Origin of the sequence: Nostoc sp. UHCC 0870, from assembly GCF_022063185.1 — a bacterium.
GTDB lineage: Bacteria > Cyanobacteriota > Cyanobacteriia > Cyanobacteriales > Nostocaceae > Trichormus.
Genome location: NZ_CP091913.1, coordinates 2,566,542 through 2,681,884 on the forward strand (window position 1 = coordinate 2,566,542; position 115,343 = coordinate 2,681,884).

Annotated in this window: 97 protein-coding genes, 2 tRNA genes, 1 pseudogene and 1 riboswitch (2 of these 101 cut by a window edge); of the genes and pseudogenes, 51 read left to right on the forward strand and 49 right to left on the reverse strand. The window is 41.2% G+C overall.

From position 1 onward, the window contains the following. Positions 1 to 3,052 carry the 3' portion of a magnesium chelatase subunit H gene (gene bchH, locus L6494_RS11180; RefSeq protein WP_237994788.1) on the forward strand. It extends 683 nt beyond the left edge of the window, so only the last 3,052 of its 3,735 coding nucleotides appear in the window; its start codon lies beyond the left edge, outside the window; the stop codon is at positions 3,050 to 3,052. A gap of 130 nt (positions 3,053 to 3,182) precedes the next feature. Here bchH and L6494_RS11185 read toward each other — a convergent pair whose 3' ends face one another. Continuing rightward, the gene (locus L6494_RS11185) at positions 3,183 to 3,647 is read right to left on the reverse strand and encodes a hypothetical protein (protein ID WP_237994790.1); all 465 of its coding nucleotides are present in this window, start codon (positions 3,645 to 3,647) and stop codon (positions 3,183 to 3,185) included. 169 nt (positions 3,648 to 3,816) lie between these two features. On the opposite strand from L6494_RS11185, the gene L6494_RS11190 reads away from it, so the two are divergent. After that, a complete protein-coding gene (locus L6494_RS11190; protein WP_237994792.1) occupies positions 3,817 to 4,692 on the forward strand; it encodes a DNA adenine methylase in 876 nt (291 codons plus the stop codon). On the opposite strand, the gene L6494_RS11195 is transcribed toward L6494_RS11190, so the two are convergent. After that, positions 4,689 to 5,576: a hypothetical protein gene (locus tag L6494_RS11195; protein WP_237994794.1), complete on the reverse strand. Its 888-nt coding sequence runs from the start codon at positions 5,574 to 5,576 to the stop codon at positions 4,689 to 4,691. The genes L6494_RS11190 and L6494_RS11195 overlap by 4 nt on opposite strands. Before the next feature lie 2 nt (positions 5,577 to 5,578). Beyond that, entirely contained in the window at positions 5,579 to 5,797 is a 219-nt protein-coding gene (locus L6494_RS11200) for a helix-turn-helix domain-containing protein (RefSeq protein WP_237994796.1), read from the reverse strand. A 213-nt stretch (positions 5,798 to 6,010) separates the two neighbouring features. Here L6494_RS11200 and L6494_RS11205 point away from each other — a divergent pair, with 213 nt between their 5' ends. From L6494_RS11205 to L6494_RS11215, 3 genes are all read left to right on the forward strand, one after another. Continuing rightward, positions 6,011 to 7,771 carry a DUF389 domain-containing protein gene (locus L6494_RS11205; RefSeq protein WP_237994798.1) on the forward strand — a complete coding sequence of 587 codons (1,761 nt, stop codon included), beginning with the start codon at positions 6,011 to 6,013 and terminating at the stop codon, positions 7,769 to 7,771. Positions 7,772 to 7,882: 111 nt separating this feature from the next. Further along, on the forward strand, positions 7,883 to 8,818 hold the full coding sequence (locus tag L6494_RS11210) for a YihY/virulence factor BrkB family protein (protein ID WP_237994800.1): 936 nt from the start codon (positions 7,883 to 7,885) through the stop codon (positions 8,816 to 8,818). A 205-nt stretch (positions 8,819 to 9,023) separates the two neighbouring features. Continuing rightward, on the forward strand, positions 9,024 to 9,389 hold the full coding sequence (locus tag L6494_RS11215; RefSeq protein WP_237994802.1) for a DUF4112 domain-containing protein: 366 nt from the start codon (positions 9,024 to 9,026) through the stop codon (positions 9,387 to 9,389). Here L6494_RS11215 and L6494_RS11220 read toward each other — a convergent pair. Beyond that, positions 9,386 to 10,516 carry an RNA-guided endonuclease InsQ/TnpB family protein gene (locus L6494_RS11220; protein WP_330911075.1) on the reverse strand — a complete coding sequence of 377 codons (1,131 nt, stop codon included), beginning with the start codon at positions 10,514 to 10,516 and terminating at the stop codon, positions 9,386 to 9,388. The genes L6494_RS11215 and L6494_RS11220 overlap by 4 nt on opposite strands. Positions 10,517 to 10,818: 302 nt before the next feature. Here L6494_RS11220 and tnpA point away from each other — a divergent pair, with 302 nt between their 5' ends. From tnpA to L6494_RS11250, 6 genes are all read left to right on the forward strand, one after another. Further along, positions 10,819 to 11,226, forward strand: a complete 408-nt coding sequence (gene tnpA, locus L6494_RS11225; RefSeq protein ID WP_237994804.1) for an IS200/IS605 family transposase — start codon at positions 10,819 to 10,821, stop codon at positions 11,224 to 11,226. Between the two features lie 291 nt (positions 11,227 to 11,517). Then, positions 11,518 to 12,453, forward strand: coding sequence for an alpha/beta fold hydrolase (locus tag L6494_RS11230; protein ID WP_237994807.1), 936 nt, complete (start codon positions 11,518 to 11,520; stop codon positions 12,451 to 12,453). Between the two features lie 225 nt (positions 12,454 to 12,678). Continuing rightward, positions 12,679 to 13,659, forward strand: a complete 981-nt coding sequence (locus tag L6494_RS11235) for a protochlorophyllide reductase (protein WP_237994809.1) — start codon at positions 12,679 to 12,681, stop codon at positions 13,657 to 13,659. Between the two features lie 470 nt (positions 13,660 to 14,129). After that, a complete protein-coding gene (locus L6494_RS11240; RefSeq protein WP_237994811.1) occupies positions 14,130 to 14,366 on the forward strand; it encodes a hypothetical protein in 237 nt (78 codons plus the stop codon). Then, positions 14,356 to 14,781, forward strand: coding sequence for a type II toxin-antitoxin system VapC family toxin (locus L6494_RS11245; RefSeq protein ID WP_237994813.1), 426 nt, complete (start codon positions 14,356 to 14,358; stop codon positions 14,779 to 14,781). Before L6494_RS11240 ends, L6494_RS11245 begins: the two co-directional genes overlap by 11 nt. 215 nt (positions 14,782 to 14,996) lie before the next feature. After that, positions 14,997 to 15,200 carry a hypothetical protein gene (locus L6494_RS11250; RefSeq protein ID WP_330911076.1) on the forward strand — a complete coding sequence of 68 codons (204 nt, stop codon included), beginning with the start codon at positions 14,997 to 14,999 and terminating at the stop codon, positions 15,198 to 15,200. Positions 15,201 to 15,210: 10 nt separating this feature from the next. Here L6494_RS11250 and L6494_RS11255 read toward each other — a convergent pair whose 3' ends face one another. The 5 genes from L6494_RS11255 to L6494_RS11275 form a co-directional block, all read right to left on the reverse strand. Then, complete coding sequence (locus L6494_RS11255) at positions 15,211 to 15,471, reverse strand: DUF7219 family protein (protein ID WP_237994817.1); 261 nt, start codon at positions 15,469 to 15,471, stop codon at positions 15,211 to 15,213. Between the two features lie 171 nt (positions 15,472 to 15,642). Further along, positions 15,643 to 16,662, reverse strand: a complete 1,020-nt coding sequence (hemB, locus tag L6494_RS11260) for a porphobilinogen synthase (RefSeq protein WP_237994819.1) — start codon at positions 16,660 to 16,662, stop codon at positions 15,643 to 15,645. Positions 16,663 to 16,779: 117 nt separating this feature from the next. Beyond that, positions 16,780 to 17,274 carry a hypothetical protein gene (locus L6494_RS11265; protein WP_237994821.1) on the reverse strand — a complete coding sequence of 165 codons (495 nt, stop codon included), beginning with the start codon at positions 17,272 to 17,274 and terminating at the stop codon, positions 16,780 to 16,782. A 255-nt stretch (positions 17,275 to 17,529) separates the two neighbouring features. Beyond that, positions 17,530 to 19,698: a pentapeptide repeat-containing protein gene (locus L6494_RS11270; protein WP_237994823.1), complete on the reverse strand. Its 2,169-nt coding sequence runs from the start codon at positions 19,696 to 19,698 to the stop codon at positions 17,530 to 17,532. 185 nt (positions 19,699 to 19,883) lie between these two features. Beyond that, positions 19,884 to 20,213, reverse strand: a complete 330-nt coding sequence (locus L6494_RS11275) for a hypothetical protein (protein WP_237994826.1) — start codon at positions 20,211 to 20,213, stop codon at positions 19,884 to 19,886. Positions 20,214 to 20,807: 594 nt separating this feature from the next. Here L6494_RS11275 and L6494_RS11280 point away from each other — a divergent pair. Further along, the gene (locus L6494_RS11280; protein WP_330911077.1) at positions 20,808 to 21,194 is read left to right on the forward strand and encodes a hypothetical protein; all 387 of its coding nucleotides are present in this window, start codon (positions 20,808 to 20,810) and stop codon (positions 21,192 to 21,194) included. 165 nt (positions 21,195 to 21,359) lie between these two features. Here the strand turns inward: L6494_RS11280 and L6494_RS11285 are convergent, their stop codons facing one another. The 4 genes from L6494_RS11285 to L6494_RS11300 all read right to left on the reverse strand — a co-directional run bounded on the left by L6494_RS11285 (position 21,360) and on the right by L6494_RS11300 (position 27,894). Then, entirely contained in the window at positions 21,360 to 21,803 is a 444-nt protein-coding gene (locus tag L6494_RS11285) for a hypothetical protein (RefSeq protein ID WP_237994830.1), read from the reverse strand. Between the two features lie 14 nt (positions 21,804 to 21,817). Then, entirely contained in the window at positions 21,818 to 22,300 is a 483-nt protein-coding gene (locus tag L6494_RS11290) for an adenosine-specific kinase (RefSeq protein ID WP_237994832.1), read from the reverse strand. Between the two features lie 176 nt (positions 22,301 to 22,476). After that, positions 22,477 to 25,362: a beta-phosphoglucomutase gene (gene pgmB / locus L6494_RS11295; RefSeq protein ID WP_237994834.1), complete on the reverse strand. Its 2,886-nt coding sequence runs from the start codon at positions 25,360 to 25,362 to the stop codon at positions 22,477 to 22,479. Positions 25,363 to 25,479: 117 nt separating this feature from the next. After that, entirely contained in the window at positions 25,480 to 27,894 is a 2,415-nt protein-coding gene (locus L6494_RS11300) for a sucrose synthase (protein WP_237994836.1), read from the reverse strand. 598 nt (positions 27,895 to 28,492) lie between these two features. On the opposite strand from L6494_RS11300, the gene L6494_RS11305 reads away from it, so the two are divergent. Further along, the gene (locus L6494_RS11305; RefSeq protein WP_237994838.1) at positions 28,493 to 28,744 is read left to right on the forward strand and encodes a HetP family heterocyst commitment protein; all 252 of its coding nucleotides are present in this window, start codon (positions 28,493 to 28,495) and stop codon (positions 28,742 to 28,744) included. Between the two features lie 294 nt (positions 28,745 to 29,038). Here the strand turns inward: L6494_RS11305 and L6494_RS11310 are convergent, their stop codons facing one another. Continuing rightward, complete coding sequence (locus tag L6494_RS11310) at positions 29,039 to 29,383, reverse strand: antibiotic biosynthesis monooxygenase (RefSeq protein WP_237994840.1); 345 nt, start codon at positions 29,381 to 29,383, stop codon at positions 29,039 to 29,041. Between the two features lie 970 nt (positions 29,384 to 30,353). Here L6494_RS11310 and L6494_RS11315 point away from each other — a divergent pair. Beyond that, complete coding sequence (locus tag L6494_RS11315; protein WP_237994842.1) at positions 30,354 to 33,359, forward strand: PAS domain S-box protein; 3,006 nt, start codon at positions 30,354 to 30,356, stop codon at positions 33,357 to 33,359. Between the two features lie 19 nt (positions 33,360 to 33,378). Here the strand turns inward: L6494_RS11315 and L6494_RS11320 are convergent, their stop codons facing one another. Then, complete coding sequence (locus L6494_RS11320) at positions 33,379 to 35,502, reverse strand: tetratricopeptide repeat protein (RefSeq protein ID WP_237994844.1); 2,124 nt, start codon at positions 35,500 to 35,502, stop codon at positions 33,379 to 33,381. A gap of 121 nt (positions 35,503 to 35,623) precedes the next feature. On the opposite strand from L6494_RS11320, the gene L6494_RS11325 reads away from it, so the two are divergent. The 3 genes from L6494_RS11325 (at position 35,624) to L6494_RS11335 (ending at position 38,412) form a co-directional block, all read left to right on the forward strand. Beyond that, the gene (locus tag L6494_RS11325) at positions 35,624 to 36,328 is read left to right on the forward strand and encodes a rhomboid family intramembrane serine protease (protein WP_237994847.1); all 705 of its coding nucleotides are present in this window, start codon (positions 35,624 to 35,626) and stop codon (positions 36,326 to 36,328) included. 109 nt (positions 36,329 to 36,437) lie between these two features. Next, positions 36,438 to 36,638: a type II toxin-antitoxin system VapB family antitoxin gene (locus L6494_RS11330; protein WP_190700977.1), complete on the forward strand. Its 201-nt coding sequence runs from the start codon at positions 36,438 to 36,440 to the stop codon at positions 36,636 to 36,638. Between the two features lie 361 nt (positions 36,639 to 36,999). Further along, a complete protein-coding gene (locus tag L6494_RS11335; RefSeq protein ID WP_237994849.1) occupies positions 37,000 to 38,412 on the forward strand; it encodes a carotenoid oxygenase family protein in 1,413 nt (470 codons plus the stop codon). Between the two features lie 143 nt (positions 38,413 to 38,555). Here L6494_RS11335 and L6494_RS11340 read toward each other — a convergent pair whose 3' ends face one another. The 5 genes from L6494_RS11340 to L6494_RS11360 form a co-directional block, all read right to left on the reverse strand. Then, complete coding sequence (locus L6494_RS11340; protein WP_237994850.1) at positions 38,556 to 39,008, reverse strand: ArsI/CadI family heavy metal resistance metalloenzyme; 453 nt, start codon at positions 39,006 to 39,008, stop codon at positions 38,556 to 38,558. 72 nt (positions 39,009 to 39,080) lie between these two features. Beyond that, positions 39,081 to 40,211, reverse strand: a complete 1,131-nt coding sequence (gene arsB, locus L6494_RS11345) for an ACR3 family arsenite efflux transporter (protein WP_237994852.1) — start codon at positions 40,209 to 40,211, stop codon at positions 39,081 to 39,083. 64 nt (positions 40,212 to 40,275) lie between these two features. Further along, positions 40,276 to 41,535, reverse strand: coding sequence for an organoarsenical effux MFS transporter ArsJ (arsJ, locus tag L6494_RS11350; RefSeq protein WP_237994854.1), 1,260 nt, complete (start codon positions 41,533 to 41,535; stop codon positions 40,276 to 40,278). Positions 41,536 to 41,603: 68 nt separating this feature from the next. After that, positions 41,604 to 42,617 carry an ArsJ-associated glyceraldehyde-3-phosphate dehydrogenase gene (locus L6494_RS11355; RefSeq protein ID WP_237994857.1) on the reverse strand — a complete coding sequence of 338 codons (1,014 nt, stop codon included), beginning with the start codon at positions 42,615 to 42,617 and terminating at the stop codon, positions 41,604 to 41,606. 289 nt (positions 42,618 to 42,906) lie between these two features. Then, the gene (locus L6494_RS11360; RefSeq protein WP_237994859.1) at positions 42,907 to 43,236 is read right to left on the reverse strand and encodes an ArsR/SmtB family transcription factor; all 330 of its coding nucleotides are present in this window, start codon (positions 43,234 to 43,236) and stop codon (positions 42,907 to 42,909) included. A gap of 38 nt (positions 43,237 to 43,274) precedes the next feature. On the opposite strand from L6494_RS11360, the gene L6494_RS11365 reads away from it, so the two are divergent. Beyond that, positions 43,275 to 43,460 (forward strand): DDE transposase family protein, encoded by a 186-nt coding sequence (locus L6494_RS11365; protein WP_237994860.1) that lies wholly within the window; start codon positions 43,275 to 43,277, stop codon positions 43,458 to 43,460. Positions 43,461 to 43,713: 253 nt separating this feature from the next. On the opposite strand, the gene ctpC is transcribed toward L6494_RS11365, so the two are convergent. The 5 genes from ctpC to L6494_RS11390 all read right to left on the reverse strand — a co-directional run bounded on the left by ctpC (position 43,714) and on the right by L6494_RS11390 (position 48,798). Beyond that, entirely contained in the window at positions 43,714 to 45,015 is a 1,302-nt protein-coding gene (gene ctpC, locus L6494_RS11370) for a carboxyl-terminal processing protease CtpC (RefSeq protein ID WP_237994862.1), read from the reverse strand. Positions 45,016 to 45,057: 42 nt separating this feature from the next. Then, positions 45,058 to 45,213 carry a hypothetical protein gene (locus L6494_RS11375; protein WP_237994864.1) on the reverse strand — a complete coding sequence of 52 codons (156 nt, stop codon included), beginning with the start codon at positions 45,211 to 45,213 and terminating at the stop codon, positions 45,058 to 45,060. An 11-nt stretch (positions 45,214 to 45,224) separates the two neighbouring features. Continuing rightward, positions 45,225 to 46,451: a (E)-4-hydroxy-3-methylbut-2-enyl-diphosphate synthase gene (gene ispG / locus L6494_RS11380; RefSeq protein ID WP_237994866.1), complete on the reverse strand. Its 1,227-nt coding sequence runs from the start codon at positions 46,449 to 46,451 to the stop codon at positions 45,225 to 45,227. A gap of 333 nt (positions 46,452 to 46,784) precedes the next feature. After that, the gene (locus L6494_RS11385; RefSeq protein WP_237995972.1) at positions 46,785 to 47,543 is read right to left on the reverse strand and encodes a sugar transferase; all 759 of its coding nucleotides are present in this window, start codon (positions 47,541 to 47,543) and stop codon (positions 46,785 to 46,787) included. 94 nt (positions 47,544 to 47,637) lie between these two features. After that, the gene (locus L6494_RS11390; RefSeq protein WP_237994868.1) at positions 47,638 to 48,798 is read right to left on the reverse strand and encodes a glycosyltransferase; all 1,161 of its coding nucleotides are present in this window, start codon (positions 48,796 to 48,798) and stop codon (positions 47,638 to 47,640) included. Between the two features lie 278 nt (positions 48,799 to 49,076). Here L6494_RS11390 and L6494_RS11395 point away from each other — a divergent pair, with 278 nt between their 5' ends. After that, positions 49,077 to 50,015 (forward strand): NAD-dependent epimerase/dehydratase family protein, encoded by a 939-nt coding sequence (locus L6494_RS11395; RefSeq protein WP_237994870.1) that lies wholly within the window; start codon positions 49,077 to 49,079, stop codon positions 50,013 to 50,015. A gap of 64 nt (positions 50,016 to 50,079) precedes the next feature. Here L6494_RS11395 and L6494_RS11400 read toward each other — a convergent pair whose 3' ends face one another. Then, positions 50,080 to 50,637, reverse strand: a complete 558-nt coding sequence (locus L6494_RS11400; RefSeq protein ID WP_237994872.1) for a peroxiredoxin — start codon at positions 50,635 to 50,637, stop codon at positions 50,080 to 50,082. 516 nt (positions 50,638 to 51,153) lie between these two features. On the opposite strand from L6494_RS11400, the gene L6494_RS11405 reads away from it, so the two are divergent. Continuing rightward, entirely contained in the window at positions 51,154 to 52,614 is a 1,461-nt protein-coding gene (locus tag L6494_RS11405) for a right-handed parallel beta-helix repeat-containing protein (protein ID WP_237994875.1), read from the forward strand. After that, entirely contained in the window at positions 52,592 to 52,681 is a 90-nt protein-coding gene (locus L6494_RS30960) for a choice-of-anchor Q domain-containing protein (RefSeq protein WP_330911078.1), read from the forward strand. Before L6494_RS11405 ends, L6494_RS30960 begins: the two co-directional genes overlap by 23 nt. Before the next feature lie 188 nt (positions 52,682 to 52,869). On the opposite strand, the gene sipA is transcribed toward L6494_RS30960, so the two are convergent. Next, complete coding sequence (sipA, locus tag L6494_RS11410) at positions 52,870 to 53,124, reverse strand: regulatory protein SipA (RefSeq protein ID WP_237994877.1); 255 nt, start codon at positions 53,122 to 53,124, stop codon at positions 52,870 to 52,872. A 380-nt stretch (positions 53,125 to 53,504) separates the two neighbouring features. Then, the gene (locus L6494_RS11415; protein ID WP_237994879.1) at positions 53,505 to 54,014 is read right to left on the reverse strand and encodes a Spy/CpxP family protein refolding chaperone; all 510 of its coding nucleotides are present in this window, start codon (positions 54,012 to 54,014) and stop codon (positions 53,505 to 53,507) included. Positions 54,015 to 54,271: 257 nt separating this feature from the next. Between L6494_RS11415 and L6494_RS11420 the strand changes: the two genes are divergently transcribed. Together L6494_RS11420 and L6494_RS11425 are read left to right on the forward strand one after the other, a co-directional pair. Next, positions 54,272 to 55,480, forward strand: a complete 1,209-nt coding sequence (locus tag L6494_RS11420; RefSeq protein ID WP_237994881.1) for a sensor histidine kinase — start codon at positions 54,272 to 54,274, stop codon at positions 55,478 to 55,480. Further along, positions 55,477 to 56,139: a response regulator transcription factor gene (locus L6494_RS11425; protein WP_237994883.1), complete on the forward strand. Its 663-nt coding sequence runs from the start codon at positions 55,477 to 55,479 to the stop codon at positions 56,137 to 56,139. The genes L6494_RS11420 and L6494_RS11425 overlap by 4 nt, the downstream gene beginning before the upstream one ends. 11 nt (positions 56,140 to 56,150) lie before the next feature. On the opposite strand, the gene L6494_RS11430 is transcribed toward L6494_RS11425, so the two are convergent. After that, positions 56,151 to 56,576, reverse strand: coding sequence for a nucleoside deaminase (locus L6494_RS11430; protein ID WP_237994886.1), 426 nt, complete (start codon positions 56,574 to 56,576; stop codon positions 56,151 to 56,153). A 65-nt stretch (positions 56,577 to 56,641) separates the two neighbouring features. On the opposite strand from L6494_RS11430, the gene L6494_RS11435 reads away from it, so the two are divergent. Then, positions 56,642 to 57,424 (forward strand): potassium channel family protein, encoded by a 783-nt coding sequence (locus L6494_RS11435; RefSeq protein WP_237994888.1) that lies wholly within the window; start codon positions 56,642 to 56,644, stop codon positions 57,422 to 57,424. A gap of 230 nt (positions 57,425 to 57,654) precedes the next feature. Next, positions 57,655 to 57,891 (forward strand): DUF3134 domain-containing protein, encoded by a 237-nt coding sequence (locus tag L6494_RS11440; RefSeq protein WP_237994889.1) that lies wholly within the window; start codon positions 57,655 to 57,657, stop codon positions 57,889 to 57,891. Positions 57,892 to 57,944: 53 nt separating this feature from the next. Here L6494_RS11440 and L6494_RS11445 read toward each other — a convergent pair. After that, a pseudogene (locus L6494_RS11445) lies at positions 57,945 to 59,313 on the reverse strand (cysteine desulfurase-like protein). A 215-nt stretch (positions 59,314 to 59,528) separates the two neighbouring features. Here L6494_RS11445 and L6494_RS11450 point away from each other — a divergent pair. Beyond that, positions 59,529 to 59,882, forward strand: coding sequence for a hypothetical protein (locus L6494_RS11450; protein WP_237994891.1), 354 nt, complete (start codon positions 59,529 to 59,531; stop codon positions 59,880 to 59,882). Between the two features lie 89 nt (positions 59,883 to 59,971). Here L6494_RS11450 and L6494_RS11455 read toward each other — a convergent pair whose 3' ends face one another. From L6494_RS11455 to L6494_RS11465, 3 genes are all read right to left on the reverse strand, one after another. After that, positions 59,972 to 63,100 (reverse strand): DUF4912 domain-containing protein, encoded by a 3,129-nt coding sequence (locus L6494_RS11455; RefSeq protein WP_237994894.1) that lies wholly within the window; start codon positions 63,098 to 63,100, stop codon positions 59,972 to 59,974. A gap of 274 nt (positions 63,101 to 63,374) precedes the next feature. Beyond that, positions 63,375 to 64,487 carry a precorrin-8X methylmutase gene (locus tag L6494_RS11460; protein ID WP_237994898.1) on the reverse strand — a complete coding sequence of 371 codons (1,113 nt, stop codon included), beginning with the start codon at positions 64,485 to 64,487 and terminating at the stop codon, positions 63,375 to 63,377. 89 nt (positions 64,488 to 64,576) lie between these two features. Then, the gene (locus tag L6494_RS11465) at positions 64,577 to 65,179 is read right to left on the reverse strand and encodes a 3'-5' exonuclease (protein ID WP_237994900.1); all 603 of its coding nucleotides are present in this window, start codon (positions 65,177 to 65,179) and stop codon (positions 64,577 to 64,579) included. Positions 65,180 to 65,332: 153 nt separating this feature from the next. On the opposite strand from L6494_RS11465, the gene L6494_RS11470 reads away from it, so the two are divergent. Next, positions 65,333 to 67,264: a heavy metal translocating P-type ATPase gene (locus tag L6494_RS11470; protein WP_237995974.1), complete on the forward strand. Its 1,932-nt coding sequence runs from the start codon at positions 65,333 to 65,335 to the stop codon at positions 67,262 to 67,264. Between the two features lie 541 nt (positions 67,265 to 67,805). Next, the gene (gene argC / locus L6494_RS11475; protein ID WP_237994902.1) at positions 67,806 to 68,777 is read left to right on the forward strand and encodes an N-acetyl-gamma-glutamyl-phosphate reductase; all 972 of its coding nucleotides are present in this window, start codon (positions 67,806 to 67,808) and stop codon (positions 68,775 to 68,777) included. A gap of 274 nt (positions 68,778 to 69,051) precedes the next feature. On the opposite strand, the gene L6494_RS11480 is transcribed toward argC, so the two are convergent. Beyond that, the gene (locus L6494_RS11480; RefSeq protein WP_237994905.1) at positions 69,052 to 70,707 is read right to left on the reverse strand and encodes a mechanosensitive ion channel; all 1,656 of its coding nucleotides are present in this window, start codon (positions 70,705 to 70,707) and stop codon (positions 69,052 to 69,054) included. A gap of 331 nt (positions 70,708 to 71,038) precedes the next feature. Between L6494_RS11480 and L6494_RS11485 the strand changes: the two genes are divergently transcribed. Continuing rightward, entirely contained in the window at positions 71,039 to 71,491 is a 453-nt protein-coding gene (locus L6494_RS11485) for an SRPBCC family protein (RefSeq protein WP_237994907.1), read from the forward strand. A gap of 35 nt (positions 71,492 to 71,526) precedes the next feature. On the opposite strand, the gene L6494_RS11490 is transcribed toward L6494_RS11485, so the two are convergent. From L6494_RS11490 to L6494_RS11515, 6 genes are all read right to left on the reverse strand, one after another. After that, positions 71,527 to 72,564: an ABC transporter ATP-binding protein gene (locus L6494_RS11490; protein WP_237994909.1), complete on the reverse strand. Its 1,038-nt coding sequence runs from the start codon at positions 72,562 to 72,564 to the stop codon at positions 71,527 to 71,529. Positions 72,565 to 72,636: 72 nt separating this feature from the next. Continuing rightward, positions 72,637 to 73,704 carry an iron ABC transporter permease gene (locus L6494_RS11495; RefSeq protein WP_237994912.1) on the reverse strand — a complete coding sequence of 356 codons (1,068 nt, stop codon included), beginning with the start codon at positions 73,702 to 73,704 and terminating at the stop codon, positions 72,637 to 72,639. Further along, positions 73,704 to 74,909, reverse strand: a complete 1,206-nt coding sequence (locus tag L6494_RS11500; protein WP_237994914.1) for an ABC transporter substrate-binding protein — start codon at positions 74,907 to 74,909, stop codon at positions 73,704 to 73,706. Before L6494_RS11500 ends, L6494_RS11495 begins: the two co-directional genes overlap by 1 nt. A gap of 71 nt (positions 74,910 to 74,980) precedes the next feature. Next, positions 74,981 to 75,853, reverse strand: a complete 873-nt coding sequence (locus L6494_RS11505) for a (2Fe-2S) ferredoxin domain-containing protein (RefSeq protein ID WP_237994916.1) — start codon at positions 75,851 to 75,853, stop codon at positions 74,981 to 74,983. A 46-nt stretch (positions 75,854 to 75,899) separates the two neighbouring features. Further along, the gene (locus L6494_RS11510; protein ID WP_237994918.1) at positions 75,900 to 77,951 is read right to left on the reverse strand and encodes a TonB-dependent receptor plug domain-containing protein; all 2,052 of its coding nucleotides are present in this window, start codon (positions 77,949 to 77,951) and stop codon (positions 75,900 to 75,902) included. 235 nt (positions 77,952 to 78,186) lie between these two features. Further along, positions 78,187 to 78,597: a DUF1636 family protein gene (locus L6494_RS11515; protein ID WP_237994921.1), complete on the reverse strand. Its 411-nt coding sequence runs from the start codon at positions 78,595 to 78,597 to the stop codon at positions 78,187 to 78,189. A gap of 295 nt (positions 78,598 to 78,892) precedes the next feature. Then, positions 78,893 to 79,036: riboswitch (cobalamin riboswitch) on the reverse strand. 93 nt (positions 79,037 to 79,129) lie between these two features. Here L6494_RS11515 and L6494_RS11520 point away from each other — a divergent pair. Next, the gene (locus tag L6494_RS11520; protein WP_237994923.1) at positions 79,130 to 80,122 is read left to right on the forward strand and encodes a methyltransferase domain-containing protein; all 993 of its coding nucleotides are present in this window, start codon (positions 79,130 to 79,132) and stop codon (positions 80,120 to 80,122) included. 77 nt (positions 80,123 to 80,199) lie between these two features. Here the strand turns inward: L6494_RS11520 and L6494_RS11525 are convergent, their stop codons facing one another. From L6494_RS11525 to L6494_RS11535, 3 genes are all read right to left on the reverse strand, one after another. After that, positions 80,200 to 81,018, reverse strand: coding sequence for a SirB1 family protein (locus tag L6494_RS11525; protein WP_237994925.1), 819 nt, complete (start codon positions 81,016 to 81,018; stop codon positions 80,200 to 80,202). Between the two features lie 92 nt (positions 81,019 to 81,110). Continuing rightward, the gene (locus L6494_RS11530) at positions 81,111 to 84,302 is read right to left on the reverse strand and encodes an efflux RND transporter permease subunit (protein ID WP_237994927.1); all 3,192 of its coding nucleotides are present in this window, start codon (positions 84,300 to 84,302) and stop codon (positions 81,111 to 81,113) included. 113 nt (positions 84,303 to 84,415) lie between these two features. Next, positions 84,416 to 85,969: an efflux RND transporter periplasmic adaptor subunit gene (locus L6494_RS11535; protein ID WP_237994929.1), complete on the reverse strand. Its 1,554-nt coding sequence runs from the start codon at positions 85,967 to 85,969 to the stop codon at positions 84,416 to 84,418. Positions 85,970 to 86,429: 460 nt separating this feature from the next. On the opposite strand from L6494_RS11535, the gene L6494_RS11540 reads away from it, so the two are divergent. The 7 genes from L6494_RS11540 to L6494_RS11570 all read left to right on the forward strand — a co-directional run bounded on the left by L6494_RS11540 (position 86,430) and on the right by L6494_RS11570 (position 90,402). Then, positions 86,430 to 87,584, forward strand: a complete 1,155-nt coding sequence (locus L6494_RS11540) for an iron-containing alcohol dehydrogenase (RefSeq protein ID WP_237994932.1) — start codon at positions 86,430 to 86,432, stop codon at positions 87,582 to 87,584. A gap of 110 nt (positions 87,585 to 87,694) precedes the next feature. Next, a complete protein-coding gene (locus L6494_RS11545) occupies positions 87,695 to 88,282 on the forward strand; it encodes a TetR/AcrR family transcriptional regulator (RefSeq protein WP_237994934.1) in 588 nt (195 codons plus the stop codon). Between the two features lie 4 nt (positions 88,283 to 88,286). Continuing rightward, positions 88,287 to 88,676 (forward strand): tautomerase family protein, encoded by a 390-nt coding sequence (locus L6494_RS11550; protein ID WP_237994937.1) that lies wholly within the window; start codon positions 88,287 to 88,289, stop codon positions 88,674 to 88,676. A gap of 55 nt (positions 88,677 to 88,731) precedes the next feature. Further along, on the forward strand, positions 88,732 to 89,163 hold the full coding sequence (locus L6494_RS11555; RefSeq protein WP_237994939.1) for an acyl-CoA thioesterase: 432 nt from the start codon (positions 88,732 to 88,734) through the stop codon (positions 89,161 to 89,163). Positions 89,164 to 89,227: 64 nt separating this feature from the next. Further along, on the forward strand, positions 89,228 to 89,872 hold the full coding sequence (locus L6494_RS11560) for a glutathione S-transferase family protein (protein WP_237994940.1): 645 nt from the start codon (positions 89,228 to 89,230) through the stop codon (positions 89,870 to 89,872). 97 nt (positions 89,873 to 89,969) lie between these two features. After that, positions 89,970 to 90,113: a hypothetical protein gene (locus L6494_RS11565; protein WP_330911086.1), complete on the forward strand. Its 144-nt coding sequence runs from the start codon at positions 89,970 to 89,972 to the stop codon at positions 90,111 to 90,113. Further along, a complete protein-coding gene (locus L6494_RS11570) occupies positions 90,085 to 90,402 on the forward strand; it encodes a helix-turn-helix domain-containing protein (protein ID WP_237994943.1) in 318 nt (105 codons plus the stop codon). The genes L6494_RS11565 and L6494_RS11570 overlap by 29 nt, the downstream gene beginning before the upstream one ends. A 43-nt stretch (positions 90,403 to 90,445) precedes the next feature. On the opposite strand, the gene L6494_RS11575 is transcribed toward L6494_RS11570, so the two are convergent. Further along, positions 90,446 to 93,325 (reverse strand): sensor histidine kinase, encoded by a 2,880-nt coding sequence (locus L6494_RS11575; protein ID WP_237994945.1) that lies wholly within the window; start codon positions 93,323 to 93,325, stop codon positions 90,446 to 90,448. 154 nt (positions 93,326 to 93,479) lie between these two features. On the opposite strand from L6494_RS11575, the gene L6494_RS11580 reads away from it, so the two are divergent. Further along, entirely contained in the window at positions 93,480 to 94,634 is a 1,155-nt protein-coding gene (locus tag L6494_RS11580; protein WP_237994947.1) for a quinone-dependent dihydroorotate dehydrogenase, read from the forward strand. A 178-nt stretch (positions 94,635 to 94,812) separates the two neighbouring features. Here L6494_RS11580 and L6494_RS11585 read toward each other — a convergent pair whose 3' ends face one another. Next, positions 94,813 to 95,574, reverse strand: coding sequence for a hypothetical protein (locus L6494_RS11585; RefSeq protein WP_237994949.1), 762 nt, complete (start codon positions 95,572 to 95,574; stop codon positions 94,813 to 94,815). 537 nt (positions 95,575 to 96,111) lie between these two features. Between L6494_RS11585 and L6494_RS11590 the strand changes: the two genes are divergently transcribed. The 3 genes from L6494_RS11590 (at position 96,112) to L6494_RS11600 (ending at position 98,027) form a co-directional block, all read left to right on the forward strand. Further along, positions 96,112 to 96,236: transfer RNA gene (locus L6494_RS11590), tRNA-OTHER, on the forward strand. Positions 96,237 to 96,262: 26 nt separating this feature from the next. Continuing rightward, positions 96,263 to 96,388, forward strand: a tRNA-OTHER gene (locus L6494_RS11595). A gap of 37 nt (positions 96,389 to 96,425) precedes the next feature. After that, entirely contained in the window at positions 96,426 to 98,027 is a 1,602-nt protein-coding gene (locus L6494_RS11600) for a TROVE domain-containing protein (RefSeq protein ID WP_237994951.1), read from the forward strand. Between the two features lie 431 nt (positions 98,028 to 98,458). Here the strand turns inward: L6494_RS11600 and ilvD are convergent, their stop codons facing one another. After that, the gene (gene ilvD / locus L6494_RS11605) at positions 98,459 to 100,147 is read right to left on the reverse strand and encodes a dihydroxy-acid dehydratase (protein WP_237995978.1); all 1,689 of its coding nucleotides are present in this window, start codon (positions 100,145 to 100,147) and stop codon (positions 98,459 to 98,461) included. A gap of 119 nt (positions 100,148 to 100,266) precedes the next feature. Here ilvD and L6494_RS11610 point away from each other — a divergent pair, with 119 nt between their 5' ends. The 6 genes from L6494_RS11610 to dnaK all read left to right on the forward strand — a co-directional run bounded on the left by L6494_RS11610 (position 100,267) and on the right by dnaK (position 107,027). After that, on the forward strand, positions 100,267 to 101,136 hold the full coding sequence (locus L6494_RS11610; protein ID WP_237994953.1) for a LysR family transcriptional regulator: 870 nt from the start codon (positions 100,267 to 100,269) through the stop codon (positions 101,134 to 101,136). A gap of 296 nt (positions 101,137 to 101,432) precedes the next feature. Then, on the forward strand, positions 101,433 to 102,191 hold the full coding sequence (locus L6494_RS11615) for an ATP-binding cassette domain-containing protein (RefSeq protein WP_237994955.1): 759 nt from the start codon (positions 101,433 to 101,435) through the stop codon (positions 102,189 to 102,191). Further along, a complete protein-coding gene (locus L6494_RS11620) occupies positions 102,188 to 102,820 on the forward strand; it encodes an ABC transporter permease (protein WP_237994957.1) in 633 nt (210 codons plus the stop codon). Before L6494_RS11615 ends, L6494_RS11620 begins: the two co-directional genes overlap by 4 nt. A gap of 22 nt (positions 102,821 to 102,842) precedes the next feature. After that, a complete protein-coding gene (locus L6494_RS11625; protein WP_237994959.1) occupies positions 102,843 to 103,751 on the forward strand; it encodes a glycine betaine ABC transporter substrate-binding protein in 909 nt (302 codons plus the stop codon). 75 nt (positions 103,752 to 103,826) lie between these two features. Continuing rightward, complete coding sequence (locus tag L6494_RS11630; protein WP_237994961.1) at positions 103,827 to 104,564, forward strand: phytochelatin synthase family protein; 738 nt, start codon at positions 103,827 to 103,829, stop codon at positions 104,562 to 104,564. Positions 104,565 to 105,131: 567 nt separating this feature from the next. Further along, the gene (gene dnaK / locus L6494_RS11635) at positions 105,132 to 107,027 is read left to right on the forward strand and encodes a molecular chaperone DnaK (protein WP_237994963.1); all 1,896 of its coding nucleotides are present in this window, start codon (positions 105,132 to 105,134) and stop codon (positions 107,025 to 107,027) included. Between the two features lie 187 nt (positions 107,028 to 107,214). Here dnaK and L6494_RS11640 read toward each other — a convergent pair whose 3' ends face one another. After that, the gene (locus L6494_RS11640; protein WP_237994965.1) at positions 107,215 to 108,357 is read right to left on the reverse strand and encodes a histidine decarboxylase; all 1,143 of its coding nucleotides are present in this window, start codon (positions 108,355 to 108,357) and stop codon (positions 107,215 to 107,217) included. 756 nt (positions 108,358 to 109,113) lie between these two features. Here L6494_RS11640 and L6494_RS11645 point away from each other — a divergent pair. Genes L6494_RS11645 through L6494_RS11655 form a run of 3 tightly spaced genes read left to right on the forward strand, consistent with a single transcriptional unit; the run spans position 109,114 to position 111,457 of the window. Beyond that, positions 109,114 to 110,079: a TIGR04222 domain-containing membrane protein gene (locus L6494_RS11645; RefSeq protein ID WP_237994967.1), complete on the forward strand. Its 966-nt coding sequence runs from the start codon at positions 109,114 to 109,116 to the stop codon at positions 110,077 to 110,079. Further along, positions 110,040 to 110,918: a DUF692 domain-containing protein gene (locus L6494_RS11650; protein ID WP_237994969.1), complete on the forward strand. Its 879-nt coding sequence runs from the start codon at positions 110,040 to 110,042 to the stop codon at positions 110,916 to 110,918. Before L6494_RS11645 ends, L6494_RS11650 begins: the two co-directional genes overlap by 40 nt. Then, positions 110,909 to 111,457: a hypothetical protein gene (locus tag L6494_RS11655; protein WP_237994971.1), complete on the forward strand. Its 549-nt coding sequence runs from the start codon at positions 110,909 to 110,911 to the stop codon at positions 111,455 to 111,457. Before L6494_RS11650 ends, L6494_RS11655 begins: the two co-directional genes overlap by 10 nt. 66 nt (positions 111,458 to 111,523) lie before the next feature. On the opposite strand, the gene L6494_RS11660 is transcribed toward L6494_RS11655, so the two are convergent. Next, on the reverse strand, positions 111,524 to 113,344 hold the full coding sequence (locus L6494_RS11660) for a tetratricopeptide repeat protein (RefSeq protein WP_237994973.1): 1,821 nt from the start codon (positions 113,342 to 113,344) through the stop codon (positions 111,524 to 111,526). 266 nt (positions 113,345 to 113,610) lie between these two features. Here L6494_RS11660 and L6494_RS11665 point away from each other — a divergent pair, with 266 nt between their 5' ends. Next, on the forward strand, positions 113,611 to 113,805 hold the full coding sequence (locus tag L6494_RS11665; RefSeq protein WP_237994975.1) for a hypothetical protein: 195 nt from the start codon (positions 113,611 to 113,613) through the stop codon (positions 113,803 to 113,805). Between the two features lie 323 nt (positions 113,806 to 114,128). Here the strand turns inward: L6494_RS11665 and L6494_RS11670 are convergent, their stop codons facing one another. Beyond that, on the reverse strand, positions 114,129 to 115,343 hold the 3' portion of the coding sequence (locus L6494_RS11670; RefSeq protein WP_237994978.1) for a hydantoinase B/oxoprolinase family protein. 342 nt of this gene lie beyond the right edge of the window; 1,215 of the gene's 1,557 nt are visible here — the last part of the coding sequence; the start codon falls outside the window, past its right edge — the gene reads right to left on this strand; the stop codon is at positions 114,129 to 114,131.

Genomic DNA, 115,343 nt, shown 5'->3' on the forward strand with positions numbered 1-115,343 from the left:
AAATAAAACCCATCCCCAATACCCAATACCCAATCCCCAGTCCCCAATCCCCAGTCCCCAATCCCCAATCCCCAATCCCCAATCCCCAATCACCGCCATCCTCCTCTACCGTAAACACGTCATCACCAAACAACCCTATATTCCCCAACTGATTCGCCGTTTTGAGGAAGCGGGTTTGATACCTTTACCCATTTTTATCAACGGTGTAGAAGGTCATGTGGCGGTACGTGATTGGATGACCACCGACTACGAACTTCACCAACGCAAAATAGGTAATATTGAAACCCCTTCACTTTCCCAAGAAGCCGTCAAAGTAGATGCAATTGTCTCCACCATTGGGTTTCCTCTCGTGGGTGGCCCAGCCGGTTCAATGGAAGCCGGTCGTCAAATAGAAGTAGCCAAGCGCATCCTCACCGCTAAAAACGTCCCCTACATTGTCGCTGCACCTTTGTTAATTCAAGACATCCACTCTTGGACGCGTCAAGGTGTGGGAGGTTTGCAAAGTGTGGTATTGTACGCCTTACCAGAATTAGACGGTGCAATTGATACTATTCCTCTGGGTGGATTGGTTGGGGAAGATATTTATTTAGTTCCCGAACGGGTACAGCGTCTGATTGGGAGAGTGCAAAACTGGGTAGAGTTGCGACAAAAACCCTCCGCAGAACGTAAAATAGCCATTATTTTGTATGGCTTCCCCCCTGGTTATGGTGCGGTAGGTACGGCTGCATTATTAAATGTCCCCCGCAGTTTAATTAAATTACTCCACGCCCTCAAAGACCAAGGTTATAACGTTGGCGACATCCCAGAAGATGGGGAAGAATTGATTCGCCGAGTCAGAGAAGCCGATGAAGAGATGGAAAGATGGGAAATAAATCAGCCTTTTCCCTCCTCAGCCAATACGGTCAACGCCCGGAAACTAGAAAAATGGTTAGGATATCTCCTGACATCGCGCATCGAAAAACAATGGAAATCTTTAACAGGAAGCGGAATAAAAACCTACGGTGATGAACTCCATATTGGTGGAGTGCAGTTAGGAAATGTGTGGATAGGTATACAGCCACCTTTGGGGATACAAGGCGACCCCATGCGGTTAATGTTTGAACGGGATTTAACACCTCATCCTCAATATGCAGCCTTTTATAAATGGTTACAAAATGAACTGCAAGCTGATGCTGTAGTTCACTTTGGTATGCACGGTACTGTAGAATGGTTGCCAGGTTCACCGTTAGGAAATACAGGTTATTCTTGGTCAGATATTTTATTAGGAGATTTGCCTAATTTATATATATACGCCGCCAATAATCCTTCCGAGTCGATATTAGCAAAACGTCGCGGTTATGGGGTGTTGATTTCTCATAATGTTCCCCCCTATGGTCGTGCTGGTTTGTATAAAGAATTGGTATCGCTGCGAGATTTAATTGCAGAATATCGAGAAGATAAGACAAAGAATTATGTACTAAAGGAAGGGATTTGTAAAAAAATTGTCGATACAGGTTTAGATGCCGACTGCCCATTTGAAGATGCCAAACATCTGGGTATTGCCTTCACTCCAGAAAACATCAGAATGTTTAGCAGCCACGCTTTTGATGATTATCTGGTGAAGTTATATGAGTATTTACAAGTTTTAGAAAATCGCTTATTTTCTTCGGGGCTGCATACATTGGGTGAACCACCAAACGAAGAAGAATTAGCATCTTATTTAGAAGCTTATTTTGGTAGTGAACAGCCAAGTGACCCAGAAGAAAAACAGCAAATCACAGATTTGTTGATGCAAAGTACAGATGAGTTAACCAATTTATTAAGGGGGTTGAATGGTGAATTTATTCCCCCTGCGCCTGGTGGTGATTTATTGCGAGATGGTGCGGGAGTGTTACCAACGGGGAGAAATATTCACGCTTTAGACCCCTATAGAATGCCTTCTCCCGCCGCCTATGAACGGGGACGGGAAATTGGGCAAAAAATTATCAGCCAGCATTTACAAGAACATGGCACATATCCCGAAACAGTAGCAGTTTTATTATGGGGATTAGATGCAATTAAAACTAAGGGTGAATCGTTAGGAATACTTTTAGAATTGGTAGGTGCTGAACCTGTAAAAGAAGGAACAGGGCGAATTGTTCGCTATGAATTGAAACCTTTAGTAGAAGTAGGACACCCCCGCATTGATGTGTTAGGAAATTTATCAGGAATCTTTAGGGATAGTTTTGTAAATATCATCGAATTGTTAGATGATTTATTCCAAAGGGCGGCTGATGCGGATGAACCAGAAGAGCAGAATTTTATTAAAAAACACGCTTTAGCTTTAAAGGCGCAAGGCGTAGAAAACACATCAGCGAGATTGTTTTCTAACCCGGCTGGTGATTTTGGTTCATTAGTAAATGATAGAGTAGTTGATGGTAACTGGGAATCTGGGGAAGAACTAGGAAATACTTGGCAAAGTCGCAATGTCTTTAGCTATGGCAGACAAGATAAAGGCCAAGCTAGACCAGAAGTATTAAATCAGTTATTAAAGACTAGCGATCGCATCGTGCAAGAAATAGACTCTGTAGAATATGGTTTAACCGATATTCAGGAATATTACGCCAACACCGGCGGATTGAAAAAAGCAGCCGAAAAGCAAAGTGGAAAGAAAGTTACTACTAGCTTTGTGGAAAGTTTCTCCAAAGACACCACACCCCGCAACTTAGATGATTTACTCAGAATGGAATACCGCACCAAATTGCTAAATCCCAAATGGGCGCAAGCAATGGCTAATCAAGGTTCTGGCGGTGCATTTGAAATTTCCCAACGCATGACAGCATTAATTGGTTGGGGTGGTACTGCTGACTTTAAAGATGATTGGGTATACGAGCAAGCCGCAGATACCTATGCGTTAGATCCCCAAATGGCGGAGAGATTACGCCAAGCCAACCCAGAAGCTTTTCGTAATATTGTCAGCAGAATGTTAGAAGCACATGGGCGCGGTTTTTGGCAAACTGATACAGATAGATTAGATAAATTACGTCAATTGTATGAATTGACAGATGAACAATTAGAAGGTGTAACAGTTTAATTTTTCTCTATGCCTCTGCCTCTGTGTCTCCGTGGTTTAAAGTATTTTATTTACCACAAAGGCACAAAGGCACGGAGAAGAAAGTCCAGATTTTATTGCGAATTGCGAATTGCGAATTGGTTTTATCACCCTACCCCGCCCGTTCTTTAGCCAGACTATCAATTGCATCACCCAACGCAGTAGTCAGGCTTTTACGGGTTTGGGTGTGGTTTTCTTGCTCTATTTTTAAAGCGTGAATCAAGCGATCGCGTTCTTGAATGACAGCCACTAGTTTGGTTTTTAAGTCTTCTACAGTCTTAATGGCGGCGAGTTCCTGGTGAATGGCTGTGATCACAGTAGAGTTGGGGAATGTTGCTCCATCAATACCTTTGAGTTTTTGAATTTCTATTTGGAGGGATGCGATCGTTTTTCGGGTCAGATCAGCATCAGTGCGGCGTTGTTCTGCCTCCGTGTTATAAAGTTTACGCCATTTTTCGGCACTTTCCCAAGCAGCATCGCGATCGCGCTGTTGTTCTACTAGCTGCTGTTTGAGTGATTCAATTTCAGCTAACCATTGTTGGGTGATGTGTGTACCAATTTCAATACGTTCAGTCATTTTTACACCTGATTATATTACTGTTGATACTCTGCTGTTACAGAAAAAGAGTCCAGTTTTTTATATGTAGAAAGCAATTAAGGACTGATTATAACCTTGACAATATGTATTTATGTATACTATAGTTAGCAATCTAATGATTAATTAAACCAATAAAAACTTGCTCATCATGAATAAGCCTATAAATTCACCATTCCGCTATGCCGGGGGTAAATTTTATGCTCGTAACTTGATACTGAGACATATTACGCCTCATTCATACTATGTTGAACCTTTTGCGGGAGGAGGTTCTATTTTTTTCGCCAAACAAAAAGTAGTCAATAATTGGTTAAATGATATTGATGAAGCAATTATAAATACATATTTAATTATTAGAGATCAACCTGAAGAGCTAATTAGTTATTTAGATGGCGAACAAGCCACTAAAGAGAGGCATTCTTATTATAAAAATGAATTTCATCCCCAAAACCAACTGGAAGCAGCCGCGAGATGGTTTTACTTAAATCGCACCTCTTACTCAGGAATTATGAAGCAGCAGAACTGCTATTGGGGATATGGTGATAAATATAGTATGCGTCCAGAGAACTGGCCTAGAAATATCCGTAGAACTTCAGAAAAGCTGCAAGATGTTAAGATTACTAATTTAGATTTTGAACAAGTTATAGAAACTGTACCTGATAATACTTTCTTATTTATTGATCCTCCATATTTTAATGCTGATCAAGATAAGTTTTATACTCACTCTTTTTCAAAAGATGATCACTATCGCCTATGTAAAATACTCAAAAAGCATCATAATAGGATTTATTTTTTATTAACTTATGATAATACTACTGAAGTTAGAGACTTGTATGAGTGGGCAATAGAAATGCACGATAAAGAATGGAATTACACAATAAGTAGAACGGATGACCAAAAAAAAGGTCAGAAAAAAGGGGATAACTTCAAAGGTGCGCGTTATAAAGGTAAGGAAGTATTTATATTGAATTACGATTCTACTGCAAACTTTTTCGATCAGCCAAAGCAATTAGTGATCGGATTTTAAATTCTTTCTAAAATATTTTCAAAAAATTGCAGACTCTTATCTAGTTCTATCCAACAATTTTTAGGAGAAGGAATCACCTCATTTGATAGCTCTTCAATATTTCCAAAATTAATAATTGGGTAGTTAGGAATAAAGCCACAATTGGACTTATCTAAGCAGGCTTGTTTGCCACATATCACACCGCTATTATGGGATACACTAATATCTAATGAACAAGCTAGATAAACTTTGTTGTATACAAATTCTTGTAAAAACTCTTCATCATTTGCGGTAGGATTCAGCTTGTTGATAAAATTCATTCCTTGCTCAGTAGGTTCAAATTTATACATTAAGTTGCCATCATTATCTTCCAATGTCTGGTAAAAAGCATTACCTATAGATGTAGCAACTACATCAAAATTGGTCACACGATATTGGTCACTATGAGCAAGAAAGATTTGCGGACTTACACCAAGCTTTTGTGCCATTGCGTTGACTTTTTCAGGGGTTTTAGTGGTACGTGAGCGCATACATTTAACTTTAATTAAATAATCGCCCTTTTTATGAAATCCTTCTCTAGAGGTTTTTGCAACACTAAACATTCCTTTCCCAGCCAATTTACACTCAACTGATATTACTTTTTTTGTTTTATTGTGCATCACCATGATATCAATGTCATGATTTCCAGTTTGGGCATTCATAACAGGCTTAATTACTGTCCAATCTTGGGAAGGTAATATTTGCCTTAATTTAGAATACATAGAAAACTCAAATGCTTTACCTCGAATCATGGGAGCTACTTTTAAGTCAGTTACTATTTTGTGTAAATCACTTGTTGATATATTTAACGAGCGGCAGTATTGACGAATTTCGTAAATCCATTGTTCTTCTTCATTTAAATTCATTTTTAGCTAACTCCCTTTAACAAATTATCAATTGTGAGTTCCAGAGCCTTAGCAAGTTTGTCAATGTTGATGAGGGTAATGTTTTTCTCGGCTCTTTCAATCATGCCTATATATGTTCTATGAAGTCCTGCTTTTTCAGCTAATTCTTCCTGTGAAAGACCTTGCTTTAACCTTTCATCTCTTACTCTTTGACCAAATCTTGTAAGTATCTCATTCTTCATGAAATTTCAATAAAGACATAACTAAAATATAGTAGTAAACTGCTGCATACTAAAGTTCTACATACTATAGTTAGCATTAAGTACGAGCTTATTAATAATAGATACAAATACCATGTTAAATATGACTACGTGACTTGGGTTGATTTTCAAGTTTTATAGTGTCTACGACATTTTGCCAATTATCATGCAATCAGTCGTACTAATACTTTATATATGTTTAGAGACTGGTTTGCAGACAACTTGGGAGTTAGTCAAGCTCGCAAAGAACAAGTATACCTAGATATATGCAGTTCAATCAGCTTAGAAGATGCCAGCTATTGGATTCAGGTTTTATTTGCAGCAGGTATTGCTACTTTGGGGCTGGTCTTAAATAGCCCAGCCGTAATTATTGGCGCGATGTTGATTTCTCCCTTGATGGGGGGTATTTTAGCCAATGGACTGGCTCTAGCTGCGGGTGATGTGGTTTTAGCCATGCGGGCGTTGCTCAATCTGTTGCTGAGTTGTGCGCTGGCGATCGCCTTTGCTGTCTTACTGGTATCTTTGCTGCCATTTAAGGAAATGACCAGTGAAATTGCGGCTAGGACTCGACCGAATATTTTAGATTTGTTTGTGGCTTTATTTTCAGGTGCGGTGGGTTCAGTAGCAATTTGCAAAGAAGCGAAGGGGGTAGCCACTTCAATTCCTGGTGTAGCGATCGCAGTTGCATTAATGCCACCATTATGTGTTGTTGGTTATGGTATCGGTATTGCCATCAGCATTAATCCTGTGAAGGGATTACAGGTGGCTAGTGGTGGAGGCTTACTATTTTTTACCAACTTAGTAGCAATTACCTTCACTGCAATGCTAGTTTTCCTCAGTCTGCATATTGACAATCTTCAGGTTAAAGAAAAAGTACGGGAATGGCGTAATACACATCCAGAAAGTATCTGGATGCAGGGTATTTTAGAACGACTACCTGCTTACCAAAAACTGAAAAAAATCGGTAGTCTACCTGGTAGATTACTGCTAATTTTTATGACAATTGGGGCGATTATGTTCCCACTCAACCAATCTCTCAACCAACTGAGAAGGGAAATTACTCTACAGCAACAAGAAAACCGCGTTCGCCGGTCGGCAATAGATATATGGCAACAGCAATTCGCTAATTTCTCTAATGGTGAAACACGCTCTTACATTGGTAACATTTCCACATCAGAGAAAAATAATAAATTGACAGTGCAACTTCAGGTGTTTAGTAGTAAAGAATACACATCAGATGAACAAAATAATTTTATTCAACAGTTAGCCTCACGTCTAGGAAAACCGACGGAATTGGTAGCACTCAAGTTAATTGAAATCCCCACAGCATCTAGTGAACTTTTACGTCCAATACCTGAAGATAAACCACCTGAACCAGTTATTACCGTCGCCCAATTACAATCAAGTTTCCTGCAAGAAGTCCAGTCAGCCTTGGGTGAAATGCGACTTCCCCAACCAGCGCAGATGATTAATTATGAGTTAATTACTATTCCCTATGAACCATTACGCATTCGGTTGGTGTATTTGAGTGAACGTGATATTGAAAAAGATGCCCAAGTTTTACTGGCTGATAATGTCAGGAGTAAGCTAGATTACCAGTCTGCGCTAGTCAGTATGCAGAGAATAGCAACTAATTTGGGAGTGATATCTTTTGAGCGTGATCAGTCTACACTGACACCAGATAACGCCAAGCTGTTAGATCGGGCTGGACAAATTTTACAGCAATTCCCTAACCTGCAACTGGAAATCATGGTTAACCAAGAACTAGAGGAACAGCAAGAGATTGTGCAACTGCGATCGCAAACCATTACAGATTACCTCAAAACCAATTGGCAAATTAATAGCGATCGCCTAATTTTAGGAGTCGGAACAGAGCCACAACGCAGCACAATACTCAAACTCACGGTAAAATCACTGAGAAAACCACCCATAGAAACCATACCGGAAACATTTTAATAAATTACGAATTACGAATTACGTAGCTTGCTTCTCTAACGAGACGCTACCGCAAACCCATAGGGTATTACGAATTACGAATTACGAATTACGAATTACGAATTGAAGATAATGCCACAGCCTCGCTTTGTCAGCTTCTTTCGGCATCTAAATTGGCGTACATTCAAAAAAACCATTGCTAGAACCATCAAAAGACGACTCTTAGGACTGGCTTCAGAAATTGCCTTTAATGCGATGTTATCTTTGTTTCCGGCAATATTGGCAGTCCTCACAGCCATTGGTTTACTGGAAGAATCGTTGCAAAACACCTTCAAGCAACTAGCTGAACAAGTCAGTCAAGTCGCGCCAGAAGAAGCAATGACATTGATTAAAGACTTTGCTAGCCAAGAAATTGCCCACTCTAAGAATAGTGGGTTATTTTCTTTGAGTTTCGTCATTGCCCTTTGGACAGCATCAGGGGCTGTAAGCACTGCCATGACAGCCTTTGATCAAATTCATCAAATCCCACCAGAAAAAACTCGTCCCTTTTGGAAAGCCAAAATCATCTCATTAGGATTGACGGTAGGCACAATTTTGCTACTGGTATTAGCTTCTTTCTTAGTATTTCTCAGTGACTTACTCTTGGGATTTGTAGTCAGTGGTAACTCATCTTTAATTTTCTTACTGTATATCTGGAAATTGTTGCGCTGGCCTTTAGCTTTAGGTATTGTGGCTACAGCATTTAGCTTTATTTACCGCTACGGGACTAGCGTTTGGAAATCAGGCACACCAATAATTCCAGGGGCAATGATTGCAGCCGTGTTTTGGGCAATTTTGTCTGCTTTATTTCGGCAATATGTCGCGAATTTCGGTAACTATAACAAAGTTTATGGTGCAGTCGGCACAGTAATCGTTTTAATGCTGTGGCTGTGGATGAGTGCGGCTGTTTTATTAATAGGCGATCAATTAAATGTAACTGTCGGTGAAGATATTCGCTCTAAATTGCCTAAAAATTCGGCAAAAGACGTTAATTTTCCCCAGGAGGTAGGAAGAAATATTGACTCCTAACTCTTGTAGAGACGTTAGAGGTTGTTTGAAAAGTCGGAAGGGGTGTAAAAATGTCATTCTGACTGGAGTCCTGAGCGAAGGGAAGGAACTGAAAGGAAGAATCTAGGCTTTTTAGACATCGTAACAAATATCACAGCCAGCCATTGCAAAATAGCCAGATAGCAGTAGAATGTTGGACAATTTAATTACAAGTGAGTGGCCTATAATGCCCCATGCTTCTCCTGTTGACTATAATGCTCAAGCAGCAACTTTAAAGCGTCTACGTCAAGTGAGTCGCCTTTTAGATAAAGTTATTGCTATTCCCGGTACACCAATTGCCGTTGGTTTAGATCCAATTATCGGATTTATACCAGTTGGTGGTGATGTTTTAGGTCTTTTACTTGCTAGTTACATTGTCGTGGAAGCAGCAAGACTGGGGATTCCTAAAAAAACTTTAAGTAAGATGGTTGTGAATATTATTATTGATAGTTTAGTAGGTAGTATCCCTGTTTTGGGTGATATTTTTGATTTTGCTTGGACAGCTAATGAGTATAATATTAAGTTAATAGAACAACACATGAACTACCTCTAGCTGGCTTCACTTCGTGACGCTGCGCGAACGCTTGAGCGAGAGGTTTCTACGCCCTCTAACCCGTTTTTAGCAAAGTTACTTTGAGATTTTTGTCGCTTCTTCGCCCCTAGTTGCCGCATCGATCCAGCTTGCTTACACTTGCTAGTAGATGCGGTAGAGCTAGGCGACTCTGCGACTACGAAGCCAGTTCCCGACTCCGGTAGATTACCTTTAGCCCAATAAAGCATAACTTCGGCAGCAGCAATGTCTCGATCCTGCACATACCTACAAACACTACACTCGTGAACTCTAATATCGAGTGTTTTCTTGTGCTGATGACCGCATTTAGGACAAGTTTGGCTAGGCTTGACTTTTTTGGTTGGAACTTCTACAAATACACCACCAATTTGCTCAACTTTGTACTTGATAGTGCTACGAAGTATTCCAAAACCAACATCCAGTATTGACTTATTCAAACCTGCTTTTTGCTTTTTGCGCTTACCTTTCTTAGCTTTACTAGACATATTCTTGACCTCTAGCTTTTCGGTGGCAATGAAGCTATTACAGCTAATTATTTCTACTGCTACCTGATGAACCCAATTTTGACGTTGGTTGGCAACTTTACGAGTTAGTTTACTAACTTTGTTTTGGGCTTTCTTCCATCTTCTAGAGGCTTTGATTTTTTTCTTTCTATTTGGTGCTTGTTTTCGTCTTTTATCCTTAGAAGCCTTTTTGATTAGATGTTCGGCATTCCTCAAAAATTTTGGTGCTTCAATTTGTTGATGATTCTCACCATCAGTAATTGAGAGTGCTGACTTACATCCTAAATCTATTCCAACAGCACCAGTTGGTAAAATATCTGGCTGAAGAACTTGGTCTAAAACATCAACTGTAATAGATGCGTACCATTTACCGTTACGGTAAACAATTATGCAAGTAGTTGGATTTCCCCAATACTTAGCTTGACCCCGCATCTGAATACGTCCAATTTTAGACAAGTTCAAATAACCATTTGCACCATTGGATTCTACTGAGTATCCGCTTTTCGCTGGATAAGTCCAACCTGAATAATGCCGAATTGATTTGTATTTAGGACGTTTACCTAATCCTTTAAACCAGCGTTCAAAGGCATAGTCTACACGCTTCAAGGTTGCTTGTAACGCTTAGGAATTTATTTCTTTATACTCTGTCCAAACTTCCTTGAATGCGGGTAAACAATTCTGTTGCTCGAAATAACTAACAGAATGATTGAACTTTTGATATTGAATAAAACGATTATAAACTGCGGCATTATAGAGGTCTTTATGTAATTTTCGGTGATACCGTAAAGACTGCTCTATTTGCTTATTTGGGTATAGCCGAAAAGTCATCTTCCTCGTAGCCACTGATTTATTTGCCTCCTATATATGTTTTGTTCTATGATATTACAGTTGATCTACAGGCTTGTCAAGTGGTTGCCAGAAAAGGTTCTCATTCGGTTTTCTCTGTTCACCTACACTTTGTATTTGTGACTAAATACAGACGTAAAACAATAACTGCACCAATACTGAAACGGTTACAAGAAATATTTGCTAATGTTTGCATAAAAACCAAATGCAGACTAATTGAGTTTTCAGGAGAAGTAGACCATGTTCATCTGCTAATTGATTTTCATCCAGATAACAATCTATCTTCTCTTGTAGGGAGCTTAAAATCGGCTTCTAGCCGAATTATTCAGAAAGAATTTTCAGAACATTTATCTACTTTTTATAGAAAACCTGTTTTTTGGTCGAGTTCATATTATGTTGCTTCTACTAGTGGCGCACCAATTGAAAAAATCAAGCAATACATACAATCTCAAGACGTGCCTAACAAATAATTGGAAATTACTCAAATCCTCTCCGCACTATTTCAACTACGTACCCTTCGGGAAGCAAACTACAAAAACATTTGAGAGGTTTTCGTAATTTCCCGCTATTCATCCCTACCTTGCTTTCCTGCGGAACGCTAGCGCGAACGCTGAAGGTAGGGACTTTCGCGTTACGTTAAAAATTCCACGTTAGTAGAGTGTAGGTAAATAATTTATTCTTACCATTGTCTGATCAACCTCAGCCGTGATAATAATGAGACTTCTGTAAACGGCATGAAAAATTTTTGAGATCATTCATTGATGAAAGATTGGTGGCAAGCAACTTTTCCCCAAGGGCGGCAAAGTGTAGTTATTAGCGATGTTAATGGTTATCCTGTGCAAATTGCATATGGTGAGAGAGGTACAGGTAAACCACTATTTTTACTACATGGCATGGGTAGTTGGAGTTATAATTGGCGTTATAGCATAGCTCCATTATCTAAACATTTTCGAGTCATTTGTTTTGATGCCAAAGGGTTCGGATTTTCTGATAAACCTTGGTTGCGCCGTGAGAAAGGTGGGCATCAAGTGATTGAGTTACAAAGGATTGTGCAAGCATTATGTGATGAACCAGCTATCATTGTTGGCGAATCAATTGGGGGATTAATTTCCTTAGCTTTAGCTCAAAAAAATCCCCAATTGGTAGGACGGTTAATTGTAATTAATGCCCCAATTTTTACTGAAAGTCTACCTCATTGGGCAATGGAAATACTTGCTCAAACCCCAATAGAAGTATTACAAGCAATTGACGATTTACGTTTGGCTTATTTGTTTGCGCCGCTAGTGCGAGAGGTTATGGGCATAGAAAGGCGCAAAGTGCTATTTGATCCCTCTATTCTCACCCAAGAAGATGTTTATTGGATTACTTATCCATTTATTGAACTGCCTGGTACTCTGGTCAAAGTGGCAGAAGAATTACAAATAGCAGCCAGAGAAATTAAGCATTGGCAAGCCAACAAACCCAATATGCTCACTCAAATTCAAGAGAATTTGGACAAGATTAATTGTCCCACATTAGTTTTGTGGGGCGATCGCGATAGTTGGTTTCCGGCTAGTCATGGCGAAAAATTACATCAATCCCTACCCAATTCCCAATTCCAAATCTTGGATAACTGCTGTCACGATGCCTCAACTGGTGCGGCAAAAGTAGTCAATCAGTCAATCCTGAAGTTTCTCAAAGATACAAATTTTTTCTAAGTATGTATCGATATGTTGAGGCATTTTAAAAATTGACAATAAACAAAAAAATTAACAAGCTATGCAAAGAAATATTAAGCCATAAAACCCTCTTAACTCCTACCTTTTCACCTCCTTACGTCTGCCTGCTACCTCCTGTATTCCAAAAACAGATAGCTGACGGCAAACATGGTATGAGAACATAAAAAAACTAAACTCAATGCAAGTTAGAGAAGTCCCAAGATAATGGAAGCAAGCAAAACAGTTGTAATTACAGGGACCTCTTCGGGGGTCGGGTTGTACACCGCCAAAGCTATGGCTGATAGAAACTGGCACGTAGTCATGGCCTGCCGGGATATAGAAAAAACCCAAAAAGTTGCCCAATCCGTAGGAATTCCCCAGAGTAGCTACACCATCATTCCCCTTGACTTAGCATCTTTAGGAAGTGTGCGTTATTTTGTCCAAAACTTCCGCGCCACTGGTAGAACCCTGGATGCTTTAGTGTGCAACGCGGCAATTTATATGCCTTTAATTAAAGAGCCACTCCGCAGCCCAGAGGGATATGAATTAACCATGGCCACAAATCATCTTGGCCATTTTCTGCTAGCTAACCTGATGTTAGAAGATTTAAAAAAATCATCTTCTCAGCCCAGACTCGTCATTTTAGGAACTGTCACCCATAACCCCAACGAACTCGGCGGAAAAATTCCACCCCGTCCAGACTTGGGAGATTTGAGAGGTTTTGCTGAGGGCTTCAAAGATCCAATTACAATGGCTGATGGTAAGAAGTTTGAACCCGTGAAAGCTTATAAAGATAGCAAAGTATGCAATATTCTCACCATGCGAGAACTGCATCGCCGATATCATGAATCTACAGGAATTATCTTTAGTTCTCTATATCCTGGATGTGTAGCAACCACAGCACTATTCCGTAACCACTATCCTTTATTCCAAAAACTCTTCCCCATCTTCCAAAGACGGATTACCGGCGGTTTTGTCTCTGAGGAATTAGCAGGCGAACGGGTAGCAATGGTAACGGCTGATCCTGAATACGGCAAATCTGGCGCGTATTGGAGCTGGGGAAATCGTCAAAAGAAAGACCGTGAGTCATTTGTACAGCAAGTTTCTCCCCAAGCTAGTGATGATGCTAAAGCCAAGCGGATGTGGGACTTGAGCGAAAATTTAGTGGGACTTGCACCAGTTAGTTCGCCAGCTGTTGCCAGATAATAATGAGTGGTGAGTAATGAGTAATGAGTAATAGATGTAGGTTGGGTTAAGCGCAGCGCAACCCAACATGGATCTCGGAAACTCAATAATGATATTGAATGATATTGGTGTTGGGTTTCCTTACGTCAAACGCCACTCGCCCCAAGCCGGGAGACTCGTCCAAGGCGGTGGCTTCCCAACCTAGAAGTTTTTTGCATCACTCAAGGTAAGTAAAAACACCACCTCTTGTGGGTGGCTGAAGTTTAATTGCGTAAAGCCTGCGGCATAGCTTCTCCTGTCGGAGAGGCTGCGCCAACGCTTAGAGCGGAACGGGGCGGGAGCATCATTGCGTTAGCGGAGCGGGACATTAGTCCATTGCGAATTGCGTTAGCGAAGCGGGACGTTAGTCCATTGCGAATTGGATTTATACCATTTGCCAAGATCAGCGCATAGGATAGATGTCACAAGCGATATCAAGAATATGTGAGCATATGGGAGAAAAATTTATTGCGGCTGTATTTGATGGTAAAGGATTTTATCCTCAAGATGCGATCGCCTTACCAGTTAATACTCGTGTACGCTTAAGCATAGAGATATTACCATCTAATGCCCAAGAAACCGTGTCTTTTTTAGCGACGGCGCGATCGCTGCAACTCCATAGTCCACCAGATTTGTCTGCTAACATTGACAAGTATTTGTACGGTCAGGAACTTCTGCATGAAATCTGAAGTGTTTCTTGATACATCATTTGCCATTGCCTTAGCCGCACCTCAGGATTATTTACATCAGCGAGCTGTAAACTTAGCTAAATTGTTAGATGAGGCAGGTACACACCTGATTACAACACAAACAGTCATGCTAGAAATTGGCAATGTCTTATGCCAACAAACCCATCGCCATCAGGCGATCGTGCTGTTAAATTCTCTAATATCTGACCCCAAAGTAGAAATTGTCCCTTTATCTCAGGAATTATACGAAAGAGCTTTCCAGCTATATTGTGAAAGCCCTGATAAAGACTGGGGATTTATTGATTGTGTATCTTTTATTGTTATGCAATCCTGTGGCATTACTGAAGCTTTGACTGCCAACGAGCATTTTCAACAGGTAGGATTCCGCGTCTTGCTGCGTGAAAGTCTCCCTTAAAAATCCAAAATCTAAAATTGGCAGGGTCAATACGGTTTAATTAGGGCTATTTTGCGATTTATAACCCCGTTTTCTTTAAGAAAGCGGGGTTATCCTAACTTGTATTAAACTAGAAATATATTTAACACCTACACTTTGGTTAAGAGAAGGTTATCAAAAGTAGTAGTTTTGTTTAAGATAAGTCCACTGTTGCAGATTCACAATTTGTAGGAGTAGTGTTGCAAATTCCCAAAAGTATTCAAGTAGGAAACAAAGTTTTGATTCTACGCCCAGCCTACGTAGCCGGCAAAGTTGGGGTAGTTTGTAGTCGGGAGTCACTCTTAGAGGGTAAAGCTAGCAACCGTTGGCTCATCCAAGTAGATAGTGACAATATGTTGGTGTCACTAACTCCCCAAGAGTTTCAAGTCATCAGCCCATAGTCAAAGTAATTTAAGGCGAAGTTGGTGGTTCTTGATCAATCCCTAGTTCTTTTTTACTATGCTTCAACTGTTTCCAAAGTGCTTTAATCTGCTGATAAGCCTCTTGGGGGGAAAGCTTACCAGATGTTTCTAAACTGGTAATGTAGCCAACTTTTTGAGTAAATTCTTGTAGATTGGCATTAAATACTAGGTTTTCTGGCTTCACCTGACCGTAGTAGCGCGTATGAGGGTGAAGAAATCTGTTTTTGTCTGACTGATTGGAATCTGCCATTACTTCATCCCATCTAGATAACTATTGAATAAATGATAGTCAACTAATGAGATAATTGGGGAAAATTCTCTGGAGAGTCAACAATAGGGTGTCGGTTGTTCGATGCTCTCTCTTCCCCCCACACCCCACACCCCGCCCCAACGGGGCTTGATCAACCCTTTTGTTACATAACTAGATATGATTGCCACTGAGTATGAGAGCGACTTCCTTAGCAAAGTAGGTCAAAATCAAGTCAGCACCGGCTCGTTTCATACTCGTTAAGCTTTCTAAAATAATCTTTTTCTCATCTATCCAACCCATCTGTGCAGCAGCTTTAATCATGGCATATTCCCCACTGACGTTATAGGCAGCAATCGGTAATTGTGTGGTGTTGCGGATTTGATGAATAATATCCAGATAAGCTAGGGCAGGTTTTACCATGACAATATCTGCTCCTTCAGCAATATCTAAACTAACTTCTTTTAAAGCTTCTCTGGCGTTAGCTGCATCCATTTGATAGGTCTTTTTATCCCCAAACTTCGGGGCTGAATCTAAAGCATCTCGGAAAGGCCCATAATAGGCAGAGGCGTACTTTGCAGAATAAGCCAGAATCCCTACATTAATATAACCAGCTGCATCTAACCCTCGACGAATAGCCCCGACTCTACCATCCATCATGTCAGAAGGTGCAACAAAATCAGCCCCAGCCTCAGCTTGTGTCAATGCCATTTTGACTAATATTTCGACGGTGGGGTCATTCAGAATAGTCCCCTGGTCATCAACTAAACCATCATGACCATGAGTAGTAAAAGGATCAAGGGCAATATCTGTAATTACTACAATATCTGGAACTGCTTGTTTAATTGCTTTGACAGTACGCTGTACCAAGCCCTCTGGGTTATAGCTTTCTGTTCCAGTTTCGTCTTTGAGTGATTCTGATATTACCGGAAAAAGTGCGATCGCATTAATTCCTAAATCAAACGCCTGCTGTATTTCTTGCAGTAATAAATCTAAGGTATAACGGTAACACCCTGGCATTGAGGAAATCTCGACTTTTTGCCCTTCCCCCTCCATGACGAACAATGGATAAATCAAGTCGTTAACACTCAGTGTTGTCTCTTGCACCATACGCCGTAAAGCAGCTGTGCGCCGCAGACGACGAGGACGATGCACTAGGATGTCTGTTTTCAGGAGGGAATCTTGCACTGTCATAATGAAAACTCTTATGATATTGATAACGATTATCATCTCATAAAAATAAGTTCACTAAGCACAGGCAATTTGCTGTCTAGGCATCACCTGTAACAGTAACAATCAGAAAATCAAGCTCTAAAATCGGAAACCCACACCACCTTGAACAGAGACAGCTGCACCACCGCCATTACGGTAGGCATCAAAAGCGATAATGGCGTTACCAAAAAGTACAGTATTACTGTTAGGAACAACGTAATCAACACCTGGTTGTAAGGCAAAACTAATTTTGTCACCCACAGGAGAAGCACTATCACCACCAGTTAACACCAAGCCAGCACCTAAATAAGCATCCGTTTGCCAATTCAGAGGCACATCATAAGAAACTGTAGGTACAACTGCCGTATTCTGACCGACTAAAGCTTGAGCGCGAAAAGAAATTGGTGCTTCTAAAAGCTTATAGCGAAAAGCCAACACCCCGCCAACTTGTATACTATCGGTTATTCCCACAGTAGGCCCTATACCCACATAGCTACCATATGCCACTTGAGCCTGTGCTGGCTGAGTGTTCATAGCCAAACTCAATATTGAACTTGTCCCCAAAACTGCCACTAAATGAGGTATATATTTCATCACCCAACTCCTCACACCGTCTTAGATTTACTAAGTTTAATTTAATACCTATGCTAATAGCAAAAATGATTTTTTAGTGGGGACAACTAAATTCAAAATTCAAAATTATACTCCTCCAAAGAAGCAAGCTACGCGTTAGAGTCACGCAGTGAAGAACTCCTGGGAATTGAGAATCATCAGTTATCAGTCACTTGATAACTGATAACTGTTCACTGATAACTGATTTAACTCCCTTGTCTCCTCTACACCCCTAACTTACGGACAACGGGGGTGAAGACCGCCTTGAGTACAAATGTACGCCAGTTGCCTACCATCTAAGTTTTTAGCTTGAGAAAAGTCTACGCCTTTAACTACCGCAGATACTGAGCCGAGGTCTGGGGTTTGTACAAATTGATCTGCTGGGTCTTGTCTATTGGGGGTGAGAATTGTCCCTTTGAAATCAGCCCCGGTGACATTTGCTCCTCGTAAATCAACCAGACTCAAGTCGGCATTTTGCAAGTTAGCATTTTCTAACTGGGCAGATCGTAAAATTGCCCCCGTCATCCGAGTCGCACTTAGGTTAGCATTGCTGAGATTAGCCCGTTCCAAATCTGCGCCGGATAGGTCTGACGCTTGCCAATCAGTTTTACTTAAGTTAGCAAATGATAGTTGAGTCCCAATCGCAATCACGCGACCGAGACGCGCACCATACAAGTTGGCATCTTTAAATTTAGCATCTCCTAGGTCTGCACCAGTCAGGCTAGCATTTTCTAGAACTGCACCGCGTAAATCAGCCCCGACTAACTGCCCACTGCTGAGGTTAGCACCAACTAGACGTGCGTTAGCTAAATTAGCCCGGTTGAGGGTCGCACGGCTTAAATCGCTACCAGTCATGATGACACGGCTGAGGTTAGCATCAGTGAAATTGGCTTGTTTCATCTGAGCTTGGGTTAAATCAGACACTATATCGTCATAAGTGTCAAAGCGTCCATCTTCACCGGGACTGCGGAAACGGCTACCTTTAAAGCTAGCTTGGTTGAGATTTGCCGATTTCAACTTAATTCCTGATAAATCGGTGTTTTCGAGAACCAAGTTAAAAAAGGAACTACCAGGAGTGCCGCTTTGACCTAGTTGGACGCGGCTGAGATCAAGACCTTGAGTTTGACCGCTATAAACACTGAGAATTTTGTTGACGGTTTGCTGGTTAACTTGTAACCGCTTTTGTCTTACTTCCCGTTCTGGGGATGTACTGCTGATAGCCTGTAATTCGCCAGCTAAAAACTGATTTTTGTTATGTAATTCGGCGATCGCAGGAATACCCACACTAATGAGTGCTTGCTGGATGGTATCTATTAGTATGGGGTTGGTTTCATTCACCATCATATCCGCCAAAAACTGGATAGACTGCTGATCATTGAGACTACCCATAGCGAGGATTAAGCTTTGGCGTTCTTGCAGGCTAGCCGTAGAGTCAGGACTCAATTGTTTAACGAGTGCCAAAAACTGCTGACTATTGATTTTTTGAGATTCCTGATTGCTTTGCTGAGTCTGGAGATAAACCTGTGTACCAATTAAAGTAGCCAACACCGCCGTCATACTTGTGAGTGCTACCCCAAACAAAGTGAGGCTGGGATTTTGCTGCATCCGCCGCCACAATGATATTAAATTACTGTTGTCTGGAGTAATGGCCATTGCGGCTGTTGCTAAAGCCTCATTTCCCTCTGGTGCAGCAGTCTGACTACTGGTAGCAGGTAAATTCCGTCCATTATTGGCTACATCTACTGAGGGTACAGAACGATGGGCATCAACGACATAAGTACCAGCTAGCCAATCGTGTAATGCTTTGCGTCCCCGGCGTGCTGGTAGGGCTAAACCTTCACCTAGTACCATCAATACTGCTAAGGAAGTGAATAATCCTAAATTGGGGAAGGCGAAACTATAACGCCAGAGAATGTAGGCGATAGACATAGGCACAGTTAAACGGCCAATACCTTCACGCACAAACACAGCTGCTAAACCTGGCGGTGTCCCTTCTTCATTGACAACCCGCACACCAAACCAACGCTTAGGTAGGGTACTGCCGGTTTTTGCCAGTAAATATAATTGCCACCAAGATAGGACTGTAGGCGCGAATAAAGCTACTGTCCATAAAAAATTAGTCGGCCAAGCCACATTGCGAATGCCATAGCTTGCAGGTAATGCCAAAGGACGTGCGATCGCTCTTTCTGTTACTACTATTACAGGGTTAAGTGGGACTCGATTGATATCGCTGCGAGAATTGGCATACACGCCCAAGCCGAAGGGAACTAACCCACTGGCAAGTAAAAGTGCAATTTCTGCCGTCCAAGCCGCAAACCGCCTTGTGACTAGCGAATTAGTTTTTTCTGTATTTTTTGTGCGGTTAGATTGATTAGTATGATTTTTTTTAACAATTGGGGTTGCCATTAGATAATTCCCTTTAATTTAAGTGCTGAGTTTTGAGTGCTGAGTAGGGAGTGCTGTTAGCGGAGCGCGTTTTGTTAGCGGTAGCGCGGTGTTTAGCCTGTGCTGAGTCGGGAGTCAGGAGTAGAGACAGAGAAAAACTTCTACATTCCAGTCCCCAGTCCCCAATCCCCAATCCCACATAACGGCTATTTATTTTGCGCGTTACTAGATACAAAAAATTTGTATCCAACATACACTAAGCCGGCTAACAATGCCAGACTTAGGGCAGATACGACAAGTTTCAGCACCATTTGCACAATTGACAAGCCTAATAAGGCTGCAACGCCTACAAATACCAGTTTGCTTGTCCCTGATAAGCCTTGAAACCAGATTTTCCCTCTTTCTAACTGCTGTTTCCAATTTAGCCAACTAAACGGAGAAGTCTGTTGTGGTGCTGACTTTGGAGATGCAGAATTAAGGTCAGCCTCTAACTGTTGGAGGCGACGTTGTAAGTCTTCTTCTGATTGAGGATTCATGATTTTTTTACCTCAGCTAAGACACTTTATGGAACAATAAACCCACCAAATTATACTCATGAGAATTCACGCAAGTAAAATTCAAAATTAGGTTAAATTTACTACTTTGCATTGCGAGTTGCAGCGTAGAGTTGGCGTACCCGCCTCGCCCTTTTCCCAAATTTGTGATTTTTCGTCCTTGCATCAGTCCCCATCATTAGTTAGTGGTTTTGTTTGTGATTTTAGCTAATGTCTTGGTGTCAAGTACCTTTTTCTGTCGGTAAAATTAACTATTTGCTCTTCTTGTTGGGTTTGGCTTTCACCATTCCTAACTCAAGTTCCATAAATTAAGAATTTTATTAATTCTGTAGATATATACTTAAATTATTCTCGGTTTCCTAATAATTTATTCACTTCATCTGATTTTCATACTTTAGTTATATGTTTAATTAAATAAATATATAAACTTTTATACATAACAACTCAGGAACAACGCTTATTAATAAGCGTCTCTGAAATTAGAAGGTTTATAACAAAAATTATGTTGAGATACTGATATATATGAATACTTTTAATGTATTGAAAGTTATTGCTACTACACTGATAACAAGTGTCATGTTTACGCAATCGATTACGGCACAAACACCCATGATCCAAGTAAGCCGTAACTTAAGTTCATATCCACTAGTTATCAATGGTACATCTGACAAAACTGTTCCTAGCAACTGTGGCAATATCACTGCTACACCCAATCAAGTCATCAGAGTGACAGAGGCTTTACCCTATCTGCGAGTTACAGCTAAAAGCCTAGGAAACACCACGTTGTTGATTAATGGGCCTGGAGGGCGTTTTTGCATCATGGCAGATAGTTCTCCTGATAGCTACCCTGAATTATCCGGTTATTGGATACCAGGCGATTACTCAGTCAATGTAGGTAATTTATCTCACAAGGAGTATAGCTACACCCTTGAGATTTCCCAACAAAAGAAACCAACAAAGTAGGGATTGGGGATTGGGGACTGGGGACTGGGGACTGGGGACTGGAAGGTAGAAGTTTTTCTCTGTTTCTACTCCTGACTCCCGACTCAGCACCGGTTAAACGCCGCGCTACCACTAACAAAACGCTGCTCACGCCCCGCTCCGCTAACAGCACTCAGCACTGAAGACTCATGCTAACCTTTCAGGAACTCGATGATGATCTCTCAGTGGTGCTTTCATCCATTGGAAGGCTACAAGATTTAATAACAAACCAATCAAAAACAATAGCACCATTAATGTGATTTGATACCAGATAACTTGGGGCAAAAGTAAATCAAGTACCAAATGAATTAAATTGAGGATGCTGTAGAATACAGTCAAGCCAAAGTGAATTACTCGATAGCGTCTACTATCTGTAAAAACAGTAGCAATTATTGCCAACATTGGTAGGGCGAAAAAGCCAAACATCAACCACATAATTCCTGATATTTGATTGATTGATGTCGCTCTTTGAGATTCAATTATATTCAATCCGTGGAAAAGTGGCATTAAAGCCAATTGGGTATGAAACAATATTCCTAGTAGAAATACTATCCACAGGGCAATGATTTTTTCCTGATAATTATTGGACATATGCTTGCCATTTTTTATAACTTATAACCAATGCGACGGAGTAAGTTATGCCGGGAGTTCACATCCTCAGTTGTCTCTATGCCTTTGGGTGAAAAACCATCAATCACCCCAAGAATACCTCTGCCTTGCTCGGTTTCAGCTACGATTACCTGCACGGGATTTGCTGTGGCACAGTAAATTGTACAGACTTCTGGACATTGCTTAATAGCATTGAGGAAATTAATAGGATAGGCTTGTTTGAGTAAAATAATAAAGCTGTGACCTGCACCTACAGCTTGAGCATTTTTTGTAGCTATTTCTTCTAAGGATAGATCATTACCAGCAATTCTAATCAAGCAATCTCCTGATGCTTCACAAAAAGCAAGACCAAATTTAACTTGAGAGGATATCCCCACCATAATTTCATATAAGTCTTCTACGGTTTTGATAAAGTGGGTTTGCCCTAAGATGAGGTTACAATCTTCAGGAATTTCCAGGTTAACTGATTTAAGTTCCATGTTGCTTTGAATTGGGTGGTGTAGTATTTCACTTAATATCAAATATCAATTTTGTTGGTGTTGTTAAATAAAATTAGGAAAAGTTCACGCAGAGGCGCGGAGGTAGGGAGGTACAGAGGCTATCATAAAACAAATTCTCTGCGTGCCTTTGCGTTTACCTCCGCGCTACTCTGCGTTTAAATTTTCTTACTTAGTTGAGACTGCAAATCTTTCCAGGTGACACCTGCTAGGTTAGGGATAACTATATGGGCTGTTCCTACTCGTTCTGGGGGGCCGATACCTATAGCCCACATACCACCGGCTAAGGCGGCTTCAACACCTGCGGCTGCATCTTCTACGACTACACATTGCTGTGGGTTTAAGCCTAACTGATGGGCGGCGTAGAGGAATAAATCGGGGGCGGGTTTGGGTTGTTGGACGCTGTAACCGTCAGCGATCGCATCTACTTTATCAGCAATACCCAATTTCTCAATTACAGTGTGGGCATTTTTACTAGCTGAACCGATCGCAATTTTCATCCCAGCTTGTCGCAGTTCATCCAAAAGAGCGATCGCACCTGGTAATAAATTCTTGGGTGTAATATTTTTGATCAGTTCCACATAGTAGCGGTTTTTCCGTGCCATCATCTCTTGAATTTGGTCTTCTGAATAAGTCCTATCACCAATAATCAGCATCAGGGAAGCGAGGCGAGATATACCCCGTAAAGCTTCATTAGCCTCCCTATTAAAGGGAATACCTTCTTCATCTGCCAGTTTTTGCCACGCCAAGTAATGATATTCAGCTGTATCTGTCAGTACCCCATCTAGGTCAAAGATAAATCCGCGAATATCGGGGGATTGTTTGTCTCCTCTAGTCCCCTCCTTTTCCCCAGTCAAATCAAACTTATACCACTCACCGCGCCAGTGTAGCTGAAACTTTAAGCGTGACCAACCAGGGGGTAGGTGAGGGTTAGATACAGGGCCATGTTCTGTAAATTGAATACCTCCAAAGCCAAAAACTACCGCTTGCCAAACACCCCCTGCACTAGCACCGTGAATTCCATCTTTGGTGTTACCGCGACTATCTTCTAAGTCCACCATCGCCGCTTGCATAAATCGTTTGTAAGCTATGGTTGATTTGCCTAAGTCTGAGGCTAAAATGCCATGAATGGCGGGGGCTAAGGATGAACCATAGGTAATGTCAGTGCGGGGTGCGTAATAATCCCAATTTGTTGCTAATACTTTTTTGTCGTAAGGAAACTCTGCCGATGTCCGCATTAAGTACAACAGCATTAAGACATCTGGTTGTTTGAGAACTTGGGTGTGGTTAGTTCCTTCCATGCCCAAAATAGCTTGTATTGATTGGTGGCGTGGTTCGTAGTCGGTTAAATTAATATCTTTTAATTGGAAAAATCCCTCAAATTGTTCAATGAGTCCGGTTGAGGGGTCGTAAAGAATCCAGATTTTATTGATGATATCTTGCCAGTAGGTTTGAATTTCTGGGGTAAGTTGCAAGTTTTGGGTTAGTTCGGCGGCGCGTTCGGGGAAATTTTGTTGCAACCATGCACAAACTTTCAAGGCTTGTTCTAAATGCCATTGCACCATCCGGTTAGTAAAGGTGTTGTTGTGGACAAATTCGTGATACTCATCTGCACCAATCACGTCTCGAATTTCATATCTGTCATGCTGGGGGTTAAATTCAACTCGACTACCCCAAAAGATGGCTGTATCGAGGATCATCTCTGCGCCATAATCGCGCATCCACTCATCATCGCCAGTGGCTTGCCAGTAGTGACAGACGGCGTAGGCGATATCTGCGCTATTATGAATTTCGCGATCGCGGCACCAAATTCGCACGTCTTCACCATAATAATCGTTTGGTAGTGACCAACGGGGGGTAACTTCATCGCCTGTATCAGCACTTTCCCAGGGGTACATTGCACCTTTGAAGCCGTAATGAGCCGCTTTACGCCTTGCCCCTGCTATGGTGTGATAGCGGTAACTGAGCAAGTTTCGGGCAACATCTGGCTGGTTATAAGTGAAAAAGGGCAGAATAAAAATTTCTGTATCCCAAAAGATATGACCGCGATAACCAAACCCTGACAAGGTTTTGGCAGCAATACTGACTTGTTCATCATGGCGGGGGGCGGCAATTAATAGCTGAAAAAGATTGTAGCGTACAGCAAAAGCTGCTGTAGCATCACCTTCTATTACTATGTCGCTGGTTTGCCACACTTGATCCCAAGCTTTTTGATTGTCTGTAAATAACGTTGTGTAATCAGCTATGTCTACCAGTTTTTCGTGGGCGGCGATCACTGGTGTTTTAGTCTCCCGTGAGGTAAAAACTGTAACTATATTTTCTACTGTCACGGTTTGTTGGGATGTTACTAAAAAGGTGGTGCTGATGCTGGGATAACCAGGTACAGTGTTGATTTGTACAGAAGCTTCTGTCCCTGAGATGGTCATTTTTGCCGCCATACCAATTTCAATGCGGGTGCTGCGGGTGCGACTTTGTAACCAAATACCCTGATCGGTTTTACCTTGGTCTATTCTTTCCCAGTGATTGAAACCTTGGTTTTCTGCATAGCCGTTGATGCTAGCCTGAAATTCGATTAAGGCATCGCCATCATAGGATGTTAAGTGGCAGCGTTGCCCTAAAATATGTTCATCCGCAAGAGAGGTGAAGCGTTCAAAATGGATATCAATAATCTTATTTTTCGGACTGCGCCAACGCACCCAACGACTCAGCAGACCATGACGCAAATCTAGTTGTCGTTTGTATTGTAATACTTCCCCTTGATCGAGACGGAAGCGATCGCCATTAATCGTTACTACCAAGGGTAGCCAATCAGGACAGTTAGCCAATTCTGTATAAACAACCGGCACATCATCATAAACACCATGAATAAATGTTGCTGGCAATCCACGAGTATAGCCTTCTTCAAAACAACCCCTTGTGCCTAAATATCCATTACCAATGGTAAAGATAGTTTCCCTGACATTTATTTGCTCAGGGTTAAACTGGGTTTCAATTAATCTCCACTCTTCATAGATAAAATCACCAATGGTAGATTGTTTATTCATAGCCCATATTCTGCAAATAGTAGGAGTTAGGATGTAAGCTAGTTTTGGCTTAATTTATTTTTGAATTTTGACCCTTCACTTCGTTGGAGGGCAAGATGCAAGAATTTTGAATGGGAGCTAACGACCCATGTGTTTATCTAAAATCTTTTCGGCTCTAGGTTTATAAATTAGATGGAATAAAGTTTCCATGTAACGCACTCTAGCTTCACTATTTTCAGGGGCGACAAAGTTCCAAAAACTAAATATTTTAGCTACTGATAATAATTGATTGCTGTGTAAGTGCCAATTGTATTTATGATAGATGCGCTGACTCACCCATTCAGAAATTTCTGTCCAAGATTCAGAATGACAATCGCATTTTTCTAGAAAGGTGACAATCTTATTAGCTGTCCCTTCTAAATCTGTGGGGTTGATATGAAAACCATTACCGTAATCTTCAATAATTTCTAAAGAACCACCAAACTTAGTTGCAAAAGTTGGTAAGCCGGAAATCATCGCTTCTAAAATACTGCGCCCAAAGGCTTCAAATCGGGCAAAATGCACGTAAATTCCCTGTAAATCAGCCGCTACTCGATAGGCTTCCCCCACTTCAAAGTTAGGTAGTCGCATTCCCACCCAACGCATTTTGTTGTGGAGTTCATACTGATTAATCAAGTCATGCAGTTTTTGGATTTCTGCTGCTTCTGCTGGGTTAGCTGCTTCTGAAGTATGCAGTTTACTAGTTAAAATAATCAGGTTACAATGCTCTTGCAATCGTGGATTTTGACCGAAACATTCCACTAAACCAGTTAAATTTTTAACGGAAGTGATAGGAGCTACAGCCAATATGGGACGCTTTTGATCATTATCTAATCTACCAAGAATTTGGGTATGCTCTTCATGTAAGAGTAAGTTATAAATTTTCTTGGTTAAATTGGGGTCTCGCTTGGCTTTTTGGCTGTGATGAAAGAAGACTTTTTCATTCACCCCAGGTGGAATCATATTAAACTTAGGACTAAACAAATCTATGCCATTTACTACATGATATAGATGGGGCATAGTAAAACATTTATATGATTCGTATTGTCCTATACTGTCTGGTGTCCCGACAATTTCTTGGTAGGATGAGGTGATAATAAAATCCGCCGCATTCATGGCAATTAAATCGGCAGTAAATTGTGCCGAAAAATGATATTGTTCTTCAAAATTTTGCCAATAAAGATTACTGAATAAGTGTTTCGGTTTTTCTAAGGAGTGGGCAATATTGCAATGAGTTACTTTTAAATGCCGGGCAATGAGAAAAGCAACCAAGTTACCATCTGTATAGTTACCAATAATTAAACTAGGTTTACCTTTAAATTGCGTGAGTAATTCTTTTTCTGCATCGTCAGCGAAGGTTTCTAAATAAGGCCAAATATCAGATTTAGATATCCAGTTGTTAGTAATATCTGGATTAAATTCCCTAAAGGGAACGCGTAATATCCAGGCATTTTCTGTATCATGTACTTTTTCTAACCGCAGGTTACAGAATGTTCCTTCACAGTTAGGAATGAGGCGAGTGAGAATAATTACATGGGGTTTAAGACCGAAGCTGTCAAGACCAGCGAGTTTAATTTCTTCCCGCAGTTTTTTTTCTAAACTCCGCGCTTGTTCCAAGACATAAATGACTTGTCCCAAGGTTTCATCTCGTCCCATAACATCTTCTTGCGCTACCCAGCCGTGGACGGAAACTAGCACCACACGAAATATAGCAGGGACACGAGAGACAAAGGTTTCCAGAATCGCAGGTTGAGGTGCTTCAATTAGCCTTTCTAAAAGTGTCAAGGTTTCGAGAGTACGGGAAGCCGTGTTTCCCCAACCTGGTTCAAAACCTAGTTTTTGCAAGTCAAGGTGAAAGTTTGTGTAGGGTTCTTCACCTTGTCGCTGACCGAGAAATTGAATAGCTTGGCGAATTTGTTTAGCTAGTTGAATACCAGAGGAAATGCGATCGTTAAGTAGTAAGCGAATATCGTCATATTTTAATGCTTGTAAGGCTAAATATATTAATTCAAACCAATACTGGGTATCAGTTTCTAATTGACTACATAGATAATGATTGAGGAAAGCTAGACCCTGACCAACGTTTCTAGGGTCGCTAATTCTGGGGGAGTTTTCATCAAATGCTTTGAGGTCGATTTCTAAAATGTGAGGGTCGTAGGCATTGACTAGGCGATCGCTCACATCTAATAATGCTTGAGATGACATCACCTCAAATTTAGTAAAATCTGATGTCAGTCGCCAAACTTCTTGGTTAGCAATTCTGGGGCGCACGACAAACCAAATAGCTTCCTCCTCTAGAATGATTTCATGGGTGTAGTGAATTAATTTCGCAACAGAGGAAGAATAGTAAAAGTATGTAGGTTTTTGGAATTGATGACAGTATTTGGCAAAACTTTGCAGAATTTCGTTTCTGAGGAAGTAATTTTTACCTAAAGCCTCTAGTGCAAATATCAACTGACGCAGAGTAGTTCTTTCTTCACTATCAGCCAAAATACATTGGTGTAGTTCATACATGGCGATTTTCAGCACTCTATGAGGTTAGCACTAAGGACTAAAGTCCTTACTACTAAATTGTTGAGAGGTAGATTTCCCTCAGTTTCTATAATAGATAAGCTTTAATAGCCTTTACTTCTAGCTGTGGTATGAGAGTTGTGTTAGCGGTAGCGGGGCGTTTAGTGCTGAAAAAATTTCCCCTTTTCAATTACCAGGTAAAAAAAATGCCAAGTTGGCTTAATTTGGTGACAAAAAACTAGTATTCTGTATTTTAGTTAACTGTTTTGTCCCCAATCTCCTGCTTGGAAATTTATCTTCTAAATTAAGAGAAGGTTATGAATAAGTAAAATATAGCTTTAATTAATTAGCAAAACTAATTAATATGAAAATCAGCCTTAAATGCTTAAATGTAGAAGAAAATTTAAAGTTTAGTTAACTATCAGGAGTTTTGCTATTGCTGACACTGTTGAGCAGAATTTAAATATTCAATTAGCTTCCCTCAAGGTTATATATAGGGAAATATATCTGTCATATTTAGCCCCAAATAAGATGATAATTTATTGATTATCAAATTTCTCAATGGTCTACATCCTGCAAAAAAGTTACCTGAGAGATAATTATGAGCTACCAAATTCCTTCTTCTCCTAAAAATTTTCATAGTGCAATTACTAATGAACAACTAAATCAAGTTATTGCAGCTATTACCGATGGTAGATATTCCTGGGCTTGTGTGTTAATTTTGCGTTTCGTTGGTTACAATCCACTGCACTTTATTCCTCAACGAACTTATAGCCGTTTAATGAAAGAAAATAGACAAGTTCCCACTATAGCCCTATCAATGAAAAGTGGTGATTTGAGCGACTGTCCTTAAACGAGTAATGAGTAATGAGTAATGAGTAATGAGTAATGAGTAATGAGTAATGAGTAATGAGTAATGAGTAATGAGTAATGAGTAATGAGTAATGAGTAATGAGTAATGAGTAATGAGTAATGAGTAATGAGTAATGAGTAATGAGTTAGGACTTACGCAACGGGCATATTTTTCATGTAGGGTGTGTGACGCTGCAAAAGTATTTGAACGTAGTCATGAGACTTATAGCGTCACGCACCAACCATCGATTGTGACACTTGCGTAAGTCCTTTACATGAAATAAGGATAAATTACTTAGCTATTTACGTCATCTTCTTTTTCCACTGCTGGCTTAATTTCACAAACTAGTTCATATACTGTAGTGTGTGGGGGTTCAGCAAATAATGGCATCATCTGTTTTAAGATATTTTGATAAGCCTCATTTTGATTAGCTGTCATATCTTCTACATTTTCCCAAAAAATGACAGATATACCCTTATCTGTCCCTGGCTCTTGCAATAGATAAGCTCCTTTGAAACCACTATTGTAGGTTAAAACAGCCTCTTCGTAGAGTTTTTTCGCAGCTTCAAATTTACCTGGTTTGAATTCTCCAATAGCAACTTGTGCAAAGTTATGTCTGAGAAAATCTTGAAAATCCATATATGTTTTCACTCCTAATCAGTATTGATTCATACTATAATTTATGGCTTAAATATTTTTCATTGAAATTAATAATAGTCCATATTTTAATCTCATCGCAGACTGGAGAGTGTCAAGTTAGTCTTTGGGTCGGATGAAGGCTTTTTGCGTTGTATTGAATTTTTTAGCGCATAGCGCAGGCTACGCCAACTTAACAATTCAAAATTCAAAATTCAAAATTAAAGACAGTTGGAGTTAGGGATTTAAAGCCCAACTCAACTGATACTACGTGTAGACTTAGGGGTCTTAAACCCTTGAATTTACGATAAATCAAAGAGAAGTCTTAATATTTACTAACTAACTAATTCATACTTCTATAGTTATATAATTTTTTGAGTCAAGATTTAAACAAATTATAAATATTTTCGATGGATATAATTTGATTTTCGTTATGTAACATTGCATATTAAACACTGATTGTAGAATAATCATCCGGTGTTAACAAGTAATCTATACGGAAAATTTCTAAGTATTAAAAGAGTGCCAAAGTTGGATTTAGCACTAATTTTATACTTGAGCTAGCAAAAATAAAGTTTGATAAGCCTTAAATAGCAAAGGTTTAAATGGGATTTAGCCAATGGAATCAAAAAATACATTGATAATATTACAGCGATCACCAATTTTCAACCCATTAATTTTATGTAAAAAAACTTAACTAGACTAATTAATCTATAAAATAGGATAATTCCTTTAAACTAGGATTTCATCATAGTCCTCATTTTAAAATAGAATAATTTTTAAGCATTTCTACACACTATCAATACTCAGAGCGTTTTTTGACTCGGCTAATCAACTTGGCTGAATAGCTGTAATAGTGATTTTAGAGTGTGTCAGCGAGATAAAACCTGGAAATAACCAGAAATTATTGGTACTGACACACCCCACTAACAGCCAATGTGAAGTAATTGATTTTTTGGTGTTGCCTAAAATCATGACAATTGACGAATTAACTATGCAATTCGACGAGCATCTTATTGATTTACCTACTCTGTATCATGGAATCAATCTTTATCCTTTGACGATTGACCCTGATAGTTATGTAGTCGATGCTATTGCCTTGATGTATCAAAAAAGAAATCAAATCTTACCGTTCACCAGCTTAAACGCAGTTGAGAATGCTCGCAACTGGTATTTACAAAAAACTAGCTGTGTTTTAGTTGTAGAGGCAGAAAAGGTCTTAGGTATATTGACCGAACGAGATATATTTAGGTTGGCTGGGTCAAATATAGATTTTTCTGAAGTGAAAATGGCTGAAGTCATGGCACAGCCAGTGATCAAGATGAAACTGTCACATTTTCAAGATATCCTGAAAGCCTTGTCGGTACTGCACAACCATCAGATTGGTCATTTGCCAATTGTGGACGATGACGAACGCTTAGTAGGAGTTGTGACGGCTAACAGTTTGCTACACGGGTTTAATCAGTTACCAATGGTGAACATTGTTGACGCTGTAAATAAACCACAAGTTAATTTAAATCAGACAAGACCAGCAGCTTTATGCTATCCGGCTGACAACTCAAACAAGTTGGGAGAACTTCTCACTGAGAATAAACAAAGACAAATATACGTTTATGGCGGCGTTGCTGAAGATATTACGGAACGCAAACAAACAGAAGAATTACTGCGACAGAGCGAAGAAAGATTAGTTTTAGCTCTAACATCTGCCCATATGGGAATATTTGACTGGAATCTCTTGACAAATGACACCCTTTGGTCAGCTAATATGGGGCTATTGTATGGACTACCCCAGGGTACTATCTGTCCTAGCCCGGAAGCATTTCTGGAGTTAGTTCATCCTGAAGACAGAACATCTTTTCAAGATGCAGTTAAGTGCAGTATTGAGCAACATCAAAAATTTGCCATCACCTATCGAGTAATTTGGCCTGATGGTAGCATCCACTGGCTAAGTAGTAGAGGTGAAACCTACTATAACGAAATTGGTCAGCCCATCAGGATGATTGGTACAACCAGAGATATTAGTGACCGCAAACAAGCTGAAGCAGCCCTCAAAGAAAGTGAAGAACGCTATCGTTCTGTAGTCGCAGCCATGCAGGAGGGTGTTGTGTTACATGAGCGCGATGGTAAAGTAGTTGCTTGTAACGCCAGTGCAGAGAAAATTTTAGGACTGTCTAGCGATCGCATCATTGGACGTGTTTGTGATGCTTCTTGGCGCAGCATTTATACAGATGGTTCTCCCTTTCCTGATGAAAAGCATCCCGCAATGGTGAGTTTACACACAGGAGAACCTTGTTCAAATGTGATCATGGGAATTGAAAAACCCAATGGACAACTTACCTGGCTTTCGATTAATTCTCAACCCTTATTTCGTAACAATGAATCTACACCCTATGAGGTAGTTGTTTCCTTTTCCGATATTACCGAACAGCAACAAGCAGAACAAAAAATCCGCGAACAAGCAGCTTTACTAGATGTTGCCACTGATGCCATTTTTGTCAGAGACTTAAACAATCACATCTTATTCTGGAATCGTGGTGCAGAGAGTCTTTATGGTTGGTCAGCATCAGAAATTCTCGGAACTGAACCCAAGACATTACTTGATCCAGAAACTTCGGCTCATCGGCATAAAATAGCTTTAAAAACGGTGATTGCTGCTGGTGTGTGGCAGGGAGAGTTGCAAAAAATTACCAAATCTGGCCAGAACATTATTGTCGAAAGTCGGTGGACAGTGATGCGGGATGCAGCCGGGAAACCTAAATCGATTTTGATTGTAGATACCGATATCACGCAAAAAAAACAACTAGAAGAGCAGTTTTTTCGGACTCAACGTTTAGAAAGCTTAGGCACACTAGCGGGTGGTATTGCCCATGACTTAAACAATATTTTGACACCTATTTTAGCAGCTGCTCAACTCTTACAAAATAGAAATAATCGGAAGTCTGAGCCATCGTCTATAGCGGGCGGTAAGCGATCGCAACAACTACTAAAGATTATAGAAAACAATGCCCAACGGGGAGCCGGCTTAGTTAAACAAGTATTATCCTTTGCGCGGGGATGCAAAGGAGAACGCACCATAATTCAACTCAAACACCTGATTACCGATATTATTCTCATTGGTAAACAGACATTCCCTAAATCAATTGAATGTGCGACCAAATTACCTGAAGACCTCTGTGCTGTCTCTGGAAATGCGACCCAATTACATCAAGTGTTGATGAATTTGGTAGTTAATGCCCGTGATGCCATGCCAAAAGGTGGAAAAATCAGCATCTCTGCGGAAAATATTTTTATTGATGAAGCTTATGCCAGTATGAATATTAATGCTCAGGTTGGGCATTACATTCTGGTGAAAATCTGCGATACAGGCATTGGGATGCCACCAAAAATTTTAGATAGAATTTTTGAGCCATTTTTCACGACAAAAGAAGCAGGTACAGGTACAGGATTAGGTCTTTCGACTGTACTCGGTATTACCAAAAGCCACGGCGGTTTTGTGACTGTGACTAGCAAAGTAGGTGAAGGTAGCCAATTTAACTTGTTCTTACCCGCAGTGTCAGCCATCCCAGATTTAATCACAGAGAATGCAGCCATCCCTCAAGGTAATGGAGAGTTGATATTAGTTGTCGATGATGAAGTCCAAATTTGTGAAATCATCAAAATGATTTTAGAAAACCACAACTACAGAACCCTGACTGCTAATAATGGGATTGAAGCGATCGCTCTTTATGCCCAACACAAGCATCAAATTAATGCTATTGTCATGGATATGCTCATGCCAGAAATGAATGGAGAAACCGCCATTCGGACTTTGCAAAAAATGAACCCCAAGGTGCAGATTATCGCTTGCAGTGGGCAGAACTCACCCGCAGGTCTAGAACAAGTTACGGGGATTGGTGTTGATCAAGTTTTACCGAAACCTTTCACAACTCCAGAATTATTAAATAGTTTGCACAATCTACTCAAAAAGTCTGCGGTATAGCTGCCTTGAGCAATTATACTCAATTTTCAGAGCCAGGCATAGTAAACTGAGGAGTAGGCATAGTGGGTATAACTATAGGCTGGGGTGTTGCCGCGTCTAATTGTGTTTGGGCTTCATTTAGGGCATTGATTGCAGGCTGATCGTTTGGCTTATATTTAATAGCTTGATTATAAGACGCGATCGCTTCCTTGTGACGTTGCAAATTAAACAGGGCATTACCACGGCTGTACCAACTTTCGTAGTGATTTGGTTTATGGCGTACTGCTTGACTATAGGAAGCGATCGCGTTTTCGTATTGTTGTAAATTATATTGAGAATTGCCCAAACTATACCAAACCTGGTAATTCTTTGGTTGAATTTTAGCGGCTTGATTATAAGCTTCTATGGCTTCTGCATAACTTTGGGTTTGGTGTAGTGACCAACCCTTACCATACCACGCTTGATAGTTATTCTGATTCCCTTTCAAGACTTGATTAAATGTCTCAATCGCTTCTGGATAACGCCGCAATATAATTAAAACATTCCCTTTTGATAACCAAGCCGCGTAATAGTTTGCATTATATTTTACCACTTTATCATAAGCTTTGATAGCATCTTCATAGCGGTTTAAATTCACTAGAGAATTACCTAAATTATACCATGCACCCACATAATTTGGTTGAATTTCTACAGCTTTGTTATAAACTGCGATCGCTTCATCGTATTGTTTTAAATTTTGTAATATCAAACCCTGATTATACAAAGCTATATAATCATCTGGTTTTAAAGCTAGAGCTTGATTATAAGCCTTAATCGCATTGTCATACTGTTTTAATTTGTTGAAAACTTCGCCTTTATTATGCCAAATTTCTGGGGAGTTATTCTTGATTTTTAAAGCCTTATCAAAAGAGGCGATCGCTTCCTGATATCGCTGTAATTTTTGTAAAACAGAACCTCTACCAGTCCAAGCTTCTAAATAATCTGGTTGGAGTTGAATTGCTTTATCATAAGCTGTCAATGCTGCTTGATATTGCTGTAATTGTGTGAGAGTTTTAGCTTTTCCCTGCCAAGCTTGAGGGAAATCTGGTCTAATATTTACAGCTTTACGGTAAGCTCCTAGTGCATCTTCATAGCGTTGTAATTCAAAAAATGTATTACCTTTGTTAGATAATTCTGTAGCATTATTAGTAGTGACACTATTAAGAATAAATACTGCCGCTACACCAGTTACACCCATTAATAAAATAGCCAATAAAATCTTGAGTAATATACCTTTCTTGTTTTGGAGAAAGTTAAATTTTTTGGGTGCTAAAGTTGGAGTTACAGCTAGAGGGTGAGACGAAGGTTGAGTTAATTCTTTCAAGGCTGCTAAGGCGGCGGTAGCTGTAGAATAACGTTGACGGAAATCATAACAAACCATTTTGTCCATAAAGTCAGCAAATTCTGGCGAAACTGTGACATAATCACGCCAGATAATTTCATTAGTTTCGCTATCTTGTTCTATTTGACTAGCCGATAAACCCGTCAGTGCTTGAATAGCAATTATTCCCACCGCATAAATATCACTACTAAATTTGGGTTTTCCTTGTGCTTGTTCACCTGGTATATAACCGGGTGTACCAATCACCACAGTAGATTTAGGTTGACCTGAGGTATTAATAATTTGGGTTGTGATTTGTTTAACCGCGCCAAAGTCAATCAAAACCAAATTACCATCTTCACGCCGCAGGATATTACGCGGATTGACATCACGGTGAATCACATTTTGTTGATGGACAAATTCCAGGATGGTGAGAATTTCCTGTAACAGTGTCATGACTTCCCCTTGGGAGTAACTTTTTCCCGGTGTGATTTCTTGACTGAGGTTATAACCGGGGACAAGTTCCTGTACCAGATAGAATTCAGCATTTTCCTCAAAGTAAGCCAAAAGTTGAGGAATGCGATCGTGCGTACCTAATTTATAGAGTACCTGAGCTTCCGTATCAAATAACCGCCGCGCAATTTCTAAAGTAGTCTTATCTTGAGATTGGGGTTGCAGTTTTTTGACAACACACTTAGGCGAACCAGGTAAATGGGTATCAGAAGCCACAAAAGTTTCACCAAATCCCCCTCCTCCCAAGTTGTTAATAATCTGGTATCGTCCAACAAGTGTATTTCCCAGCATCCAGTGTACCTAATTGAGTGCATTGCAATCTGATTCCAATCTTGCCATAGGTTTGGGGATTGGGGACTGGGGACTGGGGACTGGGGACAAGAATAAAATTAATGATTAATAACTAATCCTAATGATTCCTATTAGTGATAACTTACGTACTTATAAACAACCGATTGTCAACTATTGGTTGATTGGTATTAATATTTTGATGTTTTTCTGGGAAATTAAATTAGAACTTGGTGGTGAATTAGGTGCTTTTATTCAGAATTTTGGTTTAGTTCCCGGACAAATTACTACAGCTTTAACTAATGCTATCTTTATCAATCCGGCGGCTTGGGTTGTGGTGGTGGGACGTTTATTTTCTCTGGTATTTGCTATTTTTCTGCACGGCAGTTTTAGCCAAATTTTGGGTAATATGCTCTTTTTGTGGGTTTTTGGCAAGTCTCTAGAAAATATCTTAGGGCATGGTCGCTATTTGGGATTTTATCTAATTACGGGTATTTTAACGGGGTTAGTCCAGATTTTAGTAGAGCCGAGTTTAACAGTACCACTGATTGGGGCAAATGGAGCGATCGCAGCTATTTTAGGGGCTTATGTAATCAGATTTCCTCAAGCCAAAATAGATAGTGTTTTACCTCTGGTTTTTGTCTATATCCCTATGCAATTACCCACTTATTTTTATTTATTTTGGTGGTTTATTCAACAGTTATTCTATGGTATTGGTAGTTTAAATATTCCCCCATCGGGTGTAAATCAACCTACTCCGGCCTACTGGATGCAGTTAGCCGGCATGATTCTGGGTGCTGCTTATATGCGATTGAGAAAATTATACTAATTGATAGCAGTTCTCAGTTGAGTATTCGATCGCTCCTAACTTTTGAAAGCAGCAAAAAAGAGAGAGTGCGCTACTATCTATTTAATAAGTTGTTGGATCAGAATTGATTGTGGCTACACCACTCAACATAAACGAAGCCTTACTGCAAGAGGCATTAGCACTTGATGACCAGGCGAATCTTGATTCTCTGGTGGAAACAGCACTGCGCGAATATATTCAACGTCGTAAGCGGCTCAAAGTATTAGACCTCTTTGGCACTATCGATTATGATGGAAGCTATGACTACAAGCAACAACGTCACCAAACATGAGTGTTATTGTTGATACTTCTGTTTGGTCATTGGCTCTGCGTCAATCGCTTTAGTGAAATAGTAGAAGTGCGATCGCGTTTCCTATGACTTAAATCGCGTCAGGGGATGGCACTTAATTTATCCTAATATAGGACTTATGGACTCGCAACGACAAATAAAGGGTTTGCGATAGCCTCTCTAGGTTTGCAATAGACCTCTTGCATAAATGCTTAAGGTGTCATGTTGAGCGAAGCGAAACATCTCTTAGATTATACATTTCATTCGGAATGACACATCTTATTTTCGGACTTTTGCAAGAGGTCTAATGACGGAAACAGGTTATCGCGGCTTAAGTCCTGATGATAATTAGGAAATTTTTTATATGCAGACAATTGATAAAAAGTCAACTAAAAAAGCTTGGGCAGGTGCAATAACAGAACCAGCTAAAGAATTTCCCCTGACGCAACTGCAAATTATCTCCGGTAAAATACCCGATGGCTTGCGTGGGACACTCTACCGCAATGGTGCAGCCAGACTAGAACGAGGTGGTGTCCGCGTTGGACACTGGTTTGATGGCGATGGGGCAATTCTCGCTGTCAATTTTACCGATGCTGGTGCTAGTGCAGTTTATCGCTACGTGCAGACTACTGGCTATCAAGCAGAAACCGCAGCCGGGAAATTCTTGTACGGCAATTATGGCATGAGCGCACCCGGTGCGATTTGGAATCAATGGCGCAGACCGGTAAAAAACGCTGCTAATACTTCAGTTTTAGCGTTACCTGATAAACTCTTAGCATTGTGGGAAGGTAACAACCCTCATGCCCTTAACCTCGAAACTTTAGAAACTCAAGGTTTAGATAATTTAGGCGGTCTAGATAAAGGTTTACCCTATTCAGCCCATCCCAAAGTTGACCCCCACACAGGGGAAATTTTTAACTTTGGCATTACTCCCAGCCTCAATGCCATTCTGAATATTTATAAGAGTGACTATACTGGCAAGATTCTGCAAACAGCTAAGTTTACATTAGAAGGCTTTCCAGTAATTCATGATTTTGTCTTAGCAGGGCAATATCTCATCTTTTTTGCGCCACCAGTCCAGATAAATGTTTTTTCTGTGCTTTTTGGGTTCAAGACTTACAGCGACTCGATGAAATGGCAACCTGAATCAGGTACGGAGATTTTAGTATTTGACCGGGAGACATTAACTTTAGTCAGTCGGGGTAAAACAGAACCTTGGTATCAATGGCATTTTGCTAACGGTTATGTTGATGCTAGTGGCACTGTAATTATAGATTTTGCCCGTTATCAAGATTTTCAAACTAACCAATATCTCAAAGAAGTTGCCGCAGGTGAAACTCATACTCTGGCTGAGACAACATTAACGCGAGTACAACTGCAACCCCAAACAGGTAGAGTGATAGCCATTGAAACATTATTAGACCGCACTTGTGAATTTCCCCTTGTACCAAAACCCAATGTAGGACAAGCCTCTCGTTACACCTATATGTCCATATCTCGACCAGGTACAGATATGAGCCAAGAAATATTAAACGCGATCGCCCGCTTCGACCACAAGACCCAAACTCTCACTGAAGCAAACCCAGGAGAAAATTGCTATCCTTCCGAACCTATTCTTGCCCAAGATTGGGTTTTAACAGTGGTATATGACGGCAATTCTCATCGTAGCGAAGTTTGGGTATATGATTGCGATCGCCTAGACCAAGAACCAGTCTGCAAACTAGAATTACCCAGCGTTATCCCCCACAGTTTCCACGGCACTTGGAAACCAGCATGAATCAATTCAAAATTCAAAATTCAAAATTCAAAATTAAATACAGCCACCCACATTCGCGAGCGTCCCGCAGGGAGGGGTGGCTGAATTAATTGCGTTAGCGGAGCGGGGCGGGAGCATCGTTGCGAATTGCGAATTTGTTTTATTTATGCACAACACGGCTTATTCACAATCTGAACTTCACCTACAGCAGCAGTAGTTACTAAATTTTTATCTGGTGTCGTGTCCTCTACCTTCACCACAAAAACCTCCCAACGGTTGCCATCGGGGTCTGTCACCCAAACTTTATCTTGTACAGCATAGCAACAATCAGTATTGTCCTCTGTAAAGAGTGCTAATCCTGCATCTGTAAAACGTTGGATAGCTGATTTCACCTCGTCGGTACTTTCAACTTGTACACCTAAATGAGACAACGCACCACCAGTCTGCACACTGTTAGTTAAATTCAGCGTCAGGTTTAAAGCTGGTTTGGGAATGTCAAATTTGGCGTAGTCAGGTTTATATTTTACAGGCTCTAAACCAAACATAGCCCGATAAAAGGTTACGGACTTCTCAATATTAGTCACATTCAAAGCGACATGAGTTTTCAGAACTGCCATAAGTAGGGATAGGGGATAGGGGACAGGGGACAGGTGAACAGTGAAAGAGGTGTTTCATCTGTAAGGCTGATATTACTGGAATGAATTAATACACCGTGGATCTGGCAAACTTGCCTTTTCTGGCTCTCTTGGAAACCAGGGTGCTGTGCGTTTACAAAATTCTACCAGCATTAACATAACTGGGACTTCGATTAAAACGCCTACCACCGTGGCTAGTGCAGCACCAGAATTTAAGCCAAACAGCATCACAGATGTAGCAATGGCAACTTCAAAGTGGTTGCTAGCCCCAATTAAGGCGGCGGGTGCAGCGTCTTCATAAGAAAGATTGAGCTTTAATGCTGCTACATAACTAATTAAGAAAATGAAATTAGTTTGAATAAACAGTGGCACAGCAATTAGTAAAATGTGCAGGGGATTGTTGACGATTAATTCGCCCTTAAAGGCAAATAGTAAGACTAAAGTAATGAGCAAAGCGATAATGGAAATAGGACTGAGATATTTTAAAAATTGCCCTTCAAACCATTCTCTGCCTTTATATTTGAATATCCAGTAACGGCTGTAAATCCCGGCAATTAACGGCAATCCTACATAAATCAGCACTGATAAAACTATTGTTTGCCACGGCACTGTTAAGTCATTTGCTGCTAATAACCACCTGCCTAAAGGTGCGTACAAAAATAGCATAGCTAGAGAGTTAACTGCTACCATAACTAAGGTGTGTCCTTGATTACCATAGGACAGATAACCCCACATCAAAACCATTGCTGTACAAGGTGCAATTCCTAGTAAAATTGTGCCAGCTATGTAAGAATTAGCGATCGCAACTTCACTACCACGAATTAATTCTGTCCCAGTAATTAACGGACGAAATAGCCAGCCTAAAAAGAATTGGGCAAAAGCTACCATTGTGAATGGTTTAATCAACCAGTTCACCACTAAGGTAAGAATTACAGGCTTTGGGGTGCGGATAGCATTGATAGCTTGGCTAAAGTCAATCTTCACCATGATGGGGTACATCATGAAAAACAGGCATACCGCAATGGGAATTGACACTTGATACACACTAATAGCGTCAAGTTTTACCGCTATCTCTGGAAATAACCTCCCTAGAGTGATTCCAGTAAAGATGCACAAAAATACCCACAGAGTGAGGTATTTTTCAAAAAAACTGAGATTACTCTTAGTTTTACGATTTAAACTCATCGTTATTACCTTGATACATCGGTTTTATCCCGATTCTCCGAAGTTTTTGAATTTTGAATTGATTTCAGTCTCCGTCACCGGCTTTCCAGGCTATGGCTTTACTGGGTTTGGGATTTGGTAACTTCAGTGAAACTACTGCTGCTCCTAGTACCAAAAACGTTGATGTCCACAGACAACCCACTAGCCCCAACCATTGATATACCAAACCTGATAAAACAGTACCTGCCAAGCGACCACCGGAGTTAGCCATATAGTAGAAGCCAACATTTAACGCTACTTTGTCATCATCGGTAAATGCCAACACCAGATAAGAGTGAACCGCAGAGTTAAAGGCAAACACCACACCAAATACCAGCAGTCCCCCCACGATGGCGATATTAGCAGGGATACCTAATTGTAGAGCTATGGCGATCGCAGCTGGCACGGCTGTGAGAGTAAATGTCCAGAACTGGATAGTTTTAGATTGAGGTGGACGACCAGAACCAAATCGCCGCATTAATGTTGGTGCTGATGACTGAATAATGCCATAGCCAATCACCCACACAGCCAAAAATCCACCCACTTGATAAAAAGACCAACCTAAAACCTCACGCAAGAACACTGGTAAAGCCACCACAAACCAGACATCCCGCGAACCAAATAAAAAGAATCGGGCGGCTGAAAGAATATTAATCTCTGGACTCTTAGAAAACAGTTGACTAAACTTGACTTTCTTCTTGATTTTGCCCATCCCTTTAGGCAGCATCAAGCCAGTAAACATCAGCAGGAATAAACCAGCCGCCATGACTAACAAGGAATTGACAAAACCAACCCCAGCTAACAAGGCACTACCAACAAAGAAACCAACTCCCTTAAGGGCATTTTTAGAACCAGTCAGCACCGCCACCCATTTAAATAAAGCAGAATGGGCATCTTGAGGAACTACCAAGCGAATAGCACTTTTAGAACTCATCTTGGTTAGGTCTTTGGCAATTCCAGAAAATGCCTGAGCTACCATCACATATGCAACAGCCAACCACTGCGCCCAACTCGGATTCAGATATGCCAGCATCACCAAAGAGAAAATCTGTAACCCGATGCCAGTATAAAGAGTAACTTTTAATCCTAATTGCGAGCCAATCCAACCGCCTAAAAAGTTGGTAATAATACCAAATACTTCGTAAAACAGGAACAAAGAAGCGATTTGTAATGGGGTATAGCCGAGTTTATTGAAGTAGAGTAACACCAACATTCTTAATGCACCATCTGTAATGGTGAAACCCCAATATGCAAGTGTTACCAGAATATAGTTTTTGAAATTGGCTTTAGAAGCTGTAGTAGTCATGGGGAATGGGGGGTAGAGGCAGAGGGGCAGGGGGCAGGGGAGAAGAACTATTACCCAGTCCCCAGTACCTAACTAAAACTCAACGCAACCTTACGAGCGAGTTCAACCATGCGATTGGCATAACCCCATTCGTTGTCATACCAAGCCAGGATTTTTACTTGTGTCTCGTCAACAACCATTGTGGAAAGGGCATCAATGATGGAAGAACGAGGATCATCTTTGTAGTCAATAGATACTAAAGGACGCTCCTCATAGCCGAGGATGTCTTTGAGTGGTGCTTGTTCGGAAGCAGCTTTTAAAAGTCCGTTGATTTCTTCTACTGTGGTTGGTCGTACAACTTCAAACACACAGTCTGTTAGCGAAGCGTTGAGTAGTGGGACTCTGACTGCAATACCGTTGAGTTTACCTTTGAGTTCAGGATAAATTAAAGCGATCGCAGTTGCTGATCCTGTGGTGGTAGGAATTAAAGATAAACTCGTAGCACGCGCCCGACGCAAATCTTTATGAGGTGCATCGACAATGGTTTGAGTATTTGTATTGTCATGGATTGTAGTAATGATTCCATGTTTAATACCCAAACCTTCGTGAATGACTTTGACTATTGGTGCTAAACAGTTGGTTGTACAAGAAGCCGCAGTTAATAGATGATGCTTTTCCGGTTCATAGAGGTGGTCATTCACCCCCATGACAATATTTAAGGCTTCTTCCTTCACAGGAGCAGCCACAATTACCTTCTGCACCCCACGCTTAAAATAGGGGTCAAGGGTTGCAGGAGTGCGAAATTTGCCGGAACATTCCAGCACTAAATCAACGCCTAAATCTTCCCAAGGTACATCCCCTGGTTGAGCATACTCACTAAAGCTGAGGGGTGTACCATCAATCAGAACACGTTCACCCTGTGCTTCTACTTCTGGTGTCCAACGTCCATGTACAGAATCAAACTTGAGCAAGTGAGCTGCTGTTACTGCTCCACCTTTGATTTCGTTAATATGCACAAATTCTAGTTCCGGCCAACCCCAAGCAGCTCGTAATGCTAGCCGTCCCATCCGACCAAATCCATTGATGCCAACACGAACTCTCATGATTTTTCCTGTTAATATCTACATTCAAAAAATTGGAGTTTTGATATCGGCACTTTCACAACCAGATACCAGAAACGATCGCCTCTGTAAAATAATCAAATGTTCTTCATACCGTTTTTGTTACAAGTATCCTCAGCTTGTAAAATCGGTCGTGAAGCATTATTAATATCAGTTTGTTTCGCGCAAAATTTCCTAAACCAATGTATATTTATATCATTTCAAAAAAAATTGATATGTCAACCACACAATAGCCTATATACACAAAAATTCATCAAAAAAAGTTGATGTATCAGGAAATGTTATCACAGGGGCGTGCAGGGATAATTTGTCCTAATTTGCTGTAATGTGCCAAATATTCTTCTAAAATTGCAAATTGAGGTAAATTTAACCTGTAATAAATCCAACGGCCTTGTTGACGAGAGTTTACTAAGCCAGCTTCTTTGAGAGTCTTGAGGTGAAAAGATAATTTAGATTGACTCACGTCTAAAGCTTCGCATAAGTCACAGACACATAATTCTCGCTGGCGCAGTAATTCCAATACATTAATTCTAATGGGATCAGAAAGGGCATGAAAGCCAGCAACAATCAACTGAGGTATTGTATCAGTAGGGATTTGCATTCACTTAACCTTGGTTCAGCAACAGTGTACATTTTGCTATGAATAATTTACAAACTTGGTATATTCTCAAGTGCAATACTGGTAATTGCAAAATCGTCCCCAGCGAAGAAGTTGGGGACGATGGTCTAAATATTATCGAACAGTGGGGGCCGTTTAACTCACAAGAAGAAGCGATCGCCAAGAGAATCGGACTCATCAGGTCTGGCAAGTGCCAACCTCATTGAGTGCTGAGTTATGAGTGCTGAGTTATGAGTTAAGAGAGTAATTGCTACTATTCCACACACTTTGTTATTTAAGATACTGAAAAACATATCCCAACTTTATCATTACTCATTACTCATTACTCATTACTCATTACTCATTACTCATTACTCATTACTCATTACTCATTACTCATTACTCATTACTCATTACTCATTACTCATTACTCATTACTCATTACTCATTACTCATTACTCATTACTCATTACTCACTACTCATAACTGAGTATTTTGAGTTTTTTCTGCTGTTGGTGTAGTTTTACCAGCAATTTTTTTACCCAATACTTCCAAAGCCTTAGCAAATTGAGGATCTGCTAATGTGCCAAGTTTGTCTCGTTCACGTAACCACAAATCTTGACGCTGGGCATCTGTCAATTCAACTTTCACATCTGGGTCAATGCCATGTTTATTAATATCTTTACCACTGGGGGTATGATACTTGGCAATAGTCACTGCCAGACCTGAGCCATCTTCTAGAGGACGTACAGATTGTACCAAGCCTTTACCAAAGGTTTGTGTACCAACTAAAACAGCACGCTGATTGTCCTGCAATGCACCAGAGAGAATTTCACTGGCACTAGCTGAACCTTTATCAACTATGACCACCAAAGGTTTATTCGTCAAAGCCCGACCCCTGGCTACTTCTCGTTCTTGTTCGCCTTGACGGTCAATAGTAGAAACAATTGTGCCTTTATCTAGCCACATCCGGGCAATTTCTACGCTAGAGAATAGCAAGCCTCCAGGATTACCACGTAAATCCAAGATATAGCCATTTACCCGTTGTTTTTCTAAATCTCTAATGGCTTGCTGCATTTCTTTACCAGCATTGGCACTGAACTGATTCAAACGAATGTAACCAACTTTACCAATAGTTGTTTGTTTTTGAGAATAGCGCACCGGATGGATTTCAATCCGCGCTCGTTTGATTTCAAATTGTTTTTGTTGACCGTTACGCTCAATCGTTAAGGTGACTTTTGTACCTGGCTCACCTCGAATCAGAGATACGGCTTGATTGGTATCCATCCCTTCGGTACTTTTGCCATCTATCTTGAGAATGACATCCTTGGAAAGAATACCTATTTTAAAAGCAGGTGTATCCTCAATTGGGGCAATTACAACCAGCTGCTTAGTTTTTTCATCCTGACTAATAGTGATCCCAATACCGGTGAGTTCCCCAGAGGTATCCACCTGCATATTTTTAAATTCTTCTGGGGTCATAAACCGGGTATAGGGGTCTTCTAGCTTTTTCAGCATTTCCCGGATGGACTTATAAGCTTCCTCTTGACTACTGTAGGACTTGTTGAGGTACTCCTTGCGTACAGCTAGCCAATCGACCTGATTAAACGTGTTGTCTACATATTGGCGTTGGACTATTTGCCAAACCTCATCTACCAACTCCTTGGGACTTGCTTTAAATAAAGCCTGACCGCGTGAGTGAATGCCAAGGCTAGTAACTGCGATCGTGGAGAGTGTTACCGCCGTAGCACCCAAAACAAGTCTACTTTTTGTAATCACCATAATGACAGCTGCGTCAGAGGGAAAAATTTATAGTCAGTATGCTCAATCTAACACAGGGTAAACTGTAACGACCGAGTATGTATTCCTAACTTCATCAAAATACTTTTTAATCCGGTGATCTAGGCGATCGCCATTTACAAAAATTTTATCAATATGAGGTCGCCAGTAAACAGTGAATAATAACTGTTCACTGTTCACTGTTCACTGATTTAAGGCTCTACCCAACGACCATCTGCTTTGATCAGATTAATCAATTCTTCTACACCTTTGTCTTCTGTGACTTTTTTAATTTCTTCTCGGCCACGATACAAAGAAATGTAGCCAGGGTTTTTTCCGACATAACCATAGTCAGCATCAGCCATTTCTCCAGGGCCGTTGACAATGCAACCCATAACAGCAATATCTAAGCCTGTTAAGTGTTTAGTTGCTTCCCGGACTTTATGCAGAACTTCTTCCAGATTAAACAAGGTGCGCCCACAGGAAGGACAAGCCACATACTCCACCATTGTTTTCCGCAAACCCAAAGCTTGGAGAATACTGTAACAAACGGGAATTTCTTTTTCTGGTGCTTCTGTTAAAGACACGCGAATGGTGTCACCAATCCCATCAGTAAGTAAGGTAGCGATTCCGGCTGTAGATTTAATTCGTCCGTATTCGCCATCACCAGCTTCTGTCACACCTAAATGTAAGGGATAGTCCATACCCAAATCATCCATGCGCTTGGCCATTAAACGATAGGCCGCTACCATCACGGGAACTCGTGAGGCTTTCATGGAAATGACTATGTTACGGAAATCTAACGATTCACAAATACGAATAAACTCTAGGGCAGATTCCACCATACCTTCTGGAGTGTCACCGTAGGTAAAAAGCATTCTTTCAGCCAATGAACCGTGATTTACGCCGATTCGCATGGCTTTACCTTGGTCGCGGAGGGAAATTACTAGAGGTGCTAGAGTCTCGCGGATTTTTTCACCAATTTCATTAAATTCAGATTCAGTATATTCAGTCCTTTGAGTGTTGGGTTTTTCAAACACATACAACCCTGGATTAATCCGCACTTTCTCTATGTGTTTAGCTACCTCCAAAGCGATTTTCATCCCATTGTGATGCACATCAGCAACAATAGGGACATCTTGGTAAGTTTTAATGAGTTTTTGTTTAATTTCTGCCAATGCTACAGCGTGAGCAATACTGGGGACGGTAACACGGACAATTTCACAGCCAATTTCGTGCAGACGACGAATACCCGCTACAGAACCATCAATATCCAGGGTATCTTCGTTAATCATCGACTGGACTACCACAGGGTAGCCGCCGCCAATTGTGACATTACCTACCTTGACTGGGCGCGTTTTACGACGCTTGATTGTAGTGTCAAAGATGGGTTGATTGGTTGTATTATTAGATGTTGCGAGAGTCGGCAGAGTTTGCATAACCTTAATTAAGTGAGTTTGCCGTAGCTAAAATATTAGATTAAAAGGTATCTGTTTCTCAGATTGCCATAGTCAGAGCTTTTTTGAGCGGTGCGATCGCAAAAAAGACCATAAAAAGTTTGATTTAGTTAAAATAGGTATGCCTAGGGGAGATTTTTAATTTTGGATCTACTCTAGTTTTGATCGATATCTCCAAAAATGATGTAGGCACAATTCATGAATTGTGCCTACCCAAGATTTTGGACAACGCATAATTAATTAAATTTGGTCGATGTTTCATAATGAGCTAAGGGGCGGTAAATGCCCCTAATCATCAAACAGCAGGTTTTTGTTTTAGTAAGCTCCGTTATCTTTTGGGACAACAACCACATCAACTGTTTTCAGTATGATCCATAAATCCAGCCAAAAACTTCGAGCTTTGACGTAATGTAAATCTATTTGAACTCTGCGTGGATAAGGGATATCATTACGTCCAGATACTTGCCATAATCCGGTAATGCCTGGTCTGATTGTTAAAACTTGATCAATGTAGATACCGTATTTTGGTAGTTCTTCTGCGACTAAAGGACGTGGCCCCACCACACTCATATCCCCCTTTAAAACATTCCAGAATTGGGGAAATTCATCCAGACTAGTAATTCGCAAAAATCGGCCGATGGTGGTAATTCTGGGGTCTTTTTTTAACTTAAAACTGCTTTCAAATTCTTGCCGCAACTGAGGCGATGTTTCCATCATTTGGACGAGGACTTCGTCCGCATTGCTGACCATTGTGCGGAATTTAATACAATTAAAGGGCTTGTAGTTCTTGCCTATTCTTTCTTGGACATAAAAAATTGGTCCTTCAGAACTGAAAGAAATCAGTAAGGCCAAAATTAAGTAAACCGGAGAAAACAGCAACAAAACTGACAAAGAAAACAGTATATCAAACAGTCTTTTGGCGAACTCTCCGTTTAAAGTAGGAAAAGACAAACCTTGAGGTTTTCTTCTAGGTGTCTTTGTTTTTTGACCTCGCTTGAGTGCAGAATGCGTAGACGAGCTAGCATCTGGCTTTAAGCGTCGCTTACCGGAGAGGAGTGAGCTCTGGGCAGTCATCATACTCCTTAATAATCCACACCACACATAGTCCCAATCTTAAATCTAAAAGGAGGTGCTTCTGGGGTAAAATTGCCAAAAGCATCGAAAACAATTACAAAAAATTCTGGTTGTCACTCTCCAGAATGCCTTTTTTGCCATGCTGATGTAAAAAATCTAGATAGCGTCGAGCAAAAACTTCCGGTGAAAACTGGGCAGCGTGCGATCGCATATACTCAGGGTTAAGGTCATCTTGATAAATTTCAAATTTTTCTACTGCCTCCACTAATGCCTCTGCTGTTTGTCTATTAAATAGTATGCCCGTTCCTGTGTCTTTATATGAACGCACATCTTTTACCGTTTCTAAAGCACCTCCTGCACCATAAGCAATCACTGGAGTACCGCAAGCTTGAGCCTCTACTAAGGCAATACCAAAATCTTCACAAGCAGCATATACAAATGCCTTAGCCCTAGACATATAGTTTTTTACCACTTCATCAGGTTGCCACCCCAGTATTTGGATATTTGAGTTTGCTAGCTCGCGGATTTGTGTCATTTCCGAACCTGTCCCAATGATTACCAATGGTCGTTGCAGTTGATTGAACGCTTGAACAATTAGAGATACTTGTTTATAACTCACTAACCGGGAAACGGTGAGATAAAAATCCTCTTTTTGAGACAAAAATGGAAACGTCTCCACATTTACGGGCGGATAAATGACTGTGGCTTCTCGTCGATAGCACCGCCAAATACGCCGAGCAGTATGGTGAGAGTTAGCAATAAAATAGTCAACCCGATTTGCGCTCAATACATCCCATTGGCGCAACTGATGCAACAAGTAGCGAGTTACCCATCCAGCTACACCACTACCCAACTTACTGTGGTGTAGATAATCAAATGTTAAGTCCCAAGCATAGCGCATAGGGGTATGGCAGTAGCAGATATGTAACTGATCACCAGTAGTTAAAATGCCTTTGGCAACAGCATGGGATGAAGACAGAATGACATCATACTGGCGTAAATCCAGTTGTTCAATTGCCAGGGGCAAAAACGGCAGGTATTTTTGAATCCCATTTTTAGCAAAGGGAAAATGCTGGAGAAACGTAGTACCAATTTGACGTTGATACAAATAACTTTCAGGATTGCTGGATTCAAAGTCAATCAAAGCATATAAATCAGCATCAATGTGATGGAGAATTTCCCGCACGACTAATTCCGAACCACCGGTGGCTTTTGGTGTTAGCCACTCATGAACAAGAGCATATTTCAAGGACACAGCTAACTTTAAAATGTAAAAATTACGTCAAGTAACAGTGTGAGGTTAACTGCATAGTTTCCCTTGGCGATGCAGGAATGGGAACTACCCCAGATGGCAATTAAAGACAGAGTTCTGCTGGGAGATGTTCCAGAGGGATGCAGCAACCTGATAACCTCAAGAGGATTGGGTATCAACAGTTAACAGTGAACAGTTACCAGTTATCAGTTGATGAATGGTAACTGTTCACTGATTTGAGTCTTCCCAGTCCTTACAAAAGACATAGGAGTTGGTAAATTATGCGAATTTTGATCATGGGTGGTACTAGGTTCATTGGTGTGTACCTAACTCAACTTCTTGTAGAACAAGGGCATGAGGTAGTGCTATTTAATCGTGGTAATCGCCCCCTACCGAGTTTGCAGGGAGTAGGACAAATTATAGGCGATCGCACTGATCCTACACAGCTGAAGGCAAAATTATTACCAGAAAACTTTGATGTGATTTTTGATAATAATGGTCGAGAACTAACTGATACTCAACCACTGGCAGAGATTTTTGCCGGTCGGGTGCAGCATTTTGTCTATATGAGTTCGGCGGGGGTATATCTCAAATCTGACCAATTACCCCATGTAGAAGGAGATAAAGTAGACCCGAAAAGCCGCCATCGGGGTAAGCATGAAACAGAAGCCTACTTGCAACAACAAGGATTACCCTTTACTTCGATTCGCCCTACTTATATTTACGGGCCTCAGAACTATAACGATTTAGAAAGTTGGTTCTTTGATCGGATTGTACGCGATCGCCCAATTCCTATTCCTGGTACTGGAGTCCATATCACTCAACTAGGTCATGTCAAGGATTTGGCGATGGCCATGTCTCAAGTGATTGGTAATCAACAGGCGATTGGGCAAGTGTATAATATTTCAGGCGATCGCTTTGTCACCTTTGATGGTTTAGCCCGTGCTTGCGCCCAAGCTGCCGGTAAATCACCCGATGACATCAAACTTGTGCATTACGACCCGAAAAAATTTGATTTTGGTAAACGGAAAGCTTTCCCTATGCGGGTACAGCATTTCTTTGCTTCAGTAAATAAAGCTCAAACGGAACTAAATTGGCAACCCCAATATGATTTGATTTCTGGGCTAACTGACTCTTTTGCAAATGATTATCTAGCCACTGGACGAGATCAAGCTGAAATAGACTTTTCCACCGATGATGAAGTTTTACAAGCTATTTAAGGGATACAAAAACCCGGTTTTTTAAATAAACCGGGTTTCTTGGTTTAGTTGATATTTAGACGTTTCAAGAAGCTTGAGATTGCAACTGTTCAAGTCTTGCCAAAACTTCTGCACTGTGGACAGATGGGTTAACTTTCACAAAAGTTTCCCGCAGCAAGCCTTGAGGGTCAATGATAAAACTATGACGCATAGATAAAAAACCGAGCCAAGAGCCGTAAGCTTTACTGACAGTACCAGTAGTATCAGCCAAAAGGGGAAATTTTAGCCCCTCAGAATCACAAAACTCAGCATGGGAATCGATATCATCAGCACTGATACCAACAACTTCAACATTTTTCTTCAGATATTTTGGTAAATCTTCCTGAAAACGACGTGCTTCAATGGTGCAACCAGCCGTGAAGTCTTTGGGATAAAAGTAAAGGACTACCCACTTACCACGCAAATCAGCCAGGGAAAGTTCACCATCACCTGTATTTGTGGGCAGAGTAAAATCTGGTGCAGGCTGATTAATCGCTGGAAGTTTACCTCCAAGTGCATGAGCAACTGGGGCAAAATTTAACGCATTGATAACCGTGAAAAAACTGACCAACAATATCTTCAAAAAAGTTCGCCGGGAAAACATGATATAAAAAAAATAACAACTTTACATAAGTTTACAATTCATTTACGATCTTTAGTTATTACTATGGTTGAATTTCCGGGAAAAATCATTTAGAACTCAAAAATAAAGCAGAATTTTCTTGACTGTGGGTACTGTAACAGAGTATAAAGGTGCTTGTATAAGTTCAATCAAGTAATGTTGGGTTAACAACTGCTTGTTTACTTATTAATTTGTGGCAAAGAAAAATAAAGGAATAAAGAATGAGGGTGGTGATGTTCAAGAAAACAGCCATAGCTAAGGTTATGGCAAACTTATTTCCATATTGAACTCCAAAACTTTCCTCAACACTAAATTCCTCAAATTTTCTCGCTTCAAAAAATGAGTGGATAATCAAAAACCATCTAGCTTTCCTTGAATTTTGTACTTAATTTTGCAGCGATGAATTACCTCCAACTGCGGTCTAATTAACTTGACAGTTGGAAGATATCTGTGTGTTGACTAATTCTCAGATCAGTGTTCCTTCGATTGACTCTAGCTATGACCAGCAACAAAAAACAACAATTACGCCAGTCTTTTTCTCTTAGTCTGGCTCTATTAAGCTTTTTATCCACACTCGGCTTAGATATCCGTTCCACTATTAAGACTGACTCTGTAATTTCTCTGAATATGTCAGAGGTATCAGCCCAATCGACCAAGAAAGTGTACTACGTTTCACAAACAGGTAGTGATAGCAACCCTGGGACAGCGACTCAGCCTTGGAGAAACATCAATTATGCCGTTGGTACAACTTCTCCTGTCCAACCTGGTGATACTATTCTGGTTCAGCCAGGAACTTACACAGGACTCGTAACTCTCGGTAAATCAGGTAATGCTACGTCAGGACATATCACACTAAAAGCCAATGGTAGGGTTATATTGCGTGACCCTGACCCTATCAATGGTGGCTTCCGAGAAGGAGTGATTCAGTCAGCTCGTAAAGGTTATTGGATTATTGATGGCTTCCGCATTGAAAACACATCCTGGGCTGGAATTGCTCTGCGTGATGCCAACAATATGATTGTTCAAAACAACCATACCTATCAGAGTGGTGCTTCAGGTATTATTGTTATGCCTGAAACCTACTATGGTGGCGGGGAAGCGGAGATTACCAGTAGGAATATTAAGATACTAAGAAACACTGTTGAACGCGCCAACTGGAGATGGACGAGCAACCGTTCTACAGAGGGTACACAAGAAGCATTGAGTATCTGGGGTGTGGATGGTTTTGAGGTGGGATACAATACCCTCAAAGAAGGCAACCGTGAAGGTATCGATGCGAAAGTTGGATCTCGCAATGGTTCTATTCATAACAACATAGTTACTCGTCAAGCACTAGTTTCAGGTACAACTAATGGCTATACAGGTGGACCAGCTATCTACCTTGATGGTAATCGAGCCAGGATGTTCAACATTGATGTCCACAGTAATACTGTGTACGGAAATACCGCCGATGCAATTGTGATTGCAGACGAAGTTCCTCAGATTGGGGATGTAACAAGTATTAGAGTTTATAACAACGTTATCTATGGGAATGGAATACAGCGTGTAAATGGTGGTGTAGGCATTCTCGTGGGCAGAAATGTAAGTTATGTTCAGATATTCAACAACACTGTTGCCAAGAATGTGCAAGCCCTGGTTATTGATGGTTATCATTTCACTGGTGGTTATCAACCGTTTCAAATTATAGTTCGCAACAATATCTTCGCCGATAGCCTTTTCCGCAATGGCTATATCGCAGGTGCAAGCAATTTGTCAGTACGTAACAACTTATTTACAAATAAGTTTGCAAACCTCTATGACATTGGAGCTGGAGTGACATCTTTGTGGGCTTTGAACAATAACAAAGTACCGTCGGCGGGATTTGTCAACTTAACTGGTAATGATTTCCGTCTCTCATCGATTTCGCCAGCAATTAATACTGGTTTTTTCCGATTCTTTGAGTTCGTACAAACAGTTTGATAAGGACGGTAATCCCAGAATCCAAGGCACTAGTGTTGACATAGGTGCTTATGAGTCTTCCTGGTAGTTCTGTTTTCAATTTCTACGTATGAATCTAAGCGTCCACAGATTTCCTTCTTTTTGATTTAAAATATCGATTTTTCTAACCTCTCCCAACATCAGGAGAGGCTAGAAAAAAGGTCTCTTTAAGTCCCACACCAATTGGTGGTAGGCTCAATTTAGCGGGTCTAAATCCCCCACAATACTCAGGAGTGTTTACTGATTTAACGACTCTGAGTGTGACTCTGGAAGCTGATCTATACTTTCGATGTATTGAGCATCTAAAAGAAAAGCTCCCTTAGCAAAGCGAATACCCCAATATCCACCAGGCCGACGGTCAAGGACTATACCCTCCTCACCTACTTGAATGATATCAGGGGGGCGTAACATCGGCATGGGGTCTGCTGTTTTGATATAGGGTGGTAATGCCACAACTCGGACTTTACTACCAATGGTAAATTCTTCAGACATATAAAAAGAGCTAGGAGTTTTGATCAACTCATAGCTCATTATTTTGAACTTTACTAGAGGTGTGAAGGAAGATTTTGTTTTGTTGGGAAGGAGGTAAAAGGAAAGGGGAGGGCATATTTCCCCTTTCCCTATCTTCTGCAAGAAGTCTGTTAATTGGGTGTTATGGAAAATAATGCTTGTACTTCAATGTAGGGTGCGTCAGTGCAAAAAAACCTAACTATACCAAGAAATTATTCATACTGACGCACCCTACTAACCGTCAATTTGGAATAATTTATTTTTTGGTGTTCCCTTAAGTCTAACAATGGTTGTAGGCGAGGGGTAGGATTAGAGGCAGCCGTAAAAGTTTGCATCGTCATGTAAAAACTTTTCAGGTGAGATTAATTACCGTTTTGTTGACGACGTTGCTGCCAACGCTGACCACGACTAGCTTTCATTTCTTGTAGTTTGGCTCGTTGTTCTGTAGTTAGAACTGCTTCAATTTGTTGTTTGGTATTCGCCCGAATTGTCCGCATTCTGGCTTTTTGGTCATCTGTCAAATTCAAGTCAGCCATTTTCTTACCCCGACGCTGACCTGCTTCGGGACGTTCACCTGGTTGACGTTCCGCTCGACGTGCTTGACGTTCTTGACGTGCAGCCTCTAGCTTGGCTTTTTGTTCTGGGGTGAACACGTTTTCCATTTGAGTGCGGGCGTTGCTTTGAATTTGTTTAATTCTGGCTTTTTGGTCTTCAGACAATCCCAAACTTTCCCAAGGGCCTTTTTTTGCGGCTTGTGCAACCTGGAATGGTGAAGAAAAGGCGGTTTGTGCTTGAACAGCAAAAGGAGCTACAGTTGCAGTTAAAGTAAGAGCGATCGCACCAGCTAAGAGAGATAATGATTTGAGTTGCATTGATGACATCGTTTTGTTTTTTGTGGTATGCAACCATCTTAATAACTCACATCAATTACCCACATGAGGAGAAAGTCATGAATCCACCCATGACTTTAGTCATGATTGAAGTATGATTTAGGTGACTGGTAATACTTTCAAAACTAAAGTAAATATAGAAAACAGAATTGACTTTTGCCCCTTCGACTGCGCTCAGGGTCAACACCAAGCGTAGCCGAAGTTTTGACTTTTGACTTTTGACTTCGGAGCGCAGCGACGTGACTCGTCCTATCCAAATTAATAATCATCCTTTTCGGTTCTTACTTTATTTAGAATGGATATTACTAGCAATTTCTGTGATCACATCTGTATTGCCGCATCCTTCACCACGATTTGCTAGTAGATTTCCCGAATTAGCCATTTTAAATCTTACTATTTTTGGATTAATGGGCTTGAGACTACCTACTAGTAATAATCTCGTGAAGATTATTTATACAGCCTGTGGAATTAGTTTAATTTTTATCACTGGTTTATTTGGTGGTCGAGCCGATCGCCTATTTCCTTTTCTCTATATAATTTTGGTTATTCGTAGCTGTTTGATTTTCCAATTACCTGGACGCTTATCAGTTACTTTTGTTTCATTCACTTTGTTTTTAACAACACTATTATATCGAATACCTCGTTATCCTTTACCACCACAAGCCCAAGAAAAATTTCGTTTCTTTACTTTGAGTTTAGCTTTAGTTTTTGGTTTAAGTTTAGTATTTGTTTTAATTTTAATGAATACTGTATTATCGGAACGTGAAAGTAGAGAAAAATTAGCGATTGCCAATGAAAAGCTTAGGCAATATGCTCTGCGTATTGAAAATCAAGCTACTCTAGAAGAACGGAATCGAATTGCACGGGAAATTCATGATTCATTAGGTCATTCTTTGACTGCTTTAAATCTCCAATTAGAAACTGCTTTAAAACTTTATCAAGCCAACCCTGATAAAGCACAGAGTTTTTTGGCTAGGGCTAAGGAGTTAGGTTCTAAAGCCTTACAGGATGTAAGACAGTCAGTTTCTACGATGCGTTCCAATCCATTACAGGATAAATCTTTAGCACAGGCAATTGATATTTTGGCTGAAGATTTCCAACGTTCTAATAATATTCTTTTAAATCGTCAAATCAATCTTGAATATTCCTTATCTACTGAAGTTAATACGGCTATCTATCGCATTATTCAAGAATCATTAACAAATATATCTAAACACGCTAGAGCAACAGAAGTTAATCTAGAAATAATTATCAATAGAGGCAGTTTATATATAACCATTCAGGATAATGGAAGAGGATTTGATCTAGAACAAAATACGACAGGATTTGGATTACAAAGTATGCGCGATCGCGCTTTATCTCTGGGAGGTAAATTTACAATCAACAGCGCATTCGGTTGCGGTTGTCAAATTACAGTTGATATTCCTCTAGGTAGGTTAATTTCATGATTAAAGTATTATTAGTAGATGACCAAAGTTTAATTCGTCAAGGATTAAAAGCCTTATTAGAACTAGAACCAGATTTGGAAATAGTGGGAGAGGCAGAAAATGGAGAAGTCGCGCTTAATTTAATTATTCAATCATTACCAGATGTGGTTCTAATGGATATTAGAATGCCTATCATGGATGGAGTTGCAGCCACACGGGAAATTTGCAAGAATTTTCCGGGAGTAAAAGTTTTAGTGCTGACAACTTTTGATGATGATGAATATGTGAAAGCAGCCTTACAACATGGCGCAATGGGTTACTTACTTAAAGATACACCTTCCGAAGAATTGGCTGTGGCTATTCGTGCCGTACAGAAGGGATATACTCAACTAGGCCCAGGAATCGTCAAAAAACTTTTGATTCAATTTCCGACTCCAATACCTAGTCAAACACCATCTATGCCACCCAGTTTAGCAGAACTGACCCCTAGGGAAAAAGAAGTTTTACAGTTAATTGCTATAGGTGCTAATAACCGAGAAATTGCCCAACAACTTTACATTTCTGAAGGGACAGTGAAAAATCATGTGACTAATATTTTAAATCGGTTGAACTTGCGCGATCGCACTCAAGCTGCTATTATTGCCAATACCTATATATCTTATTTAAATGAGTCAATTTGACTCTGATCATCTTAGGTAAATAAATTCAAACATTCCTGTCTTAGCACACCCTTGGTAACTCGGATGTTTCTAAATGATTTCGCAATCACTTCTTCACAAGTAATATTAATTTGTGCCTGATTAATCGAAATTAAATCCGCAATTGAAGCACCATAGACAATTTCAGCCAAACCGCTCCAAACGCAAGCTGCTGCACACATAGGGCAAGGTTCACCAGTGGTATATATGCTATAACCTTCTAAGGAAAAGTTGTTGATTTGACTTGTTAAACGGCGAATAACATTAATTTCCGCATGAGCAGAAGGGTCGCAATCTCTACCGACAGTATTGTGTGCTGTTGCCACAACTTGATTATCATGAATAATGACCGCGCCATAAGGTGCATCTCCCTGTTTGGCTTCCTCAATTGCTAGACGCATAAAATATTCTTGGTTCATAATTAGTTTGGTAATTTAGCCAGATAATCAGTAAAAATACCATATTCAACTACTGGTAGTGAAATATGTTGCTGAGTAGAAAACAAACGGAATTTTACTTAACAGACCTAGAAACGCCTATTGGTAAAGCAATTAATTTAACAATTGCTACCTTAGTTTTACTGTCATCAGGAATTTTTGTAGTACAAACATATAATATAGCTGATGATCTGCGCTTACAGTTGGATCTAATAGATAAAATTATATTGATAATTTTTGCTATAGAATATGCCCTGAGATTATGGAGTGCAGAACATAAAATTAATTATCTTTTGAGTTTTTATGCAATTGTTGACCTAATGGCTATTTTGCCATTTTTTATTGGATTAGTAGATATTAGTTTTATTCGCTTACTGCGGTGGTTTAGAATTTTACGTTTAATTAGATTTATCGATAAAAAATTTTTATTTGGCACTATTAGCACAGAAGACGGCATAATTTTTATTCGGATATTATTTACATTATTTGCCATCATATTTGTTTATTCTGGGCTAATTTATCAAGTAGAACATCCTGTAAATCCCTCAGTTTACAAAACTTTTTTGGATGCTTTTTACTTCTCGGTTGTGACCATGACAACTGTTGGCTTTGGTGATGTTACACCAATTTCGGAATTAGGGCGATTGTTGACAGTTTTGATGATTTTGACTGGCGTTACTCTCATCCCTTGGCAAGTAGGAGATTTAATTAAGGGGTTAGTTAAAAATGCTAGTCAAATAGAAATAATTTGTGTAAGTTGTGGTTTGGCATTTCACGATAGAGATGCGGAGTTTTGTAAACGGTGTGGAACTAAGTTACCTAATAAGTAGCCGGAAGTCAAAAAATTCCTGTTCTCTGTCTTATCTGTGTCTTTGTGGTTATATAAATTCCTTCTAAACTCAACCATAGGGAGGAAGTCTTTACCATTGAGAGCATCACACTAGTAAGTAATATCAATTTGTAATTCAGAACATCAGATGTAATCTTAGGTTTGGGGTTTGCATCCGTAGCTTGATCTAAGCGAATTGGTATCCAAGAGATGATCCGGGGGTACAAAATTATGGTGAAACAGTCTAACCCAGGTCTCCACGAAGAACCTCGTTACCAACCAGCACCTATAATTCCTCTTAAACAAGAGGAATCTTTACTCGATTGGTTGCAAAATACAGGTCGATTAGTGTCTTACCCATCTGTTGACTACTCTTACGAAGATGAGGTAGAAGAAGACGAAGAAGTGGCGGAACTTGTGGATGCTTTTGACTTTGAAGCGGAAGAAGTTGAAGAATTAGAAATATAAAATCACCCACCAACAGCATTTAATAGTGTTGGTGGGGAAATATAGAGAAATTTCTAAGTCACAGCAACTGCTGTAATCTCCTTTAAGGCTTGTAGTAGTTGCGAAACCTCTGCTAAAGAGTTGTAATGTACTAGACCGATTCTTAATAGACCGCCACTGGCTTCTAGTCCTAGTTTCTCAGTTAGGCTGAGAGCATAAAAATTACCGTGCCAAGTAAAAATACCGCGATCGCCTAAATTTTTCGCTATACTTTCAGGACTTTTTCCTTTTAGTCTGATTGCTACTGTGGGTGTCCGCCAATTAAAGTGCGTAGTATCGGTAATGCCATATAAAGTTAAGCCAGGAATTTCTAATAGTCCCGCAATAAGTTGATGACTCAGTTCTCTTTCATATTGTTGAATCGCTGACATCGCTGCAACTAAAGCCGCTCGTCGGCTGTGATAGGCTGAGGCGATAGCATCTGGGTGTTCTGATGTCAAAAAGTGGGGACATTGAAAGTGTTCTAAACCTTCTTTGTCAGCGTCAATCAAGGCTGCTATTAATTCGTTGTCAATGGTTGGCGAAACATGACAACCTAGTTTTGTGAGATAGTTAATCGCCGCGACCACACCCGCCAACCCCTCATGATTTAGAGTTCCAGTTTCCCAACGGGATGGGACTTCATTGGAGGCTGGCTTGACTTTATACGGTTGCAGATTCTCCAGATGCTCCCGTTTACCGTACAAAATACCAATGTGGGGGGCAAAAAATTTATACGCAGAACAAGCCAGAAAGTCGCAGTCTAAAGCATGAACATTAATCGGTGCGTGGGGTGCATAATGGACGGCATCAACAAACACCCAAGCACCGACAGCATGGGCGAGACGTACTATAGTCGCAACATCGTTGATTGTCCCCACAGCATTAGAAGCATAACTCACCGCTACTAGCTTAGTGCGGGGATTAATCTGCTGTTCTAAATCCCTCATGTCTAAGGTGCAATCAGCAAGATTAATATCCACTACGCGAATAATTGCACCCTGTTCTTCTAAGGTATACCAAGGAGCAATGTTAGCGGCGTGATCTAATCTGGTGACGATAATTTCATCACCTGGTTTAATGGTGCGGGCGATCGCGCGACTTAAAGTAAAGGTGAGTGAGGTCATATTTGCGCCAAACACCACTTCATCGCTACTGCAACCCAAAAAATCGGCGATCGCTACTCTCGCCGCCGTAATGACAGCATCTGTCCGCGCACTAGTAGCAAATGCACCATGAGCATTAGCATTTGACCTCACCAAATAGTCACTGATTGCATCTAAAACTGCACCCGGTACTTGTGTTCCACCTGGCCCATCAAAAAAATATTGCAGGTTGTCCGTTGATTTTTTGGTTAAGTGCGGGAAACTGTCCACGTATCCATTTCAAATCCAGAGATTCCATCATCGACTCCTAGGTTAATAGTGTCTTACCTATATTAGTCATCGACCGAATTGAATTATGGGTTATCCAGAAACCTTGTAGAGAGGTAGCATTGCTACGTCTTTTCTTTTTTCACCAAATGTCTAGTGCATAAAAAATCAGCATTAAACATAGTTAATAAGTGAAGGTGTTAAACAACACTGCACAAACTTCACTACAACAAATCCCAGGAAAGCATGATAATATCTCGCATTCGCACCACAGTAATCAGTATGACCATCCTAGCAACCGCGCTAGTCTCTACTGCCGCAATGGCTGCACAACCCCAAGCTGAAGTTATATCCCAAAGCTGTACTGATGCCATTCACTCTACAAACCCTACGTTAGTTAGTTTACGTCCAGTCCAGCCTAATTCCAAACTCCCAATCGCAGCACCAGGAGGTGGTTCAACTGAAAAGAAAACTTGCGAAACCACTCATGCACCTGCTACCAATCCACAGGGAGTCAATGGCTCTAATCGCTGTACAACTTGCACCTACTCTTCTAGTGGTCATGTCTCCGTAAATTGTATTTTCATCAAACCTAAATAACTCAAAAAAGTTAGCTCCCTCTGTGCCTCCGTGTCTCTGTGGTTTAAATTAATGTATCCTTACCACAAAGACACAGAAATTAAACAGTGCTAACTTTCCAAAGTTTCCTGAGAGAACTTCTTGTGCAGACTAGTAGTTTGTTTCCCATTAGCCGCAGATACGGTGATAAGGTAATCAATTAACTCTTCTGAGAAGGGAACACGCAAATGGAATGTCCCATCTGATTTAAGTGTGATAGGTTTACCAGCTATATTGACTGTTGCACCTGGTTCTGTTGCTCCGTGGATAATTAACTCAGCATCAGCCACAAACCAAAAGTCTCCGTAGGGACGACTGAAGACATGAACATTCGGTGAACGCGCTATATTTACCCAACGTTCCCCATCAGCAAAGTAGCCAATTTCTACCATGTAATCACGATCGCTATGGGGAATTGCTATATAGCGATCGCGAATAATTTCCTCACACTCATATTGCTGTATGAGTTGGGGAGTTTGATAACTCAGGTCGATATTAGTGACATCATGCAGCCGTAATGCTAATTGAGAGATACCAGCATCATGTAGCAGTTGTTGACGCGTCTGGGAAATTTCCCAGGAGACATAAGCCCATTTAGGAGTGCGAGAGTTAAAGAAAATCTGACTTTCTTCATCTCCTATCGAGTCATCTACAACTAGGTTTTCTGTATAAGGAGGACTGAAGACACGCACAACATCGGAACGAGCAATTTTCACCCAGTTATCGCCTGCTGTGATATAACCAATTTCTACTAGATAATTGCGATCGCTCTCTGGAATTGATACATAGCTATCAGTGATGTCTGGTTCATATTCATGCTGCTGTACTAAATAGGGGTCTTGATAACTCAAGTCAATTTCTGTCACATCATACAGTCGCAATACTAACTTTGAAACACCATCATCTCGCAGTTGCTGGAGATGGTTCTGAGAAACATACCAAGACACATAACCCCATTCAGGACTACGGGGTTTCAGAAGAATACTGCTCTCTTCATCGTCATCTGTGTCGTTGGTAGATACTACATCCACCGTGGGTAAATTTTCTACTGTGGTATCTGTTGTTTCTGGTTGGGTAGTGTCCTGAATTGCATAAATACCAGCCGCCGCCCCAATTCCTAAACCGATGGCTGCTGCACTACCAGCTAAATTTTCTAAATTACTTGCAGGACTATCTTCTGTTTCTTCAAGTGTTTCATAATCGGTTGGTTCAGCCTCATCAGCTACCAAATTCAACGCATCTTCAGGAATCTCAGCCAACTGGGGTGGAAGAGTAGGTAAATCTTCCCCATCTACATCGAATGATGTTGGTGTAAATAACTCAGTATTAGTGTCTGGGTCGTCAAATAGCGAGTCAATATCAACATTGGTTGCGTCAAATTGGGGTTCGCCCGTCCATTCTATCTGCTCATCTGTCGTATCTAAATTGCCGGGGGTCACATCTGGTAGATTAGCGATCGCGTCTTCAGTGATAGCTTCCGACTGGTCAAATATAGACTCTATATTGGTTGCATCTGGCTGGGGTAATTCTGTATTGAAATCACCAGCTAATTCCCTCTCCTCATCTATAACTGCTGGTGTTGATAATTCCTCTTGATCGTGATTTTCTGGCTCTTCAGCCATAGCCCAGATGCTAGTTTGTATCTCTGGGGTAGCTGTAACTTCCGTTTCAATATTTGGCTCACTCGATACGACTTCTGGAGTATTTACTAATTCTGAAGTCTCATTTGTCACATTTTCAGTTTTAGCAGTTTCTACGATTTGCGGATAGGAAGTGTTGACAATAGCAGCTGGTGCTTCCATATCCCAAGGGGATTGCTCTAATTCAGGCGGTAGCGGTAGGGGAGTTTGAGCTACCTTATCTTTGATGTCTGAACTTTTGTCTGTGGTCGTATCTCCCATCGGGAAAACTTTGTCTGCATCGGCTGGATTTGCTGAATCTGAATCAATCACAGTCGATTCTTCCCCAGATGCTGAGGGTCGGCGCATAAACCACATTAACGATCCACCAATAGCACCTATGGGTAACAACAACCACCACAACAAGTTTCGTCCATCCGTCTGGGGATTGTCGGGGGGTGCTATCACTGATGGCTGAGTGATGTTAGTTACCGTAGAGGTGTTATTACTATCCAAAAATGGAGTATTAGTAGGCGGTGGTGTAGTGACCGTCAAGGGCGCAGGGGTAACTTCTGCTGTAGGGGAAGTAGTGGCTGGTGTGGGTTCTGTGGTAGGGGAAGTAGTCGCCTCTGGTGTAGTTTCAGGATTAGTAGCTGTTAAAAATGCTGATGATTCGCCTTTGGCGATCGCTTCCGCCTCAGCTGTTCTTGCTGCTTCTATAGCCTGCTGTCCTTGAGGAGCTAAAGCAAATCCTAGAAAGGCTGCTACGTTAGGACTGGGATTTTTTTTGTAAACGTAAACAAAAGGCTGAGAAAAAGGATACTTCGGATCATCTGGTAATGTGTCATGTAACTTCAGAACACGCACACCAGGGATTTTTGATACTTGATTAGCTCTGGCATAGCTAATTCCATCCTTACCCAGTTGTTTAACAATTTCTGCGGTGTCATCCTGTGCTATTTGGGTAGCATTCGAGCCTGTAGCAAACTTAGTGCCTCGGAACACTGGATAGTTACTTAATGCTTCCCGTGTGCCGCTATTATCTGGGCGATCAATTACCCGAATCCTACCGTTTGCAGCTCCCAATCGTGACCATCTGGTAATTCTTCCCTGGAAAATGCTGGCAAATTGTCTATCAGTCAAGCTGCCCTTAAAAGGATTGTCTGCTCCTACTATGATCGCAATCTTTTCTCGATGCAATCGGGCTTGTTCCAAACCTTGAGCTTTTTCTTCTGGAGTCAGACCTCGACCAATTGCGGCTATGTCAATTTGTCCATCTAACAGAGCCTGAATCGCCGCTTCTGTTCCATTGGCTGCAATTGCCACTTTTGTACCAGAGAAATTTTGCTCAAAACTCTGTTGCAAGTTTTGATTAAAGGCAGCAAAGCCACTAGAATCATCAATCTTCACCATAGTTCCATCTGCCACTGTTTGTGGTAAGGGGAAAGAGGGTGTTTCAGTGCCAGATTGTGCCAGCACAGGGACTGACATCAAAAGGTTTGTTGCTACGGAAGAGGTAGTTAAGGCTAGCAATAATGCCAGACGGACTATCCCACTATCTTGTTTTTCTTGTTGCCACATATGCTGCTTATCTAGGTACAGGAAACAGAAAGCCGACGAGTCTGAAATTCATATTTTGATACAGGAGGAGACGCGCTCATTATACATCTGGTGTCAATTTTGTTATAAGTCCTCAAAAATTTTATTTTGTATAATAAAATACTAATTATTCTGAATTTTAACTAGTCTTAGATGAGATTTTTGTTGGTATAGACAGTTAAATTAATTAACACAATCTAGAATTACTGGATGTAATTATTACAATTTTTAATTGAGAATTGGTGATAACTCCACTTTAAGAATTCCCAAGATAACAATGACAATCTGGTTTTTCAATCAATGACTCTACTAGAGCATTGAGCGCAGTCGCCGCTAGCAACCCGCCACCAATAGTCCCCTCGATAGTAATATAGGGTACATCTTGTTGCATAAGTTGGCGTTTAGCGGCTGGCGCATGACTAAAACCAATCGGCATTCCAATGACTAGGGAAGGTTGAATTTTTTGCTGGTTAATCAGTGTACAAGCTTCTAATAGCACTGAAGGAGCATAACCAATCACTAAAATACAGCCAAAGCTAGCTTGTTCTAATCTTTCTCGCCATTGTTGATGCTGCCAAAATTCTAGTTCCGCTTCTGTGACAGTAGAAACGTGGGGGTTATCAATTAAAGTTGTGACTCGACAACCCAGATGAACTAATCTTGTTTGATCTACAGCCGCCGCAATGGTGGGGATATCAACGACAATCTCACAACCAGAACTTAGGGCTGCACGACTAGCCGCAATTGCATCTTTACCAACCTTGACAAAAGATACTAAACTAACATCACCACAGGCTAAAACCATCTGAGAAATTAGATGTTGTTCGATCTCGGAACGGTTCGATAAGTCAGGTAGCAAGTGTTGTAAAGATTCTCCAAAAACTTCTGAGTGGTTGTGAACTTCTGCATCTAACCCACTCCAAAGCTTTGCCAAACTTCCCAAACCGGCTTGAGTTTCTACGTCTAGTAACTTGACTTGTGCCAAGACTTCTGATTGCATGGTTTGACAATGGCGATCGCGTCCTAATAATCCTTCTAAAGCTGAGGCTGTTTGGCGCAGTTGGGCAATTTGCTGCATGACTGCCCGATATTGCTGTTGCAACTGTGCCATTAAATGACTATTGGTGTCGGTTTCTGGATGTATTTCCAAAATTTGGCGGATGTGGTTGATTTGAAAGCCTTGTTGCTTCAGGGCGACAATTTTTTGTAGCCTCATCACATCTTTTTCAGTATAGAGACGATAGTTACTTGGCGATCGCTCAGGCTGTGGTAGTAACCCTAATTCATGGTAATGTCGCACCATTCGGGGAGTAATTCCACCTCCCACCGCTTCCGTCAGTTCTTTAATCGTCAAGCAACCAGCATTCATAGTTCTTACTTAATTCAAAGAATTAGATAATCATTCCTCAGATTTGCTTGTAGCCCCGAATTGTATTTGGGGGCTTTACGCATAAAAACTTATAATCGAATGTCACTACAATTTTTTTGCTTCAAAATCCAAGGCAACAGTTTGGCAATATTTCTAGCATCATCAATGCCACGATGATGCGTCCCTTCCAATTCTATGCCTACCAGTTGTAACGCTTGTGCCATACCGTATCGTTTGGGTAAGCCTTGGGCATCACTAAACTGTTGTTTGAGATTGATATGAGGATAAGCAATAGGAAAAGGAACATTGTGAAATTTGCTATCTTGTTTAAACTGGTTTCGATCATAGTCTCCCCACGAACCAAACACAGCATTCGGATATTTAGACAGCCATTGTTTGAGCATAGCGATCGCCTCCACATATCCGGGAGCATTATCCACTTGTGTCTGAGTAATCGAGGTCAATAATTTACAGAAATCCGTGAGTACAGGATAGCGAACAGGTTTAATAAAAGTTTGAAACTCATCGATTACCATCAGAGTTTGCGCTTCAACCATGACAGATCCAATTTCGATGATTTCCATCTCCTGTCGTTTGATGCTTCCTTTGTCACAACAAGTTGCTTCCAAATCGAGGACTAGAAAATAGTCATATTGATTCAAGTTCATCACGTAATTGCGGTAGCGAGTCATCGAGCGTCATTGCGTTAGCGAAGCGGGGCGTTAGCCCATTGCGTTAGCGGAGCGGGGCGTTAGCCCATTGCGAATTGGTTTAAATCCATCTTCTTGACATTAACATTGATGTCAAGGTTTAGGGTGAGGGTAGTTATCACTGATTCCACTCTCATGCTTTACCCCCAGCGTTTTAACCAATTCACCACAGAACACTCAGACACCTTAGCCGCCCTACTTTGCGGGGTGCTGCTATTTTTGGGATGGTTTGCCTTACATCTAGGTTGGCTAGGATGGGCTTTACTACTGTTACCGGCTGCTTATGTCATTGGTGGCTACGACAGCGCGCGTGAGGGACTAACGACGCTGATTAAAGAAAAAGAACTGGATGTAGATTTACTGATGATTGTGGCGGCTGTGGGTGCAGCTAGTTTGGGTTTGTGGCGGCGGGAATACCACTTAATTATTGATGGGGCAATTTTAATTCTCATCTTTGCTATCAGTGGTGCATTGGAAGGTTACGCGATGCGGCGAACTGAGAGGAGTATCCGCAGTTTGATGAGTTTGACACCAGATACAGCTAGGGTTTTACAACAGGGAGAAGAAGCAACTATTCCTATTAGCCAGCTGCAAGTCGGTGATGAAATTGTCGTGAAACCCGGTGAATTGATTCCTACTGATGGCATCATTGTTTCTGGTTACAGCACCATCAATCAAGCAGCGATTACCGGGGAATCTTTACCCATAGAAAAGACGGTGGGTGAAGAAGTCTTTGCGGGGACAATTAATGGTTACGGTGCATTGCAGTTGAAGTTACACAAACCAGCCGCCAGCAGTTTAATTCAGCGCGTGATTCGATTGGTGGAACAAGCCCAAACAGAAGCACCGCCTTCTCAGGAGTTTATTGAAAAATTTGAAAGGGGATATGCCAAAGTTATCGTCATTGCTGGGGTATTACTAGCAACTTTACCGCCGTTTGTCTGGGGTTGGGACTGGGAAACTACAATTTATCGGGCTTTGACTTTTTTAGTGGTGGCTTCTCCCTGTGCATTAATGGCAGCCATTATGCCCACATTATTATCTGGGATTGCCAATGGTGCAAGACAGGGCATTTTATTTAAAAATGGCGCACAGTTAGAGAAGATTGGGAAAGTGAGAGCGATCGCCTTCGATAAAACTGGTACTCTTACTACAGGACAAGTACAAGTATCCCAAGTTCTCACCACGAGTAAATACACAGAACAAGATGTCCTCATAGCCGCCGCCGCTTTGGAATCTTCTTCAGAACACCCGATTGGTCAAGCTATCACCCAGGCGGCTAGTAATTTGGACTGGGTACGGGCTATTGAGGTACAAGCCATACCTGGACAGGGCATTTTTGGCACAGTTAACAATCAACAAATTATTGTCGGGAATGGGGCTTTTGTACAGCAGTATGTTGTCCAATTACCAGGGGAATTACTAGAAAAAGTGGCATCTTTGGAACAAGAAGGTAATACTGTGGTTTGGGTGGCGCAGAATCCCGCCCCGTTGATGGAGGGGTTCTTGGAAGTAATGGGTGCGATCGCACTTGCAGATACAATTAGAGCAGAGGCAGCTAGCACTCTCACCCATTTACGGCAAATGGGAATAGAACAAATTGTCATGATTACTGGTGATAACGAACGCACCGCCCATAGTGTCGCCCAATCTGTAGGGATTGATCAAGTATTTGCCGAACTACTACCAGAAGATAAATTAGATGTGATTCGCAACTTACAGAAAAAATATCACACAGTCGCAATGGTAGGGGATGGGATTAATGATGCACCAGCTTTAGCTCAAGCCTCTGTAGGGATTGCAATGGGAGTAGCCGGTAGTGATGTCGCCTTAGAAACCGCAGATATCATATTAATGGCAGACAAACTAGAGAAAATGGCGATAGCCATCAAATTAGGCAGGCGATCGCAAAGTATAGTTAAACAAAATATAGTCGTTGCTTTAGGGTTTATTGCTTTGCTTTTAGTCGGTAACTTTTTCGGCAACATTAACCTACCTCTCGGTGTTATTGGACACGAAGGCTCTACGGTGTTAGTTACTTTGAGTGGGCTAAGATTACTAAAGTAGCAGATTGACATCCTTCTACCGCTAATCAGGATTACCTGATATAGCGGGGATTTTTTACGGGATATGGAGAACCCCTCTCCAACCCTCTCCCCTACAAGGCTACGGTGTACACACAAGTCTTAAAATCCCAGTCACAACTTGCTTTATAGCCCTTCAATGTCATTCTGAGTGGAGTCCTGAGCGAAGCGTTCGCGCCAGCGTTCCCGAAGGGTAGGAACTGGAAGGAAGAATCTCGGACTTGCACCGTAGTCTCTAGATGTTTCATTTCGCTGTCGCTACATTCAACATGACAGTTGAGAATTTTGTCAAGGTTCTGAAATGTATGCTGGTAGCACTTGTGTGTACACCTTAGCCTACAAGGAGAGAGGCTTTAATTTTCCCCCTTCCCTGGTAGGGAAGGGGGTTAGGGGGTTAGGTTTTGCGTTAACTTTTCCACATAACGTGAAAAGTCAAGATATAGCGGGGATTTTTTTTGTAGAGTATTGAGTTAATATACTTTCACTATTAAGTAATATGCAATTTAAATGTTCAAAAATTATATATGAATAAACCTAAAATTTTCATTGACGGAGAATCAGGAACTACAGGCTTACAAATTTACTCGCGCCTCAACCAAAGGGATGACATTGAGTTAGTTAGCATTGAAGCATCTAAACGAAAAGAGACCACTGAGCGAGCAAAAATCATCAATTCCGTCGATGTAGTAATTCTCTGTCTTCCTGATGATGCAGCCCGCGAAGCAGTTGGCTTAGTAATTAATAATACAGTTAAAATCCTGGATGCTAGTACCGCCTATCGCACGGCGGCGGATTGGGTTTATGGTTTTCCAGAACTGAACCCAGGACAGCGAGAAAAAATAGCCAATGCTCAGTTTGTCAGCAATCCTGGCTGTTATCCTACAGGATTTTTGGCTTGTATTCGTCCGTTAATAGCTCAAGGAATTATCCCTAATAATTTTCCCCTGACGATTAATGCAGTATCTGGCTACTCTGGTGGCGGTAAGAATTTAATCCAAAAGTACGATACCTTTCACGAACAGCAAAAAGGCTCAACTCCACTTTATCCCTATGGTATTTATGGTTTGCAGTTTGGACATAAACACGTCAAAGAAATGCACCAGCACGCTGGTTTAGTATCGCCGCCGTTATTTGTTCCAGCAGTTGGGGATTTTGAACAGGGAATGTTAGTACAAATACCTTTGCCTTTATGGACTTTAGAGAATCCCCCAACAGGTGAAGCAATTTATCGTGCGATCGCAGAATACTACGCAGGTGAAAAGTTTGTCCAGGTAGCCCCATTCCAAGATACAGCCTTGCTTAGAGAAGGAACTTTCTTGGATGCGATGGCGATAAACAACACTAACATTGTGCAGGTGTTCGTTTTCGCCAATGACGCGACCCAAGAAGCCTTATTAGTAGCGCGTCTCGACAACCTCGGTAAAGGTGCATCAGGCGCAGCCGTACAAAATCTTAATATTATGCTGGGTGTTCCAGAAGATTTGGGACTAATTTAATTCAAAATTCAAAATTCAAAATTCAAAATTTTACTGCTAGGTCATTCGCGGTAGCGTTGCGTAGCAAAGCCAGCTACGCGCTAGCGTCACGCAGTGAAAAACTTCTGGGGACTTGGGAGTGGGGACTGGGAAGAATTTCTCAGCACTCCCCACTCCCCATTCAGAACTCAGAACTCAGCACTCAGCACTCAGCACTCCCCACTCCCCATTCAGAACTCAGAACTCAGAACTCAGAACTCAGAACTCAGCACTCAGCACTCTTAACTCAGCACTCTTAACTCTTCTCTTTGAAAGAATCTAGCCACTCTTGGACTTGTTCGCGGGCGATATCTCGACCACCAAGACCAAAGGCTAAAGCAATAGCAACTGCGATCGCACCTAATAGCAATCCAAATGCTAAATTGACAATATCGCTGGCAATGCCAATCTGTTGCAATGCCATTGCGGAGACTAGGGTAATAATGGAAATCCGTGCTGCTTGACCCAAAATTTGGGCTTGGCGATTACCGGAACTGGTAATGATATTAAAGGCGAGGTTGGCGAAGAATAAGCCAATGGCAAATACTACTAAGCCAGATAAAATGCGCCCAATAATTACCAGAATACCAGTTACTAACACTGTTAATGCTGGAATATTCAGGATATTGACTGCTGCTACCGTAGCAAACAATAAAATCCCGACTAAAACCACAATACCCGCAAGTTCCGAGGGGGTGCGAGTAGGAATCGTAGGTGTAGGTGTACTGTCAGCATCAGAGACTGTTTTTGCTGTGGGTACAGGTAGACCGAGAATGGTGAAAATGTTATTGAAGCCTAAACTCGTCAGGATGCTGGTAACTAAATCTGCCACAAACCGCCCTAAAAAATAGGCAAAAATAAAAATGGTAATGGCTGTGAAGACAGCAGGTAAGACATTGAGAATCTGCTGTAACATAGCGATCGCAGGTAGCGAAATCGCCTCAATTTTTAAAGCATTGAGAGCTGCGATCGCTACAGGAATCAATATTAAAATGTAGACTATCGTACCTGTGAGGGCAGATAAAGACTGCATTCCCGAAGCAGAAGATAGTCCAAACCTACTACCTAAATGATCAACACCAGTAGTTGCTAGCAAGTTGGTGACAATTCGCCGTACCACATTAGCTAAAAACCAACCAACAGCTGCAATTAGTGTTGCTGCCAAGATATTGGGCAGAATTGACAAAATCTCTGTTGTTAAGGCTTGTACTGGTTGTAGTGCTTCCTTGAGTCCCAGGGCATCTAAAACTGGAACTAAAAACAGCAGAAAGATAAACCAATATAAAGCATTACCAATTGTTTCACTGAACGACAAGCGATTGAGGCTCAGATTATCGTTAGGTTCATCTTGACTCAAACGCTCATCTAGTTTGAGGACTTGTAACCCGCGTATTGTCACAACCTTAACAATTGACGCTAAGAACCAAGCTACCCCTAACAGAATTCCTGCGCCGACAATCTTGGGCAAAAAGCCAATCAGTTGTTCCAGAAAGCTATTAAGTGGTCGAGAAGCTACCTCTAAACCCAGAGTTTGCAAAACAGCTACAACTGTTAAGAGAATGATGCTCCAAAAGACCAAGTTGGAGATTAATTTCTCTACCTGGGGGACATCCTGACGACCTGTTATCCCAGCCGCAATCTTATTATCTATGTCTGTGCGATTAAGAATTTGCCGCGTCACTAGACCAGCCGCCGCCGCAATCAACCAACCCACCAACAAAAGAGCCGTTGCTCCCAGTAAGCGGGGTGTAAACTGAATCACTTGTTGAAAAATTCCTTGCACATCAGCGATTCCTTGGTTCACTCCTGGTTGATTTAGGGGTATGCTGGGCGATTGTGCCAACAATGGCTGCACCTTTTGCGACCAATCTACTCCTGCTACCTGGAATATTCCTTGCCAAGCTGTGTTCATGGTTTTTCGGAATTAATAGTGTGCATTAAAACACTGGAAACACTTGGTTAATGTATTGTTTGGCACAATATACTAGTCTCAGTATTTCACTAGTGTTTGCGTATTAACTTACCAGGAAAAGTAGGCGTAATTAATAATAAGATTAATTTTTCACTTCTCTTGTGATTAATTTACAGTCTTTAAACTAAAGCTTTGTAAGTATTCGTTAACACTACTCATCACTGGCTAAACGCCGCGCTACCGCTAACAGCACTCATTATTCTTCACAACTATTGACTATTGACTATTACTATGCACTAATCTAAATGCAGCTACCAAACAAAAATCTAGAATGTCCCAAGTTTTAGAACAATCAATTGAAATTAACGCCACAGCTACATCAGTAGAACGCTGTTTTACCGATTTAGGATTGATGCACCGTTGGCTCAACCCCGTGCTGCGTTGCGAACCTGTGGGTGAAACTTGGAGTACAGAGATAGGTAGTAAAAGCCGCTTTTTGATTCAAATACCCCTAATGCAACCCACCTTAAACAGTTTGGTTGTAGAACGCCAACCTGGTTTAGTCGTGTGGGAATTTCAGGGATTTTTTCAAGGACGCGATCGCTGGGAATGTCAACCGACACGACAAGGTACACTATTATTAAACCGCTTTGAGTTTGAGATTCCTAACCCTATAGTCAGTTGGGGATTCAACACCTTCGCCGCCAAATGGACAAAAGAAGATATGCAAGCACAGCTACGTCGTCTCAAACGAGTAGCGGAAGAAGTACAAATTAATCCTTAGTAATTACAATGCTTTTAGACAAGATTTTATCATCATTAATTGGCAAATTTATCACTGTCAAAAAATTTAATTAGATCAGACAATGTATAATGAGTATACACAGAGTTATTATTAGTAATACGCCATAAAACTTGCTCTGAGTTGGATATTACTTCTATAAAATTTTGTGTTTTTATAGTATCTTTAGCTGAAGACCTGGCAAATTTATTAACTAAAAATCCCACCCTTTGCAAAGCGCGAACAGTCCACAGTGCAGCAATACCCTCACCTATGAGATTAATTTCTCCTTTCGGTGGTGTATGCAGATGAAACTCCCCAGAAAAGATATCAAACTCCACACCTTCACTACGGAAAGCATCAGCAAAAGCACCACTTAACACTAAATCTTCTGGTGCGCCAACGTGTAAAATACCATTAGTTGTTAATAGCCAAACTTGGTCAGCTAGACGCAAAGCCAAATCTAAATCGTGGGTAGAAAGCAGAATTGCTTGATGAGTTTCCCGTGCTAACTGACGCAACAATTGCATAATTTCCACCCGCCGTGGTAAATCTAAAAATGCCGTTGGTTCATCCAGCAACATCACCATCGGCGACTGCGCCAAAGCACGCGCAATCATAATTTTTTGACGTTCACCATCACTAAGTTCGCTGACTTGACGTGAGACTAAATGTAACGCACCTACAGATTTTATCGCCCAATCTACAATAGCTTCATCTTCAAGGCTTAACCTTCCCCACCAGTCAGTATAAGGATGTCGTCCCAACGTCACCAAAGTATAAGCTGATAACATACCCACATCAACCCTTTCCGTCAGCACCAAACTCAACCGCTTGGCTAAATCCTGCGGTGCTAACTTATAGATATCATCACCCAAAAGTCGCACCTCACCCGCTATAGGTGCTTGCATTCCAGCGAGCGATCGCAGTAATGTAGACTTACCCGCACCATTCGGCCCCAGTAAACACACCAATTCCCCAGCTTCCAGACACACAGAAATATCCGAAGCAACACACCGAACAGTTTTTCGGGATGTTTGATAACCAATACTTAAATCGTGAGTCGTCAAAATCATCAACCCCACCTCAAAAAACTCTCCGCGTACCTCCGCGCCTACCTCAGCGCACCTCTGCGTTAAAAATTCTAATTACTTACGCCTCAAAATCACCCAACTAACCACAGGAGTACCAATCAAAGCCGTAATAGCATTCAAAGGTAAAACCATCTGACTCACCCAAACTTGAGAACACAAATCCGCCACCAAAGCCAAAATTGCCCCCATAAATATCACACTAGGGATTAAAATTCGATGGTCAGAAGTCATAAACAGACTGCGACACAAATGAGGAATAGCCACACCCAAAAATGCGATCGGGCCACAAAAAGCCGTAATAGCACCTGCTAAAATAGAAGCACTAGTAATCACAGAAAATCGAGTTTTCTGCACCGTTAAACCCAGACTCCGCGCATAAGATTCACCCAATAAAAGCGCATTCAAGGATTTGGATTGCAACACCGCCATTAATAAACTTAAAAGTATCACCGGAATTAAAACAATTAACTGTTTCCAAGTCACCCCAGCGAAACTACCAAAAGTCCACATAATATAACTTTGAATCCGTTCTTGAGAACTAAATTGCAACAAAATACTCACAATTGCACTAGTAGCATAGCCAAACAATAAACCTAAAATTAGTAGTGTCATTGTATCTTGTACTCGGCGAGAAACCGCTAACATCACACCCAAAACCGATGCTGCGCCGAAACTAGCGGCTATCACCAACCCAAAATCAGTAATGATTCCCAAATCATTTAATAAAGTCGGTGTAGTCACACTTGCAGTTAACACCACCAAAGCTACACCTAAACTTGCACCAGAACTAATTCCTAAGACAAAAGGCCCCGCCAAGGGATTTTTAAATAGAGTTTGCATTTGCAACCCACTCACACCCAAAGCCGCACCTGCTAAAGTTGCTGTCAAAGCTTTAGGTAATCTAAATTTGAGAATAATATGAGCATGAGTCACCTTTTCTGGTTCTTGTCCCAGTAAAATATTGATAACTTCCTGAATAGGAATAGAGACAGAACCCAAAGCTAAATCTAGTAAAAATGCAAAAACAAAACCTATAATTAGCAGTAAAAAAGCTAAAGTTTTGATAGACGTAGATTTGGCAGAAAATAACAGGTTAGTTAGGAGATATTTTTTCAGTAACATTATTGAATAAATTTGCGGTAATAAAATAGTTGATGATTCGGTAATATTTCTGGATGTAATATTTTAATTAAATCTGAGAGAACAATATCAGGGTTACTAATTCCCCCCTCCCAGTAATCATTACCACCACTATCATTTACACGAGCATTGTTATTATAAAGATTACCTGTTTTCACAGCTTGAAAATCAGCATAGCGACTATCTTCAGCGACTACATCTTTCAAACTCTGCCAAGATTGGCTAAAATTCAACCAATAATCAGCATTAGCTGCACGTTCTAACACTACTTCAAAAGAAAGGGGGAGACTACCAGCAGATTTATCATCACTCCAAAGATATTTTCCTCCAGCATCAGCCAGATATTTGGCTACATAACTTTGACCAGCCGGCATAAACCAAGTACCTTTAAAGTTAAAGCCAACAAATACAGTTGGACGCTGTTTTAAAGATTTAGCTTTTGCGGCTATTTGTGTATATTTATTTGCAATTTCATTAAATATATTTTCTGCTTGTGCTTCTTGATTAAAAAACAAAGCTGTAAATTTCAACCATTCACTTCTTCCCAATGGTGTGTCTTCCATATACTCAGCATTTATCGCCACCTTCAAACCCACCTCTGTGAGTTTGCTATAACTATCAGTTTGGGAATTCCCTGTACCGAAGGTTGTCACTAAGTCGGGACTTAATTCTAATAATTTTTCTATATCCACATTGGAATTATTGCCGACCTGTGTAATCTTTCCGGCTTTAATTCTTTCAACTACATCAGGAGTATTGACTTGATTACTATTACTAATCCCAATCAGTTTATCAACTACACCTAATTTGGCTAGGTGGGGTAAATGTGTAGTTGATAAAGAGACTATCGAGTTAATGGGAACTGTAATTACCTGCGCTTGATTAAATCCTTGGGGTGTGGGAGTTCCACATTGAACTAAAACATATTGAAACTGGGTTTTGGCATTTTGCCAAGGGTTTTTAATGGTGACTACTTTGTAGTGTTGATGATATTCTACTGCAAAGCCTGTGGCATGGGTGATTGTAATTTTATTGGGGAAGTAATCTTGATTGGGGTTGTAGTTTTGAGTGCAGGTGTTAGTTGATGTGTGAATTGTGGTGTTATGACAGGCGATGATGAGGGTGGCTATGAGGAATAATTGGCAGAGGAAAATGATTGGTTTTTTAGGGAATTTTACCAATTTCATGTTTTTTTATCTCGCGCAAAGGCGCAAAGGCGCAGAGAGTTTCAGAGAGATTTTGGCGTGATAAATCCGGGTTAGGGGGTTTGGGGTGGGTAGAGGTTTTCGGTGATTTTGTTACCTTTAATTAGATGTTCGTTGACTATATTTTCGGCAACATTGGGGTTAACGCGAGTGTACCAAGTTCTATCATTGGAATAAAAGACAACTGGGCCGAGTTGACACACTTCTAAACAGCCGGAGGTTCTTACTTCGATGTCTAAACCTGCTTCTTCTACTGCTGATTTTAAGGCATCAAATGTAGGTTGCCATTTGCGGGAAGGAAGACAGCGTGTAGAGGTACAAACTGAAATATAGGAATGTTTGAGAGGATTTTTGGTAAATGGTATCGGTTTTTTACCTAATACATAAATATCTCTTAATTCTTGATAAAGAGTTAATTTATCTAAATTTGGTTTACCTTCCGGTAATAAGTTTTCACCATCTACGAAAGGATTAGGTAATAAAATCGTCATCAATTGTTCATTAGCACCATTCCAAAATTGAATCCCCCAACTACGAGGATTACCTTCAGTATTAAACCGACGATAAAAAGCCGCACGACTAACTTGACGCTGCTTCCTCACTTCCACAGGAGTCTTACACAAAGGCCCACCAAAATTAGTATCAATACATAAATGTAAATGCCAACCCTCAGCCGCTACCGTCAAATATCCATCATAGAGAATACAAAGCTTTGGTGGTGCATTAAATTCCAACTCCAACACACTACCTTGAACAATATGTCCAACCCCAACCTGCTGCCAATTTTGTTCAAACAAAGTATAAACTAACGACGCTAAAACATCACTGCCACAATCAAAATACTCATACTCAACAAACCCCCCCGTAGCTAAACCTTCCCGCACCACCTCATTAACTGGTGTCACCCAACAATTAAACTCACTCATTTCTAACTCTCCTTTGTGCCTTTGCGCCTCTGCGCGAAAAAACTCTTTAAAACCGAGAATTCAACCCAACCTGAAAAACCCTCCCCCCATCAGGAAACCCAGGAAACAACTGATAACGCTGGTCAAACAAATTATCCAAACTACCAGTCAATACCAAACTATCACTTATCGGCACACGCATCTTTAAATCAAAAGTCGTATACCCCGACAGAAATTCCGTATTAATATTATTAGTTGGATATCCATTTAAAGAATTCATCAACACCCCCAAATACCAACCTTGACGATTTTCGTAAGACACCCCCAAATTTAACTTATCAGCACCAGCAAACCGTAACTCCTTATCAACCTCCGCCGGATTAGCACTTTCTAAAATACGCGGATCATTAGCCGTATAATTAATAAAAGCGTAGACATTTCTCGCTAACTGTAAATTTAACGAAGCTTCAATTCCCGTAGTATGAACTAACCCGATATTTTCCCAAGTACCTGTATTACCATTCACAGGTGGAGTGAGTCTTTTAAAAGCGATTGTATCAGAAACTCTGTTACTAAAAAATGTCAGCCTCAACAAGCCAATACTACCTAACTTTTGGTCGATACCCACATCAAAACTATCCCCTTTCTCTGGTTTCAGTTCAGGATTACCGATGTTAGTAGGATTATTATTAAATAAATTCGCTATCGTAGGAGCGCGGAAATTTCTGATATAGTTAGCTCTGAGTGTCGTTGAGTCTGATAACGCTAACTTTGCCCCTACAGATGGTGATGTAAATGAACCATTCACCAAGCTACTAAAATCTTGACGTACTCCTAAATTCATACTCAAGCTAGGAGAAAAATTAATTTCATATTTACCAAAAATTGCCCCTTGATCTATGGCATCATCATAATTTTCTCTCGTGATATTTGTACCATAATTAAATGTAGTGTTACGTACATTCGTATTTCGGTAATCAAAGCCATACACTAAGGTTTGATTCTTGGCAAAGTTCCAGCTATGTGTGGTTTGAATACCATAGGAATCCTGTTTAGTATCAAAGCGATTTTGAGATGTAATTGCACCGCTACGATTATCAAAACGAGTATTGAGAAAATCAGCGTAAACTCTCGCTGTTAACAGTGAATCTTTTCCGCTTCCTAATTTGGAATTCCAGGTTAAATCAGTGAGAACTTGGTCTGTATATTTACGATTATTCTCAGTCAGAGAGTTAAAAAATCCCTGTCCAAATTCGGGTACAGGAATCGGTACGCCTCCCGGTACTCCCTGTTCTTTACCTAAATATAAAGTTGATAGGGTTAATGTATTACGTTTACCTAAATTTGCCTCTAGTTTAACGTTAAAGTTATTAAAGAGTGCATCATTATTTCTTCTCGTCCCCTCAAAATTGGCTTCAGGAATGGTGAAAGGATAATTATTTTGTGCTTGAGTACGGTTATATCCAACTACCCAAGAAATATCACCTGTTCTCCCACTATTTTGAATGCTTTGTTGGTTGAGTCCATATGAACCAATATTAACTTTGGTTTCCGTGGTGATTTTCTCTGTAGGACGACGGGTAACAATGTTAATTACCCCACCTATTGCGTCAGAACCATAAAGAGTTGAACCGCCTCCAGGTAATACTTCAACTCTTTCAATATTGTTAGTTGTAAATTCTGAAAGGTCGAAACCACCACCACCAAGATTATTAATTGGTCTACCATCTAACAAGATTAAGACTTGACCTGTATTAGAACCGCGAATAAATTGACCGCTTAAAGCATTTACTTCTGTTCCAACAGTACCGTCACCTAAAATACCAGGGAGAAATCGCAGTGCTTCTTTCACTGTTCTCGCACCTTGCGCCTCCATTTCTTCGCCAGTAATGACATACACCGGACGGGTGGAATCTTTCACTGTCCCTTCCCGACGAAAGGGAGAAAATACAGGTTCATTGAGTAGTTTGTCAATAACTGTGAGTTCAATATCTGGTTCTTGTTCTTGTGTAACTTCTGTAGCTATAGTGCTGAAATTTTCCCACAGCATCCCTACGGTGATAGTCAAACTAGAAACAATAAGTTGAGTCCCCCATCTGGTAATAAACTGAGTACGCATTGGTAATTTAAGCCACCTGTATCACTAAAAATTGGTCGCAAGCAAAGATTTGAGCTTTTTTAGTAAAAAAACCCTCAACCAGTAGGAAATCTGCTATTTATGATAATGATTATGATTATCACATAAATGGTGCGATTTACAAGCTAGTTTCAAAGGTTTGTAGTAATAACTTTAGTGCTGAGAGCCTTGAGGACTAAAGTCCTTACTACGAACTTTATACACTAATAGTCATTAATTAACAGCAATTTACGGTTAATTTTGCCCACTTATTTAGGGGTGGTATTTTTGCTAAGATGCCTCTTTTTAAAGGTTCTGGTCGTTCTGACCAGGGTAGTAACCCATCTTGTTTATCATAGTATTGACTAGCACATTGCAGCACCGCAGATGCACTACTATCTACTGGTAAATTGCCGAAAAGATAGGTTAATTTTCCTTCTCCTTTTAAGGCGATAACGCAAGCATGGTTGCAAGCACTCATACATTCAACGCCTTGAATGGAGAATTGATGTTGCAATTCCCAGGTTTGTGCAAGTTCTTGAAGTTGTTGTAATAGTTGCTGTCCGCCACTTTCACCAACTCGCTTGCCATCTTGCCATACACTGGCGCAGGTCGTGCAGACAAATATCGTATGCTGTTTTTGATTCATTGATTTTCAGGCGTTGCTGATTAATGGGGTGATTTTTGTTGGGTGCATATTGCAAGCAGAACCCGCAGGATAGGCGCACTGGGGATAATGTAAATATGCGAAGGGAAATATCCGATACAACTGGGTTTTCAGCTTTGTACCTAGAACCTTCTGTGGAAGAATTTGTATTAGTAGGAAACTGTCTACAATTTCATCGAAATTTGTAGTCTGTGGGGTATATCTGACGCTATGAGACAGTAATCCTGTTGAATTGGGAAAATATTTATGGCAATATTCACCTGTACCTCGCAGATGGGAACTTGTTTTATTGGCGGCGGGCATTCTGACTTTGAGATTTACATCTCATCACAGCTGCGGGACAGTGCCGGATTTACACCGAATCTTTCCCCGTTACCTCTGATGGCTGTTCCCCATCAGAACCGTATATTTGGATATCATACAGCAATTTTAGCGATCGCACTGATTTTTCAGGAAAACAAGCTATCTAAGATAATAAGATAAAATTGTAAAGAAATGTTAAGGCTCTAGGTTCATGAATTGGTTTGTTTCCGGGCTAGGACTGCTGCTAGCACTAATAGCGATCGCCATTGTATTGTATCTGGTTACGGCTCGCCGTTATGAATCATCTAATTCGGTAGCTAATTCCTATGATGAATGGACTGAAGACGGGATTTTAGAATTCTATTGGGGTGAACATATCCACTTGGGTCATTATGGTTCACCGCCACAACGTAAAGATTTTTTGACCGCTAAATCTGACTTTGTACGCGAAATGGTGCATTGGGGTGGGTTAGATAAGTTACCCCCTAAAACCACTGTATTAGATGTAGGCTGCGGAATTGGGGGTAGTAGTCGCATTTTGGCACGAGATTATGGGTTTGCGGTTACAGGTGTAACAATCAGTCCCCAACAAGTCGAACGCGCTAAACAATTAACTGCTAAGGAACTTGATGTACAGTTTCTTGTGGATGATGCGATGGCACTTTCTTTCCCAGATGCTAGTTTTGATGTCGTTTGGTCGATTGAAGCCGGCCCGCATATGCCCGATAAAGCCGTGTTTGCCAGGGAGTTGATGCGGGTGTTAAAGCCTGGTGGAATCATGGTTTTAGCTGACTGGAATCAGCGAGACGATCGCCAAATACCGCTCAATTTTTGGGAAAAACCAGTCATGCAGCAACTACTAGATCAGTGGTCTCACCCTGCTTTTGCTAGCATTGAAGGCTTTTCTGAAGTGTTGGTTGAGACAGGATTCGTTGAGGGGGAAGTCATCACAGCCGACTGGACACAACAGACACTTCCTTCTTGGCTAGATTCTATCTGGCAAGGGGTCACTCGACCAGAGGGATTGGTGCGGTTTGGTCTATCTGGTTTCATTAAATCTCTGCGAGAAGTCCCGACTTTGTTACTGATGCGGTTAGCATTCGGTGCGGGTTTGTGCCGATTTGGGATGTTCCGTGCTTTACGGGCTAATTCTTTGCCACAATCAACAGAGAAGACATTGACTAGTGAAACTGCTCAAGTTTGATATTGTAATAAGAATGAAGCGATCGCACTCAACTTGGTGAGCTAATTCGGATCACTCAACATAGGCTGATGTCACCCTTAACTATCTAAATCGCTAAGTAACCGCCGAATTAGCGCAGCGTCTTCTGTGTTGGGAGTTTTGGTGAGATAATTTTGTAAATCTGCCGTGGCTTCGGCATAATTGCCTAGTTGATAGTTTAACAGACCGCGATCGCGCACTTCTGAAGTAGCATCAGGAAACAACAGTAAAATCCGTTCTACTACAGCCAAGCTTTTTTCTAGCTGTTGTTGTCTGAGGTAGATATATTTCAAATTAGCTAAAATTCGCGCCAAGAATTGCCGATTACTCACTGTGGCTAAAAATTCCGGGCGTAAAGTCACGTTTTGCTGAAACATTTGATTCAGCCTGTCTTGGCAATCTTGGGTAAACATCACCTCGCCGCGATTGAAAGCATCTACAAAAATCTCCATGTCGGGAATTGCCGGACGAATCAGGAAATGTCCTGGCATTCCTACACCAGCCATCGGAAAATCTATGCGGCGGGCAATTTCCAAATAAACCAACGCCATTGTGATAGGAATACCCGTGCGTTGATCAATCACATCATTTAAAAAGCTATTTCTGGGGTCATAATAATTACTTTGATTCCCTATAAATCCTAAGTCATCGTAAAGATATTCATTAATAGTTTGAATGACTCGTAATGGATAAAGTGAAGATGGCAAGCGTTCTTTAACTTCTTCTGCCATCGTATCCAAGACATTTAAATATTCTTCTATATCAATGTAAGGAGATTCTTCTTTGGCAATGTACAAAGCAGCCTTAGCTAAGTCAATATGCTCATCCGAATGCTGAATTTCTTGGTAAAAATATTGTCGTGGTAAAGAGAAGTTCATACGCAACACCTGATAGTAGTTCGTAATTCGTAATGGGCTAACGCCCCGCTCCGCTAACGTAATTCGTAATTACAAATATGAATTATATGGATTTAATCATTGGTTTTTGTGGCTGAAGCCGCAGTTTTTCTATCCAATGAAGTTGCACCTGTTTCTAAGGCTGGCTTCTGATTTGGTTTCAAGAAACTTTCAGTCATTGTCTTAATTACAATATACAAGATTGGCACGACAAACAAGCTTAAAAAAGTAGCGATTAGCATTCCGCCAAACACTGCTGTTCCTAAAGATTGACGACTTCCTGCACCTGCACCTGTGGCAATAGTTAAGGGAAAAATACCGATGAGTGTTGAAAAGGCAGTCATGAGAATTGGGCGTAAACGTTCTTGAGCCGCTTCAATTGCTGCTTTGGCGATGGGAAGGCCTTCTTCTCGTAGTTGGTTAGCAAACTCTACAATCAAAATCGCATTCTTACTAGCCAAACCAATCAACATTACCAAACCAATTTGACAGTAAACATCATTAGCAAAACCCCGCATTGATTGGGCTACCAGTGCGCCAAAAATTGCTAGAGGTACAGCTAAAAGAATGATGATTGGGTCTACGTAGTTCTCATATTGGGCTGCTAGTACCAAAAACACAAATACTAGTCCTAACCCAAAGATGAGGGGTGCTAAACCGCCTGATTCTTGTTCTTCTAAGGAAGTCCCAGACCATTCATAATCATAGCCGACGGGTAAAACTGCTTGGGCTACTTGTGCCATTTTTGTAATTGCATCACCGGAACTAAAGCCAGGCGCAGCCGCACCGTTAATTTCTATTGAGCGAAATAGATTGTAATGGTTAATTGTTTGCGCGCCCACTATTGAAGTAATTTTGACTAAATTACTCAGGGGAATCATTTGATTAGTTTGCGATCGCACATACAATTGTCCAATATCTTTGGGATTAGCGCGAAACTGTTGGTCTGCTTGCACATACACGCGATAGTTACGCTGTTGCAGATTAAAATCGTTCACATATCGAGAACCCAAAGAAGTTTGTAAGGTACTGAAAATATCATCAATGGAAATTTGCAGTGCTTTGGCTTTGTTGCGGTCTACTTCTACTAGTAGCTGTGGTGTATTAGCCGCAAAGGTACTAAACACCGCTTGTAATCCTGGTGTTTGGTTGGCGCGACCAAGTAACTGTCCCATTGTCTGCACCAGATTTTCTAAACCGCTATTCCCTCGGCGGTCTTGGAGTTGAAAGGTAAAGCCGCCAAAGTTACCCAAACCCTGAATTCCCGGTGGGTTGACAGGAAAGACTCTAGCTTCTGGGATGGATAATAATTTCCCTTGTAGTTTACCAATAATTGCTTGTACTGATTGGTCGGGTCTGGTACGTTCAGCCCAAGGTTTTAAGGTGGTGAACACAATACCAGTGTTGGCTGTACTACCACTAAAACTAAAACCTCCCACAGCAAAAGTTCCGACAACTTCAGGTAGTGGGAGGATTTCTTTTTCTACCTGTGCCATCACATCACTCGTGTATTGTAGAGAAACCCCTTGCGGCCCTTGAATAAGGGTGATGAAATAACCTTGGTCTTCATCGGGTAAAAAGGCTGTAGGAACTGAGGTGTATAGCCAAGCTGTCAAGCCCAAGGAAACTATGAATAGACCAATTACAATGCTTTTAAAGCGGATGAGTAAGGATAGCGATCGCCTATATTTTTCCCTGACTGCATCGAGGAAGCGATTAATCTGATCAAAAATCCGACCCAGCCAACCTGATGCTTTTTGTCCTGGACGCAGTAATAAAGCACACAAAGATGGTGTCAGAGTTAAAGCCAAAAATGTAGAAACGACAATTGAGAAGGCGATCGTTAAGGCAAATTGTCGATACAGTGCGCCAGTAGTTCCGGGAAAGAACGCCACAGGAATAAACACCGCCATCAATACTAAGGAAGTCGCAATGACTGCACCAAATAGTTCTGCCATTGACTCACTAGCAGCACGGCGGGGATTCATCCCTTTTTCTTGAATAAAACGGCTAATCTGCTCAACTACAACAATGGCATCATCTACAACCATCCCTGATGCTAAAGTCAAACCAAACAAAGTCAAACTATTAATCGAAAAGTTAAAAACTTTCACAAAAGCGAACGTTCCCACCAAAGCCAAGGGAATAGTCAACGCTGGAATTAAGGTAGTCCGCCAGTCTTGTAAAAAGACAAAAATCACCAGTACCACTAACACCACTGCCATTAATAGTGTTTTAACCACTTCTGACAATGATTCCTCGACAAACATTGTCGTGTCAAAAGCTACCTGATATTGCATTCCTGGGGGAAAACTCGGAGCTAATCGCACCATTGCCTCTTTAACTCCCCTGGCTACATCCAAGGCGTTACTTCCCGGAACTTGATAAATCCCTAAACCGACGGCATCTTTGGCACGAAATCGTAAAAATGTATTGTAATTTTCTGCCCCTAGTTCGGCTCTACCAACATCTTTGAGTTTAATTAAAGTGCCATCATTCTCAGTTTTCAGGACAAGTTCTTCAAACTCTTTTGCATTCGTTAGTCGGCTAACTGCCCGCACATCCAGTTGATATTGTTGTCCTTTGGGTGCAGGTTCTTGTCCAATTCTCCCCGCACCAACTTGCAGGTTTTGTTCCGCCAACGCATTGGTGACATCTTCTGTAGTTAAACTCCGACTAGCCAGGCGATTAGGATCTAACCACAAACGCATAGCATAGCGGCGTTCCCCAAAAATCCGCACTTCACCCACACCCTTAACTCTTTTTAAAGCATCTGTTAAGTAAAGGTCAGCATAATTACTGAGGAATATATTGTCATATTCCTGATTGTCAGTGTATAAGCCGATCGCTAACAAAATGTTATTAGATTGCTTAGTGACCCGCACTCCTGTACGCTGCACAACATCTGGTAATTGAGCTTCGGCAGCAGAAACACGATTTTGAACATCGACGGCGGCAATATCTTTATCCCGCGAGGCATCAAAAGTCACTGTGATATTGCTTGAACCGTCGTTACTGCTGCTGGAAGTAATATATTTTACTCCCTCAACACCGTTAATTTGCCGTTCTAAGATGTTAGTGACACCGCTTTCCACTACTTCTGCACTCGCACCAGTGTAGTTAGCAGCAACGTTGATTTGAGTAGGGCTAATATCTGGGAAACGCGCAATAGGTAATGTGGGAATACTGATTGCTCCTACCAGCAGAATAAATAACGCGCAGGCGGTAGAAAATACTGGCCGCTTAATAAAGAAGTCAACAAACATATTTGGGGATTGGGGATTGGGGATTGGGGATTGGGGACTGGGGACTGGGGATTGGGGATTGGGGATTGGGAAAAGTTCTACCTTGCCCCCTGCTCCCTGCCCCCTGCCCCCTTCTAAGACTCTGGAACAATAGGTGCGCCGTTGGTGAGGTTGAGAATACCGGAAACTATGATTTTTTCGCCGGCTTTTAGTCCTTCTAGAACTTGATAATTGTTACCTTCAATCGCTCCTAATTTCACCGATTTTTGTATAGCTACTAAAGACGGCGCGTCTGGTTGGGGGCTTTCTGGTGCTTGCGCGACAAATACAAAGGTTTCTCCACCTAAGCGAGATACGGCTGTGACGGGAATTAACACGCCTGGACGTTCATCCCAAATCACTTTGGCTTGGACTAACTGGCGATTGAGTAGTTGTCCCGTACCATTGCTAAAGGTGGCTTTGGCTAAGACTGTTTGGGAATTGGAGTTGGCGTTGGGTTCAATGAAACTAATCCTACCTGTGGTGGTGGGGTTTCCTTGGGTATCTAGCATCTGCACGGGTAATCCCGTCTGCAATTGTGCGGCTTGGTTGAGGGGAATGGATATATTTAGTTCTAAAGCACTGTTTCTAGTCAGTGTTGTCAGTTCATCACCTTTGCTGACAAAGCTACCAACTCTCACGGGGATATTACCCACAATCCCCGTCAAAGGTGCTAGGACGTTCGTGTAACGCACTTGGGCTTCGGCAGATTTGACTTGGGCGGCGGCTTGGGTAACTTGCGATCGCGCTTGGGCTATTTCTTCTGGACGTGCGCCGTTTTCTAATTGTCTCAAGTTTTGTGTTTGCTGTTCTAGAGCAGCCGTTAGTTCGGTAATATCAGAACCTCGACTTTTACGCAGTTGCTCTAATCGTCGCTGGGCTTCTCTTAACCTCGCTTCAGCACTACGTCTTTCTCCCAAATATCCTTCTAAAACATCTTGGGACACTGCACCCTCTGTCTGAAGTTTTTCGTATCGCTTGGCTCGTGACTGCGCTAACTCTACATCAGATTTCGCTGATTCAATTTGCGCCTCAGCTTGAGCAATTTCCTCTGGACGCGCTCCACCTTGGGCATCTGTTAACCTGGCTCTAGCTTGGGCTACCTGCGCTCTGGCTTGGGCAATTTGTTCAGAGCGAGTCCCGGCTTTGAGTTCCGCTAGGCGGGCGCGGGCTTGTTCTAAGGAAGCTTTAGCTTGCAATAACTGGGCTTGAACATCATCACTTTGCAGACGAATTACTACTTGCCCTTCTTGGATGCGATCGCCTTCTTTGACTAAAATTTGGCTGACTCGTCCATCAATTTCTGGTTTAAGTACCACTGAGCGCGGTGCGTCTAAAGTGCCGACAAATACAGAGCTTTCTTGTAAAGTTCCTGTTTCTACTGTCGCTAATTTTACAGGAATTCCCCTCGGCTGACCCGCCGCCATTCCTGGGGGGCTATTCCCCGCCAGGCTACTTTGCCACCACCTCCAGCCAAAACCACCACCGATAATTAGCAAAATGATGCCAACAATCACAGGCCAACGCCCTTTAGGACTAGGTGTAGATTGTTTTTCTGGCTCTACCAGAGAACTATCTTGAGTTTCGGTAGCCTGAGAATCTTCTATCTCTACAGGTAGTGAGGAATGAGAACTATCTTGATGGGACATATTTGATCACTCGCTCTTAAATTTTAACTAGGGAAATTACTGAGATATTTTCTATAGATTGAATCTTTAAAAACTAATTTTGGTCTGGATTAGGTAGTCAACAGTCAACAGTTCAAGGTGCGTTAGCCTACGGCATAACACACCCTACCGACCATTTACATTTCTTCATATACATTGGATTTTTCTCAGCAACTTACTTACTCAGACAGAATTAATTACAAAAATTTTTTTCCTGTCACCTGTCACCTGTCACCTGTCACCTATGCAAGCACTTGCTTACAAGTGCAAGTAATTGCTTGCATTATATACAGATCGTCGTAAAATTTGTATAAATTCAACAAATTGAATATTCTGTTCCAGTGAGTGCGATTGATGATGTCGCGATCGCCAATCAGTATCCCGATTAGTCAAACTGATTAGAATACTCAAGACGCAATATCAATCCTTAGTTTAAGCACTCATGGAAAATTTTGTTTTTTACAACCCAGTTAAAATCCTCTTTGGTAAAGGTCAAATTGCCAAAATTGACACTGAAATTCCGGCTGATGCCAAAATTCTCATAACTTACGGTGGAGGTAGCATCAAAACCAATGGTGTCTACGATCAAGTTAAATCTGCGTTATCTGGACGGAATATATTTGAGTTCGGTGGAATTGAACCTAATCCCCGCCTAGAAACACTAATGAAAGCTGTAGAATTAGCCCGTCAAGAAGGGATTGATTTTCTGCTGGCGGTGGGTGGTGGTTCAGTTCTGGATGGAACTAAGTTTATTGCGGCGGCGGTTTACTTTGAGGGCGATCCTTGGGATATTCTCGCCAAGCAAGCACCCGTGACTGCGGCTGTACCTTTGGGTACTGTATTGACCCTCCCTGCTACGGGTTCGGAGATGAATACAGGTGCTGTGATTACTAAGGCACAAACAGAGGAAAAACTCTACTTTAATAGTAATTTGGTATTTCCTCGCTTCTCTGTTCTTGACCCAGAAACGACTTTTTCCTTACCTCCAAGACAAATTGGTAATGGGATTGTTGATGCTTATACCCATGTAATGGAACAGTATTTGACTTATCCCGCCAATGCACCATTACAAGACCGGATGGCGGAGTCAATCTTGAAAACGCTGATTGAGGAGGGGCCAAAAACCCTGGCTAATCCCCACGATTATGATGCACGAGCTAACTTTATGTGGTGTGCAACAATGGCTCTCAATGGATTAATTGGTGCGGGAGTTCCGCAAGACTGGGCGACTCACATGATTGGTCATGAGTTGACGGCGGAACATGGTTTAGATCATGCTCAGACTTTGGCGATTGTGCTACCAAGTACCCTGTCTGTGAGACGCGATCGCAAATGGCAAAAGCTTCTACAATATGCAGAGCGAGTCTGGAACATAATTGATGGTAGCGAAACCGAACGCGTAGAACAAGCGATCGCTCAAACTCGCAACTTCTTTGAGTCCCTCGGTGTCCGCACTCATCTATCTGACTACGGTGTAGGCTTAGAAACCATTCCTGTAATTATCAAACGTCTAAAACAGCACGGTTTAGCCGTTTTGGGCGAACAGCAAGATGTAGACTCTCAAGTTGTCGAGAAGATTTTAACCCTTTCGGCTTAATTTAGTAGAAACGTAGCATTGCTACGTTTCTACTAAATTTCTGAGTGTATTGACTATATTAGATAAATACTGCTAATCTTAATCAGACCAATCGGTCTTAAATACTTTTAATGTCCAAAGGCGAAGAAACAAAAGCTCGGATTATCCAACAAGCAGCCGAACTGTTTAACCAACAGGGGTATGCTGGTTCGTCTATTTCTGACATTATGCGGGTGACAGGATTGCAAAAGGGGGGAATTTACAATCATTTCCAAAGCAAAGATGAATTAGCATTACAGGCTTTTGATTATGCGATCGCTTGTGTGAGCAAACATTACAGATTAGCATTACGCAACGAACGCCATGCGATCGCACGTTTAAAGGCGATCGTGAATGTATTTAGCAGTTTTGTAGAAAATCCACCCATCCCCGGAGGGTGTCCCCTACTGAATACGGCCGTTGAAAGTGATGATGCTCATCCGGCTTTAAGAGAACGTACTCAACAGGCGATGACAGCTTGGCTTAATCTCATTCGCCACATCATCGAAACCGGAATTGCAAAAGGTGAAATTCAACCTGGAGTCAATGCGGATGAAATAGCTAGTATCATGACTGCAATCTTAGAGGGTTCAATTATGATGAGCAAGTTATATGGAGATAATATTTATATGCAAAGAGCCGTTAATCATCTCAACCAGTACATAGAAACTCACCTTTAGAACAATGGTACAAATCAAAGTTTATGGTTTAGCTGACAAGCTCAACCCGATTAAAGCAGAGCTATCAAATATCATTCATGTCGCTCTAATTGAAGGATTACAGATTGCTCCTGAGAAAAGATTTCATCGTTTTTTTCTTTTAGATAAATCTGATTTTTATTACCCATCAGACAGGTCAGAAGATTATTTAATTATTGAAATTAGTATGTTTGAAGGGCGTTCCGTTGCTACTAAAAAGCAGCTAATTCGATTGTTGATTCAAAACATAAGTACACAATTGAATATTTCAGTAGATGATATTGAAATTACAATTTTTGAATTACCTAAATCCAACTGGGGTATCAGAGGTTTACCCGGTGACGAATTAACACTTAACTACAAAGTAGAAGTTTAATTTTTTTTATGCCTTTACAGACCGGATGGTCTGAATGTAATATTTAGGATAAATCATGCTAACAACTGAGAAAACCCATAGACCATTAGAGATAGTATTAAGCATACCCGTAAGAACTTATGATATAGATTTTGTGGGTATTGTCAGCAACATAGTTTATATCAGGTGGCTAGAAGATTTACGCCTCAAGTTTCTAGAAGAACACTGGCAACTTGAGCAACAGCTTAAGCAAGGATATGCACCAATTATGGCAGGCACAGAAATTGAATATAAACGCCCAATTAAGCTAAATGATCAAGTAATTGGCCGTTTATGGTTAAGTAATTTGGGACGTTTAAAATGGACTGTACAAGCTGAAATTTTAGCCAATAAAGAGTTAGCAGCAATCGCCACACAAAAAGGTGCTTTTATGAGTTTAGAAAGTAGTCGTCTAATTCCCATTCCAGAGGGATTAAAACAGAAATATTGTCAATCTCAGCAGGCGTAACCAGCAAAAATTTTTATAGTTCAACAAACCATTCGGTCTTTTTATTCATCCATAGGAGTTTTCGATGTTGAAATTTTACTACGCTCCCCTTTCACCTAATGCTCGGCGTGTGTGGATAACTTTATTAGAAAAAGGAATTGATTTTGAACCGATATTAATGAAATTAAATGGTGATCAATTACAGCCAGAATTTTTGGAAATCAACCCATTTCACCATATCCCAGTTGTAGTAGATGACGGGTTTAGGGTTATAGAATCTTTGGCAATTTTAGATTATTTAGAAAGTAAATATCCCACACCGGCATTATTGCCTAATGATGCTCAAGGATTGGCAAAAGTCAGAATGGTGCAAATGGTGACAGCTAATGAATTATTTCCCAAAACAATTACACTAATTTGTGATAATCCCGACTCACCGCAGTTCTTACAAGCAGTACAGCATATAAATAAAGTGCTGCAATTTTTAACAGAAATTATTGGCCATTATACTTTTTTTAATGGTGAAGAATTAACCCTAGCAGATATTGTTGCAGGAACAGTTTTACCATTTTTACCTAACTTGGGTGTAAGTCTGGATGATTATCCCCAACTACAAAACTGGTGTGAACAAATTAACCAACGCCCAGCATGGCAAAAAACCCTACTCAGCGATGCAGACTTTGAGGAATTCAAACGGAGGGTGAGATTTTTGGTAAAGAGTAATAAGTAATGAGTAATGAGTAATGAGTAATGGGTATTTCCTCATTACTTATAATGAAGATCGTTGATTTTTTATTTTTGGCTTTTCAAAAAATGAACGCAGTAACATTGACAAAGATGAAGAAGAAGCTCTGAAAATGTTATCCAAGCAATTACTTGCTTATACACCAGAAGAGCTTGAGCAGGCAAAAAATAGTAATGCGTTAATAGAGGTGATTTGTAATGCGGAAGAAAAAATCGGCGATTCTTGAAGCGGTTCATGAAACAGCGTCAGACCTAGACAAAGCTGGGCTAATGAATCAAACTACATTGCGCGAATTTGAACACTTATGTCTACCTCCTATTGAGCCTCTAGAACCATTACAAATTAAAGAAATACGGGAATCATCTCAAATCAGTCAAGCTGTTTTTGCACGTATTTTGAATATAAGCCCTTCAACAGTTCAAAAGTGGGAAATAGGACAAAAGCGGCCTAGTGGAGCATCTCTTAAGCTACTGCACTTGGTAAAAAATCGTGGGTTAAACAGTGTGCTTTATTAAAGTCAACACCATACCATTGATCTCATGCTGTCCTTCTGTCGGGTTAAGCTAATGGCAATAGTAAGCGGCTAACTACTCGATTATCAGGTAACTGGTAGAGATGTAATTCTCCTCCTAGTTGCTGCATTAGCTGTTGACAGATCAATAAATGTAAACCTGGGAGTTGATCTAAATGACTAGGTGTTAGTACATCCTTACGTGTCATTTGCTCTAGTTCTGTTAGTAACTCTGGTGCAATGATACCGTTATCTGTAATTGATAACTCTAGGAATTTTTCATCTAAGCGACGACACCAAATATCAATTCTGCTACCATGAGGGGAACGTTGACAGGCGGACACTAATAATTCGTTGAGGATTAATTCAAATTTGATGATGTCGCCAACGATCGCCATTGGGGAAGGGTAACTGGAAGCAACGACACCTTTGACTAAGCCAGAACCATTGTTTGTCTCTAGTTCTTGTGTCGATTGTCCCAACCCATGAACCCCAATCCAGAGTTTTTGTTTTTGAACTAAGTTGTCTATGCGTTCGAGCGATCGCTTCAACAAGCTGGCTATGGGCATGGTTTCCCCATTCATGTACAATTGCCATTGTTCTTGTTTTAACAATCCTGTCATCGCCGCAGTGGTGTGATCTAACTGTCGCCACAATAACTGGTAGCGTGTCTGAGTCAATTCATTATGAGGAATGCCCAAATCATGAATTTGACCGATTAATTGTGTTGTTGTTCTTTGGGCTTCTTCTAACCGCCGATGTTTGTACCAGTTGAGTTGACGTAATTCTTGGGTTGTAGATTCTAGACTTTTGCTGATTAGCTGTTGACGACGCAACCAAGCTAATTGCTCAATCAGAGTTTCTATCGCATTTAGGGTTTGTTGGGGCCAATAGCGTTCTGCATGGTCTGCTAACACAATTATCCCTGTGGGTTGATGAATAGCAGCAGTCCGTAAAGCTATAACCAAAACCTTGCCCATTCCTGGACAATTTAACCATTTTTTGGTTTCTGGTGGTAAATCATCGGCTTTCAGATTTAAGTAGCCATCTTTAGACAACGCCCACTGAATCAATGCTTCAGACTGTACAGATATTTGTGCATCCGTGCGAATATTAAATTGACTATCACCAATTACTCCGGGTATAATCTCCGCCTGAGACTGGCCAGAAGACCAAGACAACATTAAGGCTAAAGGACAACCAAGAATAGATGCTATTTGTTCCAGAGTGGTAGTTTCTAGATAATTTTTTTCTGTCTCAGTGCTTTCACTATGGGCTTCTTCTAAAATGCAGAGAGATTGTTGGATACTCTGGACAATTTTTTGCTGTTGTTCACTATTGGTTAGTAGTCGCCATTGCCGTAAAACTACGCCAATTTGTTGACTGACAATCCACAGCAGTTCTTTTTCGAGGGTTGTCCAATTGTGATGCTTGGTGTGGGTAATTAGCAGGATTGCCTCTGGTCGATGACTTTGAATGCAGTTGCAAACTAACAGCGATCGCACTCCATTTTCTATTAAAGGTGGTCGCCAGTTAAAAAAACGTAAATCTTCCTCTAAATTCTCAATTTCTACTGTTTTTGTCGCCGATTTCAACATCTGTCTATCGGTTTCGGTCAATAAACTAAAAGCAAAGGTCAAAGGACGGCGATTATGGGGTTGAGTTTGATAGACGACTTGATAGTTATTCCGGTCAGCGTCATACTGTAAAACTAAAAAGCGGGTAGCACCTAACCGAGTTAACACTTTGGTAGCACAAATACGTAAAGTTTCTTTGAGGTCTTGATAAGTGTAGATAGCTTGAGCAACTTGGCTAGTAAGTTGGGAATCCTCTTTAATTTGTTGAATGGTACTGTCCATTTTTTCAGTCGGAGCTACTAGAGAGACTAAACCCGCCGCACCTTGGACAAAATTTTTGTCTGCTTCTGACCAAATGCGCGGTTCAACACCTTCGACAGCCAGAAAACCCAAGAGGTCTTGTTGCCAGATAATTGGAGCAGCCAAGAGCGATCGCACCCGCCAGCGTTTCAATAACTTGGCTGTAAAATGACTATTTAGGGAACTGCGAGCATCACCAATCCAAACAATTTGATTAACTGACAAAGCATAATAAAAATCGCTCAACTCTTGCACAGTCATACCGGCCGCCGGCTGTTCACGCTGTGCATCTCTATTCATTTTCCTGAGTTGATTGGTAATCCGACACCAAAAATAGCGTCCTTGTCGATCAAACCAGTAAATATTAGTACGACTGGGAGCAACAAATTCATGGGTTGCTTCTACTACTGCTTTGAGTCTTTCTTCTAAATTATTGAAGTTATGTAAATTGTCGAGTAATTCTAATAACGGTTCATCAGGACGCTTGCTTTGCTTTTGCTGCAAATGAAGTTCATTTTGATACAGTATTGACCCCAGTTCCCCTAAGACAATCATCACACTAGTTTTGGTTTCCTCTGGGATCAAATAACCCCAGCGTTCCGCAGCTATTAACAGCAAACCCAAACAACGGTCTTTGTAGCGTATGGGAAAAATAATTGTTCCCCGAACGTTGTGTTTTTTACCTAATTCCTGGCATTCGCCAATTCTGGTTTCAGTGCGGATATCTGCCACTCCCACAGCGCGCTGTTGAATAACTACTTGCTCTAATAAGTCACCTGGACGGAGAATCAACCGTTTGCGTAAAAAACTATCCTCGCCTCCAGGAGTGACACCACCTTTACCTAACAATGTATGCTTGATGCGATCGTAAACAGCAATCCAAATCAAACTGTAATTAAACTGCTGTTGAATATAAGAAGTAGTAATTGCAATCAGAACCTCAATATCATCCTCTTCCCTTAGACTTTGCAAAACGCGTCCTAGGGCAACAATCTGCTGTTCGCCGGCTATAGGTGGTTGTGGCTGCCCCATCTGATTATTAGTCAACATAGCTTGTAATATATAAGATGCCCATAAAGTAGCCCTGACTAATATTGTTTCGATTGTTTATTCGGAGTTCTGGATGGAAGGGACTGGGGATTGGGGATTGGGGACTGGGGATTGGGGACTGGGGAGACAGAACGAATAACTAAGACTATTTATTATGGATATTTATCAAATTGCTATTCGTCCGGTTTTATTCAATTTATTAAAAGCAGATCCAGAGTGGTCACATCACCAGGCGATCGCAATCTTAAGTTGGTTATCACATCAAAATCATACTGGTAATAATTGGCTACCAAGCCTGTTACAAAAGTCTCTATGTCTAAAAAATCACCGCCTAGAACAAAATTTATTTGGTTTACACTTTCCCAACCCCCTAGGTTTGGCGGCTGGTTTTGATAAAGATGGTGTAACATCTGGCATCTTGTCAAGCCTGGGTTTTGGTTTTGCGGAACTGGGAACTGTGACATTTGTAGCACAGCCAGGAAATCCTCGTCCTCGTTTGTTTCGCTTGCCTTTAGATCAAGCTGTTCTTAACCGCATGGGGTTTAATAATAGTGGTGCAGCAGCAATGGCAAAACTGTTAACTCAAGAAAAACAAGAGTTCACTTCATCTATACCTATAGGCATTAATTTGGGTAAGTCGAAAGTTACTCCCCTAGAAGCAGCAGCAGAAGATTATTTACATAGTTTTCAATTACTTAAAGAGTTGGGAGATTACTTTGTAGTCAACGTTTCTTCACCCAATACACCAGGTTTGCGATCGCTCCAAGATGCCTCTATGCTCAGTTCTATCTTGGATGTACTACAAAAAGAAAACAACTTACAAAAACCAATTTTTGTCAAGATAGCCCCTGATTTAGAATGGGAAGCGATCGCGGATATTATTACTTTGGCGAAAACCTACCAGCTAGCCGGGATTATTGCCACTAACACTACTATTAGCCGTGAGGGGCTAAAAACCCAAGTGATTGACAAAACTGGCAAATCACCTGAGCAAGAAGCTGGGGGAATTAGTGGTGCGCCAGTACGCGATCGCTCCACAGAAGTAATTAAGTTTATCTGTCAGCAAACCCAAGGACAGATGCCAATTATCGGGGTAGGTGGCATATTCTCCCCCGATGATGCTTGGGCAAAAATTACTGCTGGTGCTAGCCTGATCCAAGTTTATACAGGCTGGATTTACGAAGGCCCAATGATGGTCAGCCGCATTCTTGAAGGTTTACTAGTCAAGTTAGAACAAAATGGCCTAAGTTCCATTTCGGAAGCCGTAGGTTTAGACGTTAAAAAGAGTCTAGGGACTGGGGACTATTAAGAAGCAGAGGGAGCAGGGGAGCAGGGGGAGCAGGGGAAGCAGGGGGAGCAGAGGAGAAAAACTATTGACTAGTGACCCTTACCTAACTTACTACTCAGCACTCACTACTCAGCACTCACTACTCAGCACTCAGCACTCACTACTCAGCACTCACTACTCAGCACTCAGCACTCACTACTCACTCATCTACAGGAAAGAACTCCTTAGTTTTTTCTGAAAAAGTCCAAGCAATACCATCAGGATCGCGGTTGCGACTCCATTCAGGAAATTCTGGATCATTGCGCCGTTTATATACAGTGCTGGAATAAACATTCAGCCGTTTAGCCAGTTCTGATTGAATCAAAGAACCAAAAACTAACTGTCTTGCTAGTTTTTGTTTAGCTTCTTCAGTAACAGCTGGTGGTGGTAATTCCGGTTCTGCTTCTGCTAATACTGGTTCTGCTGCGAATGGTTCTGGTGCAGGTGGTGCTAATTCTGGTGTAGGTGGTGCTGCTAAAAGCGATCGCGCTTCCTTCGTTACTGGTGGGGTGGCTAGTTGTTTGACAGGCTCGCTACTGTCAAGAATGTTACCTAGAATACTGCCAGTGATGAAGTAATAAACTTCACCTGTTTCTCCAGCAGGTAGTATACTTGCACCAAATTCAGATGCTTTACCATCTAGATAGCGTTTTGCTTGTGTGCCGGGAAAGTTGCCCCGAATTGCCAAATCTACAGGTGTAATTTTGCCCTGATTTTCTCGAACCAACTCACTGAAAATCGGGTTAACTCGCTGACACCACTGTTGCCATTGGTATTGTTGCCATACATTTAAACCAATGAGCAACACCAGAAAAGCCAGCAAAAATTTCCAGGTAGTAACCAGGAAAATAATCACAAACGATATTGGCAAAAGGAGAACGAGAAAGCCTTTCCCGCTACCTTCTATTGTTTTTTCACTCATGCCGATTTTTGCCAACCGAATTTTTTGGGAAATAATATATTATATTGGCAAAAATCGGCGCAGGTTTTTGTATAGTTTGGCAAAGTTATGGCAAAAATCAGCAAAATTATCATTAGCTGCGATCGTATAAAACTAAAAAACCTGATAATTTCGGCAAAAAGCTGCAAAATATTTTTCCAAAATACATAGCTAAACAAGTTTTAACAGAAACAAGTTGTGAACAGTCCTTATGGAATTAAGCATTCTAAAGTGCTGATTACGAACTTCAAAAAAATTTTAGTCATCCTCTTGACTTTTCAAATTACATATACTACATTAATACTACAAGCTGATTTTCCCAAAGGAGTTAGCTAAATCAGTAGCGGATAGTTCAAATACCAGAACACCCACCTTGCCTGACAAGGCCGACCTATTGAGGGTTATCGAATAACATCTTGATTCCCAACGCCCTTGATTAAACTTCTGGAGGTGCAGGTGTAAATCCTGCTCCGCTAAATCTAAACTAAAGACGTGATTAATCGTGTCTATACATTCATGTGGTGGGTAGCTCAGTGGATAGAGTGCCTAAACGTCCTTATTCACCCCTTGCCTGTAAAGGCCGAAGAATTGAGGGTTATCGCCTGCAAAGCGGGAGGTCGCGGGTTCAAATCCCGCCCCACTACACCAAATCTAATTTTTAACTTTCATGTGGCAGGTAGCTCAGTTGGTAGAGCGACGTAAACATCCTTATTCACCCCTCGCCTGCAAAGGCCGACGAATTAGGGTTATCGCATATTTAAGCCGGATGTCGCAGGTTCGAGTCCTGCCCTGCCACCTTTCATTTTTGCCTGCAAGGGCTGGGAGATGAAGCCATGAATTACAATTTCTTTACCAAAAACAAGACAACTACACCACAAAATCAACCCATCCCCGGACGAGAAGCCGAGATGATGAAAGGGCGTTCAGGTGGCTGGATGTTTGATGCTGGCATTTGGAAAATGTTGCGGCGTTGTCTGTTGGTTGGGACAGCCCAAAGCACATACTATGCTGGCAAACAAGAACTTACAGAAGATTTTGTGGTAGTTGTAAAACAAGCTGTCGCGGAAAATCCCAGTCGTGTTGCAGAAGAAATCTTGTACGCCAGTGATGGACACGCCATCAATAACAGCGCACCTATTTTTGCTTTGGTGTTGCTGTCAATGGGTGAAACCCCAGAAGCAAAACAGGCTTTTGGTGAAATCTTTCCCCAAGTTGTCCGTACAGGTAGCCATTTCTATGAATGGTTGAACTACACCAAGTCTCTGCGGGGGTTCGGTAAGATAGTGCGGGAAGCTGGTAAAAGTTGGCTATCTCGTGAAGATGTCAAAGGTTTAGCCTATCAACTGTTGAAATATCAACAACGTCAAGGCTTTACTAACCGTGATGCTTTACGGTTGTTTCACGTCAAACCACCTACAGAAAACCACCGTCAACTTTATGAGTGGGTAGTCAAAGGTTGGGCAGAATTACCAACTGCAATACCTTCTGAGGCGTTAGCACAGATTTGGTGGTACGAATGGCTGAAGCACAACCCCAATGAAACCCACCAAGCCATTTTGCAAGGACGCTTAACCCATGAAATGGCTACACCCGTGGGTAAGATGGATAAGCAAGCTTGGCAATTACTATTTCAGGAAATGCCTATTGGTGCAATGTTGCGTAACTTGGGTTCATTAACTGAATTGGGTGTGTTACGAACTGACGAAAGCACAAACTTATCGCGTGTAGAAGCAGTTCTCAACAACAAAGAACATCTGCGGAAAGGTCGTATTCATCCCATCGATGTTTTGAAAGCACTCAAAACTTATGAGTCTGGAGGAAGATTAGGACGCAGTAAGAAAACTTGGAGTCCAGTTCCCCGTATCGTGGACATCTTAGAAAAAGCCGTTGAGTTGTCCTTTGATGTGGTGCAACCCACAGGTAAAGTATTCATGCACGCCGTAGACGTTTCTAGTTCTATGGGTAGCTTGGTTGCAGATATGGGACTAAGCTGCTGTGAAATTGCCACCACAATGGCATTAGTTACAGCCAAAGCTGAGAAAAACTACATGATTCGCGGCTTTGCTACGGAATTTCGGGAGTTGAATATTACCGCCAAAGATAGTTTTAGCTCTGCGGTGCGGAAAGCCAGCAAGCAAAACTTTGGCGGAACAGATGCGTCTGTAGCTTATGACTGGATGATTAAGCACAAGTTCAAAGCCGATGTTATCTGCTTCTGGACTGACTCCGAAAGCTGGGCGGGTTATAAGCATCCCTCTCAAGCCTTGGCTGAGTACCGTAAAAAGGTGAATCCTGATGTTAAGGCTGTGTATGTCAGCTTGACACCTTACCAAATTACCTTAGTAGATCCCAAAGATCCTTTATCTTGGGATTTGGCAGGGTTTGACCCTGGTACACCTCGCATTATCCAGATGCTAGCTACAGGGGAGTTGTAAAGAGAGTTGAATAGCTTTAAGGATAAATGGTAACTTTTATCCTTTTTCATGGCGGGTTATCCTGATTCATCACTTGCCCTTCGGGGACGCAGAATATAGGGTTATCGGTTACGTCTCCACCATTTGTGGGGATTAGCGGGTTCAATCCCCGCACCCGCCTTTTACCGAAGAGGCAGAGGGGAAGGGGGCTCTTAGCAGGGGGAACAAGCCCTTCTCTTCTGCGCGGAGCGTACCACTTCGTGGAAGCAAGCTACGCGTAGCGTCTCGTAGAGAAGCGGAGCATGGGTATGTTCGCGGAGCGTCTCGTAGAGAAGCCCCGCCCATAAGCGGGCGTTCTTACTGGGGCGGAGTACAAGCTCTGTCTCAGTTTTCTCCCTTGCTCCCTGCTCCCTGCTCCCTGCTCCCCTGCCTCTTTTGACATCCTTGTACCCTTAATTAAATAAATCCAAGTCTGTGACAGCACCGACACTGCTAGAGGCGACTAACTTGGCATATTTCGCCAAGATGCCTTTTGTATAACGGGGTGGGCGGGGTTGCCATTTGGCGCGGCGGCTGGCTAATTCTGCATCGGAGATATTTAACTGTAACAGGCGGGAATTAGCATCAATAGTGATGCTATCACCTTCTTCGACCAGAGCGATCGCACCACCAACGGCTGCTTCTGGGGCAACGTGTCCGACTACCATACCGTAAGTACCGCCAGAAAAGCGTCCATCGGTAATTAAGCCAACAGTATCACCCAAACCTGCACCAATAATTGCTGAAGTGGGGGCTAACATTTCCCGCATACCAGGGCCGCCTTTAGGGCCTTCATAGCGGATGACAATTACATCACCAGCTTGAATTTTACCTGCGAGGATGGCATCTAAGCATTCTTCCTCTGAATCAAATACTTTTGCGGGGCCAGTAATTAAGGCTTTCTTGACTCCGGTAATTTTGGCTACAGCCCCTTCTGTAGCTAGATTACCTTTGAGAATAGCTAAGTGACCTTGGGCATACATTGGGTTATTCCAAGGACGAATCACATCTTGGTTGGCGGGTGGTTCTTCGGGGATATCTGCTAGAACTTCGGCAATGGTTTTACCTGTGATGGTCATACAGTCGCCGTGGAGTAAACCATGCACGAGTAGCATTTTCATCACTTGGGGAATACCGCCAGCTTGGTGTAAGTTTGTGGCGACATATCGACCACTAGGTTTTAAATCACACAAAACGGGTACACGACCACGGATAGTCTCAAAGTCATCTAGATTTAGTTCTACACCAGCTGCGCGAGCGATCGCTAGAAAATGTAATACGGCATTAGTTGAACCACCGACAGCCATAATTACAGAAATAGCATTTTCTATAGATTTACGGGTGATAATTTGCCGGGGTAAAAGTTGATGACGAATTGCTTCTACTAGTACCTTAGCTGATTCTTCGCTGCTATCGGCTTTTTCGCCATCTTCCGCCGCCATTGTAGAAGAATAGGGTAAACTCATCCCCATCGCTTCAAAAGCCGAGGACATAGTATTAGCTGTGTACATCCCACCGCAAGAACCCGCACCAGGACAAGCACGGCGTTCTACTTCCATCAGTTCGGTCTCGTCAATTTTCCCAGCACTGTATTCACCCACAGCTTCAAAGGAACTGACAACAGTTAAGTCGCGGCCGTTGTAGTGTCCAGGTTTAATTGTGCCACCGTAAACAAAGATAGCCGGAATATTCATCCGCGCCATTGCAATCATTGCCCCTGGCATATTTTTATCACAGCCACCGATCGCAATTACACCATCCATACTTTGTCCAGTACAGGCGGTTTCAATGGAGTCAGCAATGACTTCTCGTGACACTAGGGAATATTTCATCCCCTCCGTTCCCATCGAAATCCCATCACTAATAGTAATTGTGCCGAACATTTGCGGCATTGCCCCAGCTAGTTTAACCCCAGCTTCTGCTCTTTGTGCTAGTTGATTAATCCCCATATTACAGGGAGTAATTGTACTGTAGGCATTAGCTACACCAACAATTGCTTTGTTAAAGTCTTCATCCTGAAAACCAACTGCACGCAGCATAGCGCGATTTGGCGATCGCTGCACCCCTTGTGTGACAACTTGACTTCTGAGATTCTCTGACATTGTTTTTTCATCCATTGCTTTTACCTTAATCAAATCACTGTACGTGTATCATAGGTAGACTTTTTTGAGATGTCCAATATATATTTATTGAAAATTGAGACTTATAAAATATTAAACATATGGAACTACGACACCTGCGCTACTTTATCGCTGTAGCTGAGGAACTACATTTCAGTAAAGCCGCAGAAAGACTGCATATAGCTCAACCACCTCTGAGCCAACAAATCCAACAGCTAGAGGCGGAACTAGGGGTAGAACTTTTGCATCGCAAAACTAAGCGACAAGTACAGCTAACAGCAGCTGGCCAGGTGTTTTTACAAGAGACTTATCAACTACTGAAGCAACTAGAAACAGCAGTAGCACTGACTCAAAGGACTGGACGTGGTGAAACAGGTCAACTCAGAATAGGATTTACTAGTTTGGTAATTTACGACTTATTACCCTTGATTTTGCGCCAATTTCGCGAACAATTTCCAGAAGTAGAACTAGTTTTACTGGAGTTAACGACCAGTCAACAGGAGCAAGCACTGAGAGATTCCCGAATTCATGTAGGTTTTGCTCATCCACCTTTAGAAAATGACACATTATCTTATAAATGTATTCACAGGGAAAGCTTGGTTGTGGCTTTGCCTTCAACTCATTCATTGGTGCAAAAAAAACATATCTCAGTGCGATCGCTTCTCAATGAACCTTTGATTATGTTTCCCCGCCATCTAGCACCAGGACTTTACGATCGCATCATGAGTCTTTTTCAGCAGGAGCATTTAAACCCTAAAATTACTCAGGAGGCGATTCAAATGCAAACCATTATTGGACTAGTATCGGCTGGAATAGGTGTAGCGATCGCACCATCTTCTTTACAAAATCTGCAAAGGACTGGTGTAGCTTATCGTCCGATACTAGAAAAAGCACCTGTAATAGAAACTGCCATAATCTGGCAGGAAAACAGATTAACTCCGATTGTAGAAAATTTTTTGCAATTTATTTAAGGGACTTCCAGATAAAAAAATGTCCAAAATGTAGGGTGCGTCAGTATGAATAATTTCCTGGTACAGCTAGGTTTTATAGCACTGACGCACCCTACTAACCGTCAATTTGGAATAATTTATTTTTTGGTGTTCCCTAAAGTGTAGATGCCCTGTACAAAAGGATGCTCTAGACAGCTTTGATTAAGTCTTGATTTGTTTCCCACAATTGATGAGATAGAGTCAGTAAAATTGGCAATTAATGCCCACGGATAAATCCGGGGGCTTGAACCAAGCAAAGTTTAAAATGTTTCTATGTAATGCCACAAAATAACTCAGTCGCTATTGAATTTCATGATGTCACCTTTAGCCGCAATCATCGTCCTTTGGTGTCGCGGCTCAATTTCGCCATTCATCGGGGGGAAGCGTTAGTATTACTCGGACGTAGTGGTAGCGGTAAAACTACCACTATGAAATTAATTAATCGCCTGTTTACACCCACCCAAGGCGAGGTGTTATTTAATGGTGTACCGACAACTCAATGGGATGAAATTAAACTCAGGCGTAAGATTGGTTATGTAATTCAAGAAACTGGTTTGTTTCCTCACTTTACAGTAGAACGTAATGTGGGTTTAGTTCCTAGTTTAGAAGGCTGGCAACCGAAACAAATCAAAACGCGAGTATACGAATTATTGCAGTTGATAGGTTTAGATCCTACACAATTTGCTAGCCGTTATCCTCACGAACTTTCGGGGGGACAAAGACAAAGGGTAGGTGTAGCCAGGGCTTTAGCCGCAGATCCGCCTGTATTATTAATGGATGAACCCTTTGGCGCACTCGATCCGATTACGCGCTTAGAATTACAGCAGGAATTTCGGCGATTACAACAGGAATTAGGGAAGACAGTGGTTTTTGTCACCCATGACATTCAAGAAGCCTTTGTTTTGGCATCGAGAATTGGGTTAATGTATGGGGGAGAATTGGTAGTATTAGGGACGAAGGATGAATTTATGCGATCGCAACATCCCGAAAGTCTGGCATTCCTGCAATGTCTGCGTTCACTGCAAGACAACTTATGAAAGATTTCTTCCTGATCAAGTACGCGTCAGAAATTTTACAACACACCCTAGAACATTTATTTTTAGTGGGTGTTGCCATTAGTATTGCCATTATGATCGGTATTCCTTTAGGAATTTTAATTACCCGTCAAACTCAACTGCGGCAACCAATTTTAGGTTTTGCTAATGTTCTCCAAACTATTCCTAGTTTGGCATTATTTGGCTTACTAATTCCTGTCCCAGTCATTGGTGGAATTGGTGTTGTTCCTGCGATTGTTGCCTTAACTTTATATTCCCTACTACCTATAATTCGTAATACTTATACAGGTATTACAGGGGTAGATCCTGCAATTCGGGAAGCCGGGCGAGGAATGGGAATGACAGATAGACAGTTATTATTACAAGTGGAAATTCCTTTAGCAATGGGTGTGATTTTGGCGGGGGTACGAGTATCGACAGTTATTAGTATTGGCATTGCAACTATTGCGGCTGCAATTGGTGCTGGAGGCTTGGGCGTGTTTATTTTCAGGGGAATTTCAGTAGTCAATAATCAGTTAATTTTAGCTGGGGCAGTTCCGGCGGCGGTGATAGCACTACTCGCTGATTTATTGATTGGATTGCTAGAGAATAAATTAAAAGTGAAAAGTTAATAATTTTTAGCAACTATGGGTTATGAAAAGATTTTTTTTAGTTCTCTTATTCAGCTTTGCATTAGTGATGGCGATCGCTAGTTGTAAAACTAATCTAATAAGTAGTAGCGGTGATATTATTATAGCATCCAAAGACTTTACCGAACAAGATATTTTAGGCGAACTTCTAGCTCAACAAATCGAAGATACCACAAATTTAAAAGTAGTTCGCCGTCCTCGCTTGGGTGGTTCTTTTGTCTGTCATCAAGCAATTATCTCTGGTAATATTGATGCTTATATTGAATACACAGGTACGGCGTTTACGGGTATTTTAAAACAAGCAGTAATTAACGATCCTAAAGTAGTTTATGCAAAACTAAAACAAGCCTATGCTCAACAATTCCAGTTAGAAGTAATGCCTAGTCTGGGTTTTGAAAATACCTTTGCAATTATTATCAGGGGAAAAGATGCCAAACGCTACAACATTCAAACCCTCTCCGAAGCTGCTCAATATACACCCCAATGGCGCGGCGGTTTTGGCTACGAATTTCTAGAAAGAGAAGATGGGTTTCCAGGGTTAGCTAAAACCTATAATTTAAACTTTACCAAACCACCTCGAATTATGGACTTGGGTTTAATTTATAGGGCATTAATTCAAAAACAAGTAGATATGATAGCAGGTAATTCCACAGACGGACAAATTGCTCGCTTGGGTTTATTCGTTCTTAAAGATGACAAACAATACTTCCCCCCTTACGAAGCTACACCAATTATCAGACAAGCAACTTTAAAAAAATACCCACAAATCCGAGAAGCCATTAATCAACTAACAGGTAAAATATCCGCCGATGAAATGCGACAGCTTAACTATTTAGTAGAAGGAGAACTCCAAGATATTAAAGAAGTAGTACGCGAATTTCGTAAATCTAAAGCACTCCTCACTCTCTCATAAAAATTCCTCTCTGCGATTTCCGCCTTAGCGATACTGCGCCTCTGGGTGAAACGTCCCATTTATATAATCACAGCAATGAATTTTACTATTAAAAAAATTCTCAAAACCTCTATCCAAGGCATAGTTATTGGATTATGTATTTCCAGTGGCAACGTCTTATCTCAAACTTTACCACTATCAACTAATTTAATCGATTTCAATTCTGATACCGGAAAAAATCTATTAATTACCAGTCGCGCCAGAGAAGACTTTTTCCCCTTAAGTATACAATTTGTAACTCAAAATAATCAAGCTTATTGTGGAGTGGCAAGTATTGTCATGGTGTTAAATAGCTTAGGAATTTCTGCACCAGAAGCACCACAATATTCACCTTATAGAGTGTTTACTCAAGAGAATTTTTTTAGTAATGAGAAAACTAAAGCAGTCATCACTCCCGAAAAAGTCTCTCGTCAAGGTATGACTTTAGCAGAGTTAGGTGGATTAATCGCTAGTTATGGTGTAAAAGTGGAAGTTCATCATGCTGCTATTACTAGTATAGAAGATTTTAGAAAAGTGACAGCAGCGAATTTAAAACAAAAAGGCAACTTTGTCATAGTTAATTATTTACGCAAAGAAATCAACCAGGAAAGAGGCGGACACATATCACCAATAGCCGCATATAACGAAGAGACAGATAGATTTTTAATTATGGATGTTTCCCGTTATAAATATCCACCAGTTTGGGTGAAGACAGCAGACCTATGGAAAGCTATGAACACAGTTGATTCAGTTTCAGGTAAAACAAGAGGCTTTGTATTGGTAAGTAAATTGTAATGTGTAGATGTGTTTGAAACTACAGCTAGAAATTTCTTAATACGAGTATCGACAAGAGACTGTAGCTATTTTAAACCCAGTTTGGGATTAGGCGATCGCACTTAACTGTTGATGGTAACTTTAACGGCTGTCCCCTGTCACCGTTCGGACGTTTGGTGTTATCTCCGTTCGCGTCCCCCAAGGAAGCCTGTCACCGATAAAAATCTAGTTAATTTTCCCTCACAATAGGGTGATTTACATCTAAAGGCGGCAAACACCACATTAACTTTACGGTTGACCCTAATTACTCAGAGTATTAATTCTCATAAATTAGACAGAGTGAAAGCAGTTTAATCGATGAACCAACTAGAAACATACTTTAAAATTAACCGTCCCATCCATTGTTCGGGAAACCACCCTTCATGGACTGGCTACATAAGCTCAGTATATATATCAGCGTAACTTGGATTGACAACTCCAAAAGGTTATCGATGCTGAACTAACTGCTTTTTAAACTAGTTGGTTCAAAGATTAAGTCTCTTATATTCCCATTCATTCATTTGTAGTTATACGGAGCCAGCACCGAAAATGGCAAAAGTAGTTGGAATTGATTTAGGTACAACTAACTCCTGCGTCGCAGTAATGGAAGGTGGTACACCAACGGTTATTGCTAACGCTGAAGGGTTTCGCACCACCCCCTCAGTGGTAGCATTTGCTAAAAATGGCGACACTTTGGTAGGACAAATAGCCAAACGCCAAGCAGTGATGAACCCAGAAAACACTTTCTACTCTGTAAAGCGTTTTATTGGTCGTCGCTTTGATGAAGTCACTAACGAAGCAACAGAAGTTTCTTATAAGGTTCTCAGCAGTGGCGGTAACGTCAAGCTAGACTCCTCTGGTAAACAATTTGCACCAGAAGAAATTTCTGCTAAAGTTCTCCGCAAACTAGTAGAAGACGCTAGTAAGTATTTAGGTGAAACTGTCACCCAAGCTGTAATCACCGTTCCCGCCTACTTCAACGACTCCCAACGTCAAGCCACCAAAGATGCTGGCAAAATCGCTGGTATTGAAGTCATGCGGATTATCAACGAGCCTACAGCCGCTTCCTTAGCTTACGGTTTTGACAGAAAGAGCAATGAAACCATCCTGGTATTTGACTTAGGTGGTGGTACATTCGACGTATCTGTCCTAGAAGTAGGCGATGGCGTATTTGAAGTATTGTCTACTTCTGGTGATACCCATCTTGGTGGTGACGACTTCGATAAGAAAATCGTTGATTTCTTAGCTGAACAGTTTAGAAAAGACGAAGGTATCGACCTCCGCAAAGACAAACAAGCCTTACAACGTTTAACAGAAGCCGCCGAAAAAGCCAAGATTGAGCTTTCTAGCGTTACCCAAGCAGAAATCAACCTACCATTTATCACAGCTACCCAGGATGGCCCTAAACACCTGGATACAACCCTGACTCGCGCCAAGTTTGAAGAACTCTGTTCTGACTTGATTGACCGTTCTCGCATTCCTGTAGAACAAGCGTTGCGCGATGCTAAGTTAAGCAAAAGTGATATTGATGAAATTGTTTTAGTCGGTGGTTCTACGCGTATCCCCGCCGTCCAACAATTGGTGAAGAATTTGTTGGGTAAAGACCCCAACCAAAGCGTTAACCCTGATGAAGTTGTGGCTGTGGGTGCAGCAATTCAAGCAGGTGTTTTGTCTGGTGATGTTACAGGTATCTTGTTGTTAGACGTAACACCATTGTCCTTGGGTGTAGAAACCTTGGGTGGTGTAATGACTAAGATTATCCCCCGCAACACCACAATTCCCACCAAAAAATCGGAAGTCTTCTCTACAGCCGTGGATGGTCAAACCAACGTAGAAATTCACGTCCTCCAAGGTGAGAGAGAATTTGCTAACGATAACAAGAGTTTAGGAACTTTCCGCCTGGATGGGATTCCTCCCGCACCCCGTGGCGTACCCCAAATTGAAGTTACCTTCGATATCGACGCTAACGGTATCCTCAACGTCGCCGCGAAGGACAAAGGTACTGGTAAGGAACAATCTATCAGTATTACTGGTGCTTCTACCTTAGATAAAACCGACGTTGACCGGATGGTACGTGAAGCCGAACAAAACGCTTCTTCTGATAAAGACCGTCGAGAAAAAATTGAACGCAAGAACCAAGCCGATTCTTTGGCTTACCAAGCCGAGAAGCAGCTGCAAGAGTTAGGCGATAAAGTGCCTGCTGCTGATAAAGAAAAGGTTGAAGGTTTGGTGAAAGAAGTGCGGGAAGCCGTTGCGAAGGAAGACGACGAACAAATCAAGAAGTTGACACCAGAATTACAACAAGCGTTGTTTGCAGTTGGTAGCAATATCTATCAACAGGCTGGTGGTGCTGCTCCTGGTGCTGCTCCTGGTGATGGCGGTGGTACTCCTCCCTCTGATGGCGGTGATGATGTAATCGACGCTGACTTTACTGAAAGTAAGTAAGTTTAGGACAAACAACAGAACCCCGGTTTTTTCGAGAAACCGGGGTTCTTTTTTTTACTCCATGAGTTAAATCAGTTATCACGTTATCAGGAGTTTGTTATGTGGAAAAGCTAACGCGAAACCTAACCCCCTAACCCCCTAACCCCCTAACCCCCTAACCCCCTTCCCTACAAGGGAAGGGGAAAAGTTAAAACACATTGATATCATTTTCCGTTAATGCGTAAGTCCGAGAATTTTTAACAAATCCAGCTTCTTCTAGAAACTCATCTAGTAATGTACGACTGTGATTTTGCATTACTATGACGTGAGCCATTTTATCGAAACATGATAATTGCCATCGCTGCACAATCAATTCATTAGGACATTCAAACAGCACAGTTGTAGATAGGGGATTGAGCAGAGCAAACCTATATGAGTTTTTAATTTTATTGTAAAGATATTCTGCGTTTTGACGACACTGTATAGCTTCAAATGCAAATTGATGCTTTCTTTTTTGAATAGCATCCCAAAGAATTACGGGGGCCATGCCATTTCTACTACCTAAAATAGTCGTATCGGTAGAGTTCAGATATTCAATATCAAATGATTGAATTAAATGTTTGGAAGCCAGAATAACGCCGCAAGGAATTGGCGAACCAATGAATTTATGCCCGCTAATCGCTATTGACCCTATGGGATATTTGCTAAAATCTAAAGAATTTTCCTGCTCTAAATACGGAAGAAGCATTCCTCCTAAAGCTGCATCGATATGAATATAAAATTTCTGTAAATTAAGTTCTGAAATAATCTCAACTATTTTGCTGATATCATCAACTGCTCCTTTAACCGTTGTCCCAACGTTAATATTAATGATAGCCGGCTTATCTTTATTCTCTGAAAGTAATTGACTTAATGAGTCATAATCAATTTCTCCATTTGATAGAGATTTTACTTTCGTTAAAGGCATACGAAACATTCGTGCTGCTTTGAATATTGAATAATGACTATCCTCTGAACTGTAAAGAATTCCGTCTGGATATAATTCTCGACCTAATAAAATTCCACATAAATTTCCCTCTGTTCCTCCAGAGGTGACATATCCCCAAGTATCAGACTTGTCTAAGCGATATAGTTGGGCGATAAAATCAACTACTTCTCGTTCAAAATCTTTGGTATTTAATCCATAATTTCCCTTGACATAAGGGTCTCCTAAGTTATTTACTATAAAACTCAGAAGTGGTGCTAGATGTTGGTAATCAAGCTTCTGATTCAAGGGATATCCAAGATGATATTTTGAACAGTTTTCCAGATGATTTAATAATGAATCAAGCGATAAGTTTAGATTACTCATGTCAGTTCAAAATTTAACGTTTACTGGTAGCATTAATAAACAAACAATGCAGTTAACAATTAAAAATTCAAAATTCAAAATGACGCTCTCTACGAGACGCTGCGCGAACGCGGACTCGCTAACGCTGCGCTAACAAAATTAAAGACAGTTGGAGTTAGGGATTTAAACCCCAACTCAACTGATACTACGTGTAGACCTAGGGGTCTTAAACCCTTGAATTTACGATAAATGTTGCAATATATTTATTTAAGATAATTATTAATATTTTTTTGTAGTGTATTTATACACAACATATACGAAAATACAACTATCGCCTATAGTAATTACACTTATAGCTATTATTAAGTCTTTATAATTTTATTAAAACTTACGTAAGTATTCCCAAATAACCTCAACTGGCAAATATGGCGTAACTTAATTTGAATGTGTCTAAGTATTGATTTAGAACTGTTTAAGCGAATTTTTTTATGTGACAGTTAGAGATTGAATTTGCCATCCACAGATTTTTTAGTATAAATAGTTACTTTTTTGCAATTATCCTGTTTTCCAAGTTCGCTGAGTTTGGTTGAGAATTTACCCTAATTTCCCAAATATTGAGTTTTTATCCCCTAAAATCTTACACCCCTGATTTCTTCAGCCTTCACCGAGTCCATCGCCTACTGTGCTAATATAGACACAAGAGTGGAGAAACATATGCAAAAATACTAACTTCAATTTATTGGATTGCTAGTAATTTTCCAATTAGGAGTAGAAGCAATGGATTTATTGCTGCATAATCCCATAGCAGATATGTATGGGCCACAGTTTCTATTGTTTTATGGCTGTGTAATTGCCATCACACTGTTTGTCTGCTGGCTGTTAATCCAAGATCCTACCAAAAATCAACCTCTGCGGTTAATTCCCACTGCTCCAGATCCCTACGAAATTGCTTACTTGCGTTTCCAAAAGGCGGGAGTAGCGAATGTGGCATTATTTAATCTATTGGTGCAAGGTTATTTAAAAATTAGTAGAAAATCCATCACTCATGCACCCAATCATCCTGATATTTCTCAATTACAGCCGATAGAACAGCAAGTATTCCAGAAATTTGCTGTCCCTACCGCAGCCATCACATCTTTAAGATCCGCATCTGAGAGTGTAGAATCATACTGTCATATTTATGAACAGCAACTGCACAATGAAAAATTGTTGTATCCAGGCGACTGGCAGTCCTGGCAGGCATGGCAGATGAAAGTAGGGTTGATGGGGGCAATGATTATTTCTAGCCTTGGTGGTTATAAGCTAATTATCGCTTTAGCTAAAGGACGGTACAACGTCGGCTTTTTGATCATTATGGCTGTAGTTTCTATTATCTGGCTTTTTGGGCAGGTTAATAGGCGATCGCGCATCAGTTATCGGGGATATAAATATCTGCAACAATTAGAGGAAGCATTCGCGCCATTAAAGTCTAAAAGCAAAAATTTTGGTGTTGTATGTTCTCCATTGGAATACAACTTACTCATAGCCCTCTTTGGCATGAATGCACTGGATGGAACTACTTATTACTCATACTATCAAGCATTCTTTCCCCCAATGACCTCCAGCACAACTAAAACAACTCGCACAACTAGCAGTAGCAACTCTTCCTCCGGTAGTTCATGCAGTAGTAGTTCATGCAGTAGTAGTTCATGCAGTAGTAGTTCATGCGGTGGTGGTGGTGGCTGTGGCGGTTGTGGAGGGTAGACGCAGTGCTGGCTGATTTACCACCTTTAGGCGTAGGGTTGGGTTTTCGCCAACCGTTTAAAAGTGATTTGTTCCTCAACCGCCAACAGGTAGACTTTCTGGAAATTGTAGCGGAACATTATTTAAAACCATCCTGGCAACAACAGCAACAGTTAGAATTATTAGCCAGTCATTTCCCTCTCATTCCCCACGCTATTAATCTTTCTTTAGGTAGTGCTGAGGGTGTAGATATAGACTATGTTCGCCAACTAGCAGCGTTAATTAAACAGCTTAACCCGCCTTGGTGGAGTGAACATATTTGTTTTACTAAAGCGGGTGGAGTTGATATTGGCCATTTGTCTCCGTTACCTTACACCAAAGAGGCTGTCAAAGTGCTGTGTCGTAATATTGCCGAAGTGCGACGCTGGATTGATGTGCCGTTAATTTTGGAAAATATTACCTATATGGTGACACTTCCCGGTGCAGAAATGACCGAAGCCCAATTTTTGGCGGAAGTGGTAGAACGTTGTGATTGTGGTTTGTTGTTAGATATCACAAATCTCTACATCAATGCAGTGAATCACGATTATGATGTGCAGCAATTCTTGCAAGATTTACCCTGGGAACGTGTTGTCCAGTTACATTTTGTAGGTGGACATTGGCATGATGGCATACTAATTGATAGTCATTCCCAATCAACACCCTCCCAAGTCTGGCAACTCATGGATGAGGTTGTGGCGCGTGTGGCTATAAAAGGAATTGTTTTAGAACGGGATGAAAATTTACCAGCCTTTGCAGAATTAACATCCGAATTGCAACAAGCAAGAGAAATTGGTAGGAGACATCACAGATGGGGTTAGAACAAACCCAAATACTCTTAGCACAAATTTACACCAACACACAGTTGAGAGAACGTTTCTTTACTAACCCCCAAGCCGTTGGTTTAGAGATGGGACTCAGTAGTGATGAGGCGCAGCAGTTAGAGCAACTTTCACCAAAACAGGTGAATGCGTTTGCTAATTCCTTAAAGTGGAAGCGGTTGGGAGAAGTGCGGGAGTTGTTACCACGCACCGCTAAAGAAATGGGTAAAAATTTCACTACCTTGTTTTGGCGATATGCGGAAAACCCCATCCCCCCAGGAATCAAAAAACATCGCCAAGATGCGATCGCCTTTGCTAACTTTATCATCCAAGTTGCTCAACAGGAAGGACTTGAGCCAGCTTGGATAGGTGACTTAGTGCGCTACGAAAAAACCTGGCTGTTGGTTTATACTACAGCTAGCTGCTTAAAGATTTGTTGGTTTGGTTATGCTGTTCACCAAAACTTGAGCAAAAAAGGTGTGATTGCTCTGTGGTTGCGCCTGGGGAGACGTTCAGAACTACGTCATTTTATACTTTAATCGGGTTTTCAAACACGCTCTAAGAACCATCAAAACTAATTTGATAACCCACTAGACCACAACTAGCTAACGCAGTGTAGCCATCATTTCTAAAATTTGTTGATGGTATTGTCTATTACCTTCATGATTATAAAGGTCAGCAGATTTCTTTAAATCTCTCATTGCGCCATCTCTGTCTCCTAAATTACGCCGAACTTCAGCCCGTAATAAATACGCTGAAGCCCAGTAAGGTTGATGCTGTAAGGCTTGGTCTAAATCGGCTAATGCTGCTTGATGGTTTCCCAGTTGAGTATGGCTACGACCTCGGTTATACCAGTCTTCAGCATCATGAGGATCAATGGCGATCGCTTGGTTATAATCTGCTAGGGCTTGGTGATACTCGTTAAGGGCATAATAAGCATTGGCGCGGTGGCTATAAAATAGGGCAGACTGGGGATTAATCTTTAAAGCTTGGGTGTAATCAGCGATCGCGCTTTGGTAATCTTGTTGGTCATAATACCAAGCTCCCCGGTTATAATAGGCTTCAACTAGTTGGGGATTGATTACTAAGGCTTGGTTGTAGTCGGCTAGTGCGCCTCGATGATCTCCCAACTGACGACGAGCATTACCACGATTGCAGTAGGATGGGGCAAAATTGGGGTCAAATTTGATGGCTTGAGTGTTATCGGCTATTGCTCCCAGAAAATCTTGTAAGGCTTCATGAATGACCGCTCGTCCGTAGTATGCTTCTACTAAGTTGGGATTTATTTGTAATGCTTGATTATAATCAGCGATCGCTCCTTGATAGTCTCCGAGATGACGGCGAGCTGTAGCGCGATCGCAGTATCCTTCTGCAAGTTGGGGACATAGTGCTAATAATTGATCGCTATCTGACAGTGCGCTGGCATAGTCTCCGATTTGGCGGCGAATGTTGGCACGCAAACCGTATACTAAAGCTAAATTAGGATCAATTTGTAATGCTTGGCTATAGTCAGCAATAGCACCTTGATAATCTTTCTCAAATACTCGAATTAAACCCCGTTCCCCATAGGCTTGTGCGTCCTCTGGGTTTAAACGAATTGCTTGGCTTAAGTCTTTTAAGGCTAAATCATATTCTTTGAGGCGAGAGAGGATCACACCGCGATTGTAGTATGCTGTGGCAAAATTAGGATTAAGTTCTAGAGTTCGGTTGTAATCGGCGATGGCGGCGTGATAGTCTCCTAAAGCATAGTAGGCGTTACCCCGATTTTGATAAGCCTCGACCAAGGTAGGATCTAGTTGGATGGTGCGTTCATGATCAGCGATCGCCTGGCGATATTCTCCTAGGTTATAGTAGACATTACCGCGACTACTGTATACTGCGGCTAAATAGGGATGCCATTGCAAAGCTTCCTGAAAATCTGATATCGCCCCTTGATTATCGCCCTGATTAGCAAAACCCACACCTCGATAATAATAAGCGTGAGCAATATCTATATTTATATCACTAGCTAACTGTGGATTGACTGCTATGGTGTGCATATAGTCAGCGATGGCTTGGTTATATTCTCCCCAGGCGAAGTAAGCTTTACCCCGATAGTAGTAAGATGCAGTAATAGTAGGGTTAATTTGCAATACTTGATCATAATCAGCGATCGCACCTGCATAGTCAGCCAAAGAGTAACGCGCAAATGCTCGATAGTAATAAGCTTCAGCTAAATTAGGATTAATTTTAATAGCACGAGTTAAATCTGCGATCGCAGCTTGATAATCTTTTAGTTCATTACATAGAATCATCCCTTGGTTCAAATAAGCTACTGCATAGTCAGGTTGGTTTTGGGTGGACTGGGTGTGATTTGCGATCGCCCCTTGATAGTCCCTTGGTAAATTTGTATAGAGTCCCTGTTGGAAAAAAGAGTCAGCATTCATCTAATTTTCTTATCTTGTTGCACTAAGCATGAGTTTGATGAGTCTCAAGTTGCCATTAATAGGGTAGAACACTGTATCTTGATTAAACTATAAATTTAGCCATAATACCAATATATATATATAGCTATATTTGGCACAATTTTTATTTCATGCCATTGAAATATGTGAAGATATGAAAGATCCAGCTATTATGACAATTGGATGTAGTGAAGATCATCACCGTCTCAAACCAATTTATCTAGATTTCATCAGGTGGAGCGCGAAATATGTACGACAAAGAGGACATCGAAGCGATGCTTGATAGCATGAGTGTCGTGGATGTGCTAAGAATAATGTCTGAAATTTGTTATGAAAAAGCTGAATATCTTAGAACAGACTACCAAGACAGTGAAACTGCAAGAGCCTGGGAAAAAGTGGGTAGAGCCGTAGGTAAGATAAAAATAAAAACAGAATTATATTAATCAGACAGTTAAAATCAATCCCGTGAATTTATCTCTACGGGATTTTTAATTAAATAACTTTAAGGGAATAAAATTAATAGATACTTTTCCTACTTAGTCAACTACCAAAAGTATTAATTATATCCCCGACTGCTTTGAGAAATCGGGGATATTGTGTTTCGCGAATAATTGACGAGAAAAGGTAGAGACGTTGTATGCAATGTCTCTACAGTTGTAGGGGAGAGATACTCTAGTCTTTAGAGAGGGGTTTTCCAAATCCCGTGAAAAGTCAGTTCCTAATTACGAATTACGTAGCTTGCTTCTCGCTTTGCGAGTATTACGAATTACGAATTACCAAAACCTCCGCCTCCAGGAGTAGCGATCGCAAAAACATCTCCAGGGTTCATCTCTACTGTTGCTGTGCTGTCTAAATTCTCTTGAACCCCATTTCCCCGTTCTACCCAGTTGCGCCCCACCTGTCCAACTTCCCCGCCATTTAACCCAAAAGGAGGTACAACCCGATGTCCAGAGAGAATATTAGCTGTCATCGGTTCTAAAAAGCGCAGGCGACGAATTACCCCATTACCGCCTTGATGTTTTCCTTTACCGCCACTATCAGGACGCAGACTAAAGCTTTCTAATAGTACAGGGTAGCGGGTTTCTAAAACCTCTGGATCAGTCAAGCGGGAATTAGTCATGTGAGTCTGGACTGCATCCGTACCATCAAAATTAGCCCCAGCCCCAGAACCGCCACAGATGGTTTCATAATATTGATAGCGATCGTTCCCAAAAGTAAAGTTATTCATCGTCCCTTGAGAAGCAGCCATCACACCCAAAGCACCATACAAAGCATCGACAACAGTTTGAGAAGTTTCTACATTACCTGCAACTACGGCTGCTGGATAAGTTGGGTTTAACATACAACCTTCAGGGATAATAATATCTAAAGGTTTCAGACACCCAGCATTCAAGGGAATACTATCATTAACTAAAGTCCGAAAGACATATAAAACTGCTGCGTGAGTAACTGCTTTAGGAGCATTGAAGTTACTATTTAACTGTCCAGATGTGCCAGTAAAATCAATTTTAGCACTCCGATTTTCGCGGTTAATTATGACTTGTACTTGAATTTTTGCGTCGCTATCCATCTCATAAACAAATGAGCCATCTTTAAGCACATCAATGGCTCTTCTCACTGATTCTTCAGCATTATCTTGGACAAATTTCATATAAATTTGAACTGTTTCTAGCCCGTATTGAGAAACCATCTTAGACAGTTCTTGCACTCCCCGTTCATTGGCAGCAATTTGTGCCTTAAAATCAGTTATATTTTGATTAGGGTTACGAGCAGGATAGAGATGATTTAACAGTAATTCTCGTACTGCATTTTCCCGAAAATCCCCCTGTTCTACCAAGAGAAAATTATCAAACATAATGCCTTCTTCCTCTACATTTTTACTATGAGGAGGCATAGAACCAGGCGTAATTCCACCGATATCAGCTTGGTGTCCGCGAGAGGCGACGTAAAATAGGGGACTGGAGATATTTTCGCCAGTTTC

Bases quoted from the DNA above. Each gene is read 5' to 3' on its own strand.
- L6494_RS11405 (WP_237994875.1), top strand. From the start codon at position 51,154: ATGACCAGCAACAAAAAACAACAATTACGCCAGTCTTTTTCTCTTAGT.
- arsB (WP_237994852.1), bottom strand. From the start codon at position 40,211: ATGAGTTTAAATCGTAAAACTAAGAGTAATCTCAGTTTTTTTGAAAAA.
- L6494_RS11665 (WP_237994975.1), top strand. From the start codon at position 113,611: ATGTACGACAAAGAGGACATCGAAGCGATGCTTGATAGCATGAGTGTC.
- L6494_RS11525 (WP_237994925.1), bottom strand. From the start codon at position 81,018: ATGAACTTCTCTTTACCACGACAATATTTTTACCAAGAAATTCAGCAT.
- L6494_RS11450 (WP_237994891.1), top strand. From the start codon at position 59,529: ATGATAATATCTCGCATTCGCACCACAGTAATCAGTATGACCATCCTA.
- L6494_RS11630 (WP_237994961.1), top strand. From the start codon at position 103,827: ATGAATTTTACTATTAAAAAAATTCTCAAAACCTCTATCCAAGGCATA.
- L6494_RS11655 (WP_237994971.1), top strand. From the start codon at position 110,909: ATGGGGTTAGAACAAACCCAAATACTCTTAGCACAAATTTACACCAAC.
- L6494_RS11235 (WP_237994809.1), top strand. From the start codon at position 12,679: ATGGAAGCAAGCAAAACAGTTGTAATTACAGGGACCTCTTCGGGGGTC.
- L6494_RS11520 (WP_237994923.1), top strand. From the start codon at position 79,130: ATGAATTGGTTTGTTTCCGGGCTAGGACTGCTGCTAGCACTAATAGCG.
- L6494_RS11240 (WP_237994811.1), top strand. From the start codon at position 14,130: ATGGGAGAAAAATTTATTGCGGCTGTATTTGATGGTAAAGGATTTTAT.
- L6494_RS11495 (WP_237994912.1), bottom strand. From the start codon at position 73,704: ATGTTACTGAAAAAATATCTCCTAACTAACCTGTTATTTTCTGCCAAA.
- L6494_RS11365 (WP_237994860.1), top strand. From the start codon at position 43,275: ATGAATAATTTACAAACTTGGTATATTCTCAAGTGCAATACTGGTAAT.
- L6494_RS11215 (WP_237994802.1), top strand. From the start codon at position 9,024: ATGCCCCATGCTTCTCCTGTTGACTATAATGCTCAAGCAGCAACTTTA.
- L6494_RS11325 (WP_237994847.1), top strand. From the start codon at position 35,624: ATGATTCCTATTAGTGATAACTTACGTACTTATAAACAACCGATTGTC.
- L6494_RS11190 (WP_237994792.1), top strand. From the start codon at position 3,817: ATGAATAAGCCTATAAATTCACCATTCCGCTATGCCGGGGGTAAATTT.
- L6494_RS11310 (WP_237994840.1), bottom strand. From the start codon at position 29,383: ATGGATTTTCAAGATTTTCTCAGACATAACTTTGCACAAGTTGCTATT.
- L6494_RS11480 (WP_237994905.1), bottom strand. From the start codon at position 70,707: ATGAACACAGCTTGGCAAGGAATATTCCAGGTAGCAGGAGTAGATTGG.
- L6494_RS11470 (WP_237995974.1), top strand. From the start codon at position 65,333: ATGCTTTACCCCCAGCGTTTTAACCAATTCACCACAGAACACTCAGAC.
- L6494_RS11570 (WP_237994943.1), top strand. From the start codon at position 90,085: ATGCGGAAGAAAAAATCGGCGATTCTTGAAGCGGTTCATGAAACAGCG.
- L6494_RS11645 (WP_237994967.1), top strand. From the start codon at position 109,114: ATGGATTTATTGCTGCATAATCCCATAGCAGATATGTATGGGCCACAG.
- L6494_RS11530 (WP_237994927.1), bottom strand. From the start codon at position 84,302: ATGTTTGTTGACTTCTTTATTAAGCGGCCAGTATTTTCTACCGCCTGC.
- L6494_RS11255 (WP_237994817.1), bottom strand. From the start codon at position 15,471: ATGGCAGATTCCAATCAGTCAGACAAAAACAGATTTCTTCACCCTCAT.
- L6494_RS11650 (WP_237994969.1), top strand. From the start codon at position 110,040: ATGCGGTGGTGGTGGTGGCTGTGGCGGTTGTGGAGGGTAGACGCAGTG.
- L6494_RS11335 (WP_237994849.1), top strand. From the start codon at position 37,000: ATGCAGACAATTGATAAAAAGTCAACTAAAAAAGCTTGGGCAGGTGCA.
- ctpC (WP_237994862.1), bottom strand. From the start codon at position 45,015: ATGGTGATTACAAAAAGTAGACTTGTTTTGGGTGCTACGGCGGTAACA.
- L6494_RS11210 (WP_237994800.1), top strand. From the start codon at position 7,883: ATGCCACAGCCTCGCTTTGTCAGCTTCTTTCGGCATCTAAATTGGCGT.
- L6494_RS11510 (WP_237994918.1), bottom strand. From the start codon at position 77,951: ATGCGTACTCAGTTTATTACCAGATGGGGGACTCAACTTATTGTTTCT.
- L6494_RS11385 (WP_237995972.1), bottom strand. From the start codon at position 47,543: ATGACTGCCCAGAGCTCACTCCTCTCCGGTAAGCGACGCTTAAAGCCA.
- L6494_RS11290 (WP_237994832.1), bottom strand. From the start codon at position 22,300: ATGGAACTTAAATCAGTTAACCTGGAAATTCCTGAAGATTGTAACCTC.
- L6494_RS11505 (WP_237994916.1), bottom strand. From the start codon at position 75,853: ATGAGTGAGTTTAATTGTTGGGTGACACCAGTTAATGAGGTGGTGCGG.
- L6494_RS11245 (WP_237994813.1), top strand. From the start codon at position 14,356: ATGAAATCTGAAGTGTTTCTTGATACATCATTTGCCATTGCCTTAGCC.
- ispG (WP_237994866.1), bottom strand. From the start codon at position 46,451: ATGCAAACTCTGCCGACTCTCGCAACATCTAATAATACAACCAATCAA.
- dnaK (WP_237994963.1), top strand. From the start codon at position 105,132: ATGGCAAAAGTAGTTGGAATTGATTTAGGTACAACTAACTCCTGCGTC.
- L6494_RS11425 (WP_237994883.1), top strand. From the start codon at position 55,477: ATGATTAAAGTATTATTAGTAGATGACCAAAGTTTAATTCGTCAAGGA.
- L6494_RS11340 (WP_237994850.1), bottom strand. From the start codon at position 39,008: ATGGCAGTTCTGAAAACTCATGTCGCTTTGAATGTGACTAATATTGAG.
- L6494_RS11610 (WP_237994953.1), top strand. From the start codon at position 100,267: ATGGAACTACGACACCTGCGCTACTTTATCGCTGTAGCTGAGGAACTA.
- L6494_RS11460 (WP_237994898.1), bottom strand. From the start codon at position 64,487: ATGAATGCTGGTTGCTTGACGATTAAAGAACTGACGGAAGCGGTGGGA.
- L6494_RS11435 (WP_237994888.1), top strand. From the start codon at position 56,642: ATGTTGCTGAGTAGAAAACAAACGGAATTTTACTTAACAGACCTAGAA.
- L6494_RS11195 (WP_237994794.1), bottom strand. From the start codon at position 5,576: ATGAATTTAAATGAAGAAGAACAATGGATTTACGAAATTCGTCAATAC.
- L6494_RS11550 (WP_237994937.1), top strand. From the start codon at position 88,287: ATGGTACAAATCAAAGTTTATGGTTTAGCTGACAAGCTCAACCCGATT.
- L6494_RS11305 (WP_237994838.1), top strand. From the start codon at position 28,493: ATGAGCTACCAAATTCCTTCTTCTCCTAAAAATTTTCATAGTGCAATT.
- L6494_RS11600 (WP_237994951.1), top strand. From the start codon at position 96,426: ATGAATTACAATTTCTTTACCAAAAACAAGACAACTACACCACAAAAT.
- L6494_RS11285 (WP_237994830.1), bottom strand. From the start codon at position 21,803: ATGTCCAATAATTATCAGGAAAAAATCATTGCCCTGTGGATAGTATTT.
- L6494_RS11515 (WP_237994921.1), bottom strand. From the start codon at position 78,597: ATGAATCAAAAACAGCATACGATATTTGTCTGCACGACCTGCGCCAGT.
- L6494_RS11560 (WP_237994940.1), top strand. From the start codon at position 89,228: ATGTTGAAATTTTACTACGCTCCCCTTTCACCTAATGCTCGGCGTGTG.
- sipA (WP_237994877.1), bottom strand. From the start codon at position 53,124: ATGTCTGAAGAATTTACCATTGGTAGTAAAGTCCGAGTTGTGGCATTA.
- L6494_RS11320 (WP_237994844.1), bottom strand. From the start codon at position 35,502: ATGCTGGGAAATACACTTGTTGGACGATACCAGATTATTAACAACTTG.
- L6494_RS11485 (WP_237994907.1), top strand. From the start codon at position 71,039: ATGTCCCAAGTTTTAGAACAATCAATTGAAATTAACGCCACAGCTACA.
- L6494_RS11555 (WP_237994939.1), top strand. From the start codon at position 88,732: ATGCTAACAACTGAGAAAACCCATAGACCATTAGAGATAGTATTAAGC.
- L6494_RS11185 (WP_237994790.1), bottom strand. From the start codon at position 3,647: ATGACTGAACGTATTGAAATTGGTACACACATCACCCAACAATGGTTA.
- L6494_RS11615 (WP_237994955.1), top strand. From the start codon at position 101,433: ATGCCACAAAATAACTCAGTCGCTATTGAATTTCATGATGTCACCTTT.
- L6494_RS11270 (WP_237994823.1), bottom strand. From the start codon at position 19,698: ATGGCAACCCCAATTGTTAAAAAAAATCATACTAATCAATCTAACCGC.
- L6494_RS11430 (WP_237994886.1), bottom strand. From the start codon at position 56,576: ATGAACCAAGAATATTTTATGCGTCTAGCAATTGAGGAAGCCAAACAG.
- L6494_RS11230 (WP_237994807.1), top strand. From the start codon at position 11,518: ATGAAAGATTGGTGGCAAGCAACTTTTCCCCAAGGGCGGCAAAGTGTA.
- L6494_RS11585 (WP_237994949.1), bottom strand. From the start codon at position 95,574: ATGAGTGAAAAAACAATAGAAGGTAGCGGGAAAGGCTTTCTCGTTCTC.
- arsJ (WP_237994854.1), bottom strand. From the start codon at position 41,535: ATGACTACTACAGCTTCTAAAGCCAATTTCAAAAACTATATTCTGGTA.
- L6494_RS11535 (WP_237994929.1), bottom strand. From the start codon at position 85,969: ATGTCCCATCAAGATAGTTCTCATTCCTCACTACCTGTAGAGATAGAA.
- L6494_RS11620 (WP_237994957.1), top strand. From the start codon at position 102,188: ATGAAAGATTTCTTCCTGATCAAGTACGCGTCAGAAATTTTACAACAC.
- L6494_RS11545 (WP_237994934.1), top strand. From the start codon at position 87,695: ATGTCCAAAGGCGAAGAAACAAAAGCTCGGATTATCCAACAAGCAGCC.
- pgmB (WP_237994834.1), bottom strand. From the start codon at position 25,362: ATGAATAAACAATCTACCATTGGTGATTTTATCTATGAAGAGTGGAGA.
- L6494_RS11625 (WP_237994959.1), top strand. From the start codon at position 102,843: ATGAAAAGATTTTTTTTAGTTCTCTTATTCAGCTTTGCATTAGTGATG.
- L6494_RS11275 (WP_237994826.1), bottom strand. From the start codon at position 20,213: ATGAATCCTCAATCAGAAGAAGACTTACAACGTCGCCTCCAACAGTTA.
- argC (WP_237994902.1), top strand. From the start codon at position 67,806: ATGAATAAACCTAAAATTTTCATTGACGGAGAATCAGGAACTACAGGC.
- ilvD (WP_237995978.1), bottom strand. From the start codon at position 100,147: ATGTCAGAGAATCTCAGAAGTCAAGTTGTCACACAAGGGGTGCAGCGA.
- L6494_RS11500 (WP_237994914.1), bottom strand. From the start codon at position 74,909: ATGAAATTGGTAAAATTCCCTAAAAAACCAATCATTTTCCTCTGCCAA.
- L6494_RS11415 (WP_237994879.1), bottom strand. From the start codon at position 54,014: ATGCAACTCAAATCATTATCTCTCTTAGCTGGTGCGATCGCTCTTACT.
- L6494_RS11200 (WP_237994796.1), bottom strand. From the start codon at position 5,797: ATGAAGAATGAGATACTTACAAGATTTGGTCAAAGAGTAAGAGATGAA.
- L6494_RS11355 (WP_237994857.1), bottom strand. From the start codon at position 42,617: ATGAGAGTTCGTGTTGGCATCAATGGATTTGGTCGGATGGGACGGCTA.
- L6494_RS11455 (WP_237994894.1), bottom strand. From the start codon at position 63,100: ATGTGGCAACAAGAAAAACAAGATAGTGGGATAGTCCGTCTGGCATTA.
- L6494_RS11465 (WP_237994900.1), bottom strand. From the start codon at position 65,179: ATGACTCGCTACCGCAATTACGTGATGAACTTGAATCAATATGACTAT.
- L6494_RS11315 (WP_237994842.1), top strand. From the start codon at position 30,354: ATGACAATTGACGAATTAACTATGCAATTCGACGAGCATCTTATTGAT.
- L6494_RS11640 (WP_237994965.1), bottom strand. From the start codon at position 108,357: ATGAGTAATCTAAACTTATCGCTTGATTCATTATTAAATCATCTGGAA.
- L6494_RS11300 (WP_237994836.1), bottom strand. From the start codon at position 27,894: ATGTATGAACTACACCAATGTATTTTGGCTGATAGTGAAGAAAGAACT.
- L6494_RS11360 (WP_237994859.1), bottom strand. From the start codon at position 43,236: ATGCAAATCCCTACTGATACAATACCTCAGTTGATTGTTGCTGGCTTT.
- L6494_RS11280 (WP_330911077.1), top strand. From the start codon at position 20,808: ATGTTTACGCAATCGATTACGGCACAAACACCCATGATCCAAGTAAGC.
- L6494_RS11490 (WP_237994909.1), bottom strand. From the start codon at position 72,564: ATGATTTTGACGACTCACGATTTAAGTATTGGTTATCAAACATCCCGA.
- L6494_RS11205 (WP_237994798.1), top strand. From the start codon at position 6,011: ATGTTTAGAGACTGGTTTGCAGACAACTTGGGAGTTAGTCAAGCTCGC.
- L6494_RS11575 (WP_237994945.1), bottom strand. From the start codon at position 93,325: ATGTTGACTAATAATCAGATGGGGCAGCCACAACCACCTATAGCCGGC.
- L6494_RS11400 (WP_237994872.1), bottom strand. From the start codon at position 50,637: ATGTTTTCCCGGCGAACTTTTTTGAAGATATTGTTGGTCAGTTTTTTC.
- L6494_RS11395 (WP_237994870.1), top strand. From the start codon at position 49,077: ATGCGAATTTTGATCATGGGTGGTACTAGGTTCATTGGTGTGTACCTA.
- L6494_RS11265 (WP_237994821.1), bottom strand. From the start codon at position 17,274: ATGAAATATATACCTCATTTAGTGGCAGTTTTGGGGACAAGTTCAATA.
- L6494_RS11540 (WP_237994932.1), top strand. From the start codon at position 86,430: ATGGAAAATTTTGTTTTTTACAACCCAGTTAAAATCCTCTTTGGTAAA.
- L6494_RS11580 (WP_237994947.1), top strand. From the start codon at position 93,480: ATGGATATTTATCAAATTGCTATTCGTCCGGTTTTATTCAATTTATTA.
- L6494_RS11660 (WP_237994973.1), bottom strand. From the start codon at position 113,344: ATGAATGCTGACTCTTTTTTCCAACAGGGACTCTATACAAATTTACCA.
- L6494_RS11440 (WP_237994889.1), top strand. From the start codon at position 57,655: ATGGTGAAACAGTCTAACCCAGGTCTCCACGAAGAACCTCGTTACCAA.
- hemB (WP_237994819.1), bottom strand. From the start codon at position 16,662: ATGACAGTGCAAGATTCCCTCCTGAAAACAGACATCCTAGTGCATCGT.